Origin of the sequence: Phocaeicola coprocola DSM 17136 (assembly GCF_000154845.1) — a bacterium.
Lineage (GTDB): Bacteria > Bacteroidota > Bacteroidia > Bacteroidales > Bacteroidaceae > Phocaeicola > Phocaeicola coprocola.
This window is the reverse complement of sequence record NZ_DS981490.1, coordinates 1-115,343: the sequence shown is the minus strand read 5'-3', so window position 1 is coordinate 115,343 and position 115,343 is coordinate 1. Positions and strand designations below refer to the sequence as shown.

98 protein-coding genes, 5 tRNA genes and 1 pseudogene (1 of these 104 running past the window's edge) are annotated in these 115,343 nt (G+C 40.0%); 49 read left to right on the top strand and 55 right to left on the bottom strand.

The genetic code is table 11. From position 1 onward, the window contains the following. The 3 genes from BACCOP_RS12755 to BACCOP_RS12745 all read right to left on the bottom strand — a co-directional run. Positions 1-420 carry the beginning of a TonB-dependent receptor gene (locus BACCOP_RS12755; protein WP_007569713.1) on the bottom strand. The gene continues 1,701 nt to the left of window position 1, outside the view, so the window shows 420 of its 2,121 coding nt (coding positions 1-420); it begins with the start codon at positions 418-420; the stop codon falls past the left edge of the window. 98 nt (positions 421-518) lie between these two features. Next, positions 519-1,358: a winged helix-turn-helix domain-containing protein gene (locus BACCOP_RS12750; protein ID WP_007569711.1), complete on the bottom strand. Its 840-nt coding sequence runs from the start codon at positions 1,356-1,358 to the stop codon at positions 519-521. A 53-nt stretch (positions 1,359-1,411) separates the two neighbouring features. After that, positions 1,412-2,317, bottom strand: a complete 906-nt coding sequence (locus tag BACCOP_RS12745; protein WP_007569709.1) for a helix-turn-helix domain-containing protein — start codon at positions 2,315-2,317, stop codon at positions 1,412-1,414. Between the two features lie 225 nt (positions 2,318-2,542). Here BACCOP_RS12745 and BACCOP_RS12740 point away from each other — a divergent pair, with 225 nt between their 5' ends. The 3 genes from BACCOP_RS12740 to BACCOP_RS12730 all read left to right on the top strand — a co-directional run bounded on the left by BACCOP_RS12740 (position 2,543) and on the right by BACCOP_RS12730 (position 6,965). Continuing rightward, positions 2,543-3,364, top strand: coding sequence for an SDR family oxidoreductase (locus BACCOP_RS12740; RefSeq protein WP_007569708.1), 822 nt, complete (start codon positions 2,543-2,545; stop codon positions 3,362-3,364). Positions 3,365-3,577: 213 nt separating this feature from the next. Further along, entirely contained in the window at positions 3,578-6,013 is a 2,436-nt protein-coding gene (locus tag BACCOP_RS12735) for a glycoside hydrolase family 2 TIM barrel-domain containing protein (protein WP_050756969.1), read from the top strand. 28 nt (positions 6,014-6,041) lie between these two features. Then, positions 6,042-6,965 (top strand): PGN_0703 family putative restriction endonuclease, encoded by a 924-nt coding sequence (locus BACCOP_RS12730; RefSeq protein ID WP_007569704.1) that lies wholly within the window; start codon positions 6,042-6,044, stop codon positions 6,963-6,965. A gap of 285 nt (positions 6,966-7,250) precedes the next feature. On the opposite strand, the gene BACCOP_RS12725 is transcribed toward BACCOP_RS12730, so the two are convergent. Continuing rightward, positions 7,251-8,690 carry a tagaturonate reductase gene (locus BACCOP_RS12725; protein WP_007569703.1) on the bottom strand — a complete coding sequence of 480 codons (1,440 nt, stop codon included), beginning with the start codon at positions 8,688-8,690 and terminating at the stop codon, positions 7,251-7,253. Positions 8,691-9,009: 319 nt separating this feature from the next. On the opposite strand from BACCOP_RS12725, the gene uxaC reads away from it, so the two are divergent. After that, entirely contained in the window at positions 9,010-10,416 is a 1,407-nt protein-coding gene (gene uxaC / locus BACCOP_RS12720) for a glucuronate isomerase (RefSeq protein ID WP_007569701.1), read from the top strand. Positions 10,417-10,524: 108 nt separating this feature from the next. Continuing rightward, positions 10,525-11,334 carry an MBL fold metallo-hydrolase gene (locus BACCOP_RS12715; protein WP_007569699.1) on the top strand — a complete coding sequence of 270 codons (810 nt, stop codon included), beginning with the start codon at positions 10,525-10,527 and terminating at the stop codon, positions 11,332-11,334. Between the two features lie 88 nt (positions 11,335-11,422). Here BACCOP_RS12715 and yidC read toward each other — a convergent pair whose 3' ends face one another. Then, complete coding sequence (gene yidC / locus BACCOP_RS12710) at positions 11,423-13,276, bottom strand: membrane protein insertase YidC (RefSeq protein ID WP_007569697.1); 1,854 nt, start codon at positions 13,274-13,276, stop codon at positions 11,423-11,425. A 27-nt stretch (positions 13,277-13,303) separates the two neighbouring features. Continuing rightward, a complete protein-coding gene (locus tag BACCOP_RS12705; RefSeq protein WP_007569695.1) occupies positions 13,304-14,902 on the bottom strand; it encodes a CTP synthase in 1,599 nt (532 codons plus the stop codon). Between the two features lie 224 nt (positions 14,903-15,126). On the opposite strand from BACCOP_RS12705, the gene BACCOP_RS12700 reads away from it, so the two are divergent. Further along, positions 15,127-16,635, top strand: coding sequence for a DUF3078 domain-containing protein (locus BACCOP_RS12700; RefSeq protein ID WP_007569693.1), 1,509 nt, complete (start codon positions 15,127-15,129; stop codon positions 16,633-16,635). Between the two features lie 30 nt (positions 16,636-16,665). Beyond that, positions 16,666-17,292: a trimeric intracellular cation channel family protein gene (locus BACCOP_RS12695; protein ID WP_007569691.1), complete on the top strand. Its 627-nt coding sequence runs from the start codon at positions 16,666-16,668 to the stop codon at positions 17,290-17,292. Between the two features lie 84 nt (positions 17,293-17,376). On the opposite strand, the gene BACCOP_RS12690 is transcribed toward BACCOP_RS12695, so the two are convergent. The 6 genes from BACCOP_RS12690 to pyrB form a co-directional block, all read right to left on the bottom strand. Further along, positions 17,377-18,096, bottom strand: a complete 720-nt coding sequence (locus BACCOP_RS12690; protein ID WP_007569689.1) for an OmpA family protein — start codon at positions 18,094-18,096, stop codon at positions 17,377-17,379. Positions 18,097-18,211: 115 nt separating this feature from the next. Further along, positions 18,212-19,492, bottom strand: coding sequence for a serine hydroxymethyltransferase (gene glyA / locus BACCOP_RS12685; RefSeq protein ID WP_007569687.1), 1,281 nt, complete (start codon positions 19,490-19,492; stop codon positions 18,212-18,214). Between the two features lie 32 nt (positions 19,493-19,524). Further along, positions 19,525-20,256, bottom strand: coding sequence for a porin family protein (locus BACCOP_RS12680; protein WP_007569686.1), 732 nt, complete (start codon positions 20,254-20,256; stop codon positions 19,525-19,527). 8 nt (positions 20,257-20,264) lie between these two features. Beyond that, entirely contained in the window at positions 20,265-20,831 is a 567-nt protein-coding gene (locus tag BACCOP_RS12675; protein ID WP_007569684.1) for a flavin reductase family protein, read from the bottom strand. A gap of 9 nt (positions 20,832-20,840) precedes the next feature. Next, entirely contained in the window at positions 20,841-21,299 is a 459-nt protein-coding gene (gene pyrI / locus BACCOP_RS12670; protein WP_007569682.1) for an aspartate carbamoyltransferase regulatory subunit, read from the bottom strand. A 34-nt stretch (positions 21,300-21,333) separates the two neighbouring features. Continuing rightward, positions 21,334-22,275, bottom strand: a complete 942-nt coding sequence (gene pyrB / locus BACCOP_RS12665) for an aspartate carbamoyltransferase (protein ID WP_007569680.1) — start codon at positions 22,273-22,275, stop codon at positions 21,334-21,336. A gap of 337 nt (positions 22,276-22,612) precedes the next feature. Between pyrB and BACCOP_RS12660 the strand changes: the two genes are divergently transcribed. Further along, positions 22,613-24,940 (top strand): transglycosylase domain-containing protein, encoded by a 2,328-nt coding sequence (locus BACCOP_RS12660; protein ID WP_007569676.1) that lies wholly within the window; start codon positions 22,613-22,615, stop codon positions 24,938-24,940. A gap of 158 nt (positions 24,941-25,098) precedes the next feature. Further along, complete coding sequence (locus BACCOP_RS12655) at positions 25,099-25,920, top strand: exodeoxyribonuclease X C-terminal domain-containing protein (RefSeq protein WP_007569674.1); 822 nt, start codon at positions 25,099-25,101, stop codon at positions 25,918-25,920. On the opposite strand, the gene BACCOP_RS12650 is transcribed toward BACCOP_RS12655, so the two are convergent. Beyond that, positions 25,887-26,306, bottom strand: a complete 420-nt coding sequence (locus BACCOP_RS12650) for a 2-amino-4-hydroxy-6-hydroxymethyldihydropteridine diphosphokinase (protein WP_007569672.1) — start codon at positions 26,304-26,306, stop codon at positions 25,887-25,889. The two genes, BACCOP_RS12655 and BACCOP_RS12650, sit on opposite strands and share 34 nt — an antisense overlap. A 71-nt stretch (positions 26,307-26,377) precedes the next feature. Here BACCOP_RS12650 and kdsB point away from each other — a divergent pair, with 71 nt between their 5' ends. The 4 genes from kdsB to BACCOP_RS12630 all read left to right on the top strand — a co-directional run bounded on the left by kdsB (position 26,378) and on the right by BACCOP_RS12630 (position 30,404). After that, entirely contained in the window at positions 26,378-27,139 is a 762-nt protein-coding gene (kdsB, locus tag BACCOP_RS12645) for a 3-deoxy-manno-octulosonate cytidylyltransferase (RefSeq protein WP_007569670.1), read from the top strand. Further along, positions 27,139-28,428 (top strand): M16 family metallopeptidase, encoded by a 1,290-nt coding sequence (locus BACCOP_RS12640; protein WP_007569669.1) that lies wholly within the window; start codon positions 27,139-27,141, stop codon positions 28,426-28,428. The genes kdsB and BACCOP_RS12640 overlap by 1 nt, the downstream gene beginning before the upstream one ends. Before the next feature lie 66 nt (positions 28,429-28,494). Further along, positions 28,495-29,616, top strand: coding sequence for an MORN repeat-containing protein (locus BACCOP_RS12635; protein WP_022126493.1), 1,122 nt, complete (start codon positions 28,495-28,497; stop codon positions 29,614-29,616). Further along, positions 29,616-30,404: an inositol monophosphatase family protein gene (locus tag BACCOP_RS12630; protein ID WP_007569667.1), complete on the top strand. Its 789-nt coding sequence runs from the start codon at positions 29,616-29,618 to the stop codon at positions 30,402-30,404. The genes BACCOP_RS12635 and BACCOP_RS12630 overlap by 1 nt, the downstream gene beginning before the upstream one ends. A 165-nt stretch (positions 30,405-30,569) precedes the next feature. Here the strand turns inward: BACCOP_RS12630 and BACCOP_RS12625 are convergent, their stop codons facing one another. Beyond that, positions 30,570-31,856, bottom strand: coding sequence for an IS1380-like element IS615 family transposase (locus BACCOP_RS12625; protein ID WP_007567149.1), 1,287 nt, complete (start codon positions 31,854-31,856; stop codon positions 30,570-30,572). Positions 31,857-32,071: 215 nt separating this feature from the next. On the opposite strand from BACCOP_RS12625, the gene BACCOP_RS12620 reads away from it, so the two are divergent. The 6 genes from BACCOP_RS12620 (at position 32,072) to BACCOP_RS12595 (ending at position 38,936) form a co-directional block, all read left to right on the top strand. Further along, positions 32,072-32,737, top strand: coding sequence for a DUF2461 domain-containing protein (locus BACCOP_RS12620; RefSeq protein WP_007569665.1), 666 nt, complete (start codon positions 32,072-32,074; stop codon positions 32,735-32,737). A gap of 43 nt (positions 32,738-32,780) precedes the next feature. Next, entirely contained in the window at positions 32,781-33,224 is a 444-nt protein-coding gene (locus BACCOP_RS12615; RefSeq protein ID WP_007569663.1) for a YhcH/YjgK/YiaL family protein, read from the top strand. A 16-nt stretch (positions 33,225-33,240) separates the two neighbouring features. Beyond that, positions 33,241-35,250: an alpha amylase C-terminal domain-containing protein gene (locus BACCOP_RS12610; RefSeq protein ID WP_007569661.1), complete on the top strand. Its 2,010-nt coding sequence runs from the start codon at positions 33,241-33,243 to the stop codon at positions 35,248-35,250. A gap of 5 nt (positions 35,251-35,255) precedes the next feature. Then, positions 35,256-36,407 carry a DUF6057 family protein gene (locus tag BACCOP_RS12605; protein ID WP_007569659.1) on the top strand — a complete coding sequence of 384 codons (1,152 nt, stop codon included), beginning with the start codon at positions 35,256-35,258 and terminating at the stop codon, positions 36,405-36,407. A gap of 109 nt (positions 36,408-36,516) precedes the next feature. Beyond that, the gene (proS, locus tag BACCOP_RS12600) at positions 36,517-38,007 is read left to right on the top strand and encodes a proline--tRNA ligase (RefSeq protein ID WP_007569657.1); all 1,491 of its coding nucleotides are present in this window, start codon (positions 36,517-36,519) and stop codon (positions 38,005-38,007) included. A 110-nt stretch (positions 38,008-38,117) separates the two neighbouring features. Then, the gene (locus BACCOP_RS12595) at positions 38,118-38,936 is read left to right on the top strand and encodes an MBL fold metallo-hydrolase (protein ID WP_007569655.1); all 819 of its coding nucleotides are present in this window, start codon (positions 38,118-38,120) and stop codon (positions 38,934-38,936) included. A gap of 41 nt (positions 38,937-38,977) precedes the next feature. On the opposite strand, the gene BACCOP_RS19960 is transcribed toward BACCOP_RS12595, so the two are convergent. Beyond that, complete coding sequence (locus BACCOP_RS19960; RefSeq protein ID WP_007569653.1) at positions 38,978-39,142, bottom strand: helix-turn-helix domain-containing protein; 165 nt, start codon at positions 39,140-39,142, stop codon at positions 38,978-38,980. Positions 39,143-39,269: 127 nt separating this feature from the next. Then, positions 39,270-39,860 carry a cupin domain-containing protein gene (locus tag BACCOP_RS12590; protein WP_007569651.1) on the bottom strand — a complete coding sequence of 197 codons (591 nt, stop codon included), beginning with the start codon at positions 39,858-39,860 and terminating at the stop codon, positions 39,270-39,272. 142 nt (positions 39,861-40,002) lie between these two features. Here BACCOP_RS12590 and BACCOP_RS12585 point away from each other — a divergent pair, with 142 nt between their 5' ends. The 3 genes from BACCOP_RS12585 (at position 40,003) to BACCOP_RS12575 (ending at position 44,125) form a co-directional block, all read left to right on the top strand. Continuing rightward, a complete protein-coding gene (locus tag BACCOP_RS12585; RefSeq protein WP_185150250.1) occupies positions 40,003-41,898 on the top strand; it encodes a CocE/NonD family hydrolase in 1,896 nt (631 codons plus the stop codon). A 335-nt stretch (positions 41,899-42,233) separates the two neighbouring features. Beyond that, on the top strand, positions 42,234-43,328 hold the full coding sequence (locus BACCOP_RS12580) for a Nif3-like dinuclear metal center hexameric protein (protein ID WP_007569645.1): 1,095 nt from the start codon (positions 42,234-42,236) through the stop codon (positions 43,326-43,328). Between the two features lie 5 nt (positions 43,329-43,333). Beyond that, positions 43,334-44,125 (top strand): zinc ribbon domain-containing protein, encoded by a 792-nt coding sequence (locus BACCOP_RS12575; RefSeq protein WP_007569643.1) that lies wholly within the window; start codon positions 43,334-43,336, stop codon positions 44,123-44,125. 262 nt (positions 44,126-44,387) lie between these two features. Here the strand turns inward: BACCOP_RS12575 and BACCOP_RS12570 are convergent, their stop codons facing one another. Beyond that, positions 44,388-44,786, bottom strand: a complete 399-nt coding sequence (locus BACCOP_RS12570; RefSeq protein WP_007569642.1) for a hypothetical protein — start codon at positions 44,784-44,786, stop codon at positions 44,388-44,390. Beyond that, positions 44,773-45,222: a type I restriction enzyme HsdR N-terminal domain-containing protein gene (locus tag BACCOP_RS12565; RefSeq protein ID WP_007569641.1), complete on the bottom strand. Its 450-nt coding sequence runs from the start codon at positions 45,220-45,222 to the stop codon at positions 44,773-44,775. The genes BACCOP_RS12570 and BACCOP_RS12565 overlap by 14 nt, the downstream gene beginning before the upstream one ends. 57 nt (positions 45,223-45,279) lie before the next feature. On the opposite strand from BACCOP_RS12565, the gene BACCOP_RS12560 reads away from it, so the two are divergent. The 9 genes from BACCOP_RS12560 to BACCOP_RS12520 all read left to right on the top strand — a co-directional run bounded on the left by BACCOP_RS12560 (position 45,280) and on the right by BACCOP_RS12520 (position 55,744). Then, the gene (locus BACCOP_RS12560) at positions 45,280-46,056 is read left to right on the top strand and encodes an AMP nucleosidase (protein ID WP_007569640.1); all 777 of its coding nucleotides are present in this window, start codon (positions 45,280-45,282) and stop codon (positions 46,054-46,056) included. Positions 46,057-46,067: 11 nt separating this feature from the next. Next, entirely contained in the window at positions 46,068-47,084 is a 1,017-nt protein-coding gene (holA, locus tag BACCOP_RS12555; protein ID WP_007569639.1) for a DNA polymerase III subunit delta, read from the top strand. A 398-nt stretch (positions 47,085-47,482) separates the two neighbouring features. Next, complete coding sequence (locus BACCOP_RS12550; RefSeq protein WP_007569637.1) at positions 47,483-48,043, top strand: recombinase family protein; 561 nt, start codon at positions 47,483-47,485, stop codon at positions 48,041-48,043. A gap of 11 nt (positions 48,044-48,054) precedes the next feature. Then, positions 48,055-51,039 (top strand): Tn3 family transposase, encoded by a 2,985-nt coding sequence (locus BACCOP_RS12545; RefSeq protein WP_007569628.1) that lies wholly within the window; start codon positions 48,055-48,057, stop codon positions 51,037-51,039. Positions 51,040-51,897: 858 nt separating this feature from the next. Continuing rightward, entirely contained in the window at positions 51,898-52,350 is a 453-nt protein-coding gene (locus BACCOP_RS12540; protein WP_007569627.1) for a helix-turn-helix domain-containing protein, read from the top strand. A 144-nt stretch (positions 52,351-52,494) separates the two neighbouring features. Next, positions 52,495-53,271 (top strand): dihydroorotate dehydrogenase electron transfer subunit, encoded by a 777-nt coding sequence (locus BACCOP_RS12535; RefSeq protein ID WP_007569625.1) that lies wholly within the window; start codon positions 52,495-52,497, stop codon positions 53,269-53,271. Further along, positions 53,259-54,170: a dihydroorotate dehydrogenase gene (locus BACCOP_RS12530; protein WP_007569623.1), complete on the top strand. Its 912-nt coding sequence runs from the start codon at positions 53,259-53,261 to the stop codon at positions 54,168-54,170. The genes BACCOP_RS12535 and BACCOP_RS12530 overlap by 13 nt, the downstream gene beginning before the upstream one ends. A gap of 769 nt (positions 54,171-54,939) precedes the next feature. After that, positions 54,940-55,281 (top strand): hypothetical protein, encoded by a 342-nt coding sequence (locus BACCOP_RS12525; RefSeq protein WP_007569617.1) that lies wholly within the window; start codon positions 54,940-54,942, stop codon positions 55,279-55,281. Between the two features lie 25 nt (positions 55,282-55,306). Next, positions 55,307-55,744 carry a hypothetical protein gene (locus BACCOP_RS12520; protein ID WP_007569615.1) on the top strand — a complete coding sequence of 146 codons (438 nt, stop codon included), beginning with the start codon at positions 55,307-55,309 and terminating at the stop codon, positions 55,742-55,744. Between the two features lie 266 nt (positions 55,745-56,010). Here BACCOP_RS12520 and trmD read toward each other — a convergent pair whose 3' ends face one another. Beyond that, positions 56,011-56,691 carry a tRNA (guanosine(37)-N1)-methyltransferase TrmD gene (gene trmD / locus BACCOP_RS12515; RefSeq protein ID WP_007569613.1) on the bottom strand — a complete coding sequence of 227 codons (681 nt, stop codon included), beginning with the start codon at positions 56,689-56,691 and terminating at the stop codon, positions 56,011-56,013. Between the two features lie 107 nt (positions 56,692-56,798). On the opposite strand from trmD, the gene ligA reads away from it, so the two are divergent. Further along, complete coding sequence (gene ligA / locus BACCOP_RS12510) at positions 56,799-58,802, top strand: NAD-dependent DNA ligase LigA (protein ID WP_007569611.1); 2,004 nt, start codon at positions 56,799-56,801, stop codon at positions 58,800-58,802. 147 nt (positions 58,803-58,949) lie between these two features. Here ligA and BACCOP_RS12505 read toward each other — a convergent pair whose 3' ends face one another. Continuing rightward, positions 58,950-60,080, bottom strand: coding sequence for an ISAs1 family transposase (locus tag BACCOP_RS12505; RefSeq protein ID WP_007565353.1), 1,131 nt, complete (start codon positions 60,078-60,080; stop codon positions 58,950-58,952). A 370-nt stretch (positions 60,081-60,450) separates the two neighbouring features. On the opposite strand from BACCOP_RS12505, the gene dapA reads away from it, so the two are divergent. After that, positions 60,451-61,344 carry a 4-hydroxy-tetrahydrodipicolinate synthase gene (dapA, locus tag BACCOP_RS12500; protein WP_007569606.1) on the top strand — a complete coding sequence of 298 codons (894 nt, stop codon included), beginning with the start codon at positions 60,451-60,453 and terminating at the stop codon, positions 61,342-61,344. A gap of 229 nt (positions 61,345-61,573) precedes the next feature. Here dapA and BACCOP_RS12495 read toward each other — a convergent pair whose 3' ends face one another. Both BACCOP_RS12495 and gyrA read right to left on the bottom strand, forming a co-directional pair. After that, positions 61,574-62,791, bottom strand: a complete 1,218-nt coding sequence (locus BACCOP_RS12495) for a tetratricopeptide repeat protein (protein ID WP_007569604.1) — start codon at positions 62,789-62,791, stop codon at positions 61,574-61,576. A 41-nt stretch (positions 62,792-62,832) separates the two neighbouring features. Then, complete coding sequence (gene gyrA, locus BACCOP_RS12490) at positions 62,833-65,370, bottom strand: DNA gyrase subunit A (RefSeq protein ID WP_007569602.1); 2,538 nt, start codon at positions 65,368-65,370, stop codon at positions 62,833-62,835. A gap of 388 nt (positions 65,371-65,758) precedes the next feature. On the opposite strand from gyrA, the gene BACCOP_RS12485 reads away from it, so the two are divergent. The 8 genes from BACCOP_RS12485 to BACCOP_RS12450 all read left to right on the top strand — a co-directional run bounded on the left by BACCOP_RS12485 (position 65,759) and on the right by BACCOP_RS12450 (position 73,679). Then, on the top strand, positions 65,759-68,299 hold the full coding sequence (locus BACCOP_RS12485) for an ATP-dependent Clp protease ATP-binding subunit (RefSeq protein ID WP_007569600.1): 2,541 nt from the start codon (positions 65,759-65,761) through the stop codon (positions 68,297-68,299). Positions 68,300-68,429: 130 nt separating this feature from the next. Then, the gene (gene htpG, locus BACCOP_RS12480) at positions 68,430-70,475 is read left to right on the top strand and encodes a molecular chaperone HtpG (RefSeq protein WP_007569598.1); all 2,046 of its coding nucleotides are present in this window, start codon (positions 68,430-68,432) and stop codon (positions 70,473-70,475) included. 336 nt (positions 70,476-70,811) lie between these two features. Beyond that, a complete protein-coding gene (locus BACCOP_RS12475; protein ID WP_007569595.1) occupies positions 70,812-73,115 on the top strand; it encodes a patatin-like phospholipase family protein in 2,304 nt (767 codons plus the stop codon). Positions 73,116-73,194: 79 nt separating this feature from the next. Continuing rightward, positions 73,195-73,268: transfer RNA gene (locus BACCOP_RS12470), tRNA-Arg, on the top strand. Between the two features lie 26 nt (positions 73,269-73,294). Next, positions 73,295-73,368 (top strand) — tRNA-Arg (locus BACCOP_RS12465). A 28-nt stretch (positions 73,369-73,396) separates the two neighbouring features. Continuing rightward, positions 73,397-73,470: transfer RNA gene (locus tag BACCOP_RS12460), tRNA-Arg, on the top strand. Positions 73,471-73,500: 30 nt separating this feature from the next. Continuing rightward, a tRNA-Arg gene (locus tag BACCOP_RS12455) sits at positions 73,501-73,574 on the top strand. A 31-nt stretch (positions 73,575-73,605) separates the two neighbouring features. Continuing rightward, positions 73,606-73,679, top strand: a tRNA-Arg gene (locus BACCOP_RS12450). 243 nt (positions 73,680-73,922) lie between these two features. On the opposite strand, the gene BACCOP_RS21155 is transcribed toward BACCOP_RS12450, so the two are convergent. The 22 genes from BACCOP_RS21155 to map form a co-directional block, all read right to left on the bottom strand. Further along, entirely contained in the window at positions 73,923-74,429 is a 507-nt protein-coding gene (locus BACCOP_RS21155; protein WP_083779581.1) for a hypothetical protein, read from the bottom strand. After that, on the bottom strand, positions 74,404-75,537 hold the full coding sequence (locus tag BACCOP_RS12445) for a universal stress protein (RefSeq protein ID WP_007569593.1): 1,134 nt from the start codon (positions 75,535-75,537) through the stop codon (positions 74,404-74,406). Before BACCOP_RS12445 ends, BACCOP_RS21155 begins: the two co-directional genes overlap by 26 nt. 99 nt (positions 75,538-75,636) lie before the next feature. Beyond that, positions 75,637-75,891 carry a hypothetical protein gene (locus BACCOP_RS12440; RefSeq protein WP_007569591.1) on the bottom strand — a complete coding sequence of 85 codons (255 nt, stop codon included), beginning with the start codon at positions 75,889-75,891 and terminating at the stop codon, positions 75,637-75,639. A 121-nt stretch (positions 75,892-76,012) separates the two neighbouring features. Then, the gene (locus BACCOP_RS12435) at positions 76,013-76,720 is read right to left on the bottom strand and encodes a phosphatase PAP2 family protein (RefSeq protein WP_040312068.1); all 708 of its coding nucleotides are present in this window, start codon (positions 76,718-76,720) and stop codon (positions 76,013-76,015) included. A gap of 28 nt (positions 76,721-76,748) precedes the next feature. Next, positions 76,749-77,501 (bottom strand): tetratricopeptide repeat protein, encoded by a 753-nt coding sequence (locus BACCOP_RS12430; protein ID WP_007569585.1) that lies wholly within the window; start codon positions 77,499-77,501, stop codon positions 76,749-76,751. A gap of 26 nt (positions 77,502-77,527) precedes the next feature. Next, positions 77,528-79,357: a BatD family protein gene (locus BACCOP_RS12425; RefSeq protein WP_040312060.1), complete on the bottom strand. Its 1,830-nt coding sequence runs from the start codon at positions 79,355-79,357 to the stop codon at positions 77,528-77,530. Between the two features lie 38 nt (positions 79,358-79,395). Beyond that, positions 79,396-80,094 carry a tetratricopeptide repeat protein gene (locus BACCOP_RS12420; RefSeq protein ID WP_007569582.1) on the bottom strand — a complete coding sequence of 233 codons (699 nt, stop codon included), beginning with the start codon at positions 80,092-80,094 and terminating at the stop codon, positions 79,396-79,398. 4 nt (positions 80,095-80,098) lie between these two features. Continuing rightward, positions 80,099-81,124, bottom strand: a complete 1,026-nt coding sequence (locus BACCOP_RS12415; RefSeq protein ID WP_007569580.1) for a VWA domain-containing protein — start codon at positions 81,122-81,124, stop codon at positions 80,099-80,101. 14 nt (positions 81,125-81,138) lie between these two features. Continuing rightward, positions 81,139-82,137: a vWA domain-containing protein gene (locus BACCOP_RS12410; RefSeq protein ID WP_007569578.1), complete on the bottom strand. Its 999-nt coding sequence runs from the start codon at positions 82,135-82,137 to the stop codon at positions 81,139-81,141. A 21-nt stretch (positions 82,138-82,158) separates the two neighbouring features. Then, entirely contained in the window at positions 82,159-83,253 is a 1,095-nt protein-coding gene (locus tag BACCOP_RS12405) for a BatD family protein (protein WP_007569573.1), read from the bottom strand. Between the two features lie 7 nt (positions 83,254-83,260). Further along, the gene (locus BACCOP_RS12400) at positions 83,261-84,130 is read right to left on the bottom strand and encodes a DUF58 domain-containing protein (protein ID WP_007569565.1); all 870 of its coding nucleotides are present in this window, start codon (positions 84,128-84,130) and stop codon (positions 83,261-83,263) included. 148 nt (positions 84,131-84,278) lie between these two features. Beyond that, complete coding sequence (locus BACCOP_RS12395; RefSeq protein ID WP_007569562.1) at positions 84,279-85,274, bottom strand: AAA family ATPase; 996 nt, start codon at positions 85,272-85,274, stop codon at positions 84,279-84,281. Between the two features lie 186 nt (positions 85,275-85,460). Beyond that, positions 85,461-86,576 (bottom strand): HU family DNA-binding protein, encoded by a 1,116-nt coding sequence (locus BACCOP_RS12390; RefSeq protein ID WP_007569560.1) that lies wholly within the window; start codon positions 86,574-86,576, stop codon positions 85,461-85,463. After that, positions 86,569-86,859 (bottom strand): HU family DNA-binding protein, encoded by a 291-nt coding sequence (locus tag BACCOP_RS12385; RefSeq protein ID WP_007569556.1) that lies wholly within the window; start codon positions 86,857-86,859, stop codon positions 86,569-86,571. The genes BACCOP_RS12390 and BACCOP_RS12385 overlap by 8 nt, the downstream gene beginning before the upstream one ends. 24 nt (positions 86,860-86,883) lie before the next feature. Beyond that, positions 86,884-88,182: a 30S ribosomal protein S12 methylthiotransferase RimO gene (rimO, locus tag BACCOP_RS12380; RefSeq protein ID WP_007569555.1), complete on the bottom strand. Its 1,299-nt coding sequence runs from the start codon at positions 88,180-88,182 to the stop codon at positions 86,884-86,886. Then, positions 88,179-89,141 carry a signal recognition particle-docking protein FtsY gene (gene ftsY, locus BACCOP_RS12375; RefSeq protein ID WP_007569554.1) on the bottom strand — a complete coding sequence of 321 codons (963 nt, stop codon included), beginning with the start codon at positions 89,139-89,141 and terminating at the stop codon, positions 88,179-88,181. Before ftsY ends, rimO begins: the two co-directional genes overlap by 4 nt. 197 nt (positions 89,142-89,338) lie before the next feature. Beyond that, complete coding sequence (locus BACCOP_RS19950) at positions 89,339-89,494, bottom strand: DUF4295 domain-containing protein (protein WP_007558249.1); 156 nt, start codon at positions 89,492-89,494, stop codon at positions 89,339-89,341. Between the two features lie 9 nt (positions 89,495-89,503). After that, a complete protein-coding gene (gene rpmG, locus BACCOP_RS12370) occupies positions 89,504-89,692 on the bottom strand; it encodes a 50S ribosomal protein L33 (RefSeq protein ID WP_007569553.1) in 189 nt (62 codons plus the stop codon). Positions 89,693-89,711: 19 nt separating this feature from the next. Then, on the bottom strand, positions 89,712-89,972 hold the full coding sequence (rpmB, locus tag BACCOP_RS12365) for a 50S ribosomal protein L28 (protein ID WP_007569552.1): 261 nt from the start codon (positions 89,970-89,972) through the stop codon (positions 89,712-89,714). Positions 89,973-90,078: 106 nt separating this feature from the next. Next, positions 90,079-90,576 (bottom strand): CinA family protein, encoded by a 498-nt coding sequence (locus tag BACCOP_RS12360; protein ID WP_007569550.1) that lies wholly within the window; start codon positions 90,574-90,576, stop codon positions 90,079-90,081. Between the two features lie 20 nt (positions 90,577-90,596). After that, positions 90,597-91,619, bottom strand: a complete 1,023-nt coding sequence (gene tsaD / locus BACCOP_RS12355; RefSeq protein WP_007569548.1) for a tRNA (adenosine(37)-N6)-threonylcarbamoyltransferase complex transferase subunit TsaD — start codon at positions 91,617-91,619, stop codon at positions 90,597-90,599. 15 nt (positions 91,620-91,634) lie between these two features. Continuing rightward, positions 91,635-92,489, bottom strand: coding sequence for a type I methionyl aminopeptidase (gene map / locus BACCOP_RS12350; RefSeq protein ID WP_007569546.1), 855 nt, complete (start codon positions 92,487-92,489; stop codon positions 91,635-91,637). 240 nt (positions 92,490-92,729) lie between these two features. Between map and BACCOP_RS12345 the strand changes: the two genes are divergently transcribed. Further along, the gene (locus BACCOP_RS12345; protein WP_007569544.1) at positions 92,730-92,948 is read left to right on the top strand and encodes a winged helix-turn-helix domain-containing protein; all 219 of its coding nucleotides are present in this window, start codon (positions 92,730-92,732) and stop codon (positions 92,946-92,948) included. Positions 92,949-93,035: 87 nt separating this feature from the next. On the opposite strand, the gene BACCOP_RS12340 is transcribed toward BACCOP_RS12345, so the two are convergent. Then, positions 93,036-93,704 carry an MgtC/SapB family protein gene (locus BACCOP_RS12340; RefSeq protein ID WP_007569542.1) on the bottom strand — a complete coding sequence of 223 codons (669 nt, stop codon included), beginning with the start codon at positions 93,702-93,704 and terminating at the stop codon, positions 93,036-93,038. Positions 93,705-93,881: 177 nt separating this feature from the next. On the opposite strand from BACCOP_RS12340, the gene BACCOP_RS12335 reads away from it, so the two are divergent. Then, positions 93,882-94,691, top strand: a complete 810-nt coding sequence (locus BACCOP_RS12335) for a Cof-type HAD-IIB family hydrolase (RefSeq protein ID WP_007569540.1) — start codon at positions 93,882-93,884, stop codon at positions 94,689-94,691. A gap of 47 nt (positions 94,692-94,738) precedes the next feature. On the opposite strand, the gene BACCOP_RS12330 is transcribed toward BACCOP_RS12335, so the two are convergent. Next, positions 94,739-95,272 (bottom strand): ferredoxin domain-containing protein, encoded by a 534-nt coding sequence (locus BACCOP_RS12330; RefSeq protein ID WP_007569538.1) that lies wholly within the window; start codon positions 95,270-95,272, stop codon positions 94,739-94,741. A gap of 272 nt (positions 95,273-95,544) precedes the next feature. Next, positions 95,545-96,732 (bottom strand): serine palmitoyltransferase, encoded by a 1,188-nt coding sequence (spt, locus tag BACCOP_RS12325; RefSeq protein ID WP_007569536.1) that lies wholly within the window; start codon positions 96,730-96,732, stop codon positions 95,545-95,547. Positions 96,733-96,956: 224 nt separating this feature from the next. Here spt and BACCOP_RS12320 point away from each other — a divergent pair, with 224 nt between their 5' ends. Further along, entirely contained in the window at positions 96,957-97,991 is a 1,035-nt protein-coding gene (locus tag BACCOP_RS12320) for a diacylglycerol/lipid kinase family protein (RefSeq protein ID WP_007569532.1), read from the top strand. Between the two features lie 53 nt (positions 97,992-98,044). Here the strand turns inward: BACCOP_RS12320 and BACCOP_RS12315 are convergent, their stop codons facing one another. Further along, positions 98,045-98,755, bottom strand: a complete 711-nt coding sequence (locus BACCOP_RS12315; protein WP_007569529.1) for a tRNA1(Val) (adenine(37)-N6)-methyltransferase — start codon at positions 98,753-98,755, stop codon at positions 98,045-98,047. Positions 98,756-98,948: 193 nt separating this feature from the next. Here BACCOP_RS12315 and lon point away from each other — a divergent pair, with 193 nt between their 5' ends. The 3 genes from lon to BACCOP_RS12300 are packed head-to-tail and all read left to right on the top strand — an operon-like array spanning position 98,949 to position 103,720. Beyond that, positions 98,949-101,429, top strand: a complete 2,481-nt coding sequence (gene lon / locus BACCOP_RS12310) for an endopeptidase La (protein ID WP_007569527.1) — start codon at positions 98,949-98,951, stop codon at positions 101,427-101,429. A gap of 15 nt (positions 101,430-101,444) precedes the next feature. Continuing rightward, entirely contained in the window at positions 101,445-102,575 is a 1,131-nt protein-coding gene (gene tgt / locus BACCOP_RS12305) for a tRNA guanosine(34) transglycosylase Tgt (protein WP_007569526.1), read from the top strand. Positions 102,576-102,583: 8 nt separating this feature from the next. Beyond that, complete coding sequence (locus BACCOP_RS12300; protein ID WP_007569525.1) at positions 102,584-103,720, top strand: LptF/LptG family permease; 1,137 nt, start codon at positions 102,584-102,586, stop codon at positions 103,718-103,720. Positions 103,721-104,015: 295 nt separating this feature from the next. On the opposite strand, the gene BACCOP_RS12295 is transcribed toward BACCOP_RS12300, so the two are convergent. Then, entirely contained in the window at positions 104,016-104,510 is a 495-nt protein-coding gene (locus BACCOP_RS12295) for a thioredoxin family protein (RefSeq protein WP_007569523.1), read from the bottom strand. Positions 104,511-104,791: 281 nt separating this feature from the next. On the opposite strand from BACCOP_RS12295, the gene serB reads away from it, so the two are divergent. Continuing rightward, positions 104,792-106,027 (top strand): phosphoserine phosphatase SerB, encoded by a 1,236-nt coding sequence (gene serB, locus BACCOP_RS12290; protein ID WP_007569522.1) that lies wholly within the window; start codon positions 104,792-104,794, stop codon positions 106,025-106,027. A gap of 21 nt (positions 106,028-106,048) precedes the next feature. Further along, positions 106,049-107,294: pseudogene (locus BACCOP_RS12285) on the top strand (DEAD/DEAH box helicase). Positions 107,295-107,541: 247 nt separating this feature from the next. Here BACCOP_RS12285 and BACCOP_RS12280 read toward each other — a convergent pair. The 6 genes from BACCOP_RS12280 to BACCOP_RS12255 form a co-directional block, all read right to left on the bottom strand. After that, on the bottom strand, positions 107,542-109,083 hold the full coding sequence (locus tag BACCOP_RS12280) for a sulfatase family protein (protein ID WP_007569514.1): 1,542 nt from the start codon (positions 109,081-109,083) through the stop codon (positions 107,542-107,544). Positions 109,084-109,141: 58 nt separating this feature from the next. After that, complete coding sequence (locus BACCOP_RS12275; RefSeq protein WP_007569513.1) at positions 109,142-110,365, bottom strand: acyloxyacyl hydrolase; 1,224 nt, start codon at positions 110,363-110,365, stop codon at positions 109,142-109,144. Position 110,366: 1 nt separating this feature from the next. Next, entirely contained in the window at positions 110,367-111,332 is a 966-nt protein-coding gene (locus BACCOP_RS12270) for a hypothetical protein (protein ID WP_007569512.1), read from the bottom strand. Positions 111,333-111,380: 48 nt separating this feature from the next. Further along, positions 111,381-112,199, bottom strand: a complete 819-nt coding sequence (locus tag BACCOP_RS12265) for a hypothetical protein (RefSeq protein WP_040312059.1) — start codon at positions 112,197-112,199, stop codon at positions 111,381-111,383. Positions 112,200-112,354: 155 nt separating this feature from the next. Beyond that, the gene (locus BACCOP_RS12260; protein WP_007569510.1) at positions 112,355-112,861 is read right to left on the bottom strand and encodes a DUF4858 domain-containing protein; all 507 of its coding nucleotides are present in this window, start codon (positions 112,859-112,861) and stop codon (positions 112,355-112,357) included. Between the two features lie 31 nt (positions 112,862-112,892). Next, positions 112,893-115,214, bottom strand: coding sequence for an outer membrane beta-barrel family protein (locus BACCOP_RS12255; RefSeq protein WP_007569509.1), 2,322 nt, complete (start codon positions 115,212-115,214; stop codon positions 112,893-112,895). Between the last annotated feature and the right edge of the window lie 129 nt (positions 115,215-115,343).

Below are 115,343 nucleotides of genomic sequence, written 5' to 3'. Positions count from 1 at the left end.
TATCTTACGGATGCTTTTCGGATCGAGTGATAACATTTCGGCTTGATCTACAATAATGCCGTTGATACGTAGCTGTACGCTTCCTTTATTGTCGATAGTAGACACATTACGGGCATCTTCATCGATACGGATATTAGGTAGACTGAGTTTCTGCAAGACACTATATCCTGAACTGGACGCTTCTTTCTGAGCATCGGAAGGGTAGAGCAGCAGACCGTCTGTTTTATGAACAATCCGTGCAGCTTTTACTTCCACTTCTCCCAGTTCGATACTTTGCTCGGCTGTCTGTGCAGATGCTGCAAACGAAAAAAGAATAAATGTGATACCGGCGCAGGCTTTTCGGGCAGCCCGACTAATGCCATATACCAAGGAATCCTCTACAGAGGCATTACCTTGAAACTGATTTGTTAGCCATTCCATTTGTTTCTGTTTTGATGTTTCGGAAACAAATGTAGAGGGTAGAGATAAATGACAGCCAGAACAAACACTGACATTTGTCTGACATTTCAGTGTCAGTTTTATATCTTATTGATTTCCAGTGAATAGTTCCGACCTCTGTCTGCTACGATTTTCAGATTAGTATGTTCCTCTACAATCGGCTTCAGCCTGCGGATAAGCGTATAAAGTGTATCATTGGCATCCTCTTTCTTGGGCCAGAGTGCTGCGCAAATGTCCTCTTTAGTCAGTGAATGTGACGGAGCATTCCAGAATAACAACATGAGCTGCTGTTGCATTGGAGTAAAGCGGATAGGAGTGTGTGCCGCCGTATAAAACCGCTGGTCCACTTCCGAATAAACCAGTCCTCCAAAACCGGTGACAGCTTCCGAACCTTCTTGCTTCTTTCTCAAATAGAGCCACGACAGCATCGCCCAAAGGAAAGCCGAAATCATGCAGGCAGCCGGAATGCGCTGATCCGACATACTCAATATACTGGCAACCGACAAGCGGGCATATCCTTTTAAGGCAAGTGTTTCTCCTGCATGTTTATCCTTTACTATCAGCGTGTCACTACAGACAGCTTGTTCATCCAAAGAATTATCCTGAAAATCGCTATCAACCACATCGAATGTAATAAATGCCGCCTGCTGAAGACGTTTATCTTTCAGGTAACGGCAAAACCATTCATCGGAAACAGCAATCAGTACCTGTCCTCCTGAAGTCTTGCGAAGTTGCTTGTACACCCTGATTGTATCTTGGGTAATGATATAATCTTTTCTCTCTTTGAGGGTTTGTGCCAAAGCCTGATTCAAATCGGCTGTTATTTCATTCCTGGCCTTACAATAATTGTGACGGCCAGCCAGCAAAGAAGTCAGCATAAGTGTCAGAAATACGGCAACAGATAGTAGTTTGCTGTTCATAAAATCAGATTTTATTTCTGACAAATGTAACAAATTTTATGCTAAAACGAGAATCATCCACCTATTATATTCCGATATTCGTTCGGTGTCATTCCCGTAGCTTTTTTAAATACTCGGGTAAAATGCTGAGGATATTGAAAACCAAGTTGGTATGCAACCTGGCTGATTGAATGAGCTGGAATGAGCAATTGTACCTTTGCTATGCCGACAATTTTATCTTGTATATACTCTAATGCAGTTTTTCCTGTTTCTTTTTTAATAAGATCACCAAAATAATTCGTCGAAAGACAAAGCTCGCTTGCACAATATTTTACTGTAGGCAATCCTTTTTGCATGGCATTGTCACCTGCAAAATACTGGTCGAGGAGGTTTTCAAAACGTGTCAGAATATCGCGGTGAGCATCCTGTCGGGTGATAAACTGTCGTTCGTAAAAGCGCAGGCAATAGTTTAGCAATAATTCAATATGATTAGCAATCAGCCGTTTGCTCATCCGATCGATAGAATGTTGTAATTCCTCCTGAATCTTTATCAGACAATCTATAAATGTATGACGCTCTTGTTCCGAGAGATGCAAGGCTTCGTTCACTTCATAAGAAAAAAATGTATATTCACTCATGGCACGTCCAAGGTTGGTTCCGCGAATCAGATCAGGATGAAAACACAATGCATAACCTTGAGGCTGGAAGATTTCACCTGTATCTTCTATTCCAATGACTTGTCCCGGTGCAAGACAGACAACCGATCCTTTCTGATAATCATACCGTTGTCGGCCATAAATCAAATCACAGTTCTTCTCGTCTTTCAGAAAAACCACATAAAAACCGAAAGTATGTCGCATATGCCGCATCGGTTTCGCTTTTGAAAGATTTATCACACTTACTAGTGGATGCAAGGTTTCTACACCAAGCATATCATCATATTCAGTTATGGTATCGAAATTTAATAATTCTGTTTTCATCGGGAGATATTTATATTACAAATATAAGAAAGGATTCTTACTCCATCGTTATATAACAAAAGAAAAGCAGTGTTTCTATGCAGTAAATCTGTGTTTTATATCATTGACAATAATCTGCAATACTGACAAATTACACCATCTGTGAAATTATTCTGTGTTTTGTATAACTATCAGTAAAATAGTAAAGGATAATTTTGCAATAGGAATCAATATAATATATGCGATATGGAAAAAGAAGTAATGATACTTACAGGTGCCGGACAAATCGGTATGGCGATAGCCCGACGGATGGGATATGGAATGAAGATTGTAGTCGGTGACAAACGAATGGAGAATGCACAGTCCGTGGCCGATACGATGAACCGTGCCGGATTTGATGTGCTTCCGGTGGAGATGGACTTATCATCCCGCGAGTCTATTCTACATCTGATTGACACGGCACAGCAATATGGAGAAATAGCCATGCTGGTCAATGCTGCGGGAGTTTCTCCTTCACAAGCATCAATAGAAACTATTCTGAAAGTCGACCTGTATGGCACGGCTGTATTGTTGGAAGAGGTCGGAAAAGTCACCATGCGGGGAGGTACAGGCGTTACAATTTCCAGTCAATCCGGACATCGTCTGCCAGCACTTGGTGCGGAAACTGATGAGCTGCTGGCTTGTACGCCAACTGAAAGACTATTGGATCTCGAAGTTTTGCAACCACAACATATCAATGATACACTCCATGCATACCAGTTGGCTAAACGTTGTAATGTAAAACGTGTTATGTCGGAAGCCGTAAAATGGGGTAGAAGAGGAGCGCGCATTAATTCTATTTCTCCGGGCATCATTGTTACCCCATTGGCTCTTGATGAGTTCAACGGTGTACGTGGAGAATTTTATAAGAAGATGTTTGCCCAATGTCCGGCACATCGTCCGGGAACAGCAGACGAAGTGGCAAATGTTGCCGAATTGTTGATGAGTAATCGGGGAGCCTTTATTACCGGAGCTGATTTTTTGGTAGATGGAGGAGCCACAGCTGCTTATTTTTATGGCCAGAAATGAGTATTCTATTTCTATGAGGTAAAACTTTTGTGACAATATTCTATAAACGATACTTTGTCTTCTGTCAAGAAATTGTATCTTTGTTAAATCCTTATAATCTGATGGCGGAAAAGATAGGAAGATATAAGTATTCTGAAATACTTGACCTCCATTAGATAAATAAGGGTTTTGATACAAAAAAATATTAACATTACAATATTAATGGAAACACACATGAAGACATTTTATCTCATGACCATGGGATTTTGTCTGGTTCTAAATCTCCATGCACAGCGAAGCGAATATCTGCTGGAAAAAGGATGGAAATTTACCAAAGGAGAGGTTAGCAATGCTGAAATGCCAGCATTCAATGATGCTAAATGGGAAACTGTAGACATTCCACATGACTGGGCTATTTTCGGACCTTTCGATAAGAACAACGACTTACAAAATGTAGCTGTCACACAGAATTTTGAAACTCAGGCTAGCTTAAAAACCGGACGTACGGGTGGTTTGCCATACGTAGGCATAGGATGGTATCGTACAACATTTCATTCTACTCCAGGAAAACAGACAACCCTGATCTTTGACGGAGCAATGAGCGAGGCTCGTGTGTTTGTCAACGGAAAAGAAGCCTGTTTCTGGCCCTGTGGCTATAACTCTTTCTATTGTGACGTTACCTCTCTAGTAAATGAAGATGGTAAAAATAGCACACTTGCCGTACGATTGGAAAATCGTCCACAATCATCACGTTGGTATCCGGGAGCGGGACTTTATCGAAACGTACATGTAGTAACTACAGAAAAAATCCATGTTCCGGTATGGGGAACTCAGATTACTACTCCGTACGTGAAGGACGAATATGCTTCTGTTTGTCTTCGTACAACGATTTTAAATGCGGAAAAAACAGAGCTGACTGTGGTAACGGACATTATAGATGCTGACGGACAGGCGGTTTCAACCAAAACGAACAAAGGAGTCATCAATCACGGCCAACCTTTTACTCAGAATTTTATCGTAGAACGACCTAAGCTCTGGTCACCCGAAACTCCAGTCCTATATAAGGCCGTATCAAAAATCTATTCAGGTGATACGCTTCTCGATACTTATTCCACACGTTTCGGTATTCGTACAATTGAATATATAGCCGACAAAGGTTTTTACCTGAACGGAAAGCGACGTAAATTTCAGGGAGTATGCAATCATCATGACCTGGGACCTTTGGGAGCAGCAATTAACGTTGCAGCGCTCCGCCATCAGTTGACATTACTCAAAGAAATGGGATGTGATGCCATCCGTACATCGCATAATATGCCTGCTCCCGAACTAGTTGAACTTTGCGACGAAATGGGATTCATGATGATGCTTGAGCCGTTCGACGAATGGGATATCGCCAAGTGTGACAACGGATACCATCGCTTCTTTAATGAATGGGCGGAAAAGGATATGGTAAACATGCTTCGACAGTATCGGAACAATCCATGTGTGGTAATGTGGAGTATCGGCAACGAGGTTCCTACCCAATGGAGTCCGGAAGGATATAAAGTAGCAAAGTTCTTACAGGATATCTGTCATCGGGAAGACCCTACACGTCCGGTAACCTGTGGTATGGATCAAGTGAAAAGTGTACTGGCAAACGGATTTGCTGCAATGCTTGATATTCCGGGGCTGAATTATCGTGCTCACCTATATGATGAAGCTTACGAACGTTTGCCACAAAACATCATTTTAGGTTCGGAGACATCGTCTACTGTCAGCTCTCGTGGAGTATATAAGTTCCCGGTGGAACGTAAGGCCGGAGCTATGTATGATGATCATCAGTCTTCTTCATATGATCTGGAATATTGCAACTGGTCTAACATTCCTGATATTGATTTTGCGCGTGCCGAAGATCATGAATGGACAATCGGACAGTTTGTGTGGACTGGATTCGACTATCTGGGCGAGCCGAGCCCGTATGACACCAATGCATGGCCGAATCATAGTTCGATGTTCGGTATCATCGACCTGGCATCTATCCCCAAAGACCGTTATTATCTGTACCGAAGTGTATGGAATAAAGAAGCAGAAACACTGCATATCCTGCCGCACTGGAATTGGGAAGGACGTGAAGGTGAAAAGACTCCAGTTTTTGTTTATACGAACTATCCTTCGGCAGAATTGTTTATCAACGGAAAAAGCTATGGACGTCAGACTAAACACAAGAACGGAACAGTAGAAAACCGTTATCGTCTGATGTGGCATGACGCAGTTTATCAGCCGGGCGAGGTGAGAGTAGTGGCATACGACGAACAGGGGAATCCTGTTGCAGAAAAGACTGTTCGTACTGCAGGCAAGCCGCATCATATAGAACTTGTTACAGATCGCAGCTCTCTTCAGGCAGACGGAAAGGATCTGGCATATGTTACACTCCGCATTGTTGATAAGGACGGCAACTTGTGCCCGAATGACGGACGTCTGGTAAGTTTCAAAGTAAAAGGGGCAGGTAAGTACCGTGCTTCTGCAAACGGAGATCCTACTTGTCTGGATTTATTTCACAAGCCGGAAATGCATGCGTTCGGAGGTATGCTCACTGTTATAGTCCAGTCGGGAGAAAAAACTGGTGAGATAGAACTTCAGGCTACTGCCAAGGGAATAAAAACTGGAACTATCCGCATTCCGGTAAAATAAGCTTATTTGCATAAAATAATATCATCATATGGAAAGTATTTTAAATTTGGGAAATCAATGTAAAAGCGATAACGCTTTTACTAAAAAAGCTAGATTGCTTCAGTCGATGTACCGAGTGAAAATAGGAGAAGAGGAGGGTGTTGGACCGACAAAAACTTCCAAACGAAAATATGGTAATATGATTAGTGGTGGTGAAATTTCTGGAAAGAATTTTCTGATGAAAGAAACTTTTGAGTATGCTAAGAAAAGGGTTAAAAATCGAAAGGATAATGAAACGATAGATGAATTTCGATTATTCAACAATCTGCTTTCGAGTATGCCAATGGCATTCAACCTATTTCATCCTCTGATGTTACTTTTAGAAGAAAACCCTGAAAAGGTGACACTTACTATAAGATCTATCTTTAAAAATATCCCAGTATTTGTAGTAACAAAAATCGGATTGGAATTTATACCGACACCAATTGAGAAATACGCAAAAGATAAGTCGGCCATGGATGCCTATATCCAATTTCAAGATAACAATGGCGAGAAACATATAATCGCTATTGAAACGAAATATACAGATATACTCGGATTAAATGAAGCACATAATTGCGAAGAACAAAAACAAATGCTTATTGATACCGGACTGTTCTGTGCGGAATTTGAAGGGCTATTGATAGCAAATAAAATAAAATTAACACAGATCTACAGAAATCTTTTACTTACAGAGCGGTACAGAGAAGTCGAAAACTTGAAGGACTCATATTCTGTGGTACTTTCTCCGAAGGAGCATCCGTCAACAGAAAAGGAGATCAGATCAGTTACAGAGTATCTGAAGCCAGAGTATGCTTACAAGTTAAGTGCAGTAACTCTTGAGGACTTTGTGGATACGATGATACAATGTCTGCCAGAGTATTATGCTCAAGTTTATGAGAGGTTTAGAGAAAGGTATTTGGAGTTTGAATAGTACATTCAAATTCTTCAGTAAAAAACTTCAGCATCTTTTAGGAAATTATTCTCGATGTTTTTTAAAAATTCGTACGAAAAAAATTTTTTCTTCAGCATGTTTTTTTGAGCGACTGCAAGTATTGAATAGTTGCTCGACAAGTCTTATTATTCTGAAGAGAATATAAAGTGAATTATGGCAGAAGTAAGGGAAAGAGAAAGCTCTTTATAAAAAACAAGAAAGGAGGAGAATATCCGTTGCATGAGCGGATATTTTTCCTCCTCTTATGGAATTTCTAACAATTAATTACAGAATAGATTTTACTGTTTCCAGCATGCCTTTAGCCTGAATGCTGTCCAAGTCAGCTTTTACAGCAGCAGTCAGTCCCGGGATGTTGTTCAGGTTTTCGCCCCAGATAAATTCGGCAGCCAAAACTCCTTCAGCTACTTTCTGAGTATCACCTGTAGCCCAAAGCTGTTTCAACAAGTCCATAATATCCTGTGCATCGTTTGGAACAATTTCTGCGCCATCTTCACGTACACCGCCTTTGTAATAAGTAATGATAGCTGCAAGACCCAATACCAGTCCCTTCGGAAGTTCACCCTTACGTTCCAAGTACACTTTCAAACCTGGAAGGTCACGAGTCTGGAATTTAGGGAATGAATTCAGCATGATAGAAGTAACCTGATGGTCAACAAACGGATTGTTGAAGCGTTCCAAAACATCATGAGCAAATTTTTCAAGCTCTTCTTTCGGAAGGTTCAAAGTTTCCATCAATTCGTCAAACATTACTTTATTGATATATTTGCCGATAACCGGATGCTGGCAAGCATCGCGAACAATGTTTACACCTGACAGGTAAGCAACCGGTGAAAGTACAGTGTGAGGACCGTTCAACAGAGTTACTTTTCTTTCGTGGTAAGGAGCTTCAGAAGGTACAAACAATACATTCAGACCAGCCTTGTCTGCTGGGAATTCCTTAGCAACTTCCTGCGGAGCTTCGATAACCCACAAATGGAAGATTTCTCCCTGAACTACCAAGTTATCATCGTATTGCAGTTTTTCTTTGATTTCGGCAATTTCCTTACGTGGGAATCCCGGTACGATACGGTCTACCAATGTAGCATATACACCACAAGCCTTTTCAAACCAGTTCTTGAAATCGTCACCCAAGTTCCACAATTCAATGTACTGGTAAATAGTTTCTTTCAGCTTGTGTCCGTTCAGGAAGATCAACTCACAAGGGAAAATAATCAAACCTTTTGACATATCGCCATTGAATGTTTTATAACGGTGATACAGCAACTGAGTCAATTTTCCTGGATATGAAGAAGCAGGAGCATCTTCAAGCTTGCAAGAAGGATCGAAAGCGATACCAGCTTCGGTTGTATTTGAGATTACGAAACGCATTTCAGGCTGTTCTGCCAGTTTCATAAATTCAGCGTTCTGAGTGTAAGGGTTCAAGGCACGACTGATAACATCGATCATAGTCAGGCTGTTTACAGTTTCACCTTTGTCGAGTCCCTGCAAGTTTACGTGATACAAACAGTCTTGTGCATTCAGCATGTCTACCATACCTTTATCGATAGGCTGTACTACTACAACACTGCTGTTGAAATCTGTTTTCTGGTCCATATTATAGATTATCCAATCTACAAATGCACGTAAAAAATTACCTTCACCAAACTGAATGATTCTTTCTGGACGAACTGTCTTGTTTGCAGTTTCTTTGTTTAATGCTTTCATACTTGTATATTTTAAGTTCCGTATTTTTACAATTTTGCTTCTCTCTTTATAAGAAAGGTATAAAGGTGAAAAAACTAGTTGACAAAATAGTAATATATATTTACGAATAACGTTTTCTTCCTCTTTTTCAGAGATTAATTTTACTAAATATTCGCTGCAAATATACGAAATATTTTGTTATTCCAAATAAAATTTCTACTTTCGTGTTCGATAACGACAAATAAAACGAAATACATGTTAAGCAACATAAATTCCTTTTGCGGGATTTGCATTTTATGAAAATACATAACAAAAAACATAAACCTAAAAACGAAGCTTTATGAAAAAATTTATGGATGAAAACTTCCTGCTGAAAACAGAAACAGCGCAGGAATTGTACCACAACCATGCAGCTAAAATGCCTATTATCGACTACCACTGTCACCTGATTCCGAAAATGGTAGCAGACGATTACCAGTTCAAGTCAATTACAGAAATATGGTTGGGTGGCGACCACTATAAATGGCGTGCAATGCGTAGCAACGGTGTAGACGAACGCTATTGTACCGGTAAGGATACTACCGATTGGGAAAAATTCGAAAAATGGGCTGAAACAGTTCCTTATACATTCCGTAACCCATTATATCACTGGACTCATCTGGAGTTGAAAACTTGTTTCGGTATTGACAAGATTTTGAATCCGTCTACAGCTCGTGAAATTTTTGACGAATGTAATGCTAAGCTGGCAACTCCTGAATATACTGCCCGCAACCTGATGCGCCGTTATCACGTTGAAACAGTTTGTACTACTGATGATCCTGTTGACTCACTGGAATATCATATCGCTACTCGTGAAAGCGGATTCGAAATCAAGATGTTGCCTACATGGCGTCCTGACAAGGCTATGGCAGTAGAAGTACCTGCTGATTTCCGTGCTTACATGGAAAAACTGTCTGAAGTGAGTGGAGTAACAATTTCTTCATTCGACGATATGGTTGCTGCATTGCGTAAACGTCACGAGTTCTTTGCTGAACAAGGATGTAAGTTGTCTGACCACGGTATCGAAGAGTTCTATGCAGAAGATTATACAGATGCAGAAATCAGAGCTATCTTCAATAAAGTATATGGCGGTACTGACCTGACAAAAGAAGAAATCCTGAAGTTCAAGTCGGCTATGCTGATTGTATTTGCTGAAATGGATTGGGAAACCGGCTGGACTCAGCAATTCCATTACGGTGCTATCCGTAACAACAACACTAAGATGTTTAAACTTTTAGGCCCTGATACAGGTTTCGATTCTATCGGTGAATTTACTACTGCAAAAGCTATGGCTAAATTCTTGGATAAGCTGAATACCTCAGGCAAGCTGACTAAGACTATCCTTTACAACTTGAATCCATGCGCTAACGAAGTTATCGCTACTATGTTGGGTAACTTCCAGGATGGTTCTATACCAGGAAAGATTCAGTTCGGTTCAGGATGGTGGTTCCTCGATCAGAAAGATGGTATGGAAAAACAGATGAACGCATTGTCACTACTGGGCTTGTTGAGCCGTTTCGTAGGTATGCTTACCGACTCTCGTTCATTCCTGTCTTATCCGCGTCATGAATATTTCCGTCGTACATTGTGTAACTTGCTGGGTAATGATGTTGAAAATGGAGAAATTCCAGCATGCGAAATGGAACGTGTACAGCAAATGGTAGAAGATATCTGCTACAATAACGCAAAGAAATTCTTCGAATTCTAATTTGTATAAAGAGCATCATTTTGTGGAAAGGAGTTTGCCTGCTATATTGGCAAGCTCCTTTCTTTTTTGTACTTTTGTGTTCCTTTTTTAAAAATAAGAAACACATATATGGAAGTACGATTTCTGAGTTTGGGCAGTGGTAGCAGTGGCAACTGTTATTATCTGGCAACAAAGACTTGTGGGATACTAATAGATGCAGGTATCGGCATACGAAGCATAAAGAAGATTTTCAAAGATTATGCACTGAACCTGGATACAATACGTGCCGTCTTGATTACCCACGATCATGCCGATCATATTAAAGCTGTCGGACATTTGGCAAAAAAGCATAGCATACCCATTTATTCTACACCGGAAGTGCACGCAGGCATCAATCGGAGTTATTGCATGACCGAAAAACTGGATAATGCCCACCGGCGTTTTATCAACAAGGAAGAAACTATCCAGATAGAAGATTTCAGCATTACTTGTTTCGAAGTGCCTCATGATGCAACGGACAACGTAGGATATTGCATCAGCGTGGGGGATAAAACCTTTTCTTTCATAACCGATATCGGACATATTACGGACACTGCAGCTGCATATATTGAGCGCTCCAATTATCTGATTCTCGAAGCAAACTATGATGAAACCATGTTGCAGATGGGACCTTATCCTCAACATCTGAAAGCCCGTATAGCCAGTCCTAACGGACATATGAGTAACAGCGAGATGGCTAATTATCTTGCTGAACATTTTCCGGCTGGTTTAAAATATCTCTGGCTTTGTCATTTGAGCAAAGACAACAATCATCCGGAGCTGGCATATAAGACGGTTGAAACTGCTTTTAAACAGCATGGAATCGCTCTTGATGAGAATGGGGTACAAGTTATCCCATTGAAACGAACTACTCCTTCAGAGCTGTATTCTTTCGAATAAAGCGAAACAAAAAAGATCGCCGGTAAATTGAAGATAATTGAATTATCCCGATTTACCGGCGATCTTTTTATTATGTACAGGAATTGTATTATTTCTTATTCATACGTTCCTGACGTTCTTTCTGAAGACGTTCTTGCTCTTTTTGCAGCGCTTCAAGCTTAGCCATCAATCCGCTAGTCTTTCTTTCTGAAGGAGCTTTCTTATTGGCTTCAAGCTGTGCCAATAACTTTTTCTCATCGGTCATACGACGCATAATCCACATGGTAATAATACCGATCAAACCAGAAATGAAATAATAGTAGCTCAAACCTGATGCATATTCGTTGAAAATAAAGAAGAACATTACAGGCATGATATACATCATCCACTTCATGGCAGCCATCTGAGGATTATTACCCATGTCTTGCTGTTTCATCATAATAATCTGGTTCAGAACTGTTGTCACACTAAACAACAAACAGAACAGACTTAAATGATTTCCCAACAAAGGAATATGAGTACTCCAGCTTATAAGATCATCGTATGCAGAAAGGTCGCTTGCCCACAAGAAACTCTGCTGACGTAACTCAATTGCATTAGGCACAAAGAAGAATAAAGCCATAAACACCGGAGTCTGGATGAGCATAGGCAAACATCCTCCCATAGGGCTTACTCCATATTGGCTATACAAGGCCATAGTTTCTTGTTGTTTCTTCAATGCATCTTCCTGCTTCGGGTATTTAGCATTAATCTTATCTACATAAGGCTTTAATGCACGCATTTTTGCTGAAGAGATAAATGATTTCCAAGTAGTAGGCAATACCAGAATCTTGACAATGATAGTCATCAGCAAAATTACAATACCCATACTCAGTCCCCAGCTTGACAACCAGTCGAAAAGATTAATAGTAAACCAGCGGTTAATCAGACGAATGATAGGCCAACCTAAATATACCAAATCCTCAAGCTCCTGATCTTTATCCTTGAAAGATAAATCATTAGTTGCCAACAAAGTCTTGAAATGATTAGGACCAAAATAGAACTGGAAACGACTAGGTTGCGCACCTGTCGGGTCGAAAGCAGTTTTCATTTCGGCAGTATAGTTCTTCATGTAACCGCTTCCTTTCTGTTCTATCTTCGATTCAAGCGTTGCATTTTCAAAGTTTTTCTCTGCCATAAATACACATGAGAAATACTGATTCTTAAATGCAACCCAATCAAGCACTTCTGGAATAGTTTCTTTTTCGTCTTTTGTTTCGCTCAAATAATCAAAACTGTCGTCTACCGGTTTATAGGTAAGCGAAGTATAACGTTGTTCGAACGTATATCCTTTTTCCATCTGTCGTGCGCGCTGTTTCCAGTCAACACTCATCGTTTTGACAGAAGGAGAGAAGAAGTTTTGCAATCCGCTTGCCTGGACAGTAAAGTCTACAACGTATGAGTTTGGTAACAGTTTATAGATGAAGTCCAAATGTCCACCATTTGCAGCATTTAGTCGCATTGTTACCGTACTATCTGTTACATTGGTAGTCTGAAAATACATCTGATTGCTCAGAATATTTTCATTTTTACCTTCAAATCCTAAACTTAACGAAGCATCTTTACCATCGAACAGAACCAAAGGCTGCTGTTGCTGATCATTATATTCTTTCAGCATAGCCTTGCATACCCGTCCTCCTTTATTAGAAAAAGTAAGTTGCAGTACATCGTTCTCTAACGTAGTAAACTCTTCAGAACCTTGCGATGCTTGGAAAAATAAAGAAGTAGAATCCGGAACAACAGGCAATGAAGCAGCTATTTCTTGAGCTTTCTGCATCTGCTCTTGCTTTTGAGCCACTGCCTGTATCGAATCCTGATAATGCTGTGCACGTGCCATTTCCTTCTGACTGGGGCGATTATATATGCCAAATCCGACTATAACCGCACCAATCAGAGCAAATCCCACTAACGTGTTTTTATCCATTTCTTTTTATTTACAAATTAATATCTATTATTTATCAATAGCTGCTTTGATGAATGATAAGAAAAGAGGATGGGGTTTCAATACCGTACTGCTATATTCCGGATGGAACTGAGTTCCAATGAACCATTTCAGAGTAGGTATTTCTACTATTTCTACCAAATCCGATTCAGGATTGATACCCACGCATTTCATTCCAGCCTTTTCAAATTCAGCCTTATAGTCATTGTTGAACTCATAACGATGACGATGACGTTCCTGAATATGTTCGGTCTGATATGCCTGATATACTTTTGAATTTGGATCAAGAACACATTCGTAAGCACCCAAACGCATAGTACCTCCCATGTTTGTGATAGATTTCTGCTCTTCCATAATGTCGATTACATTATGTGGAGTTTTTTCATCCATCTCACGGCTATTAGCATCAGTATAGCCTAATACATTACGAGCGAACTCTATAGCCATACATTGCATACCCAGACAGATACCAAATGTAGGAACATTGTGTGTACGGCAATATTTCAATGCTACAAACTTGCCTTCGATACCACGCTGGCCAAATCCCGGACAGATAATAATACCATCCATTTCTTTCAGGCTTTCTTCTACATTCTCATCTGTCAACTTTTCGCTATTGATAAAGTGAATATCAGCTTTGCGGTCGTTATAAGTTGCAGCCTGTGACAATGCTTCCAATATAGATTTATAAGCATCCTGCAAATCATATTTACCGACCAATCCGATTTTAACCTTTTCTGTAGCGTTATGACGACGGTTCAAGAAGTCTTTCCATGGACCTAATTCCGGAGTTTCACCCACCGGCAATCCCATCTTTTCAAGAATTGTTACATCCAGTTTTTGTTCCTGCATGCGAAGAGGAACTTCATAGATTGTCGGCATATCCATTGACTGCACAACTGCACTTTCATCTACATTACAGAATAGCGCAACTTTCTTTTTCAGGTTTGTGCTAAGGTTATGTTCGGTACGCAATACCAGAATATCTGGTTGAATACCCACAGACTGTAATTCCTTTACTGAGTGCTGAGTAGGTTTAGTCTTCAATTCACCAGCAGCAGCCAGATAAGGCACATAAGTCAGATGCACGCATAGAGCATTTCTACCCAACTCCCATTTCAGCTGGCGGATACTTTCCAAATAAGGCAACGATTCGATATCACCTACAGTACCACCAATTTCTGTAATAACGAAATCGAATTTATACTTATTCCCTAACAGTTTTACATTACGTTTGATTTCATCAGTAATGTGAGGAATGATTTGGATTGTTTTTCCCAAATAGTCACCACGACGTTCCTTGTCGATTACACTCTTATAAATGCGACCGGTTGTAATGTTGTTCGCTTTTGTTGTCTGAATACCGAGAAAACGTTCATAATGTCCTAAGTCAAGATCGGCTTCATGACCGTCTACTGTTACGTAACACTCACCATGTTCATAAGGATTAAGTGTTCCCGGGTCGATGTTAATGTACGGGTCGAACTTCTGTATAGTTACGCTGTAGCCTCTAGCCTGCAGCAACTTACCGATAGATGATGAAATAATGCCCTTACCCAATGAAGAAGCTACACCACCTGTTACGAAAATGTACTTTGTTTCTGCCACAATATGATTATTTTAAAGTGATTTATTATCTAACACTACTATTCAAAGTTGCAAAATTATAAAAAAAAGCCAAATCACACACAAGGAAAGTGACAAAACATTGCAAAGAGTAAAATCTTCAATATTTGCTCTAAACAAAAACTAAGATGTAATTTGTTATAATATCATTATAATAAGACTAAATTAAATTGTAATTTTGCATAGAAAATAGGCAAATTAGAAAAATGAAAGCACTAGGTACGTTTATTACAATGTTCCTCCTGACAAATGAAGCCGTTCAGGCAATTGAACAGCAGGACTTAACTTTAACAAAAGACACTATCGCCGCCCAAGATACGATGCCGGCAGATACGTTGAAACAATTTTCTGCCGTCGATACCATACGACAGAAAAAAACAATAGAAACCATTAAAGTAAAGAACATACAACAAGCTTATACTCCGAAAATCAATCCGGCAGTGAAAAACTTCCAATCCTTTTTGTATAGTTTCCGACAAGATTATCAGAAAATGCTAGACAGATGGGAAGATATTTATCTGCCCGAAGCTCCATCATGGATACGTTCGAACCCGGATTTCTATAAGCTTATTGTTCCTGCTACATATTATTCGGAACCAATTGCACAAGCATTCTCTATTGATAATTGGGAACCAGTAATTCCTTTTGTGAAAGAAAATGCCATAAAGGATTCTGTTTTCCAAGTTCCGAACCTTGCACATTCGGTTGATGTAAATAAAGGTGTAAACAAGCAATTACTGGCTTTTTATTTGCAATATCCTAGTCTGGTTTCTAAAAATGAAAACGAGCTGAAAGGTATAGAACCTTTATCCGACAAGATGAAAATAAGAAAACCAAAGAAAGAAAAAGTTTTCTATTTAATAGGAGCTGCCTCTCAAACAGGCCAGGTTAGAGAAAAAGACTTATTGGTAATGAAACCTAATTTCTGGGCTATCAGCGGAAACGGATATGCGCAGTTCTCACAGAATTATATATCCGACAACTGGTATAAAGGAGGAGAGAGTACAGTATCTTTACTTTCAGGAGCTGTATTGCAGTTCAACTATGATGACAAGCAAAAAGTTCAATTTGAAAACAAAATAGAATGGAAGCTTGGTTTTATTTCTGCTCCTTCTGATACAGTCCACCAATATAAGACAAGTGAAGACTTGCTCCGTTTAAGTTCAAAATTTGGATACAAGGCTATCACAAACTGGTATTATACCATTTCGGCCGAGTTCAAGACCCAGTTCTTCTCTAATTATGAAACGAACTCCGATAAGATGGTATCTTCATGGCTTTCACCTTCAGAGTTGAATATCGGTATCGGTATGGACTATAAATATGTGAAAGATGCAATATGTAATTTGTCTGTATTGATCAATCCGTTCAACTACACCCGTTACAGTGTAGCCAGCGATAAAGTAGATCCAGCCAAATTCAACATTGATGCAGGAAAAAAATCGAAGGATCAGCTAGGTTCTCGTGTGGAAGCAACATTAAAATGGATTATCATTAATAATCTAACTTGGGAATCACGTTTTTCTTATACGACAAACTATGAAAAAGTCTTGTCAGAATGGGAAAACACCTTCACTTTTGCTTTCAACAAGTACTTCTCGACGAAGTTATTTGTTCATACCCGTTTTGATGATTCTGTTTCTAAAGAAGAACCGGATGACAGCTATTTCCAGCTTCAGGAACTCTTAAGTTTTGGAGTTAGCTACACTTGGTAAATTAATTGTTTCATTTAAATTGAAAAGAAAATGCCTTCATTTGTTCAGATACTTGACTTTATAGGAACATTTGCTTTTGCCATCAGTGGAATTCGTTTGGCATCAGCCAAACGTTTCGACTGGTTTGGTGCATATATTGTAGGACTGGCTACTGCCATTGGTGGAGGAACGTTACGCGATGTCATGCTGAATGTTACTCCTGTATGGATGACAGATTCTATTTACCTGATTTGTACAGCATTTGCTATGTTTTTTGTTATTATCTTCGGGAAATATCTTATTCATTTGAATAATACATTCTTCCTTTTCGACAGTATCGGACTGGCATTGTTTACTGTTGTAGGTTTTGGGAAAAGTATTTCTTTAGGATATCCTTTCTGGGTAGCTATCATTATGGGTAGTATAACCGGAGCGGCAGGAGGTGTTATTCGAGATGTTTTTATTAATGAAATTCCGTTGATCTTCCGAAAAGAAATTTATGCCATGGCATGCGTCATCGGCGGGCTGGTATATTGGATATGTCTTAAAACAGGCATGGAGTCGTATATGTCACAAATTCTAGGTGGAGTGACTGTTTTCATTGTCCGTATCCTCGCAGTAAAATATCAAATTACATTGCCGATACTTAAAGGTGATGAAGAGAATTCAAAAGAATAACGTACATAACACATAAAAAAATCCGCTAAATCCTCTTTCTACAAAGATTCGATTTAGCGGATTTTTTATATTAAATTTTATCCTTTATTTCAAAGTTCCTGCTTCAGCCTGCTGAATCATTTCCTGACTTGCATACATATATACTTCTACACGACGATTTTCCTTACGTCCTGCTTCTGTGCTATTGTCGGCAACCGGATTACTTTCTCCCATACCTTCTACAGTCTTAATTTGTGAAGCTGAAACTCCACATCCTAGCAAATAGCTTGATACGCTTTGAGCACGTGCCTGAGACAACTCCTGATTTTTCTGTACGCTCTGTTCTGCAGTACTGTTTTTCCATCCTGTATTGTCCGTATATCCATAGATTGCTACATCCATGTCACGGTTTTGATTTAATACATTGTTTGCAAATTTACTCAATGATGATTTTGCAGAAGTACTTAATGAAGAGCTGCTAGTACTAAACAAAATACCAGAATCGAAAGTCACTTTTACAGCTTGCAAACCATTGTTGTCTGTTACTTGCTCAACTTCAGCACCTTGTATCTGGGCAGCCTGTTCGGCAGCTTTATCCATTTTCTTTCCAATCAGGACACCAGCTCCTGTTCCCACAGCTGCGCCCACAGCAGCACCGATAGCAGCTCCCTTACCATGACCGGCAATACCACCGATTAAAGCTCCTAAAGCAGCACCACTACCGCCACCAATCATACCGCCTTTTGCTGTATTGTTCAAAGAACCACAACCGCTAAATACCAAGCATGCGCTTAATAAAATAGCCATAAAACTCGTTTTTTTCATATTTCTCAAATTTATATTGTTACTTTTTGAAGAAACAATCCATCGCAACTTTTGTTTAATAAACCTTTGGAATTATGTATTTCTACATGAATTCCAAAGGCTTATTGTTTATCCATTAATATGCAAAAATAGGATATTTCTTCATTGTTTCATTTACACGTGCACGTACAGAAGCAATAACCTCTTCATTGTCTACATTTGACAAAACAGTTTCTATCATTTCTGCAATTTCGTACATCAAATCTTCTTTTGCTCCACGTGTTGTAATAGCTGGAGTACCCAGTCGGATACCTGAGGTCTGGAATGCAGAACGGGTATCAAACGGAACCATATTCTTGTTTACTGTTATATCGGCAGAAACCAATGCCTTTTCAGCAACCTTACCTGTAAGTTCAGGATATTTGCTGCGCAAATCAACCAGCATAGAGTGATTATCTGTACCTCCTGAAACAATTGTAAAGCCACGGTCCATTAATGCCTGAGCAAGCACAGCTGCATTTTTCTTTACCTGCATTTGATATTCTTTATATTCAGGCTGCAAACATTCACCAAATGCAACAGCTTTAGCAGCAATAACATGTTCCAACGGACCACCTTGGATACCTGGGAAAACAGCTGAATCAAGTAACTGTGACATCATCTTGATTTCACCTTTCGGTGTCTTTTTACCCCAAGGGTTAGGGAAGTCTTTACCCATTAAAATAACACCACCACGAGGACCACGTAATGTCTTATGAGTAGTAGAAGTAACGATATGAGCATATTTCACAGGATTATCCAGCAGTCCTGCTGCAATTAAACCTGCAGGATGTGCCATATCGACCATAAAAATAGCACCTACTTTGTCTGCAATTTCACGCATACGCTTGTAATCCCATTCACGAGAATAAGCAGATCCACCACCAATAATCATCTTAGGATGTTCACGCAAGGCAATTTCTTCCATCTGATCATAATCTACGCGTCCTGTTTCCTTATTCAAATTATATTCGCATGGAGTATAGATGATACCAGATGTATTTACAGCCGAACCATGAGAAAGATGACCACCATGTGCCAAGTTCAATCCCATGAACTTATCTCCAGGATTCAGCACTGCCAGAAAAACAGCAGCATTTGCTTGTGCTCCCGAATGAGGTTGTACATTTGCCCATTCAGCACCAAAGATTTGCTTCAACCGGTCGATTGCAATTTGTTCACTCTGATCCACAACTTCGCAACCACCATAATAACGCTTACCAGGATAACCTTCTGCATACTTATTTGTAAGACATGAACCCATGGTCTGCATTACTTGATCGCTTACGAAATTTTCAGATGCAATCAGTTCTATACCTTTCAGCTGACGCTGATGTTCTTTCTCAATAATGTCAAAAATCAAATCATCTCTTTTCATATGTAGTTTTTTAAAAAGGTAATATTATGTGTTTAAAAAATCACTCCAACTGAGAAACTTAATACGTTTCTACGACGTTTGATATATATATACTGATCGCAATAAGGAGACTCCGTTATTCTTTTATCAAAAGAAACCGATTCTACCATATTATGAAGAACTCCTTCATAGCGAAAATCAAAAAATATATTTGAAACATTAACGGCCAATCCGACCACAGCGTTAAAACATAATGGACGGAGATTTTCTGTTATATTTTGCTGATAAAATCCAGAGTATTCATTCTGAGTATGCTTTTCCCACGTATAAGCTACTTTAGGTCCTAGAAAAAATGCCATTCCATACGGACGGGCATCAACAAATTTATACCCATACAATACAGGCAGATCGATGGAGTGTATGGATGTTTTAACCAATGCATTATCGAATAAGATATCTTTATTTTCTACTGTATTGGCTATTGAAATACTTCCTTTAGAAACATTGTAAGAAAGTTCTGTCTGAAGATAGTGATGTTTCTTCAAATTGAAACGGCAGAAAAAAGCTCCGAAATAACCAACCTTATAGTTATTCTGGATATCATTCAATTCTTTCCCGCCTATAGAAAAATGATCTATAAAAAACATAGAAGAATTAAAACCTGCTTTTATACCCACATTAACAGCCGGATCACGTGTTGCATCACGTTCTCTTTTGCGTGACTGACCTTGAAGGCCTGTCGCCAGCAACAGACTGGTTATGAATATTAAAGCAGTTTTCCTCATATTTCTTATTATTTTTTCTTTTCTACAGACCAACCGAATTTACCGATTTTTTCGCCCATTTCATAATATCCCCCATGTGCATAAACCAATAAGTTTGACTTAGCCAAATCGAACTTTCCTGTATCGGAATCCAAATATTTTTCATCAGCCTTTACATTCACCACATCTGCAATAAACATATCGTGAGAGCCCAGTGAAATTATTTCTTTTATCCGACATTCTATGCACAAGGGAGATTCTTCAATTATCGGAGCTTGTACAATGGAAGCCTTACCCGGAGTAAGATGCATTTCTTCGAATTTATTAAAATTCTTTCCGGATCGCACCCCACACCAGTCTGTAGCATATGCCATCTCCTTTGTTGTCAGATTGATAACAAACTCCATATTCTTCTTCAAAATAGGATAGGAGTGGCGTTCTGGTCTTACTGAGATATAGCACATGGGAGGGTTTGTACATATCGTCCCAACCCAAGCAACAGTTATAATATTATACTCTTCTTTGCAGCTACCACAGCTGACCAGCACTGCAGGCAACGGATAAATCATCGTTCCGGGCTTCCAGTCTTGCTTCATAATAATATATTAAATCAATTTTATGTTATCTTTCTGCTGTTCCTTTTCGCAATAGTGACACTTCAGAATACCCAGTTCCTTATCGACAACATGAAACCATGTCTGCATAGGCTCATTGTTGGTTATGCACTTTGGGTTATTACATTTCACAATACCTTTCAACTCATCAGGCATAACAATCTGTTTCTTCTCAACTACCTCATAATGACGGATAATATTGAGCTTTATATTAGGAGCTACAACAGACAAACGGCTAACTTCCTCATCTGTAAAAAATCTGTCGGCAACCTTGATAATACCTTTTTTACCTAATTTTTTACTTTCAAAGTTATTCCCTATTGTAATATTACCGTCTGTATTTTGCAAATCGAGCAAAGAAACAACAGTAAAAACTTTATCTGAAGGTATATGGTCAATAACCGTTCCATTCTCAAGAGCGGCCACCTGCAATTCTTTCTTTTCGTTCATAATCTTTCTTGATTAACTTGTTTAAAGAGTTTATTTATCGTTCGGTATCCGCCTTGACTTCATCCAGCGTAATGCCAAGTACATCACACAAAATAGCTTCACGTGCGTAAAGTCCGTTTTGAGCTTGTTGGAAATAATATGCCTTTTCGTTTTCATCCACATCATATGCAATCTCATTTACACGAGGCAGAGGATGAAGGATACGAAGATTTGGACGAGTATGCTCAAGCATTTTATTCCGAAGAATATAAACATCTTTAACTCGTTCGTATTCCATCAAATCGGTAAAACGTTCACGCTGTACACGAGTCATATACAAAATGTCTGCATCAGCTATAGTTTCCTCCGTAAAATCTGTATGTTCCACATATTTTATATTGTGCTCTTTACAATATAGTTTGTATTCTTCCGGCATTTTAAGTTCATCCGGAGCAACAAAGTGGAAAGTAGGATTGAAATGACGCATAGCCATCAACAAAGAATGAACTGTACGACCATATTTCAAATCTCCCACCAAATAAATATTCAGATTTTCCAGAGTTCCCTGCGTTTTATATATGGAATAGAGGTCAAGCATTGTCTGAGAAGGATGCTGATTGGCTCCGTCACCAGCATTAACGATAGGAACCGGAGCTATTTCGCTAGCATAACGTGCTGCTCCCTCCAGATAATGACGCATTACAATAATGTCGGCATAATTACTTACCATCATAATTGTATCTTTCAATGTTTCTCCCTTTGAGGAACTTGTAACCTTAGGATCGGTAAATCCTATAACTTTGGCTCCAAGCCTGTTGGCTGCTGTTTCAAAACTTAAACGAGTACGCGTGGAAGGTTCAAAGAAAAGAGTTGCAACAATTTTTTCATCCAGTAAGTGACGGTTAGGCTTCTTTTCAAACTCTCTTGCCATTTCCAGAAGATAAAGGATACGTTCTTTAGAATGGTTGGCAATAGTTACTAAACTTCTATTTTCCATATTTTCGGTTTTATGAATTGTTTTTATAATACCGGAGTTCAAAGGTAGACAAAAAAAATAAAAAGACCATCCTTTTTTTAGAAAAAGAAGCTGTTATTTTATTTCCTGATAACAGAAATGCGTAATACAGAAGCATTTTTAAAAACCAACAAAAAAATATATTTACCAATAGAAACGTAGCATCAAATAAGGCTTGTAAAAAGTTGTATTCCTGCTAAAAATAGCAGAAACAATCATTCTTGCAATTTTATTCGTTTATTCCGGTGTTTTTCTTTATTTTTGCGAACTTATTAAGTAAGAAAAAAGTTATTATCAGAGATAAGAATTTTTATTTATCATGAGGAAGAAATTTATATATGTATTATGGGCTTTGCTCATATTAGGAATTTTATCGGTGGCTGCTGTCTTTACAGCCATAGCAAAAGGATGGATAGGTTATGTACCTCCTGTAGAAGAGCTGGAAAATCCGAATTTGAAATTTGCAACTCAGATAATTTCAGATGACGGGCAACTTCTGGGAACCTGGTCGTATAGTAAAGAAAACCGCGTTTATGTAGGTTACAATGACTTGTCACCTAATCTGGTTCATGCACTCGTTGCAACAGAAGATGTTCGTTTCAGTGAACATTCTGGTATAGACGCACGCGCATTTATGCGTGCTGTTATTAAAAGAGGTATTTTCATGCAAAAACATGCCGGTGGAGGAAGTACCATTACTCAGCAGTTGGCAAAACAATTTTATTCGCCGGTAGCAGACAATGTAATGGAACGCTTGTTGCAAAAACCGATAGAATGGGTTATTGCTGTCAAGCTGGAACGTTATTATACAAAAGAAGAAATTCTGACTATGTACCTTAATAAGTTTGACTTTCTGAATAATGCCGTAGGTATTAAAACAGCAGCCAAAACTTATTTTTCAAAAGATCCTAAAGACTTGTCGATAGAAGAAGCTGCTACCCTTATCGGTATGTGTAAAAATCCATCATTATATAATCCCCGTCGTTTCAATGAACGTTCACGAGGACGCCGCAACACGGTGCTTGATCAAATGTATAAGGCCGGTTACCTCACAAAAGCTGAGCGTGATTCTCTGCAAGCCTTACCGTTGACTCTGAAATTTCAGCCGGTTGACCACAAGGATGGATTGGCAACTTACTTCCGTGAATATTTGCGTAAGATAATGACAGCCAAAGAACCAGTCCGTTCGAAGTACAGAGGATGGCAACAACAACAGTATTACGAAGATTCTTTGGCATGGAAGACAAATCCTTTATACGGATGGTGTGCAAAAAACAAAAAAAAAGACGGAACCAATTACAATATTTATACAGACGGATTAAAAATCTATACGACAATTGATTCACGTATGCAGAAATATGCTGAAGAAGCTGTATACGAACATGTAGCAAAATACTTGCAACCTCGCTTCTTTAAAGAAAAACGTGGACGTAAAACTGCGCCATACACAAACGAGCTCACTCCGGAAGAAGTAAATACGATATTAGAACGTTCCGTACGTCAGTCTGACCGTTATCGTGAAATGAAAGCAGCAGGATGTTCTGAAGAAGAAATCCGGAAGGCATTCAACACAAAACACGAAATGTCTGTCTTCTCATGGGAAGGAGAAAAGGATACTATCATGACACCGTTAGATTCAATCCGTTACTACAAGCACTTCCTGCGTGCCGGATTTATGTCTATGGATCCGATTACAGGCTATGTAAAAGCTTATGTAGGAGGTCCTAACTATAATTACTTCCAATATGATATGGCTATGGTTGGACGCCGACAAGTTGGTTCTACCATTAAGCCTTACTTATATACATTAGCTATGGAGAACGGATTCTCTCCGTGTGACGAAGTAAGAAATGTAGAACAGACGTTATTCGATGAAAACGGAAAAGCATGGTCTCCCCGAAACAGTTCTAAATCTCATTATGGAGAAATGGTAACACTGAAATGGGGATTGGCAAACTCCAACAACTGGATATCTGCTTATCTTATGAGCAAGCTCAACCCATATGCACTGGTTCGATTGATTCATTCTTTTGGTGTCTTGAACAAGGACATACAGCCAACCGTATCTTTGTGTCTGGGGCCATGTGAAATTTCTGTAGGAGAAATGGTTAGTGCCTATACAGCATTTGCCAATCGAGGTATACGTACAGCGCCACTTTTCGTTTCCCGCATAGAAGATAATGAAGGTAACGTCATCGCAACTTTCACGCCACAAGTAGAAGAAGTGATAAGTGAATCAAGTGCATACAAAATGCTCGTCATGTTACGTGCTGTAATCAACGAAGGTACTGGTGGACGAGTTCGCCGCTTATATGGTATACAGGCTGATATGGGTGGTAAAACCGGTACAACCAACCGTAACTCAGACGGATGGTTTATGGGCTTCACTCCTTCACTGGTATCTGGTTGTTGGGTAGGAGGTGAAGAACGCGATATTCACTTCGATACAATGCGCGACGGACAAGGTGCTTCAATGGCATTACCGGTATGGGGATTGTACATGCAAAAAGTTTATGCCGACAAGTCGTTGGGATATTCTCAAGATGAACACTTCGATATACCCGAGGATTTTGATCCATGCAAAGACAAACTGACTGAAATAGAAGAAGAAAATACCAGCCGATTGGATGACGTATTCTTCCAATAATTTTTTCAGGAAAAATAAAAAAAACATGCTGAAGTTTTACGATAAACTTCAGCATGTTTTTTTGTTAATATGGGCATGTTTTTTTATAGTCTTCCAACTTTGGATTTTCGGATTATTTTCTGTATCTTGCAGAAACTTGTAAAAGAAGGAGGATTGTCATGGATCGTAATCTCACATTATACCAACTATCTCCTGAACTGGCAGCTAAAGTTTTCGATCGGATCGAATCTTTCAATCGTGGAAGAATGCCTAAAGATGGTAAATATGTAATCAGTATGCCGACTCTTTATCGCCCTTATTATGGATTTTGGCGAATCTTTTCAGATGATAAAACCCCACTATTCGTACGTACACTTGCTGTAACATTCGACGCAGCAGCAGAACGAGCCTTCGCCTTACTCCAAAACTGTAATATACCTCTTGACGTACAAGACAACAGCGTTTTTGAAAGTTACTACGGACAATCAGACGACATTATTCCATTTGGCAAGTATCGTGGCAAACGTTTAGCTGAAATCTTCTATGTGGACCCATCTTACATCCTTTGGTTAGCAAATAAATTTACTGTAGAAACAAAACGGTATGAACCATTAGTATTATTGGCTAAAAAATTTGCCAAAGTACATTTTGAACTGACCGTACAGAAAAGACATATTTCTTCGGTAAGCCATTATATCGGTGAGATAGGAGAAAAGTTGAAAGATATGTTCCTCACAGTCTTGAATGTTCGTTTACAGGTTGATACATACAAAGCTGACTTTTACGTAGACCAAAACGTATTGGCTGCCGACCGTGACGGAAACCGTTTTACATTTTTCATAAAAGCTGGCGGACGTAGCCAGACACCTAAAGCATTAAGTTGTCACAGTCGCAAAATAACTCAGCACGAAGTACTGCATCTAGCATCAGCAAAGGTCATGTCACATTACGAAAGCAAGGGTGTGCATTACACACGACTGGGATATGTAAAACTGGTATAATCGGCCTGTTCCGACAGAGTGTTCAAGGCTTGTTTCACATAGTTTTTCTCCATGTCAGCAGGTTTTATAACCTCCATGTCAAACACAAGCAGATCGATATCCAGAGGAATGATTCCCTTCTGTTTGCCTTCTGGGGTTCTGCCACATTTCCTTTCTATGTCCTTAAATAATATTTTTATATCCTCGAAGCCCATATCTGTTTCAACGACAGCAGCCCGGTTCAAATAAGAAGTTGTCGTTTCTGTACCTTCCGGGGCAGTTTCTACTATTTCTCCCCACCGCATCTTAGGAAACAAATCTGACAGGATTTCCTCCGCCCAATTCATATGATGTTCACTCTCTGTATTCGACCCCAAACAAATGATGCAACGATGCTTAGTTTTCATATTTATGAAGTTTTGACTACAAAAATAGATTTTTTTTGTAAATTTGCGTACTAATAAAAAGTACAAATACCATGAAATTTATTGGAATAATTCCTGCTAGATATGCTTCTACACGTTTTCCAGCAAAGCCATTGGCTATGCTAGGAGGGAAAACTGTAATTCAAAGAGTCTATGAACAAGTATCTGGAATTCTGGATGAAGCATACGTAGCGATCGATGATGAGCGAATAGAAAGTGCCGTCAAAGCTTTTGGTGGCAAAGTTGTTATGACTTCTGTCAATCATAAAAGTGGTACAGACCGCTGTTATGAAGCCTATTGCAAAGTAGGCAGCGGTTACGATGTTATTGTAAACATTCAGGGTGACGAACCTTTCATACAGCGCTCGCAACTGGAAGCTGTCAAAGCATGTTTTAATGATGAATCTACACAGATTGCAACCTTGGTAAAACCCTTTACCGTTGATGACGGATTTGAAGCATTAGAAAATGTCAATTCTCCGAAGGTTGTAGTCGATAAAAATATGAATGCACTGTATTTCAGCCGTTCTATTATTCCATATCAACGTAACAAAGAAAAGGCAGAATGGCTGCAAGGACATACCTATTACAAACATATCGGTCTATATGCATACCGGGCTGCTGTTCTGAAAGAAATTACAGCTCTGCCACAGTCTTCTCTGGAACAAGCAGAGTCATTAGAACAATTACGTTGGCTGGAAAATGGTTATACCATCAAAGTCGGTATCAGTGAAGTGGAAACCATTGGAATAGATACTCCGCAGGATTTAGCTCGTGCGGAAAAATTCCTGCTTGAACATAAAGAAATAAAGTGATGACTCTTGACAGAACAATAGCTCCCCCAATACGCCAGATAGACCATTTTTCTATTTCTACTCCCGAACGTACAATCATGCCAAACGGAACGCCACTGAATATCATTCAAGTTGGCAGCGAGGATGTTGTGCGTCTGGATTTGCTCATAAAAGGCGGGCAATGGAATCAGACACAACCTTTACTGGCTATGTTTACCAACCGCATGCTGCGCGAAGGAACTCGGTCTTTGTCGTCATCACAAATTGCTGAAAAGCTGGACTATTATGGCGCATGGCTTGACTTATCATCATCGGTAAACTATGGTTTTGTGACACTATATTCATTAGGTAAGTATTTCCCAAAAACAATTGAAATATTAGCCTCGATGGTTAAAGAACCGGTCTTTCCGGAAAAAGAATTATCGGTTGTAGTAGACGTAAACAAACAACAGTTTCTTGTCAACGCCCAGCGTGTTGACGTAATGGCTCGCAAACGTCTGAATCGTGCACTTTTCGGACTGTCACACCCATTAGGACGATATGCTGAACTGGAAGATTACGATCGTATTAACAGCGAAGTATTAAAAGGTTTTTACCATCAGTATTACCATTCAGGCAACTGCTCTGTTTACGTCTCAGGTAAAGTTTCTCCAGAAGTTATACATTGCATAAAGCAACACTTCGGCGAAAGCGATTGGGGAGACACTACCCGAAAAATAAAAAACGAAACTTTTGTTCCTACAACAGAAGATTGCAAACGCATTTTTGTAGAAAAAGAGGATGCTTTGCAAAGTTCTATAAAGATAGGTACATTTTCTATAAACCAACAACATCCTGACTATTTGAAGCTGCGTGTACTGGTTACGCTGTTCGGAGGGTATTTTGGTAGCCGTCTGATGTCGAATATCCGTGAAGATAAAGGATATACCTATGGTATCGGCGCCGGTCTTGTCAATTATCCCAATACAGGTGTATTAGGCATCAGTACAGAAGCTGCAAACGAATATGTAGAACCTCTCATCGCTGAAGTCTATAAAGAAATGGATATTTTATGTTCAGAGAAAGTTTCAGACGAAGAGCTGGATATGGTACGCAATTACATGCTGGGTGATATGTGTCGTTCATACGAAAGTGCCTTTTCTTTATCAGATGCTTGGATATTCATCGAAACGTCTGGTTTGAAAAATGATTTTTTCGATCATACATTAAAAGCTATCCGTGAAGTAACATCGGATGAGCTTCAAGCACTGGCACAAAAGTATTTCTGTAAAGAAAACTTAATAGCGGTTGTCGCAGGTAAAATAGTGTAATGATTTTATATTCTCTTTACAGAAAACACTAATTTTGAACATTCAAATAAAACGAAAAAGATAATAATGACTAGACATACATATTTATTGTTTGCATTGATGACATTTGGAAGCTTGTCCGTTTCTGCTCAAATGTCATTGGGATATTACAAATTTAAAGATGGAGCAGAATATACTGGAGAGTTGAAAGGACGTCGTCCAAATGGAAAAGGCAAAACAGTTTTTAAGAATGGAGATACATACGAAGGTGAGTATGTAAAAGGAAAACGTGAAGGAGAGGGTACATATATATTCAGTGATGGAGAAAAATATGTAGGACATTGGTATCAGGACCAGCAACACGGTCAAGGAACCTACTACTTCATGAACAACAACCGTTATGAAGGAATGTGGTATCAAGACTTTCAGGAAGGTGAGGGTACAATGTACTATTATAACGGCGATTTATATGTAGGCATGTGGCACCAAGACAAGCGAAACGGCCATGGAACATATACATGGAAAGGAGGTGCCAAATACGAAGGTGAATGGACCAACGATCTGAAGAATGGCAAAGGTGTCATGACATGGGAAGACGGTTCAAAATACGAAGGAGAATGGAAAAATGGCGAACGCCACGGGAAAGGAACATTTTATTACACCAATGGCGATAAATATATCGGAGATTGGGTAAAAGATGTACAGCATGGAAAAGGTATTTACTATTTTCAAAACGGCGAACGCTATGAAGGTGACTACGCAGACGGAGAACGTACCGGAAAAGGAATCTATGTTTACCCCAACGGAGATAAATACGTCGGCCAGTTCAAAAACGGATGGCAGGAAGGAACCGGTACATTTACCTGGCAGAACGGAGCTGTATATGAAGGCGAATGGGTAAAGAACCAGCGATCGGGCAAAGGCCATTATAAATGGGGAAATGGCGATGAATATGAAGGCCAGTGGAAAGACAATATGGCAGAAGGAGAAGGCGTACTACGTATGCAAGATGGATCTGTCTACACCGGTCATTTTTCTCGTGGCAAAGAAGATGGCAAAGGAACTATCGTAAGCAAAGACGGAGTCCGCTTTGAAGGATTCTTCAAGCAAGGAAAAAAGGATGGTCCTTTTGTCGAAACAGACAGTAACGGAAAAATAATTCGTCAGGGAACATTCCGCAGTGGCAGACTTTTAGAGGAGAAAAAATAATGCTAAACCTATCGGAACTAACAGATAAAGTACGTGCTCTTGCGATTGAGGCAGGGGATTTTATTCGTGAAGAAAGAAAAAAATTCCATCGCGAGGCAATCGAAAAAAAACATGCACACGACTATGTGTCATACGTAGACAAAGAGTCGGAAAAAAAGATTGTAACCCGTCTAAAAGAATTACTTCCCGAGGCTGGTTTCATAGCAGAAGAAGGCAGTGGCACATTAAACGACGAGCAATATTGCTGGCTGGTCGATCCTTTGGACGGAACAACCAATTTCATTCATGACAATGCTCCGTATTGCGTGAGCATTGCCCTGAGAAGTAAAAAAGAATTATTACTAGGCGTCGTATATGAAATCTGCCGGAATGAATGTTTCTGGACATATAAAGGTGCTCCTTCTTATCTGAATGGCAATGAAATTCATGTATCTGCCATATCCAATTTAGATGACTCGTTTATAGCTCTTGGCTTCCCTTATGCAACAGAAGAATATAAGCCAATGGCCAACCATTTGGTAAATACACTCTACGGGAATGTAGCAGGACTGCGGCTTATGGGAGCTGCGGCTGTAGAATTGTGTTATATTGCAGCAGGAAGGTTCGAAGCACGTATCGAAGCTTTTATTGGTCCATGGGATATCGCTGCAGGAACAATTATTCTGCAAAATGCCGGAGGTATGATTACAGACTTCAAGGGAGGAGATTCTTATTCCTCTGGTTCGCAGGTTCTGGCTTCAAACGGAAGAATCCATCGAGATTTGTTGAATATAATTGATAATCCTTAAATCCGCAACTCCATTCCCGAAGTGCTACCTACATAAAGAGAAATGGACTTTTGATTCGTAAGATAACCATTAAGTCCTCGCGTCCGTTTCAATGCGCATACCATCCCCTTACCCCATAAAGCGACTTGAGGCAATACGCAATCAGTGGCCATCAAGTGATGTAAATCATCCGGAAGAAGTTTTGAAGGCTTCTGCATATGCATGGTTGTCGGTGTAGATATTCAGCACACATTGCCTTGCGGTCTTAATCCACTTGGCAGGTACTGAAATGAATTTGAAGACAAACGTCTTGATACGGCTGGTTTCCTTGAGCCCGAACTTCTTCACTTCAATCCTTTGCATGATGGCCTTGTAGAAATTGCGTATCAGTGCCGTCAGGAGCAGGAACACGGTATTTTCCGCCATGAAGGATTTAGGCAGTCTGTCCCATCCAAACCCATTGTTCATGTCATCAAAGACGCGTTCCTTGCCACCGCGCATGTTATAGAACTCCACGATGTCCCTCATGGATGATTCGTAATCGTTGGTCAGGATGCAGCGGTATGTATATTCCCCCTCCCACAGGTCCGGTCCACTGCCCATGCGTCTCTGTCTCTGGATTACCAGGCGATACGGTTTGCCCTTCCACTTCTCAACGAGAATGGAGTTCAACTCAAACACGATGCCGTTTATCTCTTCCTTCTTCCACCCTCTGAGCGCGAAGATGTCATCATAGAGCGAGCAGCAGCGGTTGGCGCGTATGTAGAATGTCCTGCAATGCTTCCTGACCTCATCCACAATGTCTTCAGAGCATGAGCCGCAGTCGGCCCTGAAGCGTTTGACTGTCAGCTTCTTCTCTTCAAGTCTCTCCAAAATCCTCTTTAGCGTGTCCTTCTGGTGAAAGCGTACATTGGTGTTGCCGTCGCTGTTCTCTATGCCGACAATCATGTCGCCGATAACGGCCACACCGGACCTGTAACCAAGAAATTTCTTGTACGTGGGCTTTGCATCGTACTTCTCCGCCTCAATGAACTGGTGGTCAAAGTCAACGTCATACTCCCCGCCCTCTTTCAACTGCCCTGTGGACAACAGGCAATTCAGGAGCAATGTGTTGAGTGTGTCTGCCGTATTGAAATCATAGGACTTTCCGGCATCAGACGTGTATGAGATGTTTTCCCGGGTCAGTTCGTTTATTGCCCTAAGGATGGTGTCGGCGCTACAGGTGCGGAGTGTGGGGTGAAGGGAAAGATGACTCATTAAGTGGGCGGTGACATCCTCAACGCAAGAACCGCCGCAGAAGTAAACGCATAGGAGGGAGCGGATGATTTCGCTGTATTGATAACCATAGAGTTTGCATCTCAACCCAAGTGTTGAGTCAATTGTAGAGGAGAGAAGGGAGGTAAATTGCTCCATGATTGGAAATATGCCTCCAAAAGGAGTGAGTCTTTCGGATTTTATTGCTACCTTTGCCATGCCTGTTGCGGTTTTCTTTGTCTTTGGATTCGCAACACTAAGGTAAGTGAAAACGCTGACATGGCAAAAACCTGGGCAACAAAATGTTGCTCAGGAACTTATAAAAATAATTATCAATTATGTTGCGGAATTAAGGATAATCTATAAAATACTCACGTTTTATTCGATTTATCAAAATATATTTTGTATGTTTGTGTTACAAAAAAGGGAAGGACATGAATATACCAGAAATATTAGATTTTCTGAAACGCTTGTCAGAGAATAATACCCGTGAATGGTTTCAGGAACATAAAAATGAATATCAAAACGCACAAAGCAGTTTTGAAAATTTATTAGCGGATATCATTGCGCGTATTTCATTATTCGATGAAAGTATATCTCATGTTCGTCCTCATGATTGTACATATCGTATTTATCGGGATGTCCGCTTTTCGGCAGACAAATCTCCTTATAAGAATCACATAGGAGGATATATTAACGCACGTGGGAAAAAATCGAACCACTGCGGATATTACGTACATCTGCAACCTGGCAACTGTATGCTGGCAGGAGGAAGCTGGTGTATGCCGTCCAATATGCTTAAAGCTGTCCGGCAGTCGGTTGTAGATAACATAGAGGAATACCGTGCTATTGTAGAGGATCCTGATTTTAAAAAATATTTTCCGGTAATAGGAGAGGAACACTTAAAAACCTTGCCTAAAGGATTCCCAAAAGATTTTCCTTATCCGGAATATATAAAATGTAAAGATTACACTGTTGCTTATTCCATTCCTGATTCTTTTTTTGATGATCCTTGTTTTATAGAAGAAATTATAAACGTATTCAGGCAACTGAAGCGTTTTGCCGATTTTACAAATTATACAATCGATGATTTTGAATAACAAACATTTTCATATAAATTAAAACCACAAAATTGTTACTACTATGGTAATAGATAAATTAGAAAATCTTGAGAAATATGTTTCTCTGAATCCACTATTTGCACAGGCTGTGGAATTTTTGAAAACTACAGACTTAAACGCACACGAAATAGGTAAGGTCGTCTTAAAAGAGGGTGAGCTTATCGTTAATTTTGCTCAAGCACGACCCAAAACTAAGGAAGAAGCAAAACTTGAAACTCATAATAACTTCATAGATATTCAGATTCCTTTGTCGGGAGTTGAAACAATGGGATATACTCCGCGCACAGACCTTCCGGAAGAAGAATACAATGCAGAAAAAGACATCACTTTCTACAAAGGATTTGCAAAAGATTATCTGACTATTACACCGGGTATGTTTGCCATATTCTTTCCACAAGACGGACACGCTCCTGGCGTAACTCCAGACGGCGTGAAAAAAGTCATAGTAAAAGTTCGGGCATATTAATATAAACTCTAATACTATGGATGAAGTATTGAATATCATTAAAAATGATCCTTGGCTTGAGCCTTACAAAGAGGCTATTACAGGCAGACATCAGCATGCAATTAATAAGGAAAAAGAATTAATCGGCAAGAAAACACTGTCCGGCTTTGCTACCGGACATCTTTATTTTGGCATGCATCGCACAGAAAAAGGTTGGACTTTCCGTGAATGGGCTCCTAATGCTACTGAAATTTATCTGATAGGTGATTTCAATGGATGGCAGGAACAAGCCAAGTATAAATTGAAAAGAGTCAAGAATACAGGTAACTGGGAAATCAATCTTCGGGAAAATGCGATAAAGCATGGAGATTTATATAAGCTGAAAGTTTATTGGGAAGGAGGTTGCGGAGAACGTATTCCTGCATGGGCAACACGTGTCGTTCAAGACGACCAGACTAAAATTTTCAGTGCACAGGTCTGGAATCCTGATAAACCTTACAAATTCAAGAAAAAAGTTTTTGTACCGAATGTGTCACCTTTAATGATTTATGAGTGTCATATTGGTATGGCGCAGGATGCCGAAAAAGTGGGGACTTACAACGAATTCCGTGAAAACATCCTTCCACGCATAGCCAAGGACGGCTATAACTGCATTCAGATTATGGCTATTCAAGAGCATCCCTATTATGGAAGTTTCGGTTATCATGTATCAAGCTTCTTTGCTCCATCATCCAGATTTGGTACGCCCGAAGAGCTGAAACAGCTTATTGATACAGCTCATCAGATGGGAATTGCCGTAATTATGGACATCGTTCATTCGCATGCGGTAAAGAACGAAATGGAAGGTTTAGGTAACCTGGCTGGTGATCCTTGCCAATATTTCTATCAGGGAGATCGCCGTGAACATCCGGCATGGGATTCATTGTGTTTCGATTACGGTAAGAACGAAGTTATTCATTTCTTACTCTCTAACTGTAAATACTGGTTGGAAGAATTCCACTTCGATGGTTTCCGTTTCGATGGTGTAACATCTATGCTTTATTACAGCCACGGACTGGGAGAAGCATTCTGTAACTATGGCGATTACTTTAATGGTCATCAAGATGACAATGCCATTTGCTATCTGACACTTGCCAACAAGCTGATACATCAGGTTAATCCTCGTGCCATTACAATTGCCGAAGAAGTTTCAGGTATGCCGGGACTTGCCGCACTTTTCAACGACGGAGGTTACGGCTTCGACTATCGTATGGCGATGAACATTCCTGATTATTGGATAAAAATTATCAAGGAACGTCGTGATGAAGACTGGAAGCCTTCTAGCCTGTTCTGGGAAGTAACCAATCGCCGTAAAGACGAAAAAACAATCTCTTACTGCGAAAGTCACGACCAGGCTTTGGTAGGCGACAAGACTATCATTTTCCGTCTGATTGATGCAGATATGTACTGGCACTTCAAGAAAGGTGATGAAAATGGAGTCGTACAGCGCGGTATAGCATTGCACAAAATGATTCGTCTGCTCACAGCTTCTACTATCAACGGCGGTTATCTGAACTTTATGGGAAATGAATTCGGTCATCCGGAATGGATCGACTTCCCGCGTGAAGGTAACGGATGGTCATATAAATACGCTCGCCGCCAATGGAATCTGGTAGACAATAAAGAATTGTGTTATCACTACCTGGGTGACTTTGACGAAGCAATGGTTCATCTTATTGAAGGAGTCAAGAATATACAGAAGAGCGATGTCGTAGAAATATGGCACAATGACGGAGATCAGATTCTGGCATATCGCCGTAAAGACTTAGTATTTGTATTCAACTTTAATCCGACCCGTTCGTTCACAGACTACGGTTTCCTTGTTCCACGAGGTGAGTACCATGTAGTATTGAACACAGACAGTAAAGAGTTCGGCGGATTTGGGTTTGCAGACGATTCAGTAGCCCATTTTACGTGTGCCGATCCATTATATGCTAAAGAAAAGAAAGAATGGCTTAAGCTGTATATACCTGCCCGTTCGGCAGTAGTGTTGAAACGCCAGAAGTAACGTTTATGAATGAATATATCCATAAGAACTATAAGAAAGCCGCACGCATACAAACCGCCGTGTGCGGCTTTCTTTTTTCTATTTTCAGTTTTATCTATCTTTATGTATTTCAGTGTGATGTATTAGAAGCCTTACACTTCTCACTGGCACACGGCAAAACTCATTTTGCCCCTTTACCTAGTGCCATAATCATTACCCTGATTTTGCTATTATTACGCTGGGGAGTCAATAGCCTGTTAGGCTTGAAAGGAGAGGTCCGTGCTTTGTCGTATTTCCCTTCTTGCCTTATATTGGGAGTTCTTACTGATGTAGGAAGAACTGTTTACATGTCCGACTACCACACTTCATGGGGATGGCTGCTGCCTCTGATATTACTGATATATTTTTTAGTTACTTTCTGGTTACGAAGGGTTTTCCGTGTACAATTGAATGTAGAAAGTAGTCCGATGACGCTGATGAACAGCAATCTGATTATACTGTTGGTGTTTATTATCATGACTATACTAATAGGCAACAGCAACCGCACTTTTCATCGTGAACTGGAAGCCGAACATTATCTTCGTAATCATCAATACAATGAAGTGCTGAAAATAGGCCAACATTCTACAGAAGCAAGCCGGACACTTACCGTATTGCGTAGCATTGCAATGTCGCATGCCGGAACTTTGGGAGAAAAGCTCTTTGAGTATCCGCAATATTATAAAACCGACGGATTGTTCTTTGCAAACGATTCGTCTTCTGTTCTCCGCTATACAAACGACTCTATTTACTATTTGCTGGGAGTGCGTCCGTATAACGGTGAAGACCGCATGGAGTTCCTGCATAACATTTGCTACAAAGGCACAGGGAAATCGACTTCACTCGATTATTTTCTATCGGCTTTACTTCTTGAAAAACGACTTGACACTTTTGCAACTGCCATTACCGATTTCTGTGAATCTGATGAAGAATTTGCCCGATACTATAAAGAAGCTATACTTATATATAAGGACAGTCACCCCGATTATCAGATTCAGATTACAGACAGTGCAATGATCCAGCATTACACTGACTACAAAATCCGCCGTAAGGAATCTGGTCCACTCGTCCAGGGAAGCAACCTGATGCGTAGAGAATTTGGTGATACATACTGGTGGTATTTCGATTATCAGAACTAAAAACGCCCTGATTATTTAAATGAATAATAGTTTTTGTAGGCTATCAATGTCTTTTTTACTAATTTTGCATCTCTGAAAAGCGATATAAAAGATAATAACAACATAAATTATGGCAAAAGAATTAAAAGACCTCACCAAAAGAAGTGAGAACTATTCACAATGGTACAATGATTTGGTAGTAAAAGCCGATTTGGCAGAGCAGTCACCAGTACGTGGATGTATGGTCATCAAACCTTACGGATACGCCATCTGGGAAAAAATGCAACGCATATTGGACGATATGTTCAAAGCAACCGGACACGTAAATGCATACTTCCCGTTGCTTATCCCGAAATCATACCTGAGCCGTGAAGCAGAACATGTCGAAGGTTTTGCCAAAGAGTGTGCCGTAGTAACTCACTACCGTTTGAAAAACGCAGAAGATGGTTCTGGAGTTATTGTCGACCCTGCAGCTAAACTGGAAGAAGAACTGATTATCCGTCCGACTTCAGAAACAATCATCTGGAGTACATATAAAAACTGGATTAACTCATACCGTGACCTGCCTATCTTGTGCAACCAGTGGGCAAACGTAATGCGCTGGGAAATGCGTACACGTCTGTTCCTGCGTACTGCCGAATTCTTGTGGCAGGAAGGTCACACAGCACATGCTACTCGTGAAGAAGCTGAAGCTGAAGCACAGAAAATGTTGCATGTATATGGTGATTTCGCAGAAAAATACATGGCAGTACCTGTTATCAAAGGTGTTAAATCGGCTAATGAACGTTTTGCCGGAGCACTTGATACTTACACTATCGAAGGTTTGATGCAAGACGGAAAAGCACTTCAGTGTGGTACTTCTCACTTCCTCGGACAGAACTTTGCTAAAGCATTCAATGTACAGTTTGTCGACAAAAACAACAAGCTGGATTATGTATGGGCTACTTCATGGGGAGTTTCTACTCGTCTGATGGGTGCATTGATTATGACTCACTCTGACGATAACGGTCTGGTTCTTCCTCCACATTTGGCTCCGATACAGGTAGTCATCGTTCCTATCTACAAGAACGACGAACAACTGAAACAAATCGATGCGAAAGTAGAAGGTATCGTAACCAAGTTGCGTGAAATGGGAATCTCTGTTAAGTACGATAATGCTGACAACAAACGTCCGGGATTCAAGTTTGCTGATTACGAACTGAAAGGTGTTCCTGTACGTCTTGTCATGGGAGGACGTGATCTGGAAAACAATACAATGGAAATCATGCGCCGCGATACACTGGAAAAAGAAACTCGTTCTTGCGATGGTATCGAAGAATATGTAAAGAACCTGCTTGAAGAAATACAGGAAAATATTTACCAGAAAGCATTGAAGTACCGCAACGAACACATCGTAAAAGTAAACACTTACGATGAGTTTAAGGAACAAATTGAAAAGGGTGGATTCATTCTGGCTCACTGGGATGGTACAACTGAAACAGAAGAACGTATCAAGGAAGAAACCAAAGCTACTATCCGCTGTCTTCCGTTCGAAGCAGACGAAGAAAGTCTTACTCCGGGCGTAGATATGGTAACAGGCAAACCGTCGGCTCGCCGCGTATTGTTTGCACGTGCATATTAATTTCAGGTAATTCAACCTTATTATAATTCGGAGCAACAAGTATCTGGGCTGACAGAAGAAAGCCGATATTTGTTGCTCTTTTTTTATCATAATCAACTGTCAAGAAGCTTATGGAAACAAATGAAACAACGGAACTTGTCATGCTGGGAACGGGAAATGCTGCGGTTACCCAGTGCTATAATACCTGCTTTGCCTTGCGTCATCCGAACAAAACCCTGCTGGTCGATGCCGGAGGAGGAAACGGAATACTTATCCAACTAGAGAAAGCAGGCATACCACTGACCGATATTCATGCCATGTTCATTACCCATGCACATACCGATCATATATTAGGAGCCGTATGGGTGGTACGTGTCGTCGCTCAGCTTATGCAGGCTGGAAAATATGAAGGTACGTTCCACGTATATGGACACGACAAAGCCATACAAGCACTCGACTGGATTTGCCGCATGACACTTCCTGCCAAAATTGTAGCTCGGCTGGGAAATGGCATCGAACTACATATCGTCGACAACGGAATGTGTTTCGAAGCCGGAGGCTTCACCCTGCAGTGCTTCGACATAGCCTCAACCAAAGAAAAACAATATGGTTTCAGTACAATACTTCCCGATGGGAAAAAACTGGTATGTCTTGGTGATGAACCTTATAATGAATTGAATCACGACTACGTAATGGGAGCCGACTGGTTGTTATGTGAGGCTTTCTGTCTGTACGACGACCGTGAACGCTTCAAGCCTTACGAAAAGCATCATAGTACAGCTCTCGATGCCGGACGACTCGCTTCGAAACTGGATGTAAAGAATCTGCTGCTCTATCACACGGAGGACAAGACACTCGCTACCCGAAAAGAGCGATATACCGCTGAAGCACAACAGGAGTTTACTGGCTGCGTCTATGTTCCCGATGATTTGGAAAAGATTATTCTGTGAAATAAGAGCATTTTCCTAGTAAGCTTACCTGTGAACAGCTCTTATCTGTTTACTCCTTTCAGACGAAATATATGAGGAGAAACACCAGCCTTCGACTTAAAAAATTTGCCGAAGGCTGACTGATCAGAAAAATTCAGTTCCTCTGCAATCTGTTGGGCTGTATAGTCAGTACGGGTAAGCAAGCGGCAAGCTTCTGCATAAAGCATACCCCCCCCAGAAAATAAGCAGCAGTTTTCCCTGTCTGCCGCCGAATTATGCGAGACAGATAAGTGGTTGTAACAGACAGCCTGCTGGCATAAAAATTTATATAGTGCTCCCGCTTATAATGAGCAACTACCAACGCCATAAAGTTTCGGTACGTCCCAGTGACACCGGAAGGGAAGACACACGTTCTTCTATTACCTCAAGTACCAGTAACATACAAGTATACACCAGGCTCTGAATAATTTCTTTTTGATAAGTATTGCGGCTAATGATAGCCATACGGATCTGTTCCATACATTTCAAGATAGCAGTCTGCATTTCTTGTTTCAGTTGAACCACAGGTGTATCGGTGCGGCAAAAGTAATAAGAATATGTCTGAAAGGCAGGATTGGACGACAGCATATGCTCGAATAAACTCCTTTCGCACATCAAGTTCATGCATCTGAAATCGTCCGTACAACCTGTGAGTGAAACCAGCATGCTAGGCGAAAACAACAACATATCACCTTTCTGTACATTATATTCTTTATAATTGAGTATATAGTGTGCCATACCTTCCTCCACAACTATAAACGAAAACATGTCTGCAAGTACAGGGGGTATCTTACTGATATTTTTCATATCACTTTTGGTGCAGAAACAAGCTATACTTTCCTCCCATACTTCATTAATCTGATGATACGTTATCAGCTCCGGCAGACGAATGATTCTTTCTTCCATAACCAGTAAATAATGTTTTTTCCTATTACAAATTTATATTCTGTTTCGTAATTAACCAGTTATGTTTCCAGATTTAACATACAATTACGGCAAAAAGTGCAGAACTTTGCCAAAAAGAAAATTAAACAAAACAGATATGATAATGAGTAGAAAAAACATGATCGGGGCAGTATTGCTTGCTATACTTGCCCCACAACTATTACCTGCACAGCAACAGCAAATGACTTTGCACAATGTTTCAGGCGAAACCTTCGACGTTCCATTGCGTAAGGCACTTCCCGTCGATGCACCTCGTGTCCGATATCCTGGATTTAAACAAGAAACTCTTATCCTGAAAGCAGGAACCGTACGTCGTGAGGGAGCTATGCCTTTGCCCTGTGACATACTGCTGGAACGGGATATTCCTATTAAATTACGCGATGGAGTAACTATCTACACCGATGTTTTCCGTCCGGTAAACGAAGAGAATTGTCCGGCTATTCTTGCCTGGAGTCCATATGGGAAAGAAATCGGAGGACAAATGCTCGATGATGTCCCGATGCGTTCGGGTGTGGCAATCAGTGCCACCTCAGGGCTCGAAAAATTTGAAGGTCCTGACCCTGCTTATTGGGTAGCACACGGATATGCTGTGGTTAATCCCGACAAACGTGGTGCATATATGTCTGAAGGCAACCTGCTTTACTGGGGACATGAAGATGCGCTTGACGGCTGCGATGTGATAGAATGGATTGCATCCCAGAAATGGTGCAATGGCAAAGTTGGCATGTCCGGCAATTCTTGGCTGACAGTATCACAATGGTTCATTGCCGCCGAACAACCGAAGCACTTGGCTGCCATCGCTCCTTGGGAAGGTTTTTGTGATCATTTTCGCGAGTCAAGTCACAGGGGAGGAATACCCATGCCGGAATTTCCGGAAATGATAGCCGAAACATTCTCTTCTGCCCACGGAATGCTCGAGGATCAGCCACGCATGATTGTAGAACAGCCATTCATGTGCAGCTATTGGGAAGACAAGGCAGCTCGTCTGGAAAACATCACTGTCCCGGCCTATGTAGTAGCAAGTTATACTAACTCTGTACATACACATGGAACCTTTGCGGGATATCGCCGTATCTCATCGGAAAAGAAATGGCTACGAGTGCACGATACCAATGAGTGGTACGATTATTATTCGCCGGAAAACGTGGAAGACTTGCGTCGTTTCTTTGATCATTACTTAAAAAACATTGACAACGGATGGGAGCAAACGCCTAAAGTACGCTTGTCTGTACTTAATCCTGGAGGTAAAAATATTGTAAACCGTGTGGAAAATGAATTCCCGTTGGCGCGTACCAAGTATACCAAGCTATATCTTTCGGCAGCAGACTCTTCACTCTCAACCAGTCTGCCGCAAAAAGAGACAATCAGTTCCTACCAGTCGGAAAGCAGACAGCCGAAAGTTACTTATCGGTTCCGTATGACAAAATCCACCGAAATAACCGGTTATATGAAACTGCACTTATGGGTATCTGCCCCCGACCATGACGATATGGATCTTGCCATCAAAGTAGAGAAACTTTCAAAAGACAGAAAGCCTTTCTTTGATCCGACAGGAGCAACTATCGCCGCTACAGGATATATGCGGGCATCCATGCGCCAGCTCGACACACTGCGTACCACAGAAGCGGAACCATATTACACATACACTACGGAACAAAAACTGAAACCCGGCGAAATCGTTCCGCTGGAAATTGAAATATGGCCGATGGGGCTGATGTTCGACAAGGATGAAATACTCCAGCTTACCGTAGAAGCCTATCGCCCTGCTGCGGCGGCCATTCCTTTCGGATCTGCAAGAATCAGCATTCCCAAGGAGGGGTATACTTACCAACCGGGAAACAATGTCGATCTGGTTACACTGGGAGGCAATGAAAATCAGTGTGCCGATCCGAACGAAGTGGTAACTTCCCCCGCTACTCATAACGCAGGAAAGCACTGTATATATACAGGAGGACGCTACGACAGCTACCTGTATCTGCCTGTTATTCCAGAGAAATAATACGCACAAATACTTACCTGTTATATTCTTGCCGGAAAGATTACGATTTTTCCGGCAATTTTATGAAAAAACATCAGCTTATTTTTTTATTTTTTGTACAAACTGTTTGCTTTATTTGTACGAACTATCCTGATTTTTTGTACAAAACAGAATAAAGTTTGTACAAAAAATCAGAACTTGTCTTGATCTTTCCCAACGAAGATTTCCTTCTTTTCGTCATATCCTTACCAGACGGTCAACAAGCCTTGCTGCAACCTAAAAACAATAAAAAGTATGTCTCAAACATAAATATATCGCAGAAAATTTGTATCTTTGCATGAAAATTTTCGCGAAACATGAAAATTAAGGAAGTAGTAGATGCCCTTGAGATGTTCGCGCCTCTGCCTTTGCAAGACGGATTCGACAATGCCGGATTGCAAATCGGATTGACAGACGCGGAAGCTGCAGGGGCTTTGTTGTGTCTGGACGTAACCGAAGCAGTGGTAGACGAAGCCATTTCGCTGGGTTACAACCTGATTGTATCACACCATCCTCTTATTTTTAAGGGGTATAAGTCGATAACCGGGAAAGATTATGTAGAACGTTGCATCATGAAGGCAATCAAACATGATATTGTAATCTTCTCGATGCATACCAATCTGGATAATGCTCCCCAGGGAGTCAATTACAAAATTGCCGAAAAGATAGGTTTACAGAACGTACAGATACTGGAACCCAAGAAAAATGCACTGCTGAAGCTGGTAACATTTGTTCCTGTCAAACAGGCAGAACAAGTCCGTCAGGCACTATTCAATGCCGGATGCGGATGTATAGGTAACTATGATTCATGCAGCTATAATCTGGAAGGAAAGGGGACTTTCCGTGCCGGAGAGGGTACACATCCGTTCTGCGGCAAACAAGGAGAACTGCACGAAGAGCCCGAGGTACGTATTGAAACCATTTTACCAGCCTTCAAAAAACCGGCAGTCGTACGAGCACTGATTGCTGCTCATCCATACGAAGAACCGGCATACGATTTATATCCTCTGCAGAACAACTGGAGCCAGGCTGGTGCAGGAGTAGTGGGTGAACTTCTGACTCCGGAAGCTGAAGACGATTTTCTGCATCGCATCAAACATACGTTCGAAGTAGGCTGCGTAAAACATTCGCGCACCAACGGACGGATGATTCGGAAAGTTGCTCTTTGTGGAGGTGCAGGTGCATTTTTATTGCCCCGTGCAGTGGCAAGCGGCGCCGATGTATTCATTACCGGAGAAGTGAAATACCACGATTATTTCAGTTATGAAAACAGTATTCTGGTAGCTGAAATAGGGCATTATGAAAGTGAACAATATACAAAAGAAATATTTTATTCAATCATACGGGAAATGTTTCCGTCACTCAGCGTCAGCATGACGAGTGTCAATACAAATCCCATCAAATATTTGTAATAACTATGGCTAAAGAAGCAAAAAAAGATCCCAGCGAACTGAGCGTTGAAGAAAAACTGAAAGCACTGTATCAGTTGCAAACAATGTTGTCTGAAATCGACAAAATCAAGACATTGAGAGGAGAGTTGCCTCTTGAAGTACAAGACCTGGAAGACGAAGTTACAGGTTTGAGCACACGTATCGAGAAAATCAAGACTGAAATAGACGAACTGAAGTCGAATATTGCCAGCAAGAAAATCGAAATTGAAACAGCAAAGGCTTCAGTAGAAAAATATAAAGCTCAGCAGGACAATGTACGCAACAACCGCGAATATGACGTGCTGACTAAGGAAATCGAATTCCAGAGCCTGGAAATCGAACTGTGCGAAAAGCGTATCAAAGAATATACTGCTTCAATCAAGGCAAAAGAAGAAGAAATAGAAAAGAGCAATACAGCTTTGGAAGAAAGAAAGAAAGACCTGGAAGTTAAGAAAAACGAACTGGAGGAAATTATTTCTGAAACCAAGCAGGAAGAAGAAAAGCTGAGAGAAAAAGCTAAGAATCTGGAAACAACTATCGAGCCTCGTTTGCTTCAGGCTTTCAAACGTATCCGTAAGAACTCTCGTAACGGATTGGGTATTACTTACGTTCAGCGTGATGCATGTGGTGGTTGCTTCAACAAAATCCCGCCTCAGAAACAGTTGGATATCCGTATGCGTAAGAAAATCATCGTGTGCGAATATTGCGGACGTATCATGATAGACCCAGAACTGGCTGGTATTGTTGCTGAAAAGCACTTAGAAACAAAGATTAAATAATATTCCGGTTCTACGACATAAAGATAGACTGCTCCGGTATATTCTGGCTTACATCGCCGGATATACCGGAGCTTTTTATTTACTAAGCGAAGAAATAATATAATAATTTTCCTGTACTTATGATAAATAATCTGTATAATTCAAATCAAACAACTACATAGTTAATACATTATATATCAATATATAGATATGTGTATTAAACTGAATATAAAGATAATAATATTATACAGATAAAATTAAGACAAAGCCTTAATCACAAGGCTCATTTATTTCTCGACTTCAAAGCGAGAAATGGAGCTGCTCCAGTTGCTACAACCACCAGCAACCATAAATTTCCACTTGAGGGATTGTAAGCCTTCAACAGTTCACAGACAGAGCTTCCCGTAGCAAGTCCCATACCGAATTCAAACAAGACTGTCAGCAATATCCATACAAAAGATATAACCAGACAATCCGTACGGGAGAGCTTCTTGACGCGAGATAATAATATTTTAGCAACGAGTAATATCGATATGCTTAATATAATTCCACTAACAGCCAAAGCACACTTATCGAGTAGAAATTTTACCAGCACATAATCGCGAAAACCTCCGTTCAGTATAGCAACCGGAATGAAGCTGATCCATATCGGAAGAGAAACAAATAAACTACAAAGATGCATAGTCCGGAATCTCTGGAAGGAACACATATGAGTTAGTTGCATAATCGATACGACAGCAATAATGATTGATACCATTGGTCACAATCAGATATTCTACCCGAAGCACCATGTTGTAACGCGTTATCTGATCGAACACAGCTTGGGTAATCACTACATCCGGAGCCTTATATTCTACTATCATTTTAGCCGTCAGATTACGGTTGTACAATACCGTATCACAGCGCTTCTTCGTACCGTTTAAGTTAATCTGTATCTCATTTGCCAGCAATCCTGAAGGATATCCCTTATGCATTAACAAGTAATTGGTAAAGTGCTGTCGCACCCATTCCTCAGGAGTCAGGGCAACGTATTTCTTGCGCAATACGTCGAAAATGTATTTTTTTCCCTCTTTATTAGAGATTTTAAACGAGTAAGGTGGTAAATTTAATGCCAACATTTCGTAAATTTGCAATAATAGACAAAATCGTTTTTCATACAAAAATACGAAAATATCATGAAAACTAAGGCAGAAATCGTGGCAAACTGGTTACCACGATACACAAAAAGAAAACTAGAAGACTTCGGAGAATACATCTTGTTGACCAACTTCAACAAGTATGTAGAGATATTTGCAGATCGCTTTAACGTCCCTATTTTAGGTCATGATGCTAATATGATTTCTGCACACGCAGAAGGAATTACTATTATCAACTTCGGAATGGGAAGCCCGAATGCAGCCATCATCATGGACCTGCTGAGTGCTATCCATCCCAAAGCTTGCCTTTTCCTGGGTAAATGTGGAGGTATAGATAAGAAAAACCAGATAGGCGATTTGATCCTGCCTATTGCTGCCATACGAGGCGAAGGTACTTCGAACGATTATTACCCGCCAGAAGTCCCCGCCTTGCCTGCGTTTATGCTACAGCGTGCTGTTTCATCTGCTATCCGCGACCATTCACGCGACTATTGGACCGGCACAGTCTACACAACTAACCGCCGCATATGGGAACACGATGACGACTTTAAAAAGTATCTTTTGAAGACACGTGCCATGGCAGTAGATATGGAAACCGCAACCCTTTTCACAACAGGATTTGCAAATCATATCCCGACAGGCGCACTACTGTTAGTATCCGACCAGCCAATGATACCGGAAGGAGTAAAAACAGAAAAGAGTGACTCGCTCGTCACACAGCAGTTTGTCAACGAACATGTAGAGATCGGAATCGATGCGCTACGTATGATTATCGATGAAAAGAAGACAGTGAAGCATCTGAAATTTGACTGGTAATTTTACTATCCATGGCAAAAGAAACAACATACGAAGAGATAGTCAGGAACATAAAAAACAAGGTCTATTCTCCCATTTATTTTCTTATGGGAGAAGAAGACTATTATATCGATCGCATAGCTGATTACATCATGGACAGTGTGCTGAATGAAACCGAAAAGGAGTTCAACCAGACTGTTCTGTATGGTGCAGATACAGATATTGCCACCATTATCAACGGTGCTAAACGCTATCCGATGATGTCGAAATATCAGGTTCTGGTTGTAAAAGAAGCCCAAAATTTAAAGAATCTGGATGAGCTGGTTTACTACCTGCAAAAGCCTATGCCATCTACAATTTTGGTCATCTGCTACAAACACGGATCATTAGACCGAAGAAAAAAACTTACAGCAGAAATCGAAAAGACCGGAGTTCTGTTCGAATCAAAAAAGCTGAAAGATGCACAGCTTCCGGGATTCATCGCTTCATATTTAAAACGTAAACAAGTAGAAATAGAACCTAAAGCGGCCGAGATGATGGCCGAATTTGTTGGTACCGATTTAAACCGAATGGCAGGCGAATTGGAAAAATTAATTATCACCCTGCCCAGCGGTCAGAAGCGTATCACTCCGGAACAAATAGAGCGAAATATCGGAATAAGCAAAGACTATAATAACTTCGAATTACGCAATGCACTTATCGCCAAAGATATTTTAAAAGCAAATCAGATAGTAAATTATTTTGAAGAAAATCCTAAAAACAATCCACTTCAGGTGACTCTGGCAGTCCTCTTTAATTTCTATGCAAATCTGATGCTGGCATACTATGCTCCCGAAAAAACAGAACAGGGAATCGCCGCACAATTAGGGCTGCGTTCTCCCTGGCAAGCCAAAGACTATATGCTTGCTATGAGAAGATACACGGGAGTAAAAGTAATGCAGATCATCGGAGCAATCCGTATGTGTGATGCTAAGTCGAAAGGAATAGGTAACGCGTCAATATCGGATGGTGAATTGTTAAAGGAACTTATCTTCATGATTCTTCATTGACATCTAATTTCTGACCACTAAAAAAACGAAAAGGAAGACTCTGTTCTGTACGTTTTATCATTAAATGTTACAGGACAGAGTCTTTTTTTTATACCCACACGAGATTTTAAAATTCAGGAACGAACGAATCATTGGCCGCAATTTTTTAAATCTGAGAGCATAAGGATTTTGGATAAAACGGGAAGAAACCTAATCAATATGTATAACACATAAAAGGGGTTACTTGCACATTTCACTCAAATATATCGCCTTGTGTTAATCTGAAAAACGATGGTTTTTCAGATTTTACTGGAACTTTATTGTCTTTCATCAAAAAATAGTTTATATTTGTCCAATAAACGGTATATTTATCAAAATACGATAAATGTCATTATTTCATATTTTTGTACTTTGCAATTATGATATTTGGGTATGCACGTGTTTCAAAAAATGATCAGAACCTTGACAGGCAATTAGACCAGCTCAAACAAGCGGGCTGTAACCGCATTTATCAAGAGAAAATGACGGGGACAAAGAAAGAACGCCCGGAACTGACTCGCATGATGGACTCACTTCGTGAGGGCGATACAATAATTGTATGTGAACTTACCAGATTAAGCAGGTCGGTAAAGGATTTGTTTGAACTTGTTGAGCGTATAAATGAAATAGGAGCAGATATTAAATCATTAAAGGAGCCTTGGTTGGATACAACGACCCCTCATGGAAGGTTATTATTTTCCGTATTTTCGGGGGTAAGCCAGTTTGAAAGAGACATCATCCGTGAACGAACTCTTGAAGGAATATCTGCCGCAAGAGCAAGAGGAAGAAAAGGGGGAAGACCGAAGATCGATCCAAAAACGGTTAAACTTGCCCTTGATTTATATGATTCAAGGGCTTGCTCTGTTGATAACATCTTGCGAACAACAGGAATAAGTAGAGCCACACTTTATTCTTATATCAAAAATAGAAAAACACTATAAGAAGCTATTGCATGGCCCAAATAATATTGACCTCTGAACAGCGCAGGGAAATTACAACAATTCCGTATAATATTTCCGATGACGATCTTTTGACTTACTGTGCCTTTGATGAAGACGACATTAGGAACATCACAAACGGGCACAAGGATTTATGCAATAGAATTGGATATGCAGTTCAATTATTTCACCTCAGATATCTTAGATGGAACTATACGCTCAAGTCCGGAATACCTTCAAAGGTTTTGAATTTTATTGCAAAACAGATAAATGCCTCTCTTCCTCGCTCATGGAATTTCAAAGAGAGATATAAACGTCCTAATACCATCATAAAACACTTTCATGATATTTGTCTTGCCTATGGATATAGGCAGATGGATGAAAAAGATGAAGAGATGGCAATGAAAATCATTTCGACAAATGCTGATGTTGTTGAAAACAGAGAGTTCATTATCAGGGAAATTATTTCCGCATTAAAAGTAGAAAGAATTGTATTGCCCAAAATAAGTACCATTGAAAAATGGGTTCAAGATATATGCAATCGGAAAGAAGCCGATTTGAACCGTCTTATATATTCCATGCTGACATCAGAACAGTGTTCAAATATCAAAAAAGCTATTTTATGTAAAGGCACTGCACCTAAATCATATAATTTGCATCAACTGAGAAATGTGCCGGGAAAAATAACTCCCGAATCCTTCTGTGAAATTGCGGACAGAATAGAATATATTGATTCCTTGAATCTGGATATGGATTTGTCTTCAATATCCCACAATAAAAGAAAATCCATAGCAAGACGCATTGTTCACAGGCGTTTATATTCCATAGAGCGTAGTTCGCAAGAAAAAATCTACCCGGGTATAGTAATATATATTCATGAAACCAGAAAAATGCTTCTGGATTTTGTTGTCGAATCCAATGATGCCATATTGCATAATCTGTTGAGAAAGAGTGAAAAGAGGAATGAAAAGACAATCCTCCAAAATAGTAAAGAAATATTTAAGAATCAATCGGATTTATTGTCTATTGCCGAAGCCGTTTCTTTTTCCTTACGTCACAAGAAAAATTTAAGAACAGAACTGAAAAAGAGAAACTTTTCTTCTCTCGAAGCGTTAGATCTCATCATAAAAAGGGGATATGAGCTTAACTGTTCTGATAGTGACAGCCTTGAATTACTAAACAGCCATTACAGCCAAATCAGGAAATATTCTCCACGTTTGCTTAAAATCTTAAAAGTGACATCTGAATCGGAGGAAATGACTCCTCTTGTAAAAGCTGTTGATTGTTTAAGGAAGATGAATCTTTCAGACAACCTTAAATTACCTGACGATGCTCCGTTAAACCATATTGAAAATAAATGGATTAAACTGGTACAAAAGGATGGATGTATTGATAAAAGGTATTATGAAATGGCCACTCTTTCAAGTTTGAGACATGCCATAAGGAACAATCTTGTAACTGTGGAAGGAAGTGAAAAATATCTGGCATTTGAACAAGATCTGATTGATAAGGAAACTTATAAGTATTCGACTGATGTTTTTGATGTCTTAAACGGGTTTGAGACTTTTGATGAGTATCTGTCCGACAGAAAAAAGAGAATGACCGAGCTTTTAGATTATCTGTCAGACAATATTGATTTGCTTGATGATCTATGGATAGATAAAGGAAGCCTGCATCTTTCTCCTCTTGGAACGGCAACACCGGAAAATGCAATGGAATTGAGCAAAAGAATTTTTAAGGGCATGATTCCCGAAGCAAGACTGGAAGAAATCTTGCTTGAAGTGGATAAATGGGTTGGATTCACCAAATATTTCATACACCGGAATCTGAAGAACCAAACTTTGAAAGAGGCAGAAAAGGAAAAAGTGCTTGCAGCATTAATGGCACTGGGAACGAATGTCGGACTGGTTAAGATGTCACAGGCAATGGGCAAATATTCGTATGACCAACTGTATTCAATTTCACAAAATTGTTTGGATGATGATAACCTGGTCAAGGCGCAAGGGGAAGTTGTCAGGCTTCTGAGAAGTTTGTGGGTCTCGGAATATTGGGGAGAAGGAAACACATCATCGAGTGATGGAAGAGGGATACGCAGCATGGTATCTTCATTCAATGCAGAACCAAATCCGAGACATGGAATTGACAAGGGCTGTACCATATACAGATTTGTGTGTGACAAGTATTATGTATTCTTTACAAAAGTAATCCGTACTAATAGTGAGTTTCAGCATGTCATTGATGGTGTATTGGCGCACGAACTAATGGTCGGGGAACCTGTTATTGAACATTATACTGATACTGGAGGGTATAGTGATCCTTTATTTGGACTTGCTCATCTTTTGGGTTTTGCTTACGCACCCCGTATGAAAAATGTATCGAGCAGGAATCTTTTTATTTTTAAAGATAACATCCTGAGGAAAAATATTGAAGGTGTCGCTTTCAAAAAAATTCAGACTGACTGGATAAAAGATTATTATGATGAAATTCTTAGAATCGCCTATTCGATAAAGAAAGGGCATGTTTCCGGAGAACTGGTGATGAGAAAACTATGCAATAAATCAAGTCATCTCCGACGTGCCATAGTTGAAATGGGACGGATAGAAAAAACTTTATTTCTTTTACGATACTTTACATCAAAAGAACTGAGACGAAAGATACAAATAGGGTTGAACAAAGGTGAAGCAAATAATAGTCTTGCCAAGGCCGTTCAATTTGGTCAAGAGGGAAAATTTACCACAAAAAATCGTGACAGACAACAGGTAAGGGCTTCCGCTCTTTCACTAATCATGGATGTAATTTGTTTATGGAATGCCGTCTATTTACAAAGGAGTGTTGAGTATATTGAAGCAAATGACAAGGAAATCGATAAAAGTCTGCTTAAACATATATCACCACAAAATTATGAACACATAACATTCCTGGGACACTATGATTTTGATTCCAGCCTGTCACTTGGAGTAAATGAATATAGAAAATTAAAAGTTGAAGAGAATATATGAATCATTAGGTTATCTACCGAGGTGATATATTTGGGTGAAATGTGCAGAATTTCTATGGATTTGTCGCTGTTTTTGTTTGAAATGAATATAATACAAGGACTAAAAATACAAAATTCAGTTATAAACAGCTGTAGATTTCTTCTTAAAATATTATATATCAATAAATTATAAAGGTGATATATTTGGGTGAAATGTGCAAGTAACCCCTAAAAGGGTAATACAGCAATAACACGGAATCAAGAAATAAACTTCTCCCAATATACAAATCAATCTCTAAATTTTTCCTTTACGAATGTATAGGTGTAAACTTGGTCATTAAAGGAAGCTAGTATATAATAAATAATCTCTATTTACAATTGTTTGAGTATTTTTGTAAACAAATGTAATAAACACATTTGTAAACCGCCACACAAAAGTACATAAGTATAGATGTATTAGAGATAAATGCCTGAATAGGAGAGGGGAGAGCCATTTGTTTTGTATACAATTCTATATGTAAACGAGTGATTATTCATTAAATAATTATACTATGGAATATAGTAAAAACCAGTATTTTACTATTCATTTTCCAAGAAAAGCTTTAACAAATTTACATTTGTTTTAATAAAAGAGCAGTATCTTGGTAAAACAAATGTATTTTACTATAATAATTATTTATTAATCAGAAGAATATGCCATTATATTAAAGTAATTACTTTACATTATATCAAGCAATTTACATTCGTAAATACTAAAAAGCACATCCAGTATTTACATTTATAAATCACTTTTGTTTCTAACTTTTATATATGTAAATTTGCAAAAGAAAACATAAAACATTACCTTTGTAAACAGATAAATAATCTATTCCATTTGTTAATGAAGGACCGTATTATACAAATCATGCAGAAAGAAGGCTTGAGTAATGCCGAGTTTGCCGAAAAGATTGGGATTTCCACATCTTCACTATCGCATATATTCAATGGCAGAAATAAACCAAGCCTTGATGTTGTTATGCGTATCCATAAAGCTTGTCCATATGTTAACATTGAATGGTTACTATACGGAGAAGGTGAAATGGAAGGTGAAAATACGCCAGACACTGCAACACCTCAGTACACACAAGGCTTTGAGAATCCCGAAAAATCGACCGAGAGCCCAATTCTTTTTGATTTTCGCAAGGAAAATGTATCAGAAACGCCTGCTTATACACCTAAAGAATCTGTACGTGAGGAAATTAGATACATAGAAAAGCCTCACCCAAAAATCACTGAAATAAGAATTTTCTTCGATAATGGTACGTATCAGGTATTCAAACCTGAAAAAAACTAATAAAATCTTTATATCCGGATAAAAGTACAGCTTATTATCGGATAATTTATTTAGATAGAATCAGGGACTTTCCCATAACCAAAAGAAAGATACTAGGGTAAATTCGTTATCTTTGCAAAACAAAACGAATTTACCCTAGTTTTTATGAAAAAATACATATTAGATTTGACAGTAACAGAGAACATACGTTTACATGCAAACTATGTTCTGATTAAGCTGACTCAGTCCGCTCCGCTACCGGATATGCTTCCGGGGCAGTTCGCCGAAATTCGTATTGACGGTTCAAATACAACCTTCCTTCGGCGTCCCATTTCTATTAATTATGTAGACAGAAAGACCAACGAGGTGTGGTTTCTTGTACAACTCGTTGGTGATGGCACACGTAAACTGGCTACTGTAAAAGAAGGTGATATAGTAAATGTAGTATTGCCATTAGGAAACGGGTTCTCTATGCCGGAAAATCCTGACAGAAAAGTTCTTTTAGTAGGTGGTGGCGTGGGTACTGCTCCGATGCTTTATCTGGGTGAAGCATTGCTGAAGATGGGCTGCAAGCCGACTTTCCTATTGGGTGCACGTTCTAAGAACGATCTGCTGCAACTGGAACAGTTCGAGCAGTTCGGCGATGTATATACCACTACTGAAGACGGAAGTATGGGAGAAAAAGGTTATGTGACAATGCACAGTGTTCTGAAAGACAATAAGTTTGATATGATTTACACTTGTGGTCCCAAACCAATGATGGTAGCTGTAGCCAAATATGCCAAAGCTAACAATATTGAATGTGAAGTATCTTTGGAAAATACCATGGCATGCGGCGTCGGAGCCTGTCTGTGCTGCGTAGAAAAGACCGATGAAGGTCATGTATGTGTTTGTAAAGAAGGTCCTGTATTTAATATAAAGAAACTATTATGGCAGATTTAAGTGTAAACATCGGTAAATTAGAAATGTCGAATCCGGTGATGACAGCATCGGGTACATTTGGATATGGACTAGAATTTCAGGACTTTGTAGACCTGGAAAAGATTGGCGGTATCATTGTAAAAGGTACAACACTACATCATCGCGAAGGTAATCCGTATCCGCGTATGGCAGAAACTCCTATGGGTATGCTGAACGCCGTAGGATTGCAAAACAAAGGTGTACATTACTTTGTAGACCACATCTATCCGCAGATTAAGGATATACGCACAAATATGATTGTAAACGTTTCAGGTTCACAAGTGGAAGACTACGCTGAAACAGCAAGCATAATTAATGAACTGGACAATATCCCGGCCATCGAGCTGAATATTTCCTGCCCGAACGTAAAACAAGGTGGTATGGCATTCGGCGTTACAGCGCATGGCGCAGCCGAAGTAGTCAGTGCAGTACGTAAGGTATATCACAAAACACTGATCGTAAAACTCTCTCCAAACGTAACCGACATTACAGAAATAGCACGAGCTGCAGAAGGAGCCGGAGCCGACAGTGTATCACTCATCAATACTTTACTGGGAATGGCTATCGATGCTGAAAAGCGTAAACCTATCTTATCAACAGTAACAGGTGGTATGAGCGGTGCTGCCGTAAAACCAATTGCCTTGAGAATGGTTTGGCAGGTAGCTAAAGCTGTAAAGACTCCAGTAGTAGGACTAGGTGGTATCATGAACTGGAAAGATGCTGTTGAGTTCTTGCTGGCAGGTGCTACTGCTATTCAGATAGGAACTGCAAACTTTATCGACCCTGCTATTACAGTTAAAGTGGTCGATGGCATCAACGACTATCTGGAACGTCATGGATACTCATCTGTACGCGAAATTATCGGAGCTTTAGAAGTTTAAAATATTTTTACATCAGATACTCTATAAAGCTATTTAACTAACAAGAAGAACTATGTACATTGAAAAGAGAATGTATATAGTTCTTCTTCGTATATATGGGAAAATGAATTATTCTTCTTTTCTTCCTTTCGATATAAAATGTAAAATTATTTCTCTTTCAGCAAATCCGGAAACAGACGTCGTGTACAAGTAGTACTCCTTGAATAAAGCGAACAAGCGTATTCTCGTAAGCTGCCTGATAGATACATACCCTTATTTCATATGTTCTTTTAAGAAATACAACAGAGCCCATACTTTTCTCATATCCACTTATAATAAAAAATATTTAATTAAGTTTATTCCCCGCTCAATGTACAACGCTTCGGAATTCCTTTGGGCACTCTCTATATTTGCCATTCAACATAGAAAATTCAACAACAAGCTGAAAGGTGAATTGGGAATTCTTATGGCTTTTCACTCTGCCTGCCGGTTTCTGTTCTACATCGAACCAACAATACACAGAACTTTTTTCTAATGTCAGATTTGTATTCAACCGAACACTACCAATCGGGCACCATTTCTCAATACAGTAGAATATTCCGATACAAGTAAAAGCAAAGAATCCTGCCCTTATATCGGGATGGAGTTTAAGTCACTTGTCAGATATTGAAAAGTAAAGATATTTATACGTCATACATAACCATTCAATTCATTTGGCTAATCCGACAAAAAACTTTATATTTGTGAGTATAGAGAAGATAAAAGTAATAACCCTTAAATTACATTACCAATGAAAAAAGCAATATCTTTTCTTTCGCTTCTTCTGATGGCAATTATTGCATTTGCTGAGCCTCATTTCGTCAGCCTTTCAAATAAAGGAGGAAAAACCACAGTTATCTTTACACTTACTTCAGACGATAAAGATAGTAATAACGGGCTCGGCATAGAAAATATCATGCTCGAATGTGACAATGGTAAAACTTATAAAGCCAAACACGTGGATGCCCAATTTGGAGATACAACAACAGTTATCGTAAAATTCAAAAAGCTATCCAAGTTGGAAAATTCTCGTCTGAAATTCTGCATCAACGGCGAAGATAAATATATCGACATCCCAACGGATATGAATTAATATTATATTTATAAATTGACACAGTATGGAAAACTTCAAGGTTAAAAACAGATTGGTTTATGGAGGTTACATAGCCTTACTGTGGCTTCTTGGAGGATTGGCATTCTATTATATACTGAATATAATTACCCAATCTCCTGAAGAAGACTCCAGCCTTCTATGCCATTATTCATCCTACATTGTAATAGGAATAGTTATAAGTTGGATGCACAGCCGTACCTATTATTCTTTAATGAATGGTATCTTACAGATACGGACTCCACATGTCATAGTGAAAACCCTGATTTTACAAAATATCATAAAAGCAGATTGTCATGCATCTGCGAAGTTTCATCTTCTTCGTGGGTGGTATAATGTATCTCTGACTGATCAGAAAGGAAAGAAAGTCTACTTATATACTGAGAATGCAAAAAGACTGATTGAATTATTAAAGGAAAAGAATATTGAAATGTCTGTACTATGATTTCCCTAATGCAGGAGTGAAAACTGTGGTATTTGCGCAGATTATAGAGCTATTATTTTAAGAAGGAAACTGGATCTTAATACAAAGAACAAATTAGTAGATGAGGAATTAGGATTTCTGAATATAATAAAGGAAGAGTCTGGATTATTCAACACCCAAAAACTCTTCCTTTATTATTATCTTTTTTATTTACTATAAAACAACATCCGAATATTATGCAATATCACGACATACAACTATTCATGTTATCCTATATAAGAGGATTCTTATTTATCTTCCAGCAAATCTGGTCTCAGACGCTGTGTACGCTCCAGTGACTGCTGAAATTCCCATTCACGAATCTTAGCCTCATGCCCAGACAAAAGGACATCAGGAACTTTCCAACCATTATATTCAGCCGGACGGGTGTACACTGGAGGAGCCAGTAAATTATCTTGAAACGAATCTGATAAGGCTGACTGTTCGTCGGAAATGACGCCAGGAATAATTCGCACGATAGCATCCGATATTACGGCTGCTGCCAGTTCACCTCCAGTCAGCACGTAATCTCCGATACTGATTTCCTTCGTAATGAAATGTTCGCGAATACGATAGTCTATGCCTTTAAAGTGTCCGCAAAGAATAATCAGATTCTCGCTCATGGAAAGTGTGTTCGCCATTTTCTGGTTAAACTGCTCGCCATCGGGAGTTGTAAAAATAACTTCATCGTAATGACGCTCAGCTTTTAAAGCCGAGATACAACGGTCTATAGGTTCAATTTTCATAACCATTCCCGCACATCCTCCAAAAGGATAATCATCCACCTTACGGTAGCGGTCGTAAGCATAATCACGCAGGTTATGTATGTGTATCTCTGCAATACCTTTCTTTTGTGCACGGCTCATGATAGAACAATTAAAAAAACCTTCTATCATTTCTGGCAAAACAGTTATAATATCTATTCTCATAAGTCTTTGTTATTTTTTTTGCAAAAGTACAAAGTTTCCGCCGTACCCACATAGCCCACTATGACATTTTTACTATTTTTGCAAGAAACATCATTTTATCATATAACATGACTGACATTGAAAGAATAGACCAGCTACGTGAAGAACTGCATGTTCATAACTATAACTATTATGTACTGAATGCACCCGTTATTTCCGACCTGGAATTCGATAAGCTGATGCGTGAACTGCAAGATCTGGAAGCACTACACCCAGAATACTACGATCCTAATTCACCTAGTGTTCGTGTAGGAAGCGATTTGAATAAGAACTTCACGCAAGTAGAACATAAGTATCCAATGCTCTCGTTGGGCAATACATATTCTCAGGCAGAAGTAACCGAATTTTACGAACGTGTAAGTAAATCATTGAACGAAGAATTCGAGCTCTGCTGCGAAATGAAATATGATGGTACGTCCATCTCACTGACGTATGAAGACGGAAAGTTAGTACGTGCCGTAACTCGAGGTGACGGAGTAAGAGGAGATGACGTAACCGATAATGTAAAAACAATCCGTTCTATACCTTTAGTTCTGCATGGAGAAGGATATCCAAAGAATTTTGAAATACGAGGTGAAATTTTGATGCCGTGGAATGTATTCGAAGAGCTGAATCGCGAACGTGAACTTCGCGAAGAGCCTTTGTTTGCAAATCCTCGTAATGCAGCTTCGGGAACACTGAAATCGCAGAACTCTGCTGTAGTGGCAAACCGTAAGCTTGATGCTTATCTGTATTACTTGTTGGGAGATAATCTTCCTCACGACGGACATTATGAAAACCTTCAGGAAGCAGCCAAGTGGGGATTCAAGATTTCGCATATATCGCGTAAAGCACGTACTTTGCAGGAGGTGTTCGATTTTATCAACTATTGGGATGTAGAACGCAAAAATCTTCCTGTTGCAACCGACGGTATCGTTCTGAAAGTAAATTCTCTTCGTCAGCAACGTAATTTGGGATATACAGCAAAATCTCCCCGTTGGGCAATAGCTTATAAATTTCAGGCTGAGCGTGCGCTTACAAAACTCGAAAAAGTTACTTACCAGGTAGGAAGAACAGGAGCCGTAACACCCGTTGCCAACCTAGATCCGGTACAGCTTTCGGGAACTGTTGTACGTCGTGCTTCATTACATAACGCTGATATCATTGCTTCTCTCGACCTTCATATCGGCGATATGGTGTATGTAGAAAAAGGAGGAGAGATTATACCTAAAATAACAGGAGTGGAAGTTTCTGCCCGTCCAGCTGGAAGTGAAAAAGTAACTTTTATCACACATTGTCCCGAATGCGGAAGTGAATTGGTTCGTTACGAAGATGAAGCCGCCTATTACTGTACGAACGAAACGGCATGTCCGCCACAGATTAAAGGTAAGATTGAACATTTTATCAGTCGTCGTGCCATGAATATAGAAGGTCTAGGTCCTGAAACTGTTGATCTGTTTTATCAAGAAGGATTAATTCACGATATAGCCGACCTTTACACCTTACAGACAGCTGATATCTGCCGTCTGGAACGCATGGGAGAGAAATCTGCCGAAAATATTATTCAAGGAATCGAGCGTTCTAAAGAGGTCCCATATGAACGTGTACTATTTGCTTTAGGTATACGATTCGTAGGTGAAACTGTTGCTAAAAAGGTAGCAAAAGCCTTTCGTTCGATAGAGGCACTTGCTTCGGCCAATCTCGATGATTTAATCCATGTAGATGAAATCGGTGAAAAAATAGCTGGAAGTATCATTCAGTATTTTGCTAATGAGAAAAATCGCATATTGGTGGAAAGACTTCGTCAGTCGGGGCTTAAACTGGAAGCTGACGAAGAAGACTTATCGGGATATTCTGACAAACTGAAAGGAATGTCTATCGTAATAAGCGGAGTCTTTGCCCGTCATTCACGCGATGAGTATAAAGCCCTAATCGAAAAACATGGAGGGAAAAATGTAGGCAGTATATCGAAAAAGACATCTTTCATTTTGGCTGGAGACAATATGGGACCAAGTAAACTGGAAAAGGCACAACAGCTTAATATCCCAATTAAGGATGAAAATGAGTTTTTGGCTATGATTGAAGAAGAATAAATTGACATATCCTCATTTAATACACGGCTCTTTCATTTAAGCTTAGATAAAGGCACATAATTCCCCCACCCACTTCTTATGGGAAGTAGGGATTTTGTTATGATTGATACCCAAAACGTTACGAATCCTCTGAAATTACAAATTATCTCATTTTTGATCCAGCATATGTATCATTGCGGTAAAGTCCAAAGAAAGTTCTCTAATAAGTTCGGCCGTTCCCTTAGCCTTGTCGGAGAGCTTTTTCCTTTTACCTTTCCATATAGAAAGTATTGCCAGTACTATCCTCTGTATCGTGTCAAGGTTTCTGGCGGACCTTGCACTATTCCGCCTGATGAAGTCCTGCCTCAGGTTGCGGTCAAGGTCCCAGTGCATGCTTTCTATTGCCCAATGCATTCTGGCTATTGTACTCAGCCGCCTGGCACTTCCGTGAAAACTGGAGACATAGAACCTCCTCTCGGAAGATTTCTGACCATCAGATTTTCTCTCCGTTGCAGTCCGTATTTCGACAACCGTCAGATTTCCATTCCACTTTTTCCTGTCCGTAATCAGGTCATTTCCACGAAAGATACGGCATACTCTGGTCTCTATTCTGCCATGTTCAAGAAAAGGGCCTTCCGAATATACATCCACAGGCTCTGCAAGTTCGACATTGTCCTCAACCCCATATCGCAGAGTTCTCTGGTTTGCCTTCAGCTCGATAAGGAAATCACCGCCTTTTTCCCGGATTTTATCTATGATGGCTTTCTGGAAGGACATGGCGTCTGCCGTAACTATGCATCCTGACACATCCACCTTGTCCAACAGTTTGGGTACGGAAGTTATCTCGTTGCTTTTTTCTTCACACATGTCCGTGGCAAGGGTGAAACCTCCTTCAAGGGAATAGGCGGATACGATGTCGGGGGTGCGTCCGTTTTCAAGTACCGTCCCTCTCATTGCCTTGCCGTCAATACAGAGGATGTCTCCGGCACAACCGACAAGCTCATCATGGAAGGTGGAGGTAAATTCAGACATCCGCTCAGACATGGCTTCATCATCAATATGTTTGAATATACGGCAGAGCGTAGGTTCAGAAGGCACACCGTCCAACAAAATTCCTAAAGAGCGGAAGCGTTTCAGATTACGCTCGCCGAATCTGATTATATCCGGTCTTGTCATACACTTGCCCAGCCGTCCGAGTATTACAAGGAGAAGAATATCTTCCAGCTTGTATTTGTAGTTTCCCTTGTCTGTCCTGCGGTAATCCGGCACTGATTTCACAAATTCTTTCAGATGTTTCATTATGCTGCCACGACGGCAGAATGCATGTTTCTTTTTTATATATTAGACATGCAAAATGTTGCATATCAGCAAAATAAATCTTATTTTCGCATAGCGAAAATTAAGGCGGAAATCAAAAAACGACCTCTGTCGCATTTGATTTCCGCCTACAAAAATAATTTTATATGAACGATAAAAAGAAACACCGGAAGCGGTGCTTCCTGCATCGCTGTGCGCAAAAATAATGGTTTTTCGGAGAATAACAAGGATTATAGAGGTTGTTTTAAATGAAAGAGCCGTGCATTTAATAAGCAAAAAAGTGATAAAATCGAAGTATAAATAGAAAATATTCGTACTTTTGTATATTTAAAATAGCATTTATATTTTATTTATGATACAAAGAAGGTTGAAAGGAATGGGAGTCGCATTAATTACTCCCTTCAATGAAGACGGAAGTGTGGACTATGATTCCCTGATAAAATTAGTTGAATTTCAGGTACAGAACGGTACTGATTTTTTGTGTGTATTAGGTACTACCGCAGAAACTCCGACTCTGACAAATGAAGAAAAGCAGAAGATAAAACGACTCGTCATAGAACGTGTTAATGGACGTATTCCTATATTATTAGGAATAAGCAGTAATTGCACTCAAACCGTGGTCGACACTTTAAAGAACGATGACTTCACAGGGGTAGATGCCGTCCTGGTGGCTGTACCATATTATAATAAGCCCTCGCAAGAAGGCATTTATCAGCACTATAAAGCTATTGCTGAAGCTACTCAACTGCCTATAGTATTATATAATGTTCCCGGGCGTACAGGTGTTAATATGACGGCCGAAACAACACTTCGTTTAGCTCGTGATTTCGACAATATTGTAGCAATAAAGGAAGCCTCCGGTAACATTACCCAAATGGATGATATCATTAAAAATAAACCTGCTAATTTTGATGTTATATCAGGTGATGACGGAATAACATTCCCGCTAATAACATTAGGAGCAGTAGGAGTTATTTCTGTAATAGGAAATGCATTTCCTCGTGAGTTTAGCCGTATGACACGTTTGGCACTAGCCGGCGATTATAATAGTGCTTTATCTATTCATCATCAATTTACAGAATTATTCAAATTATTATTTGTTGATGGAAATCCTGCTGGAGTTAAAGCCATGTTAAGCATGATGGGAATGATAAAGAATCGTTTACGCTTACCATTAGTTCCAACACGCATCACGACTTTTGAAGAGATGAGACGTATTTTAAATGAATTGAAAATAAAATGCTAATCTGATTTTATATAAAAAAATAAGCCTGATATCTATATCAGGCTTATTTTTTATCTATCTTTACTAACATTTAAGCATAGCTTTTTTATTTTATAATCGGTATTATGTTTAATTATATATTTAGAAATCTTCTATTCCATCCTACAACTTCATTATAGATTATTGAATAAAAAAAGGCCACCCCAATTTCTTGAGGCAGCCCCTATCGTAAAAAGAATAAAACTTCAAATTACATAGTCAATTCCTTTTCCAAAGCATCATATTCAGCCTTATTCAATTTCCAATATATGTTCAACAAATATTGTCCCCATAATTGTCTATTGTCTGGCTTAAGTTCTTTAGCTTTTTCGTAGTTAGGTCTTGCTTTTTCGTAATATTCCTTGATCTTAGCTTCATTTGCAGCGTACTTCGGATCGTCCATAGAAATCTTACTGTTTTCTTCTACAATAACTTGTGCTGGGAAGAAATAGCAATCACCAATCTTAGAATATGCTTCAGCTACGAAATCAGAGTTCTTTGCAATGATAGAGTTAAATGTAGCAATAGCTGCATCATAATCTTTCTTTTCGTACTGCAAAACACCCTTTACATACAAGAAGTACGGAGTTTCATTCTTTGCCAAAACCTGATCGATTTCAGTTAATCCATCATCAATTCTACCTTTCTGGATATAATAGTCCATCAAGTTACCAATGAAATATTCCTGAGATGGGAATCTTTCTGTACCTTCCTTGATAGTAGCTAACCATTGAGTTGAATCAGGATTTTCACCTTTACCATAAGCTTCAGCCAAGCACATCAAAGCTCTATAGCCTTCTTCTTTGTGAGATTTACCTACAGTTGCATATTTAACAACTGCATCCTTATCATTCAAAGAGTTTGCAGCCAACGCAGCATAACATGCGATTAGCGGAGTCAATGTATCATTCTTTACTGCATCTTCTTCTTCAAACATCGGATTTTCTGCTGCATCAACATACAAGCCAAAGAATTTCAAAGCATTAGCATAATTTCCTGAATTGTAAGCATCAGAACCACCATTAGTCAAGTTGGGACGAACTGTAGCCAATGTCTTTGATAATTTCTTTCTTAATTTAGGCTTCTTCAATTCTCCACTCTTTACTTTTGCCTGTTCTACTTCATCACATTTTGTATAATATTCGAACATTTTAACCAAACTGTTATACAATTTTGATGTATCAGCCTGACCACCCGGCAAATAAAGCTTCATGTTTTCTTCATCGTAGATTGCCTTCTGGAAATCACCAGCCAATTTCCATGTTTCAGGATCATTGGCAGTTGAAGGATCAACCAAAGCTGGTTCAATTATCTGCGCTGCCTTTACAGGATCACTTTTTGCAGATTTAGCTTCCTTTACAACACTTTCCTGTGCTGACACAGCACATGCTGTAAGGAATAAAGCTGTAGTAAACAATACTTTTTTCATAACTGTTTTTGATTTAGTAATACAAATATATTCAATTTATTTTATTCTTGTTTTTCGTCGGCAGAACCTTCTTCATTAAAAGGTATACCATCTACAGAAACAGAGTCTTCATTATCTACATTCTCCTCTTCCGATTCAGATGTTACCTTACAAACAGAACCAATCTGATCATTACGCTTTTCAAGGTCTATCAGACGAACTCCCTGAGTTGCACGTCCCATAATGCGAACACTTGCTACATGCAAACGGATAGTTATTCCCGATTTATTGATAATCATCAAATCGTTTTCATCTGTTACAGACTTGATTGCAACCAGTTTTCCTGTCTTTTCAGTAATGCTTAAAGTCTTAACACCTTTACCACCGCGATTAGTTTTACGATAGTCTTCAATATCAGAACGTTTTCCGTATCCATTCTCAGAAATAACCATAATAGTTTCTTCCTGCGGATTTTTAATACAGATCATGCCAATTACTTCATCTGTACCGTCTTCATCGAGTGTAATACCACGAACTCCGGTTGCTGTACGTCCCATCTCGCGAACTGCACTTTCATGGAAACGAATAGCACGTCCGTTACGATTAGCAATGACAATCTCATTGTTTCCATTGGTCATACGTACTTCAATTACACGGTCATCCTCGCGAATTGTTATAGCATTTACACCATTCTGACGCGGACGAGAATATTGTTCAAGCAATGTTTTCTTGATTACTCCATTCTTTGTGCAGAACAATACATAATGACTATTGATAAATTCTGTATCATTCAGATTCTTAACACGCAGATATGCAGTAACAACATCATCAGAATCAATATTCAGCAGATTTTGTATAGCACGACCCTTCGATGTCTTGTTTCCTTCAGGTATTTCATATACTTTCAGCCAGTAGCACTTACCTTTCTGAGTAAAGAACATCATGGTATTATGCATTGTAGCCGGATAAATATGTTCGATAAAGTCTTCGTCACGAGTTTCACTACCCTTCGACCCTACTCCACCACGATGCTGTGCACGGAATTCAGACAACGGAGTACGTTTGATATATCCCAAATGAGAAATAGTTATCACCATTTCATCATCAGCATAGAAATCTTCCGGATTGAATTCTTCCGAAGCATATACAATTTCAGAACGTCGCTGATCACCATATTTTTCCTTCACTTCGATAAGTTCATCCTTGATAACCTTCTTACAAAGTTCTTCATTAGTCAGAATTTCTTCAAAGTAGGCAATCTGTTTCATCAGTTCTTCATATTCAGCATGCAACTGATCTTGCAGAAGTCCTGTAAGCTGACGAAGGCGCATTTCTACAATAGCACGCGACTGAACTTCTGTCAACTGGAAACGATCCATCAAATTTGTGATAGCTTCATTCGGAGTCTTGGCAGCACGTATGATGCGAATTACTTCATCGATATTATCAGAAGCAATTATCAGTCCTTCCAATATATGAGCACGTTCCTTAGCCTTGCGCAAATCGAACTGAGTACGACGGATCACTACTTCATGACGATGCTCAACAAACAATCGAATCAAGTCTTTCAGATTCAGCAACTTCGGACGACCATGTACCAAGGCAATGTTATTTACGCCGAAAGATGTTTGCAAAGCTGTCATTTTGAACAGCTTGTTCAATACAACGCTGGCATTCGCATCACGTTTTACATCAATTACAATGCGCATACCTTCACGGTCGGACTCATCGTTCACATACGAGATACCTTCTATTTTCTTGTCATTTACCAGAGCTGCTATATTCTCTATCAGCTCCTTCTTATTTACATTATAAGGAATCTCGTTAACGATAATCTTATCGTGTGTAGGATGTGATTCGATTTCCGTCTTGGCACGCATTACCACACGTCCACGTCCGGTTTCATAAGCATCACGCACACCGCTTATACCATAAATATATCCACCAGTCGGGAAATCAGGAGCTTTGATATAATGCATGAGTCCATCTACATCAATATCGTTATTGTCAATGTAAGCAACACATGCATCGATTACTTCCGACAAGTTATGAGTCGGCATATTGGTAGCCATACCTACTGCAATACCCGATGCTCCGTTTACGAGAAGATTAGGTATACGTGTAGGCATTACGGTCGGTTCCTGTAATGTATCGTCAAAGTTATTCGTGAAGTCAACAGTCTCTTTATACAAGTCCTGCATCATGTCTTCACCTATTTTCTTCAAACGAGCCTCTGTATAACGCATTGCAGCCGGACTATCCCCGTCTACAGATCCGAAGTTTCCTTGTCCGTCGACCAATGGATAACGCATAGCCCAATCCTGCGCCATACGCACCAATGCACCATACACAGATGAATCTCCGTGCGGATGATATTTACCTAAAACTTCACCTACGATTCTTGCTGCTTTCTTATATGGCTTGTCTGAAGTATTTCCCAGCTCCATCATACCGTATAAGATACGACGATGTACGGGTTTAAAGCCATCTCTTACATCTGGAAGGGCGCGAGCAACGATTACCGACATAGAGTAGTCGATGTACGACTTCTTCATTTCCTCCTCGATGTTGATTTTTATTATTCTGTCTTGTTCTTGCATTGAAACAAAATTAGTTATTATTTAGATCTCTCTGGCTTATTAAAAACCACGCTAAAGTACGACATTTTATTGAAACAGCAAAAAAAAATATAAAGTTTTAGCCATTCCCTACCTCGACCTCGGTTAAAACTATAAACAAACTTAAAGGCTTAACACCAAAGAATTTTATCAGGATAAAAAATCATTGGGAAATATTACCTGCAACGAGTTTGCTTTTTACCAGATCGATATTTCATTGACATAAAAGACAATCTTTCCACATTATACGAAGCAAAAGCGCAACATATCTGGCATGATTTTTGTTAAATAGAAAAAAGAGCTTATTATAGTATTATATTTATAATGTATCTTTGCAAAAAGAAATGTTTTGAGGGAGAAAACCAAATTTATGAATAATCCATTTTCACAAAGAATATCCGACGTAATACAGTTTAGTAAAGAAGAAGCAAATCGCCTGCGCAATAATTATATAGGTCCAGAGCATCTGTTGTTGGGACTTATTCGCGAAGGTGAAGGAAAAGCTGTCCAAATATTGAAAGACTTATACGTAGACCTGGAAATGGTCAAAAAAACGTTGGAAAACGATTTAAGATCATCGGCTGTAACTCCTGAAAATTATTCAGAAGATATTACATTCGATGAGAAAGCATCGAAAATATTAAAAATGAGCATATTGGAGTCGCGCATACTGAAAAGTCCGGCTACCGATACAGAACACATGTTATTAGCAATTATGAGAGAAAATCAAAATAAAGCCTCACAGATATTGGAAGAGAATGAGGTTACTTATCAGAAAGTAATGGACAAACTTGTCCCCAAGGCTGAACCGCAAAGCGGACTGGATTTCGGAGAGGATGAAGAAGAGGAAGAGGAAGGCATACGCCGACAGCCAACAGGCAACGGAGAAAGCTCATTCTTCTCACAAGAAGCAAAGCAAACCACTCGTACACAGCAGCAAAAGCCTAACAATGACACTCCTGTACTCGATTCATTCGGTACAGACATGACAAAAGCTGCCTCAGAGGGCAAGCTCGACCCGATTGTCGGCCGTGAAAAAGAGATAGAACGTCTGGCTCAGATATTAAGCCGCCGCAAAAAGAATAATCCGATTTTAATTGGAGAACCAGGAGTCGGAAAATCTGCAATCGTTGAAGGTCTGGCACTACGCATCATCGAGAAAAAAGTATCACGTATCTTGTTTGATAAGCGCGTAATTGCACTCGATATGACGGCTGTAGTGGCTGGAACCAAATACCGCGGACAATTTGAAGAGCGCATCCGTGCAATTCTCAACGAATTGAAGAAGAATCCGAATATCATTCTGTTTATCGATGAAATTCATAACATAGTGGGTGCCGGTTCGGCAGCGGGCTCTATGGATGCCGCCAATATGTTGAAACCAGCATTGGCACGTGGTGAAATTCAATGTATCGGTGCAACCACTCTCGACGAATACCGTCAGAATATTGAAAAAGACGGTGCTTTGGAGAGACGTTTCCAGAAAGTTATTGTAGAACCGACTACACCGGAGGAAACACTTCAGATTTTGCAAAATATCAAAGAGAAATACGAAGAGCATCATAATGTGACTTATACAGACGAAGCTCTCGAAGCATGTGTCAAATTGACAGACAGATACATTACCGACCGTAATTTCCCTGACAAGGCCATTGACGCTATGGACGAAGCCGGTTCACGTGTACACCTGAAAAACATCACAGTTCCTAAAGAAATAGAACAACAGGAACAGATGATAGATGAAGCACGCACACATAAAAACGAAGCCGTACGTCTGCAAGACTTTGAACTGGCTGCCAGTTTCCGCGATCGGGAGAAGTCATTGATGAGCGAACTCGAAGATATGAAACAGCGTTGGGAGGAAAGTTTGAAGGAAAATCGGGAAACAGTTGACAAAGAGCAGATAGCAGATGTTGTTTCCATGATTTCCGGAATACCTGTACAGCGTATGGCCCAAGCTGAAGGTATCCGACTGAAGGGCATGAAAGAACAATTGCTTGCTAAAGTTATTGCTCAAGACAAAGCCGTAGACACCTTGGTAAAAGCTATCCAGCGCAGTCGTGTAGGTTTGAAAGACCCCAACAAACCTATCGGAACATTCCTTTTCCTGGGGCCTACCGGAGTTGGAAAGACTCATTTGGCAAAAGAACTGGCCAAGCAGATGTTTGGTTCGGCAGACGCTCTTATCCGTATTGATATGAGTGAATATATGGAAAAATTCACCGTTTCACGACTCGTAGGTGCTCCTCCGGGATACGTAGGTTACGAAGAAGGCGGACAGTTGACAGAAAAAGTACGTCGCAAGCCCTACTCTATCGTTTTGCTGGATGAAATAGAAAAAGCACACTCCGACGTATTCAATTTGCTGCTTCAGGTAATGGATGAAGGACGTTTGACTGACAGTTATGGCAGAACTGTTGACTTCAAAAACACAGTGATTATCATGACGTCAAATATCGGAACACGCCAGCTGAAAGAATTCGGCAAGGGAATCGGTTTTGCCGCACAAACCCGTACAGACGATAAGGAGTATTCACGAAGCGTCATAACGAAAGCGTTGAACAAATCGTTTGCTCCGGAATTTATAAACCGACTCGATGAGATTATTACATTCGACCAGCTTGATATCAATGCACTGGAGAAAATCATTGATATTGAACTGAAAGGACTTTACGAACGTATGGAATCTTTAGGTTATAAGCTGGTTATCGATGATGCAGTCAAGCGTTTTGTTGCGTCCAAAGGATATGATGTACAATTCGGCGCACGTCCTTTGAAGCGCTCCATCCAGAATAATCTGGAAGACGGACTGGCAGAACTTATCCTGAATGAAGATCCTCAAGCAGGAGATACTATTCATGTTGGTTTAAACGCAGAAGGAAATGAAATAAAGATGGAAATCGTAAAATAAAGCAATACGATAAACATTAAAGAAACAGACAAAATGTCAGGCGAAATTCGTCTGGCATTTTTTTTGTCAGTATGCCATCGTAATTTGTTACAAACGAATCAAAATAGTAAAAAATTAAAATATAAGAACTATGCAAAAAGGTAATATTGGGGTAACAACAGAGAACATCTTCCCCATCATTAAGAAATTTTTATATAGCGATCATGAAATATTTCTTCGTGAATTAGTTTCAAATGCAGTCGATGCTACACAAAAACTGAAAACTCTGGCATCTACAGGAGATTTCAAAGGCGAATTAGGCGACCTTACTATCCATGTAAAAATAGATAAGGATACAATTACCATCTCCGATAGAGGTTTAGGACTTACTGCCGAAGAAATAGATAAATATATCAACCAGATTGCCTTCTCTGGAGCTAATGACTTCCTGGAAAAATATAAGAACGATGCAAATGCAATCATCGGACATTTCGGATTAGGTTTCTATTCTGCCTTCATGGTAGCAAAAAAAGTAGAAATAGTAACCCGTTCTTATAAAGAAGATGCCAAAGCTATCAAATGGAGTTGCGACGGAAGTCCTGAGTTTACTCTGGAAGATGCAGAAAGAGATGACAGAGGAACAGATATCATTCTGTACATCGACGACGACTGCAAAGAATTTTTGGAAGAGTCACGTATACAGGGATTGCTTAACAAATACTGTCGTTTCCTGCCGGTTCCGGTTGCTTTCGGAAAGAAGAAAGAATGGAAGGATGGCAAACAGGTAGATACAGAAGAAGACAATATCATCAACAGCTCTTGCCCTATCTGGACTAAAAAGCCAAGCGAACTGAAAGATGAAGATTACAAGAAGTTCTACCGCGACTTGTATCCGATGTCGGACGAACCTTTATTCTGGATTCATCTGAATGTAGACTATCCGTTCAACCTGACAGGTGTACTTTACTTCCCTAAGATAAAGAGTAATATCGATTTGCAGAAAAACAAAATACAGTTATACTGCAATCAGGTATATGTTACAGATTCTGTAGAAGGTATCGTACCCGACTTCCTGACATTGCTTCATGGTGTAATCGACTCACCTGATATACCACTGAACGTTTCACGTTCTTACTTGCAGAGTGATTCGAATGTAAAAAAGATTTCTACATACATCACCAAGAAAGTGGCAGACCGTCTGCAATCTATCTTCAAGAACGACCGTAAAGAGTTTGAAAACAAATGGGATGACCTGAAGATTTTCATCAATTACGGTATGCTTACTCAGGAAGACTTCTACGAGAAAGCAAATAAGTTCGCCTTGTTCAAAGATACAGACAGCAAATATTATACTTTCGAAGAATATCAGACTCTGATTAAAGACAATCAGACAGATAAGAACGGAAGTCTGATTTATCTGTATGCCAACAACCTCGACGAACAATATACATACATTGATGCTGCAAAGAACAAAGGCTACAATGTATTGCTGATGGACGGACAATTGGATGTTCCGATGATAAACATGCTGGAACAAAAGTTCGAAAAGAGCCATTTCACACGTGTCGACAGTGATGTAATCGACCGTCTGATTGTCAAAGAAGAACAGAAAGGTGAAGAATTGGCAGATACCAAACGTGAAATTTTGGCAACTGTATTCAACGGCCAGTTACCTAAGGTACAGAAGACAGAGTTCCATGTAGAAACACAAGCTATGGGAGAAACATCCGCTCCTATCATTATAACTCAGGCTGAATATATGCGTCGTATGAAAGAAATGGCCAACATACAGCCGGGAATGAGTTTCTATGGAGAAATGCCTGATATGTTTAATCTGGTTCTTAACAGTGACCACCGACTGATCAAACAGGTATTGGATGATGCAGAAGCTTCCTGCTCAGAAAAGCTGGTTCCTGTAGAATCTGAAATCGCTATGCTGAAGCTTCGCGAAAGCGAATTCCACAAAGCTCACGAAGGCAAGAAGGATGAAGAAATTCCTACAACAGAAAAAGATGAACTGCATGACATCGAGAAGAAGCTTGATGAACAGAAAAAACAAAAAGACAGTATCATTAATGAGTATGCTGCAAGCAATAAGGTCGTACATCAGTTGATCGACTTGGCCTTATTACAGAACAACATGCTGAAAGGGGAAGCTCTGACAAACTTCGTAAAACGTAGTATTGACCTGATCTAAAAGCATTCTCTCTCAAAATATCTAACGCCGGATAAGGGCTTCAGCCTTTTATCCGGCGTTTTTTTGTCTATACATACAATTTTCAATATCAATCTTCTATAAATTCTTCATCTTCTTTTGTCAAAAATATCATGAATTTTTTAAAAAATTTGTACGAAAATAAGGAAGCTTTGTACAAATTTTCAAAAAACATCAGGTTCTTTTCCGGCAATGTTCTGATTCATCAAAATTATCTATAGCCAAATCTTCCTTAAAAGGACGCAATTTTTCCCTTTTTCTTGAATAGATAAGGAGTTTTTTTCTATCTTTGGTTTTATATCAAAAATAATTCTATTGATGAAAAAAGCATTATATATGTTCTTCCTGCTTTTTGTTCTGACATTCCAGATACAGGCACAAAAAGTTGGTCTTGTATTAAGTGGAGGCGGAGCAAAAGGCCTGACCCACATAGGTATCATCAGGGCATTAGAGGAAAATCACATTCCTATCGACTATATAGCCGGAACATCTATGGGAGCTATTGTGGGTTCGCTATATGCCATGGGGTATTCGCCCGATGATATGGAAAGATTACTGAAATCGGACAGTTTCAAACGATGGTATACGGGAAATATAGAGGAAAAATATATTTACTACTTCAAGAAAAACCCTCCTACTCCTGAATTCTTGAATATCAGGGTTTCTTTAAAAAATCCCCTGCACAAGGTAAAGACGCAGTTTCTTCCTTCCAGTGTGGTAGATCCGTTGCAAATGAACCTGGCCTTTCTCGAGCTCTTCGGTCAGGCCACTGCTGCATGCAACAATGACTTCAACCAGCTTTTTGTGCCTTTCAGATGTGTTGCTTCGGACGTATACAACAAAAGGCCGATGATATTTGAAAAAGGAGATCTGGGAGATGCTGTCCGGGCTTCCATGAGTTTCCCTGCCATGTTCAAACCCATAGAAATAGATTCGACACTGGTTTACGATGGAGGAATCTACAATAATTTCCCCGTAAATGTAATGGTAAACGATTTTCATCCGGATGTCATTATCGGAAGTGTAGTAAGTTCCAACCCGGGAAAGCCTCAGGAGGGAGATATCATGGGACAGCTGGAAAACATGATTATGCAAAAGACTGATTACTCTCTACCCGACTCATTGGGCATTTTGATGACTTTCAAGTACGACAATGTGAATCTGATGGATTTCGACCGCTTTGACGAACTCCACGACATCGGTTACAACCGTACCATACAGCTCATGGATTCTATTAAGGCACGTATCTCACGACGAATCAATTATCGTCAACTGGAGCTGAAACGTATTGCTTACAAGAAAAATATGCCAGAGCTGCGCTTTCGCGAAATCTCGATTACAGGCGGAAACGAGCAGCAAAAGAAATATATTCGCAAAGAGTTCCATTCATCGGATCACGAAATATTCTCTTTGGAAGACTTACGGAAAGGTTACTTCCGTCTGATGTCGGACAATATGATATCAGAAATCATTCCGCATGCAGTATACAATAAAGTTGATACAACGTTTACCCTACACTTAAAAGTAAAGATTGAAGATGACTTATCGCTCCGTGTAGGAGGAAACGTAGGCTCAAACGGTGCTAACCAAATTTATGTAGGAGCTACCTACCACAACTTGAACAACTTCTCAAAAGAAGTTTCGCTAGACGGACAGTTAGGACAAATTTATAACAATTTGCAAATAGCAGGACGCATTGATTTCCCTACCCATATTCCAACATCCTTCCGCCTGGTAGGATCAATCTCTTCATTCGATTATTTTAAGCAAGAAAAACTTTTCTCAAAAGGTAATTCTCCTGTTTTCAATAAAAAGAAAGAGAATTTTGTCAAGCTGCTGGTTTCAATGCCTTTCCTTACACGCCAGAAAGCAGAATTCGGCATCGGAATCGGAAAAATACAAGACCTGTATTTCCAGAACAATGTCATTGACTTCAACAATGACAAAAATGATATCAGCAACTACACTATTTTCGGAGGGTCTGTGGCAATGAATGGAAATACACTAAACAGCAGACAATATGCCACAGCAGGACGCAGAGAGAGACTTGTGGCACATATATACACCGGAACGGAATCATATGAAGCAGGATCAACTCCAGACCCGTATAACGGTACATATAATTATGTCCAGTCCTGGCTGCAATTATCCTATGAAATGGAACGATATTATTCGCTTTCCTCCAAATTCGTATTGGGGAACTATATTCGCGCCTACTATTCTTCACGTAATTTCAGCCATAATTATACCGCAACCATGATGCAGGCAGGTGAATTCTCACCTACACCACATAGCAAGATTACGTATAATGAAGCTTTCCGTGCCAATCAGTTCATCGGAGCCGGCATTATGCCTATCTTCCAGATAACACCAGTCTTCCATGCCAGAGCAGAATTTTATGGCTTTGCTCCTATTTTTCCGATAATGCGTGACGAAGAATCGAAAGCATATTACGGTGAATTATTCAGCAAAATAGAATATATGGGAGAAATTTCACTTGTTGCCAAACTTCCATTCGGAGCGATAAGCGTTTACCTAAATCACTATAGCTCACCGTCAAACAACTGGAATCTTGGCATTACATTGGGCTGGCAGATATTTAATTCACGATTTATCGAATAAAAAACTTAAAAAAAGAGCGAAAATATTTGGAAGTTTAGCAGAAACTCTATACTTTTGCACCCGTTAAGAAAAAAGACATGGCCGCGTAGCTCAACTGAATAGAGTAGCTGACTACGGATCAGCCGGTTACAGGTTTGAATCCTGTCGCGGTCACTCTTCTTTCGAAGCAATGAAGATATGGTCGCGTAGCTCAACTGAATAGAGTAGCTGACTACGGATCAGCCGGTTACAGGTTTGAATCCTGTCGCGATCACTCTTCTGATTGAAATATTGAAAGAATTGGCCGCGTAGCTCAACTGAATAGAGTAGCTGACTACGGATCAGCCGGTTACAGGTTTGAATCCTGTCGCGGTCACTCTTCTTTATTGAAATGTTGAAAAAGTATGGCCGCGTAGCTCAACTGAATAGAGTAGCTGACTACGGATCAGCCGGTTACAGGTTTGAATCCTGTCGCGGTCACTCTTCTTTATTGAAATGTTGAAAAAAGTATGGCCGCGTAGCTCAACTGAATAGAGTAGCTGACTACGGATCAGCCGGTTACAGGTTTGAATCCTGTCGCGGTCACACAAAAGCCCTTACCTATTTGGTGAGGGCTTTATTATTTGTATGCTCGGCATGAGTATTAGCTAACGGGTGCAAGTCCCCAATGAGCCCTAATAGCGGGAATCATACAGCCAAAAGCAAGGGTGTCCATCGCGAGTTGGAATCTGAAAGAAGCTGGCGGCAAACATCTGGTCTGACGAACAGAAACTTCATATAAGGCATATGACCGTGGGTAAGGTTGCGAAACAAACTAAAGCCCTATAGCTATTCGGGACGGTTAGTGTAAATGGAGCAGACATAAGATTGAAAGTTAATACCCTTATCCGAGGAGGTCTCACGGACATATGGTGAGGATGAATGATTCGAAGTACCATGATGGAGTAAAGCTTGCCGTGAGAAGTCAGCAGAGGTCGTAGTACCCAAGGCATGTATGCCTATAGGGAAGGACCAAACTTTATTTAAACGGCATAACTGAAAACTACCGTTTGTTGGAACGAATGCATAAAACCAAAACAGAAGTATTGGGCTACCTTTAAAGAGATAGGACGGAATCCGAAGGGTATAAAGGAGCGCAGACCTACAAATGGATGGTTGAAGAAGATGTCGTGGAAGTGTCTTTCGAAGAATACGAAAGGCATCCATAGTAAAGAACCGCCGTATGCCGAACGGCACGTACGGTGGTGTGGGAGGTCGGAAAACGAAAGTAGGAAGAAAACTACTTCGTTTTCCTCCTACTCGTTTATTCTTATTTAATAATAAGAATAGGTGTATTAGAATGGAAAAGCATCTTTCGTGCAATGCTAGGATTAAACAAGCGGGCAAAGATATTACGTTTATAATTCGAAGTACATATCACATCTATACCATTTTCCTGCACAAACTGATCCAGATTGCCCAGCAAATGATCTTCATCAATATTCAAGTAAGTAAACTCAAGCTGTGGATATTGTTTCTTAAAATACTCTTTGATACCCGCCAGTTTAATTTCATTCCATGTACGCTTTTCTTCGTGAGAATTCACATGGATAAAGGAAATCTCAAACTTATTGTCTTTAAAAGTAGTTATCAATGAATCGAAAGCGATCAAGTCACGCTGGTCGAAACTGGTAAACAAAGCAATCTTATGAATATTCTCAAGAGATTTCTCCGGTGCATTCTCTGGAATTGCATACACAAATGAACGGCTCCGTTCAATAACTTCAGCGGTCACACTTCCTATCAGATCCAGATCTTTCTGATGCTCACCACGAGCACCCATGACGACAATCAGAGGTTTCTCCTGACGAATATAGTATAATATTTCTTCTTCCGGTATTCCTTCACGCAACACACATGTATATTTTACATTCGGATATTCTCCGTTCTGTATCTTTTCATTTATATTCTCCGATAATTTATTCAACTGTTTATGTATGTTTTCTATCATTCCTTTAACCGTTGTCACATCATTTCCTGACGGAACCTGATAGTTTTCTATGTCATACTGCAAACTAGGAATATAAATCGGTGTGAAATGAACATGCAATAAAACAACTTCTGCATGCATACGCGAAGCTACATTGAAGCCAAAATCACATGCTTTAAGAGAATAAGCTGAAAAATCAACAGGAATCAGCACTTTAGGAACTTTTTCAGAGTCGGAGTCAGCAGATTTCTCTTCCAGAATCTCAGAAGACAGCCACGAAGAACTTTCTATAATTTTCAAGGCACGAGGCAAATCACTTTCCTTAATACGTACTCTTACTCCCGATGAAATTACCGGCTGGATGAGATTCACATTATGAATGTACGATTCTATACCTTCACTTTCGAGTACAGATTTCAGGATTTGTGCTTTCGAATAGGTAAGAATGGATAATGTAATGAGTTTATCTTCCATAGACTAAAGTTTTAAAAGGTTTCACACAGAATCATACTTAACAAAAAATCCTAATCAGTAAAATACATACCGATTAGGATTTTGCACTTATTGTCAGCTTTAGGCTGTTTGCTCTTTCAGAATTGCTATTGCTTTATCAAGCACGGTCGTATCGTCCAACATCACCAACCCACCGTCTGGACCGGGTTCCAGATGGATACCTACGCTTTTGCCATCCTTAAAATTATGTCCACCGAAGAAGTTACGTACGGTTTCTACACTCAAGTTTAATTCATCGGCAATGCGATGCATGCTTCCGCTGGGTAATGAATCCTTAATTTTACGAAGTTCATTGAATGTTATCGTTCTGTTCATAGTAATCAAAATTTAAAGTGTTAGACAAAATCTTTTGTTAATTCACGATATAAATGTAATGAAAGAAAATGAATAAGCAAACAAAAATTTAACTTTTTTGTTATACCTGCAATTATTTTGCTCAGAAATAAAAGGATTTGCAAACAACTAATGCAGCCACTACTGCATAGAAATAAGTCAATAACAGAACGGTATGAAACACTTTGATATCAGTTATCTCAAAACCCGTGATAGTATATTGTCCAGAAACATATTGGGCCTGATCGAAATATTTTTTCTCGATAAATGCATACAGCCAGTAAACCAATGAAGCTATTACACATCCTGCAACAGCACCACAAATAATATCTCCCGGATAATGTACTCCTAAATATATACGTGAAAAAGATGGTATCAGTGCCCATATATACATAATGACAGTCATCCAGCAATTACGTATGAGCAAAGCTACAAAGGTAGCTACAGCAAATGTATTGGCAGCATGGCTTGATATAAATCCATATGCTCCTCCCCTGTAGCCATTCACGACATTCACCATATACATTATTTCCGGATCCTGAGCCGGACGGAAACGCATAAACAAGGGTTTGCAAAGACCTGAAGAGAACTGATCGGCAAGCGTTACAGTCAAAACCAGCATCACGAGTATAAGCAACCCTTGAGTAAATTTAGTATTCTTGAATATGATATACAGCAACATAGCACCAACCGGAATCCATATCTTTGTTCCGGAAACAGTCCACATAAATCCGTCCCAGAACAAGGAAGAACTTCCGTTCAGAGTTAATAACAATTCTTTATCTGCTTCAATCAGTTGCTGTATATCAATCATAAATATCTGTTATTACAGAAAATAATCAGATAACTTCTATTGCCGAAACAGGAAGCCATCCTTTTTTTCCATCTTCCAGACGGATTTCTTTCCATCCTTTCATGGAATTGTCTTCTATATATACCTTAGTACCTTCATGCAGTACAAACAGGTCTGTTCCACTCTCGTTAGGAGTACTTTTAACTGTAATACTTGGCGACATAACGATAGCTCCTGTACGGTTCAGCAATTCATCTTTCTGTTCGCTTGCGAAGAAGTTTGCACATACAGCTACGACTAAAAATATGATAGCTGCAATGAAGCCTATCTTCTTGAATACAATTCTATTACCAAATATATACAGTGCCAGTCCAGCCAAAAGGAGAAGAAACGCTATGATAGCAGTTACCCCCCATCCGCTTTCACTCATGCAGTTAGTCAGCGATTTTACCCATGTCACAATAAAAACTTCACTTGTAGGAGTAACCTGATCAACTGTTTTACTTCTTGCCATTTCCAGATTGAAACGAATATCTGCATCTCCTGGATTCATCAGTAGCGCACGTTCATAGTTTAATACGGCCTTAGCGATATTTTTATTCTTATAATAACTGTTTCCCAAATTATAATAAATATCAGCCGACTCACCTTCTGAAGCCAAAATAGCTTCATATTTTTCTATCGCATCCGCAAACTTATTTTCCTGATAATCTTTGTCTGCTTCAGCCTTTGTAACAGAGGCAGAAGCAAACTGAAAGAGTCCGATCAGGAATGCTATTATTATAGATAGTCTTTTCATATCAATTTTTGTTGTTCGGTCTGTTGTTAATGTTTGATACTATTCTCCATTTTACTGATAGCTTCTACCGATGTAGTATAAACTTTATCCATTGCTTCGTTTTCATCTCCCGGAGCATAACGAGCAAATTCACATTCATTCAAGGCATTGATAAAGTCTTTTATTACATCATCAGCAACTCCGTATTTCGCCAGCTCGGCTTCTATATTATCTTTCGAAAGTTGTGAAACCGGAATACTCAGCTTGTCACTGATATATCCCCACAAAGCTTTCAACACTTCATCATAGAACTCATTTTTACGATTTTCTGCCAATAGTTTTCCGGCAAGCTTCATTCTCTTGGTTGCCACTTTATTTGCTTTCTTGGTCTTTACTTTAGCCACATTTGCATTTTCGGCCGCCTGCTTACGGAAAAATACCACCAGTCCCACGAACAAAACAAATGGTATGATATACCATAAATAGTAACTGATTGTTCCGAAGAAGACATCACCCTTTGGCATAAGCTTCGTATCGCCCAACTTTATAAATCGGATATCTTGGCCCAATACCTTTACATTTTCCTTGTTCGTAAAGTCTGCAATTACCTGATCGGCATTTCCTTTACCTTTTGCTACATTAATATTGTAAGCCTCAGTTTTCAGCGTTTTATACGAATTTGTCTTTAAATCGAAATATGTAAACTCAACAGGCGGAATCGTAAAGTTTCCAGCATGACGTGGAATGGCCAGATATTCTATTGTCTGACTGCCGGTAAGCCCGCTTCGTGATACATCGAAATTATTTGTTACCTTAGGATCGTAAACTTCAAAGTCTTCAGGGAATTTCACTTCCGGAGTACTTATCAGTTTCATATTTCCTGATCCGTTGATAGTCAGTTTAATAGTAACAGCATCATTCGTCTTTACATCTTTTGCATTGATAGAAGACGAAAGAGTAAATTCACCTACACCTCCTGAGAAGTTTTCAGGCTTTGCCGGAAGAGGCTGCACGTTTATAGTCAGTTTAGGAGTTACAATTTTCTTCTTCACTTCCCGATAACCACCTCCGTTGAAGAAAGCATCAAACGGATCATCTGAAATTGTCTGTACAGCTACAACTCCTTCGAAAGTTATTGAAGGTATCTCCAACTTACCTGTCTGCTGTGGGAACAATATATACTGACTCCAGACTGTCGTGTTATAGTTACGTCCTTTATAGTGTTCCAATGAGAAAGTCTTTTGCTGAGGCAATTCTATTTCTTGCGTATGGAACCCTTTCAAGTCCGGCATTTTACCAAACAGCTGACGAAGATTTACAAGCGTATATACTTTATAAGTCAGCAAGATAACTTCCTGTTCGTGTACAGTGGTCTTGCTGGCAGTTGCTGTAATAAACAAATCATTGTTAGTTATACGTCCGCTCGCAACTTGACTTGCACTCTGAGAAGAACTTCCCTGGCTGCTTTTAGCATTTCCAGCCGACTGATCGGGAGGAAGGACCTTTATAGTTATGGCATTAGAAAATATCTTCTCACCTTCGGCTTCGATACTGGCTGCCGGTATCGTGTAAGTTCCCGCATCACCTGCCATCAATATATAAGTATACGTAATAGAACTGCTTGAAGATACCTTGCCATTAATAATTTGCGTACTACTCTGCTGAGAACGGCTCGGCCCCATCAGCACATCAAACCCTTTTGTTATAGAAGGAGCGCGAAAATCCTTCACTTTTTGTGTGTTGACCGTAAATGTCAAGCGAAATTGATCCCCGCTTACTACCACATCGGGAGCTTCAGCCGTCAAAGTCGCTTTTTTATCTGCCCATGCATATACTGTAGTAAGAATCAACAGTAGAAAGAAAGTAAATTTCCTCATCATTTCCTTATTTCGTTTATATAATTATTCACCTAAAATTACCAGTCTTTTTCCAATTTACGTCCTTGAACCTGAACAGCTTTCTTCACCTTGTCCTGTACGTTCTTTTCGTCCTGCATGGCAGCTTTCAACAGTTGTTCCGCATTTTCTTTCGACATTTGGTTTTCATTCTGCTGCTGTTGCTGGTTGTTCTGCTGTTGGTCTTTCTTATCTTGTTCCTGCTGGTCTTTATTCTGTTGTTGTTCGTCTTTTTTCTGATCTTGCTTCTGATCCTTTTCCTGATTCTGATCTTGCTGCTGTTGCTGGTCTTTCAGCTGCTTTTGAGCAAGTGCCAGATTATATCGGGTTTCATCATCTTTCGGATTATTCCTCAGAGCCTGTTTATATGCTTCGATACATTGAGGCAACTGCTTCGAAGATTGCAGAATCACTCCCATATTATGATAAATCTGAGCCAGTTTAGCCTTGTCTTTCTCTACACGCGATGCTGCTTCAAACTGTTCCATAGCTTCCTTTGCCTTCTGCTGCATCAAGAGAGCATTTCCCAGATTGTACATCGCATCCGTAGACTTCGGTTCAAGCTCCAGTGCTTTACGATAATCGACTTCCGCTTTTACAAAAGTGCTGTCTTTATATAGCTTATTTCCACTGCGCAAATAGTCACGTTCTGTTTTCTGTCCGTAAACTGCAACAGAAACAAACATGAGTCCCAGCATCATATATTTTTTCCGCAACATAAAATCAATTCTGTTTAAAGAGTTTTATATTCTTGAATAGTGGATTCTTACGCTCCAGCAACATTAAATCTGCTGCAAGCAAAATCAAGGCGAGCCATGCCAATACCTGGAACTGCTCATCAAACTCTGTAAAGACCTGAGTCTCCACATCAGCCTTAGCCAATTTGCTTATTTCTGCGTTCAATGCCCGTTCTGCATTATTTGTATTATCTACCCGAACATAGATGCCATTACCTGCTTTTGCTATCTCCTGACACATCTGTTCATTCAAGCGGGTTACGATAACATTGCCATCCTTATCTCTACGGAACTCATTCGTTCCTTCTGCCGGAATGGGCGCTCCATCAGGAGAACCAACTCCCAACACAAATACGCGAACACCTTTCTTGGCAGCTTCCTGCGCTGCTTCGACAGCTCCACCTTCATGGTTTTCTCCATCAGTTATAAGTACAATGGCACGACCGACTCCCTCATTTGGAGTAAAACTTTTCATAGCCAGATTAATGGCTCCGGCGATATCAGTTCCTTGTGTTGAGATAAGTGAAGGATTAATGGTTTCCAAAAACATTTTGGCAGAAATATAATCGCTTGTGATAGGCAACTGGGTAAAAGCCTCTCCCGCAAACACAATCATGGCAACTTTATCATTATTGAAAGTTTCCACCAAACGGGAAATTAATTTCTTCGATTTTTCCAGACGGCTGGGAGTAACATCCTGAGCCAGCATAGAATTGGATATATCAAGTGCTACAACAGTTTCAACTCCCTGACGTTTTACAGTTTCCATTTTTGATCCGAACTGAGGACGGGCCAGCATAAAAATAACCATAGCCAGTGCAGCAAAAACGAGCCAGAACTTTACATCCGGACGGTATTTCGATACATCAGGCATAAGATGCGCCAACAACTCCGGATCACCATATTGGGCAATCTTTTTACGTCGGCGATAATTGGAATAGAGATATAGCCCTACCAATATCGGCAATATGATAAGTAGATATAAATAAACAGGTTCTCCAAATCGAAACATAATTATTCTTGAATTTAAGGTATTTTCTTTAATACTGTATTACGCAGCAAAATTTCCAATAAAATACAGAAGAAAGCAATCAAAGCAAAAGTAGCATAAGCTTCTTCCCGCTTACTGAATTCTTTGACGTTCAGTTTTGTTTTTTCCAGCTTATCTATTTCTCTGTAGACTTCCTCCAGTTTTGAATTGCTGGTAGCACGGAAATAATTTCCGTTTGTTGTTCCGGCAATTTGGGTCAGTGTTTGTTCGTCAATCTCTACTGGAACATTGACATACTGAACTCCTGCATAGGTCTGCATTGGATAAGGAGCTGTTCCGTTCGTACCCACTCCGATAGTATAAACACGGATACCAAACTGTTTAGCTATTTCAGCCGCAGTCAGTGGAGAAATATCTCCGCGGTTATTACTACCATCTGTCAGCAAAATGATGACTTTCGATTTAGCCTTACTGTCTTTCAGTCGGCTAATAGCATTGGCAAGTCCCATACCGATAGCAGTACCATCTTCTATCATTCCACGCTGAGCGATATCACCTTTGATACTATTAAATAAATTCAATAATACCCCATGATCTACCGTAAGCGGACATTGGGTAAATGCTTCTCCAGCAAAGACAGTCAGACCGATGTTATCATTTGGACGTCCATTTATAAATTCAGCAGCTACTTGTTTAGCAGCCTCCAAACGGTTGGGTTTCAAATCTTCAGCAAGCATACTGGTTGATACGTCCACTGCCAGCATGATATCGATACCTTCTATTTCTGTATTTTGCCAGTTATCAGTTGTCTGAGGACGCGCCAACACTAATACAATCATGACAAAGGCTACAATTCTCAAAACAAAAGGGGCATGAAGAAGATAAATCTTCCAGCTCTTCGGCGCATTCATATACATGCGGGTAGAAGATACCTGCATAGTAGGTTCTGTTTTCTTTCTACGCATGAAGTACCATACGATATATGGTATCAGCAGAAGCAACAAAAACAGATATTCCAGATTTGCAAAAATCATAGTTCTTACACAAGTTAAATGTTAAAAAAAGAGGTCGATTATGTGGCAAATAACCAAATACAGGCAAACTACAGCACCAATACTTACCACTGAAATACTGCATAGAAGCGCAATTCTACCTTGTTTTGAACGCTTCTCTTCTACCCTGATTTCTGTTGGTTCTTTCTTCACATTCGGATCTTCTTCCACTTTGGTTTGATTAATAAAATCAACGGCATTCACCAGATTCATGTCATTTTCATTCATCATAGGTGCATGCTTAGCAAATTTTACAAGATCGGCCGTCATAAACAGAGTCTTCAAGTCACTGATTGACTGTTGATCTTTTACTTCCAACAAATGTTCAATGATTTCCGAAGATGTCATTTCCAGCGCATTGAATCCAAAGCGATCTTTTATATATGTACGAAGTACCTCGGTCAACTCCGTATAATACAGTTTCGGATCTTCACGTCGCACTTGTTTGTCAGCCTTAATCTCCTCAATCTTCTTCATGGCAGCTTGATGAGGAGGTAATTTAGGTTCAATTTTAATAATCTTGATAATAGGCTTGTTATCGCGGTAACGAATGATAAAGAACACAGCTGCCGCACCCAATATCAGCATAGCAAGTGCTGAATAAACCAACGGAGCAAGATCATTCCAAGTTATAGGCACTTCCCGAATATCTTTTGGTCCAAAGAACTGATCCGGATGTAAAGTATCTACCGGAATCGAATAAACTTTCAACGCCAAAGCTTTCGAGCGGTATGCCTGATCGTTTACCAGAACCTCAAAAGGAGGAAGATAATACAATGCAGAGTCAAATGAAGTAATCGTATACTCTTGTGAGATCAGCCAGCGCTTATCATTATTCAGCAGCTGAGTATCAGGCTTTGCAACATCCAGAATTTCAACACCTGTAACCAATGTATCACGAAGTAACGGCAAACGCAACTTCTGATTAGCATCCATGCTTACCTGAAGTTTTATTTTTGCTTGCTCGCCGATAAGAAGCTGTAAAGAGTCGATGGTAGCTTCTACCGTAACTTGTGCTTTTACAGCTGGAGCTGCAATAAACAAAAGCAACGCACACCATAATGCCTTCACATATCTCTTGCTACTATTGTATTTCATAATTATTTTAGTTTCGTTTCGCAAATAAATTAAGCAATGCTTTCACATAATCCTGATCAGTACGTACCGATACAGCATCCACATTGCTATGAGTGAATATCTCATGAAGCTTTTGCTGACGAGATTTCCACCATTCGTGATGAGTTTTCCGTAAAGATTTTGATGAGGTATCAATCCATTGCTCGTGGCCAGTTTCAGCATCTCTTACTTTCATAAGACCTACATCCGGTAGCTCTTCCAAACGACGGTCGTATACCTGCAGAGCTACTACGTCATGTTTTCTGTTGGCAATCGTCAATGCATTCTGAAAATCACGGTCATCTATAAAGTCGCTCAACATGAATGCCGTACAACGTTTCTTCAAAACGTTTGTCAGATACTCAATGGCACACTGAATATTTGTACGTGTACTCTCCGGCTTAAAGTCCAGCAATTCACGAATGATATACAAAATGTGTTTACGTCCTTTTTTCGGAGGAATAAATTTCTCGATACGGTCTGAAAAGAAAATTACACCAATCTTATCATTATTCTGGATAGCCGAGAAAGCCAGGGTAGCCGCAATTTCCGCAACCATATTTTTCTTCAGCTGCTTCACTGTACCAAAATCCAAACTGTTCGAAACATCGACCAGCAACATGACAGTCAGTTCACGTTCTTCCTCGAAAACCTTTACGAATGGCTTGTCAAAGCGAGCGGTTACATTCCAGTCTATATCGCGCACATCATCGCCATACTGATATTCACGCACCTCGGAAAAGGCCATTCCCCTGCCCTTAAAAGCCGAGTGATACTGGCCGGCAAAAATATTGCTGGAAAGCCCTCGTGTCTTGATTTCTATCTGACGAACGCGTTTTAATAGTTCACTTGTTTCCATTCTATTTTCGGATTACGCTTTGTATTTCCAAAGCAAAATACACCAAATATTACATATCATTTACTTAATGATATGCTTTCTTCTCCAACCTGAGCAATCTGAATCCAAATTGCTCAGGCAAAGTATTCTTTATCGTTCCGATAAATGATTAGGGCACTTCTACTTTATTCAAGATCTTGCTTACAATCTCATCAGAAGTAACATTGGTAGCTTCGGCTTCATAAGTCAAGCCAATACGATGACGAAGCACGTCATGAGCAACAGCACGAACATCTTCCGGAATTACATATCCACGACGTTTGATAAAAGCATAGCTTCGTGCGGCCAGTGCCAGATTAATAGATGCACGAGGAGATCCTCCGAAACCTATCAGGCCTTTCAGATCCTTCAAATCATATTTCTCCGGATAACGAGTAGCAAATACAATGTCTGCAATATACTGCTCAATCTTTTCATCCAGATAAACCTGATGAACAACCTTACGAGCTTCCATGATATCTTCTGCCTTCAAAATTGGAGAAATCTTAATTTTATCACCTGATATATTCTGGCGAATAATCTTCTTTTCTTCTTCCAGCTTCGGATAGTCAATGATTACCTTCAACATGAAACGGTCCACCTGTGCTTCAGGCAATGGATAAGTACCTTCTTGTTCGATCGGGTTTTGAGTTGCCATTACCAAAAATGGTTCAGGCAAGCGGAAAGTTTCTTTACTTAATGTAACCTGACGTTCCTGCATAGCTTCCAGCAAAGCACTCTGTACTTTCGCAGGAGCACGGTTAATTTCATCAGCAAGAACAAAATTTGCAAAAATAGGACCTTTGTTTGTAACGAACTGCTCATCTCGCTGGCTATATATCATTGTACCCAACACATCGGCAGGAAGCAAGTCTGGGGTAAACTGAATACGACTGTATTTAGAGTCGATTAACGATGCCAGTGTTTTGATTGCCAATGTTTTTGCCAATCCAGGAACACCTTCCAGCAAAATATGTCCGTCGGCCAATAAACCGATTAATAATGATTCAACCAAATGTTTTTGACCAACAATCACCTGATCCATACCAGCCATCAGGTTGGTCACGAATGCACTCTGGCGTTCAATGCGCTCGTTTAATTCACGAATGTCAATAGCTTCAGCCATAATTTCTTTATTTTTATGTTTTCAAATATACATTTTAACTACCGGTCAACTGACCTTTTTTATCGAAGCCAAAAGTACGGCATTATATTAACAGAAGCAACTAATTTTTATTAAAAAAACTAGTTGCTTCTATCGTTTAAGTCTTATTGGATTAAAGATATTTAAATAATATCGAAACGTATGCCGTTATTTCTTATCAGCCTTAGGTGACAATTCCGGTATTTTAATCGTAGTTCCAACAGGAACCACATCTGCATTTTTAATTATATCTTTATTATGTTGTACCAAATAGGGCCATAATTTTTTATTTCCATAAAATTTGAATGCGACACGCACCAGACTTTCTCCCGGTCTGATGGTATAAGTGGTTTTTGTACCTGTAATAGCATACTCAACCGTATCTGCCAAGGTTTCCCGTTTCACAACTGGAGTGATTGTTTTTTCTGGTGTCGGACTCATTGCTACAGATTCACGCACAGTGTCTTCCTTTGCATGTAGAATCTGTTGAGTTTGAATTACCGAATTCTTCTGGATTGGTTTACGAACAATAGTATCTTGTTTCAAGTCAGAGGCCTGCTTCTCCATAAGAATCCCAACTACAGATTCAGGAATATACCTTCTTCCTGAAAACATACTCCATACGACAATACCTCCTAAAATAACTCCAGCCAACAAAACTGTAGCCAACATGCACCATGGTAAACGAAATATATTCTTTCGAACAGGTTCCTCCTTAATCTCCGGAAGTTCATTTTGAGGCATTTGCATAACATTTTCCGAAACATCTTCCTGCTTATCAGATTTTTCTTCTACAGCAACAGCTTCCACTGCTACTTCGGGAGATGTTTGTGTGCTACCCTCTAAACAAGAATGAGATGCTTCTTCAGCTTCTACAAAAGCTGTTTCAACAGTTTCTTCCTCTTGCCCTTCAGTATCATCTTCCAACTCAGAAGTTTCCTCTAAATCATCAAAATGAGTATTTTCATTAAGCAAAACTGTTTCAAAATGACTAAAAGGCTTGTTTACGGTCTCCCTCATCGTTGAATCTGGAGTAAACGAAATACGTGAGTGTTCTCGTATTTCAATCCTCTCCCCCGTATTTATGTCGATACTTTCACGGGCATCAACCTCTATCAGCTTAAAAGTCCCCAGTCCCTTAATCTTTACATATTTATCAGATATTACAGATTCTTCGACAAGAGCAAAAAGAGTCCTTACAAATGCTTCTGCATCTGCCGGATTCATTTCATGGCGTTGCGCTAGCAAATCAGCCAAGTCCTGCTGTGTGAATTTATCACTCATTATCGAAGATTTTCTTTAATCGTTCTTTCCAGAGATTACTAGGTCTGAAATTCAAAATCAATTTAGGAGGAACAAGGAAGCGTTGTTTAGTAACAGGATTTACAGTAATTCGCTCCATTTTCTTCTTGACTTCAAATGTTCCAAAGTCCTGAATAGCGATTACTTTCCCTTCTTGTAACTCTTCACCCATTATTCCGGTAACTGATGTCAGCAACCGTGCCGCATCCTTGTTGGTATATCCCAAGCGGCGTGACAATTCGCCTATCAACTCTTTATTGTTCATGTCTTCCGCTTAATTATTTAAAAGCTATACTAACGTTGCATATAAATCAAAATCGTCTGCATCATAAACCTTCACCTGATGGAATGATCCTGTACGAAGCATTCTGCCTTCATCTTTGATCAAGACTTCCGGATCCACTTCAGGCGAATCAAACTCTGTACGGCCAATGTAATAATCACCTTCCTTGCGATCAATGATTACTTTAAATTCCTTTCCAATTTTATTATGGCTCAATTCATTTGATATTTCCTGCTGTATTTCCATCAGTTCATCCAGACGCTTCTGTTTCACGTCTTGTGGAATATCATCTTTATAATGTTTCGCAGAGTAAGTTCCTTCTTCTTCCGAATAGGCAAATGCTCCCATACGATCAAAACGTGCCTTACGGACAAACTCTTTAAGCTCCTCAAAATCCTGATCTGTTTCTCCCGGATGGCCTACCATCAACGTTGTGCGCAGATGAATTCCCGGAACCTCTTTACGAAACTCCTCTATCAACTGATATGTTTCCTCTTTTGTTACGTGACGACGCATCTTCGACAGCATATTATCACTGATATGCTGTAAGGCAATATCCATGTATTTGCACACATTATCATGTTCACGCATCACACGGAACAGTTCTTTTGGGAAATGTGCAGGATAAGCATAATGCAAACGTATCCATTTCACACCTGGAATTTCAGCCATACGTTCTATGAGTTCCGGAAGCATTTGCTTTTTATACAGATCAACGCCATAGTAGGTTAATTCCTGAGCGATAACCTGAAACTCTTTTACGCCCTCTGAAACGAGCAAACGTACCTCGTCCAATATTTCCTCCATAGGACGGGATACATGCTTTCCTGTTATAATAGGAATCGCACAATATGAACATTTACGGTCACAGCCTTCTGATATTTTCAAATAGGCATAATGCTTAGGTGTTGTCAGATGACGCTCTATAGCAAAATCTGAATGATATGTCTTACCTAAATCTGCCAATAGTTCATTCCAGTTAAACTTACCATAGAATTTATCTACTTGAGGAATTTCTACCTGCAGTTCTTTCAAGTACCGCTCCGAAAGACATCCCATCACATAAAGCTTCTTCAAACGTCCTTCTTCCTTAGCCTGGCAGAACTCAAGAATCATATTTATTGACTCCTCCTTAGCATCACCTATGAATCCGCACGTATTTATGACTGCAATTTCCCCTTGAGGATTTTCACTGTCATGAGTAACTTTATATCCATTGGCTTCAAGCTGTTTCATCAGCTTCTCCGAATCAACAAGATTCTTGGAGCACCCTAGCGTAATAATGTCTATTGTATTTTTTCTCATTTGTTAGCTGTACCAAACAATGAATCAACAAATTCTCGGCGACGGAAGATCTGTAAATCTTCTATACCTTCGCCCAAACCAATATATTTAACAGGTATCTTAAACTGATCAGAGATACCAATTACAACTCCTCCCTTCGCTGTACCGTCAAGCTTTGTTATCGCCATTGCATTCACCTCTGTTGCCAGTGTAAACTGCTTGGCTTGTTCAAAAGCATTCTGTCCTGTAGAACCATCCAGCACCAACAATATTTCATGCGGAGCATCTGGAACAACTTTCTGCATTACATTTTTAATCTTAGTCAGCTCGTTCATCAGGCCTATTTTATTATGCAAACGTCCGGCTGTATCAATAATAACCACATCGGCATTATTGGCAACAGCAGAGCTTAAAGTATCAAAAGCAACAGAAGCAGGATCAGATCCCATTTTTTGTTTTATAACAGGAACTCCTACACGCTCTCCCCAAATCACCAACTGTTCTACGGCAGCGGCACGGAAAGTATCGGCAGCACCCAGATAAACAGACTTCCCTGCTTTTTTAAACTGATAAGCCAGTTTACCGATGGTGGTAGTCTTTCCTACTCCATTCACTCCGACTACCATTATCACGTAAGGCTTTTTCCCTTCGGGAACAGTAAATTCTTCTGAATCGACCGTATTGTTTTCAGTAAGCAGAGCAGCAATTTCTTCACGCAAAATATTATTAAGCTCTTGCGTATTTACATATTTATCTTGAGCAACTCTTTTTTCGATGCGTTTAATAATCTTCAGTGTTGTTTCCACTCCAACATCAGAAGTTATCAGAACCTCTTCCAGATTATCCAACACTTCATCGTCCACTTTAGACTTTCCGGCGACAGCACGAGCTATCTTACCAAAAACACTTTCTTTTGTTTTGGATAAACCTTTGTCCAAAGTTTCCTTCTTTTCCTTCGAAAAAAAACTAAAAAATCCCATACGGCTTATGTTTATTATCTATTTATGATACAAAGATATAACTATTCTTGTTCACTCACAAATAAATATTACATCATTATTTACGACACCAGATCCTGTAAAGCATATTATCCACCCTCACAAGAGAATAGAAACAATAAAAAAAGTCCCCTTTGTCTTCCGACAAAAGGAACTTTTTTATCTATCAGAAAATAATATTATTTCTTAAAGAAGTCCTGAACTTTTTCGTTAGGAACCATTTGTTCATCAAAAACATAAGCACCAGTCTTAGGTGACTTAACCATTTTGATAACCTTAGTATAAGAACGTCCTTCTTTACCTGTCTGAAGGGTTGCGACTGTTTTCTTTGCCATGGTTTCTTATTATTTAATTTCTTTATGTACTGTTACTCTTTTCAAAATAGGATTGTACTTTTTCAATTCCAATCTTTCAGCGGTATTTTTTCTGTTTTTTGTAGTAATATAACGAGAAGTTCCCGGCATACCGCTATCCTTCATTTCTGTGCATTCAAGGATTACCTGTACTCTATTACCCTTAGCTTTCTTAGCCATAGTCTTTCTCTCCTTTTAATTAACCAATAATTTTGATAGTTTTCCAATCACAGTAACCTTTAGCAACAGCTTCATTCAGCGCAGCGTCCAGGCCTTTTTTGTTAATAACTCGCAAGCCGTTAGCACAGATATTCAGGCTAATCCAGCAATCCTGTTCTACATAGTAGAATTTCTTAGTAAACAAGTTCACATCGAAAGTTCTTTTAGTTCTTCTCTTTGAGTGTGAAACATTGTTGCCAATCATGGCTTTTTTTCCGGTAATTTGACAAATTTTCGACATTTCTATCTAGTTTTTATAGTTTTATTCCTATTTCTCTCAAACGGAGTGCAAAATAAGTGATTTTATTTTATATACACAAGCTTTTCTGTAACTAATTATCGTTTCATCACTCATTTTCTTGATTTTGGCAGAGTTCAAGCAATAATTGCAGGGCTTTTTTAGTTGCAGCCTGTATATTTTTCTCTCTTCCCTCATCCTCTGTCAACTTTGCAGTAATTACTTTTTCGCTATTACCTGCAGCAATCCAGATTGTACCGACCGGTTTTTCTGGGGTTCCTCCTGCCGGACCAGCTATACCTGATGTAGCCATTGCGTAATCAACTTCAAGTGTCTGCATTGCGCCTTTTACCATTTCTATAACAGTTTCTTCACTTACAGCTCCACATTGTTCCAAAGTTTCAGCTTTTACATGAAGTAAATCCTGCTTTACTTTATTGTCATAAGCAACAATTCCCCCTTTATAAAAACGAGAACTTCCAGGAATAGCTGTTATTATTGCAGCTACATTTCCTGCGGTACAACTTTCTGCTGTAGCCAATGTAAAACCTTCCCGCCAAAATATTTCACTAATTTCCTTGCTTAGTGTTTTAGTTTCTACTGACATAATAATTTCTTTGATTAATGTTACTTAATTGTAACCCGTGAATATGCGGGTTTGTCTATTGTGCAAAAATCCTTGTCCAAAAACTTATAATATCCAGTAATGGCAATCATAGCAGCATTGTCTGTCGTATAACCAAACTTAGGAATATATATCTTCCATCCATATTTTGCCGCATGCTCGCGGTAAGCATTACGCAAACCGTTGTTTGCTGATACTCCTCCCGCCACAGCCACTTCATTTACACCTGTATCTTTTACCACTTTACGCAGTTTATCCATAAGGATATCTACAATCGTTTTTTCCAGCGAAGCAGCCAAATCTGTTTTATGATGCTCTATAAAATCAGGATCCTCTTTTAACCAATCGCGTAATGAATAAAGGAATGATGTTTTCAATCCGCTAAAGCTGTAATCATACCCTGGAATATGAGGTTTGCTAAAAGTATATGCAAGAGGATTTCCCTGTCGCGCCAGCTTATCAATAATAGGACCACCCGGATACCCCAATCCCATTACTTTAGAGCATTTATCAATTGCTTCACCCGCAGCATCATCAATAGTCTGCCCCAAAACCTGCATATCGTTGTACGCATTCACACGGATAATCTGCGAATTTCCACCGGAAACCAATAAGCAAATAAAAGGGAATTTGGGTTGATCAGCATCTTCTTCTGATTCTTTAATGAAATGAGCTAACACATGTCCTTGCAGATGATTAACATCAATCATCGGAATATTTAAAGAGCGCGCCAAACCTTTTGCGAACGACACACCTACCAGCAAAGACCCCATCAATCCTGGACCACGAGTAAAAGCAATAGCACTAAGCTGCTCCTTTGTTACACCAGCACGCTTTAAAGCTTCATGCACTACCGGCACAATATTTTGCTGATGGGCACGGGAAGCAAGTTCAGGAACTACTCCTCCATAAGATTCATGTACAGCCTGACTCGCTATAACACTCGACAACAAAACGCCATTTTTTATGACAGCAGCCGAAGTATCATCACAAGAAGACTCTATACCTAATATAATAGTATCCATAATATATATTCATTATTAATATGTCAATATTTCCAGACCATTGTCGGTCATAACAAACGTATGTTCCCACTGCGCAGAAGGCAATTCATCTTCAGTCACTACCGTCCATCCGTCTTCTTCATCTATAAAAACTTCCCATGTACCCATATTAATCATAGGTTCGATAGTGAAAACCATACCTGGAACCAGCAACATACCTGTTTCTTTTCTTCCATAATGCAATACATCCGGCTCTTCATGAAACTCAACACCAGTTCCATGTCCACACAAATCGCGAACTACAGAAAATCCGTTCTTTTTAGCATGTTTTTCTATTGCATTTCCAATATCTCCGACAAAAGAAAAAGGTTGCGCAGCATTTATGCCTATTTCCAAACACTCTTTAGCAACACGAACTAGTTTTTCTTTCTCCGGAGTAGTCTTACCTATAATAAACATGCGAGATGCATCTGCGTAATATCCGTTTAAAATAGTAGTAACATCTACATTGACAATATCCCCTTCTTCCAAAATCTCTTCTTCCGAAGGTATACCGTGACATACGACTTCATTTACAGAGGTACACACACTTTTCGGGAATCCTTCATAGTTCAGAGGAGCAGGTATTCCTCCATGGCTTACAGTATAATCATATACTATCTTATCTATTTCGGCGGTACTCATTCCTTCACGAATCACCTCTGCCACTTTATCCAATACTGCCGTATTCAGCATACCGCTCCTGCGAATACCTTCTATCTGTTCAGGAGTTTTAATCAATTTGCGGGTAGGAACCTCATGGCCTTTATTCTGATAATAAAGCACTTTTTTGTCCAACTCGGTCAATTCCACCCCTTTAGGGACCACCCAATTTACCTTATTCCTCCTCATAATTTTTATCTTTCTTTTTTACGTTTTGCAAAGTTAACAGAAAAAAAATAGAAAATCCGATTAATCAAACAAAAAAATACCACTCTACAGAAGCAAAAAACATTCAGAGTATAATTAAAGTTAAAAACCGAACATTTTGAAAACAATTCATCAAAAAGACATACAATATCCTCGGAATTAGCTTATTTTTGCTACAGACCATTTTAAAAACCTAATATAAACCATTTAAATCACAACCACATGAACAAAACGCAAATTGGCGAAAACGCAGGCATTGTTTGGAACATATTAAAGGACAATAAGCACTGGGAATATGAACAATTAAAAGAAATTTCCGGCTTGTCGGATAGAGAGTTGAATGCAGCCATAGGCTGGTTGGCAAGAGAAGATAAAATTGATTTTGACATGAATCAAGAAGGCGATTGCATATTTCTGACCGTTAATGTATTCATCGGTTAAAATTCAATTTGGATTCATAAAAACAACAGGTTGCATCTTTTTTATATATAGATGCAACCTGTTGTTCTTTTATGAACGGCCTACCAATCAGATAATCCGAGTAACTGTTATATCCGGAAAATCCTGTAAAAACATCAGCAACAACCCTTCCTCATTTATCCTTTTAGCTTTCACTACCATACTTACGTGATAAACATTCTTTCCGTTTGTATATGCTTCTGTCATCTCATAAGATACTACCACATAATTTCGTGTATTAAACTTTTTAGATACTCTTTTGATAGCTTCTTTGTCATCTGTAGAGAAATCAATCATCATATTACGTAAGCCTATGCTTTTAAAAAAATAACTTAGCGTTTCCAAGCCCAACAAGACCAACAGTGTAGCCGATATCCCGACCGCATACATTCCAGCCCCTACCGCAAGCCCAATTCCCGAGGTCGCCCAGATACCTGCCGCTGTAGTCAGCCCCCTAACAATCTGCTTCTGCAAAATAATTGTCCCAGCACCGATAAAACCAATTCCACTCACTACCTGTGCAGCAATCCGACTCGGATCCAGACGAATCAAATCCGTTTTCAGCACTTCCATAAATCCATATTGAGAAACAATCATCATCAATGCACTTCCCAAAGCTACTAGAAAATGAGTACGATAACCAGCTTCCTTTGCACGATACTCACGTTCCAAGCCTATTAAAACTCCCATTGCACCAGCAACAAAAAGCCGTAAAGCAAAATCCCAAAAGATATCCATAACACCTATCTCCTTATATTATTATACTGCAATACTTCTAAACAAGAAAATCTCTTCCAAAAACCTAACTAAAAAGCTGAAGCTTTTTACAGATTCTAATATTTGTTATCTCGAAATATAAGAATAAAATTCGATTTATGCTATCTTTGCACAGACAAAAAACACCTTTTACAAATTATGAAATATAAACTTTTAGTACTCGATCTTGACGGAACACTGACCAATTCTAAAAAGGTCATTACCGAACATACACGTACCACTTTGATTGAAGCACAAAAACGCGGACTCAAAATAGTCCTTGCATCAGGAAGACCAACCTACGGAGTTGTCCCATTGGCAAACCAGTTGGAACTGGACAAGTATGAGGGATATATTCTTTCTTATAATGGAGGAGAAATCATCGACTGGAAAACCGGTGAAATGATGTATAAAAACCTACTGGACCCCGAAGTGCTTCCCTATTTATACCAGTGCGCCAAAGACAATAATTTCGCCATCGTCAGCTACGAGAACGAATACGTACTGACAGAGCATCCAGACGACGAATACGTTCTCAAAGAAGCATTGCTTAATGTTATGAAAATTAAGAAAGTAGACAATTTTCTTAAAGCAATAAATCATCCTATCACCAAGTGTCTGATAGTTGGAGATCCTACCCGACTGGCTGTATTGGAAAAAGAAATGTACGACCACTTGAAAGATCGGATGGGCGTATTCCGTTCCGAACCTTATTTTTTGGAACTGGTTCCCAAAGGTATCGATAAAGCACGCTCCCTTTCTGTCCTGCTGAAAGAAATAAATATGAAAAAAGAAGAGATGATTGCTGTAGGTGATGGCTTCAACGATCTCTCTATGATACAATACGCAGGTTTAGGAGTCGCAATGGCAAATGCTCAACCTGTTGTACGTGAAAATGCTGACTATATTACTCTATCGAACGATGAAGATGGTGTAGCAGCTGTAGTAGAAAAATTTATTTTAGCTTAAAGAAATCACCGCAGGAAGTAAGCATGCTCTTCCTGCGGCAAAACTTATTACGGATTTTTAGGCTTCCGGTCAAAAAAAGGATTTTTAGAGGACGCACTTACAGGAATAGCATACACTTGCGTACATCCATCCAGCCAGTCAAGTTGCTGTGCGGCAAGTCCCGCAGAAAACATAACACGAGTATCTACTCTGTTATCGGCTGCAACAGAACAAGCCGAACCTATTGCAATACCTACATCTACACTATTGATAGCACACGGAACACCATCTTCTCTTTCTCCACAAGTTGCGAAACCACAATGCCCGCAGTTCATCCCATGCGGATGGTCGTGCGTACCAATCAGTACCACACACTCAGCTTCCAGAATATTATCAGCATCACGCAAGAAAAACTTAAACCCGTTCTCCTCATACATCTGCTTCATCGTATCCGAAAGAATACGAATATTACTTTCCGTCACCATTGCCACCTCAATGATATCTACTCCTTTCGCTTTCGGAGCAGTACGTGCAGCAATCATCATCTGTTGAGCAATCTGTAACACCTGCTCATGGCGACTGTCTCTTTCATTCAGTATCATATCACATTAAAGTTAAAACATAATAATAACAAAAGGGTTATATCCGAGCTCCTCTGCAAAGCATCGGACGCTCTAAATATAACCCTTTTTCTAAAACAAACCGTCAAAACGATTTATTTCTTTTTTCCTTTTTTCAGGTCATTTTCATGAATGGCCTCTTCTACTTGATAAGCCGGAGCATGTTTTTTATGCATGCCTTTCGGTTTTTTATTACCAGCAGCTCCCATAGTAAAACCTCCTTTCAAAAGTCCTTAAAAAAGTCGAATATAATGTTATTTCAATATATCCAGTTGTTTGAAACATTTAGTTAACTTTTCTATTGCAAAGTCCACTTGTTCCTTTGTATGAGTAGCCATCAATGCAAAACGCACTAATGTATCCTGAGGTGCACATGCAGGCGGAATAACAGGATTTATAAACACACCTTCATCAAAAGCAAGCTTAGTTACCTCAAAAGTTTTATCTGTATCACGCACATACAACGGAATAATAGGGCTTTCTGTTTCTCCGATTTCAAAGCCAGTTTCACGGAAACGCTTCAATGCATAATTTGTAATTTTCCACAAGTTTTCCTGACGTTCCGGCTCTGTCTTGAAAATATGCAGAGCTTCCATTGCCGCAGCAGTAGCAGCAGGAGTATTACTAGCCTGGAATATGTAAGAACGTGCATTGTGGCGCAACCAGTTGATTACATCCTTATCACCAGCAACAAAACCTCCGATAGAAGCCAATGACTTAGAGAATGTACCCATAATCAAGTCAATATCTTCAGTTACTCCAAAATGATCGCATACACCGCGTCCGTTTCTTCCGAATACACCAAGACCGTGAGCTTCGTCTACATATACAGTAGCATTGTATTTCTTCTTCAGGCGAACGATTTCAGGCAGATTTGCCAAATCACCTTCCATAGAGAATACGCTATCTACAACAATCAGTTTGATAGCATCAGGTTCACATTTTTGAAGCTCTTTTTCCAGCGCTTCCATGTCATTGTGTTTGTACTTCAGCTGAGTAGCAAAAGAAAGGCGACGTCCGTCGACAATAGAAGCATGGTCGCGGTCATCACAAATAATATAGTCACCGCGTCCGGCAAGCTGTGGGATAACACCTTCATTTACAGTGAAACCGGTAGAAAAGCACAACGCTTCATCTTTTCCCACAAATTCTGCCAACTCCTTTTCCAGTTCCACATGGATATCAAGAGTTCCGTTCAACAAACGCGAACCGGCACATCCGGTTCCATACTTGCGGGTAGCAGCAATAGCTGCATCGATAATGCGCTGGTCGTGAGTCAGTCCCATGTAAGAATTAGATCCGAACATCAAAACCTTTTTTCCATCCATAATTACCTCTGTGTCTTGAGCACTGTCAATTTCGCGGAAGTAAGGATACACACCTCTCTCCATGTACATCTGAGGTGTTCTGAATTTACTTAGTTTGTCTTGTAATAATCCCATATTCTAATAGCTGGTAAGCCCTGAACGACTTACATTATTTATATTAACCGGACGCTTCATGCCGGCAATTTCAAAAAAGAGTGTGCAAAGATAATAATTTTCATTATTTCATGTGCTCGTTAAAGCAAAAAAAACTTCTCTGACATCATTTATACATAAAAAATACCATCTGATAAACAAAATAGTCGTACTTTTGTTTACTTAAAAACCAACCCACCCGCAAAATGGATTCAAAAAAAGAAATAGTATTTATAGTCAATCCTATATCAGGCACTCACAGCAAAGAGTTTATCTTGCACCAGATAGAGAAAAGACTAGACCACTCATTATATAATTATACGATACGTAAAACCGAATATGCCGGACATGCTATCGAAATAGCCCGCCAGGCTGCCGAAGAGAAAAAAGACATCGTGGTAGCTATAGGAGGAGACGGAACTATCAATGAAATAGGACGCTCACTTATACATACTGACACGGCCATGGGAATTATTCCTTGCGGATCGGGCAACGGATTGGCAAGACATTTGCACATTCCTCTGGAAGCACGCGGAGCTATTGATGTCTTAAATCAAGGCTATATTAAAACCATCGATTACGGAACGATAGACAGTCGCCCTTTCTTCTGCACCTGCGGAGTTGGTTTCGATGCTTTCGTAAGCCTTAAATTCGCCGATTCAGGAAAGAGAGGACTACTCACCTATCTTGAAAATACCTTGCACGAAAGTCTTACCTATCGGCCAGAAACATACGAGATAGAAAATTCTTCGGGCACTGTACGTTATAAGGCCTTTTTAATAGCATGTGCCAATGCTTCACAATACGGTAACAACGCCTATATAGCTCCCCAGGCGTCACTTACGGATGGCATGATGGATATCACTATACTTGAGCCTTTTACTGTTCTGGATGTCCCGGCACTTTCTTTCCAGCTGTTCAACAAGACAATTGACCAAAACAGCCGCATTAAGACACTGAAAGAAAAAAAGATTACCATACATCGCACGAAGGAAGGAGTATTCCATTTCGACGGAGATCCCGCTATGGGAGGAAAAGACCTTGAGGTGGAAGTTATTTCAAAAGGACTTAAAGTAATAGCTCCACAGAAAACAAAGTCGGGTGTAGAGGCATTTAATGTGCTTCAACATTTTACCGATTTTATAGGTAGCCGCCCGATTACATCAGCCATTACGCGTAAGCACAAAGAACTTTTGCAGATAAACCACAACTTATTACGCAGGCTATCCAAAAGAAATTAAAGATTTTAACCAGATCACGCCCTATTCCGTTCAGGTATAGGGCGTAAAAGTATCTACATATTCAAATAAAAATCTTTCGTCAGTTCAATATAGTCTTTGCTGTACACATGACGATCCAGCTCTACAACCAGATGCTCTGTATCATAGGCACATATCTTCCGACCAAAAGCCAGTAACACACGTTTAGGCTCAGCCCCAGGTTTAGTATGAACCAACGTCTTCCGTTGTATATAAAGATGTTTCTCCGCAGCAAGGGAAACGAAGAAATCGCCAGCATCTGCCGGAATAATCACAGAAAAAACTCCATCTTCCGTCAAAAGCTTTTCTACCGCAGTCAACAAATTTCCAAATGTAAGGTTTCCCGTATGCCGTGCCGTATCCCGTCGTTCATCCGGGCAACGTACTTCTTCCACAAAATAGGGAGGATTAGACACTATTACATCGAAACTTCCATATTCCTCTCCATTCATCTGCATAACATCTTTCCGGCAGATACAGATCCGATTTTTCCACGGTGATGCATTTACATTTTCCATTGCCTGTTCTACAGCCTCCCCGTCAATATCAGTTCCTACGACACAAGCAGCAGAACGCTGGGCCACCATCAGGGCAATCAAACCTGTTCCCGTCCCTATATCAAGCACCCTTTTTGCCGTGTCGACTTGCACCCATGCTCCGAGAAGCACACCGTCTGTACCAACTTTCATGGCGCAACGATCGTGAAAAACCGTGAACTGCTTGAACTTAAAATATGGATTAGGCATATTACTTATATTTCTTATTTTCCGTCAAAAATAAATAAAATACATGGCTTTTCAGTGTAAAAGTGTCATTTATTTTGTTTGACACATTGCATTTACGACAAATCCGCTTCCGTATTCGAAGTGGAATGATTAACTTTGTACTCGTTTTTGAGCTTTCAAACATGCTCTTATTAAAAATACACAAAACGCGAATATGGTAAGAAGAAAGAAAATAGAAACGGACAGTTCGATAAAAACTGGAAATGATGAACTTTCAATGGTAACAGAAATAGAAACTGCTCCCGAAAATCTGTCAGCAGATGAACTGGAGAAGGAATTCCCCATCATGACTTTACGCAACATGGTAATGTTTCCCAGCGTAGTCATGCCTGTCACTGCTGGCCGACGTACTACACTGAAACTTGTGCATGACGCGATGAAAGATAAAAAACATATTATCATTGCCACACAAAAAGTTGCAGAAGTAGAAGATCCCGGAATATCAGACTTGCATCCTGTTGCTGTTATCGGACGCGTATTACGCGTATTCGAAATGCCTGGTGGAAACACAACTGTCATCCTTCAGGCAAGCAACATCAAGGTACATCTTGATGAAGCAACAGGTACACGCCCCTACCTGAGAGGAAAAGTAAGCCTGATAGAAGAGCAGATGGAACCGACAGATTCTGACGAATTCAAGGCTTTGATGGACACCTGCATCGAGTTAAGCAATAATTATATCGAAGCATCAGAACAGATAAGCCCGGATATCACTTTCGCTTTAAAGAATTTACCAAAGAACCACATTCTTGTAGATTATATCTGTACAAACTTCCCTCTTTCGATAGAAGACAAGTTTCATTTGCTCAACCAGAATACACTGAAAGACCGCTTGTACAATCTGATACAAGTGCTCAACCGCGAAACCAAGTTGGCAAATCTGAAGCAAGATATTCAGATGCGTACACGGGAAGAACTTGACAAACAGCAGCGTGAATATTTCTTGCAACAACAGATAAAGAATATTCAGGATGAGTTGGGACACGGACAGGATGATGAAATAGAAGAACTCCGCAAGAAAGGAAAGGAGAAAAAGTGGAAAAAAGAAGTAGCCGAAGTTTTCGAACGCGAAGTTTCGAAACTGGAGCGCATCAATCCACAGTCGCCCGACTACAACGTACAGCTCAACTACCTGCAAACGTTATTGGCATTGCCATGGGAGGTCTATACTACAGACGTCCTGAACATACCCAACGCGGAAAAAGTTCTGAATAAAGATCATTACGGACTGGAAAAGGTAAAAGAGCGTATATTGGAACATCTTGCTGTCTTAAAACTGAAAGGCGACCTGAAATCACCGATCATTTGTCTGTACGGCCCTCCGGGAGTTGGTAAGACATCGTTGGGACGCTCTATCGCTGCCGCCCTCAAGCGCAAATACATACGTATGTCGCTAGGAGGCGTACATGATGAAGCAGAAATACGCGGACATCGCAAAACATACATCGGAGCAATGCCAGGACGTATCATTAAAAGTCTTATCAAGGCAGAAGCCTCAAATCCGGTTATCATCCTCGATGAGATAGATAAATTAAGCAGTGACCGTCAGGGAGATCCAGCTTCAGCTATGCTTGAAGTTCTCGACCCGGAACAAAATAACTCGTTCCACGACAATTACATTGATCTCGACTACGATTTGTCGAAAGTCATGTTCATTGCTACGGCAAACAATCTGGGTACGATTCCGACTCCGTTGCTCGACCGTATGGAGCTGATTGAAGTAAGTGGATATATCACCGAAGAGAAAATAGAAATTGCCCGCCGCCATCTTATCCCGAAAGAAATGGAGGCTACAGGTTTAAAGCGTGAACATGTAAAGTTTACCAAACCTGCCATTGAGTATATCATAGAAAACTATACACGCGAAAGCGGAGTACGTGAACTGGAAAAGAAAATCAGCAAGGTAATGCGCAAAATAGCTCTCGAGATTGCCAGCGACAAGTTCGAAGGGCTGCATGAACTGAAACCTGCCGATATCAGACAATATCTGGGAGTTCCGGAATATTCACGCGACAAGTATCAGGGAAATGAATATGCAGGTGTAGTAACAGGCCTTGCATGGACTGCCGTAGGAGGAGAAATCCTGTTCGTAGAGACCAGCTTGAGCAAAGGAAAAGGTGGACGACTTACCCTGACTGGTAACTTAGGAGATGTCATGAAAGAATCAGCTATGCTGGCTCTGGAGTATCTGAAAGCACATACCCATCTGCTCGATCTGCCTGAAGGCATTTTCGACAACTGGAATATTCATATACACGTACCAGAAGGAGCAATTCCTAAAGACGGTCCTTCTGCCGGCATCACGATGGTTACCTCGCTGGCTTCGGCACTTACCCAGCGGAAAGTAAAAGCGAACCTGGCTATGACAGGTGAGATTACACTTCGTGGAAAAGTATTGCCGGTAGGTGGAATCAGAGAAAAAATCCTGGCAGCCAAACGTGCCGGAATCACTGATATTATTCTCTGCGAAGAAAACCGCAAGGACATAGAAGAGATTCAGCCATTGTACCTGAAAGGATTGAACTTCCACTATGTAAAGGATATAAAAGAAGTCCTTACACTGGCACTGACAGACGAAAAAGTAGCTGATGCCATAGATTTTACCGTGACTGACGAGAAAAAAGAAGAAAAGTAAAAGCTCGCTTATAACATGAAATTTGAATTACAATATACAGACCCGCGTTCCAACGCCCGCGCCGGACTGATTACAACCGACCACGGGCAGATAGAAACGCCTATCTTCATGCCTGTGGGAACACTGGGCAGTGTGAAAGCCGTTCATCTGCACGAACTGAAAGAAGACATTAAGGCACAAATTATTTTGGGAAATACCTATCATTTGTACCTTCGTCCCGGACTTGACACACTGGAAAAAGCCGGTGGACTACATAAATTCAACGGCTTCGACCGTCCGATGCTGACAGACAGCGGAGGTTTTCAGGTATTTTCTCTTGCCGGCATCCGTAAAATGAGAGAAGAAGGAGTGGAGTTTCGTTCACACATCGATGGCTCTAAACATCTGTTTACTCCCGAACGTGTAATGGATATCGAACGTACCATCGGAGCTGACATCATGATGGCTTTCGATGAATGTACTCCAGGTACAGCTGACTACAATTATGCCAAGAAGTCAATGGAACTAACTCACCGCTGGCTGGACCGTTGCATTACCCGTTTTAATGAAACCGAACCTAAATATGGTTACCAGCAGTCACTCTTCCCGATTGTACAGGGATGTGTGTATCCCGATCTGCGCCGGCGTTCGGCTGAATACATCGCTTCAAAAAATGCGGATGGAAACGCTATCGGCGGATTGGCAGTAGGAGAACCTACTGAAAAGATGTACGAAATGATTGAGGTAGTCAACGAAATACTGCCTACCGACAAGCCACGTTATCTGATGGGTGTAGGAACCCCGGTAAACATACTGGAAGGTATCGAACGGGGAGTCGACATGTTCGACTGTGTAATGCCTACCCGCAACGGACGAAACGGTATGCTTTTCACCAAAGACGGCATCATGAACATGCGTAATAAGAAATGGGAAAACGACTTCTCTCCTATCGAAGCCGACGGAGCTTCGTATGTAGATACGATGTATAGCCGAGCTTATCTGCGTCATTTGTTCCATGCTCAAGAGTTGCTTGCCTTGCAGATTGCTTCCATACATAATCTGGCTTTCTACCTGTGGCTGGTAGGCGAAGCGCGCAAACACATCATCGCCGGCGACTTCTCTACCTGGAAGCCTGCTATGGTGAAACGCATTTCTACACGATTATAAAAAGAATCATGGTAATGAAACAGATAAGCAAATTCCAACTGAAAGAACTGTTTAAGAAGAAATGGCTGAAACGACTTGACCGTTATATTATTGTCAAGTTTTTGGGAACGTACTTTTTCGCCATTGCTTTGATTATTTCTATTGCCGTAGTTTTCGATGTAAACGAAAATATCGACCACTTCATCAATAACAAGGCACCGCTGAAGGCTATTGTATTCGACTACTACCTGAACTTCATACCTTATTATACAAACTTGTTCAGTCCGTTGTTCGTCTTCATTGCGGTTATCTTCTTCACATCCAAACTGGCGGAAAACTCTGAAATCATTGCCATGTTTTCTACCGGAATGAGTTTTAAGCGCCTTATGGTCCCTTATATGATTTCGGCAGGAATCATTTCTGCCGTAACATTCGTATTAGGTACGGAAGTCATTCCTACCGGAAGCGTCACCCGTTTGAAATTCGAAGAACGCTACAAGAAAAAGAAATCGGCCGACTATGCACGAAACATTCAACTTGAAGTAGACAGCGGAGTAGTTGCCTACATGGAGCGATACGATGCTTACAGTAAAAGCGGCTACCACTTCTCTCTTGACAAGTTTGAAGACCATAAGCTGGTATCACACCTTACTGCACGCCGTGCTACATACGACACCACTATGTATCACCGCTGGATTATCAGAGATTACATGATACGTGAAATGAGAGGCATGCGTGAATATATTACGCGAGGCGACCGCCTGGATTCTATCATAAAGATGGAACCTCAGGATTTTCTTATCACACGCGGACAGCAGGAAACAATGACTAGCCCTCAGCTTAAAGAATACATCAGTAAACAGAAACAGCGAGGTTTTGCCAATATCAAGGAGTTTGAGGTAGAATACCACCGCCGTATAGCCATGTCGTTTGCTGCATTTATTCTGACTTCCATCGGCTTGTCACTGTCTTCACGAAAAGTAAAAGGAGGAATGGGCTTGCACTTAGGTATCGGACTGGGACTCAGTTTCTCGTATATTCTGTTCCAGACCATTTCATCGACCTTTGCCATAAACGGAAACATGATGCCTGCCATTGCCGTATGGATTCCAAACATACTGTATCTGTTTATTGCCATTTATTTGTACCGCAAAGCTCCAAAATAAAGAAAAGTTGTACCTTTTAGCCCTTTACGTCATCCACGCTGCCTTTACATTCCATCGAAAAGATGTTTGCTAAAGCAGATAAAAACGATCCATACGTAAAGGGCAAAAAGGCTATAAAAAAAACAACACGTAATAAGGGGAAAAACATCAGCATCTTTTATACAATAATTCTCGATGTTTTCTGAAAATATGTACAAAAAAATAAGTTGCCCGCTTCAGAAAAATCTGAAATCAGGACAACTTTTTGCTTTTTGTTGTATTCAAAATTCATCTACTCCACCTTCCCACCTTATCATTAATTCAGGTAAGAAGCCAATTCGGTTGCGGTTACATTTTTTGCCACAATAATTCCGCGGCTATCTATCAGATAATTCTTAAAACCGCGCTCCAGGTCGTATGCTCGGAATATTTCCGAATCGGAACCATCTGTTTCCACATAGCAGTCGTTCTTCAAAAGTCCGTCTTGCTTTACCGTTGCGTTGAAAACCGAAACATAACGGTCGAAAGAAACAGAAATCATCTTTATCTGGCTATGTTTATCTGCCAGATGCGCCAATGCGGCATTTTTTTCTCTGGACGCCGCATCGTAACTTGCCCAGAAGCTCAACAACGTATAACCCTCACGGGCATCGTGCAGGTCGAGCAGCTGCACTGAATCGCAAAGCATCAACTGAGGGGCTGCATCACCCAACTTCAGTTTCTCTGCAGGGATACTCTCTTTACTAAAGCTAAGAGAGATTAGGGAACCAATAACTAATACAACAAAAAACCATTTTACACTTTTAATCATGTAATTTGATTTTAGTTAATACTATCCGGGACTGCCCTTTCACAGTGATTTCTACCCGGAACATTGCTTGATGAAATGCATCTTACTAACGAAGATTCATATCATATTTTTGAGAAATCTGCCGCAAAGATAAGCACTTTTTATTTTATGACCTAATAAAAATGCTATATTTTATGTTTTGCAACATATTTTCATATTTCAGGTTGTCCAGAATCTTCACAAATATCTATGCAAGTTTATGAGAAAACAGTATATTTGCAACTAATATCAGCATTATATACATGGATAAGACAAATACCGAACTCGTATTAATACGTATCAGCGGTCTGGACCGTCCGGGGCTTACTGCCTCCATAACAGATATCCTTTCAGGATATGATGTAGACATAATGGATATCGGTCAGGCAGACATTCACAGCACTCTTTCGCTGGGTATTCTTTTTAAATGCAGCGAACAAGATTCGGGTAACATCATGAAAAACCTGTTGTTCAAGGCTTCCGAATTGGGAATAAACATCCGGTTCTACCCTATTTCACGCGAAGAATACGAAGAATGGGTAAGTATGCAGGGTAAAAACAGATATATTCTCACCTTGTTGGGAAGAAAACTGACTGCCCAACAAATAGCAGGCGCAACCAAAATTCTGGCGAACCAGGGATTGAACATCGATGCCATCCGTCGTCTGACAGGTCGTGTTCCTTTGGACGAACAAAAAGCCAGTGTACGTGCATGTATTGAATTCTCCGTACGTGGAACTCCTCGTGACATTGACGAGCTTCAGGGAGAACTGATGCGTTTAAGCAGTACGCTCGAAATGGACTTTTCTTTCCAGAAAGATACTATGTACCGCCGTATGCGAAGACTGATTTGCTTTGATATGGATTCCACGCTTATCGAAACAGAAGTAATAGACGAACTGGCGAAACGTGCTGGTGTGGGTGAACAGGTACAGGAAATCACCGAACGTGCTATGCGTGGAGAAATAGACTTCCGCGAAAGCTTCAAAGAGCGCGTAGCTTTGCTGAAAGGACTGGACGAAAGTGTAATGAAAGACATTGCCGAGAATCTGCCTATCACTGAAGGAGTAGAGCGACTGATGTATGTACTGAAACGTTACGGCTACAAGATAGCTATCCTGTCGGGAGGATTCACTTATTTCGGCAACTACCTGAAAGAACGTTTCGGCATCGACTATGTATATGCCAACAATCTGGAAATAGTAGACGGCAAACTCACCGGACGTTATGTTGGTGATATCGTAGACGGAAAGCGCAAGGCCGAATTACTGCAACTCATCGCACAAGTAGAAAATGTAGATATCGCACAGACTATTGCCGTGGGAGATGGAGCAAACGATCTTCCTATGCTCTCTGTAGCCGGACTTGGCATTGCCTTTCATGCCAAACCCAAGGTAAAAGCCAATGCAAAACAGTCGATAAATACCATCGGACTGGACGGAGTATTATACTTTTTAGGATTTAAGGATTCATACCTCGACGAACGAGGTAACAGTTGATTTTTTGAAGAAACAATATATATGAAGTTTTCAGAACTGAACTTAGAAGACAGTGTACTACAAGCACTCGATGCCATGAATTTCCGGGAGTGCACTCCCGTTCAGGAACACACCATTCCGGTTATCCTGGAAGGAAAAGACCTTATAGGTGTAGCACAAACCGGAACAGGAAAAACGGCAGCCTACCTGTTGCCGGTTATAAACGAACTGAGTAAAGGAGGATATCCTGCCGATGCAATCAACTGCATAATCATGTCACCCACCCGTGAGCTGGCGCAGCAAATAGACCAGCAGATGGAAGGCTTCTCCTACTTCATGCCTGTATCGAGTGTTGCTATCTATGGTGGAAACGATGGAATCCGCTTCGAGCAGGAGAAAAAAGGGCTCACACTTGGAGCAGACGTAGTGATCGCTACACCAGGCCGCCTGATCAGTCACCTGAGCTTAGGCTATGTAGACCTGTCGAAAGTTTCGTTCTTCATACTCGACGAAGCCGACCGTATGCTCGATATGGGATTTGCCGATGATATTATGCAGATAGTAAAATATCTGCCCAAGAAACGGCAGACCATCATGTTTTCGGCTACCATGCCGGCTAAAATACAGCAACTGGCCAAAACCATCCTGCAAAATCCAGTAGAAGTCAAGCTGGCCGTATCAAAACCAGCAGAAAAAATTATTCAAGCAGCCTATATTTGCTATGAAGCCCAAAAGCTGGGTATAATAGAAAGCCTTTTCAGCCAGCAAAAGCCAGAACGCGTAATTATATTTGCTTCCTCCAAGCTGAAAGTTAAGGAAGTTGCCAAGTCACTGAAGCGCATGAATCTGAACGTAGGAGAAATGCATTCCGATCTGGAACAGAATCAGCGAGACGCCATTATGCATGAATTCCGCAACGGACGTATCAGTATGCTGGTAGCAACCGACATTGTAGCGCGCGGTATCGATATAGATGATATCCGACTGGTTATTAATTACGATGTTCCTAATTGATAGCGAAGATTATGTACACCGTATCGGACGTACAGCACGCGCCAATAACGACGGATGCGCCATTACTTTTGTCAGTGAAACAGAACAGTCCAAATTCAAGCAGATAGAGAACTTCCTGGAAAAAGATATCTATAAGATTCCTGTTCCTTACGAACTGGGAGAAGCTCCGGAATATGCACCACGGGAAGCACGCAAGAAAAATCCTTCCGGAAAAGATAAAGGGAAAAGGCGCACTTACAAAAAACGTCCGAGAAATAAGTCTGAAAAAGTATGAATCCAATTATAAGAACCATATTCTTATACAAAATATTCACTTTATACAACATTGATAACAGACGTTTTCTAAGTTTTTACTTTGCCTGACACAACGACCGACAAATCTATTTTCAAGAAACAAAGTATATTTCCTCCATAATCATAAACTCCCGAAAAGTTACTCCAAACCAGTAACCTTTCGGGAGTCTTCTTAATACATCCCCATTCCTCTCCTCACCTGAAATGTAGGAAACAAGAGAACTTACTTATTTAGAAATGAAATACCCCGGCTGAATATGCAACCCGCTTTCTACAATGCGTATAAGCTCATCACGCATTTTCTGAACAAGCTCCTTATTTTCTTCTGCTACATTAGAATGCTCTCCCGGATCGGATAACAAATTATATAGCTGATCAGCCTTTGGATTATTCCCCAATTCTGTATTGGTCTGCTTATTGACAGCAGGACCGTTTGCCGCAGGAATATACTTCCACACACCATCCGTTATCGATAAATTGTTATGCAAGTTCTGTTCCACAGCCCAAGAGCGGCCTTTCACATCAGCCTTAAGCCATGAATCCAGATGATTTTCACTATCGGGCGCACTACCTTCCGGTAAATTTACTCCACACATCGAAGCAAACGATGCAAGCCAGTCGATCTGACTTACCAGATTGTCTGATACTCCAGCAGGAATCTTTCCCTTCCAGCGAATAACGCAAGGTACTCTTGTACCTCCCTCATAACTGCTATACTTACCACCTCTGTATACCCCGGTAGCCTTATGATTTCCCAGCAGCTCTACTGCCTGATCTTTATATCCGTCATCAATAACAGCACCGTTGTCACTGGACAGAATTATAATAGTATTATCATCCAGATTCAGTTTTTTCAATGTTTCCATCACCTGTCCTACAGTCCAGTCGAAAGACAACAAAGCATCTCCACGAGGTCCTAATCCACTCTTTCCGGCAAAACGTTCATGAGGTACACGAGGTACATGAATATCATTGGTTGCCAGATAGAGGAAGAAAGGCTCTCCCGACTTCTGGCTGTTTTCTATAAACCGGATAGCATGAGTTGTTATGCTATCAGCTATGTCTTCATCTCGCCATAAAGCACTCTTTCCACCTTTCATGTATCCGATACGAGAAATACCATTCACGATAGACTGATCGTGTCCGTGTGACGGATGCATACGTAAAAGCTCCGGATTATCTTTTCCTGTAGGTTCACCGGGGAAATTCTCGGTATAGCTTACATATACAGGATCATCAGGATCGAGCCCTACCCCTCTACCATTTTCCATAAAGATACAAGGAGTACGGTCTGCCGTAGCAGCCATAATATAAGAATAATCGAAACCGATATCAGCTGGATTAGGTTTTACCACTCCATTCCAATCTTGCTTTCCTGTTTCATTTCCCAGCCCGAGATGCCATTTTCCTACCACTCCAGTCTGGTAGCCGGCTTCCTTAAACATGTCGGCCATGGTATAACGGTCGGGAGTAATGATCATGGCAGCATTGCCGGCTGCAATTCCGGTTCCCTTTCTACGCCAGGCATATTCTCCCGTAAGCATGGCATAGCGCGAAGGAGTACTTGTAGCCGCAGCACAATGGGCATTTGTAAAACGGATTCCCTCAGAGGCCAGTTTTTCAACATTGGGTGTACGCACTGCTGAAGTACCGTTACAGCTCAAGTCACCATAACCTATATCGTCAGCATAAATAAGCAGTACATTCGGACGACCGGACTGCTGCTGTGCAACAGCCGATGAATACAAAGCCAAAGCACCTATCGGCAAAACAGTTTTTTCATAGTATAACAGAGATTTAAATCAGTAGCAATTATATCTAAGTCGATTATCTTTTCGCATTAAATCTGAACCCCAGTCCCAGCATCAGGTTATTAGGATCTTTAAATTTATAGAGTTGGTATCCTACGTGCAGAAACAGATTTCTGGTAATATCCGTTTTCAAGGCTACTACCTGATAAAACGAATCCGTATCTGCTCCTTTGCAGACGACGTTCCGCCCTACACCTAAATTAATGGAAAAGACAGGCATTACAATCTCAGCACGGAGGGAAACGCCCACTGCAAACTGTTCTTTGAAAGGAGGACGATGAAAGCGAATATTCTCTGCATCAGGACCACTTATCGTATTGGCAATGTGGTCGGCTATGTTAGCACTCTCATCGTACTGCGCATCCAGCGACAGACCGGCACGAAAGTAATGACTGAAATTATACATCGGATTAAAATTCAATCCGCCAACAGCAAAAGAACCGGGAACAAGCACCGCAGAACTTTCTGTAGGGAATACTCCCTTTTTCTTTAGCGCACCGTACACAATAAGGTCATAACTTATATACGGATCAAACGTTTTCCTGTTCCGGCAGGAAGTATAAGCCTTGTCATGCAACTCAAGTTTCTCCTTACTGCCGAAATAACGTATCAATCCGATACTTCCGCCTATCGTATTGACTCCGGAATTGGGATATCCCGTATTGCCGTTTGAGTAATGTGTCACACCTACTCCTGCCCGCAGATTCGTACGGGCATCAATCTGCCAGTTAAGCAGCAGACCAAAGTTGATATACGCATTTATTTTCGAACCAACTACATTGTTCATAGGATTCGTTTCCTCATCATATTTCTTCCATCCGAAAGACGCTCCAAAATTCCACTCATAGTCGAAAGACAAACGAGGGGTTATACTCATTATCCGGGAAGTCTGGAATGCATAAACAGCCAGAGGATTTCCTATTTCTTTAGAATTGAAGAAAGTATTATACCCCACTCCGATTCCCTGTATGGCATGCGGGTATATTTTCCCCCAATAAGTGTCGGGCGAAAACTTGAATCCATACTTCACATGTCCGGAAAAGGTCTTTCTGACCGGAGTCTGAGCTGCATTCACGCCTTTAAAGAATCCGTTTGTAGGAAATGTATAGGCAGGACGAAAATCAACTCCTACCATATGAATCATCTTTCTGTCTGTACTGTCTTTTTCGCCTGCCACCGCACAAACAGACAGGCACAGAAACAGACACAGAAGTATAAGTCTGCTAGTTTTTCCACTCATCTCATTCTATTTTTTCAGGAATTATACAAAAGTCGTACAGCCCCTTACTATAAAGTTTCCCTTCAAAAGTCCGCTTTCTTCCTGTAGAAGGAATGGAAATGTACAGTTTATAATCTATCCAATATTGCTCAATCATATAATAGACTGAAATTTTCCATTTTTCACCGGGAGGAATGACATATTCCTTACCTGCCAGATCGGATTCGATGGAAGTTTTAATTTCCTGAGAATTGACTCCGACCTCTGCCTTTGTACTTCCCAGAACCGGTTGTTTATCTACGAAATCGGGTATGACTACCAATGGCAAAGGAGTACCCAAAAAGCGTTTATACAGTTCCTCTTCATTTACTCCATCTTTATTTCTAAAAGAAACTTCACGCGAAAAAGATGTTTCCAACGGAGTGAAGTGCCAGCTTGTCGGCTGATCGGATTTGCTGTTATTCACTACCAGCGAATAGTCAGGTTCCAGCGTATTGTCAGAATATAACAAGCTTTTCCAATCATATACAATACTGTCTACTTCGTATTTTGAGGTTTGGGTCAACGACACTGGAATAGATTTCATCTCATATTCATTGCCGACAATTATTTCAACGTCAAGAGCCGACCTGTTCATGTTTTCTCCCGCATAAATACAAAGTTCTCTGCCATTCCTCTTCTCTACCCTGAAGTTGCAATATTCATAACCCAACTTTATAACGGCATTGGCTCCATTCCCCAAAGGCAGGTTTCTTCCATCAGGTTTTCCCTCAAGGTCACAAACTACTCCCCACACATTTTCAGAGGCTCCATATATATTCAGGATATCCCAGTTATCCGACTTAAAATTTATTCTGGCAACAGAATCTGTTTCCGACAACTGCACCACCGGAACTTCAGGCAAATAATCGTCTATAAAGACTCCGCTATTGCATCCGACGGCAGATACCAATAAGCCCAACCACAATATTTTCTGTATATTTTTCATTTTTTATCTCTACATGAATATTTCCAACCTTACATACAGCCTGCAAACTTATCTCCCGGGAGGCATGATAACCGGTGATCCGCCCCGCTTGTCAATCATGACACTTCTTAATACTTCATAGAGAATTCCACCAACATCGATGCCTAAATCGAATTTATTGAATTTATAGTAAGGTGTAACAATCGGAACAGTCTGCCATCCCCGTTGGGGATCGTAATATCTCTGTGCTCCTACCTCCATACCAAACCGGTCGGTAAAATCATAGCCCATAGTAGCTCCGAATGCGCTCCTGTTAAAACCATAACGGTTATCCGGAGAATATGAGCCGAAAACATTTATATGGAGTCTGTCAGCAGGACGGTATGTTACGATACCGGAAACTCCCAAAGACTGTCCTACACTCTTCGGGAAATTATACTTTACCGCATCCACTCCCGCCTGAATAGAAAAATAATCATTCAGGTCATAACGATAAAAGAACGAGGCCTGATTTACTCTTCCCAGACCAGGCAATGTTTCCTGCATACCACTGCCATAAAAATTAGGAAGGATTTGTCCACCCGTCGCATAATCTCCATAAAATCTGGGAGAAGGATTTGTATAATAAGGAGGTATATAGAAAGGCTTGCGCAATTTAATCTCTATTTTCTGTCCGTCCGGTATCTCATTTACCGGATTACTCAGTGTGTTTTCCTTGAAATCGGCAGCATATCCACCCGGTTGTGGAAAAACGACGGCACCCTCAGACAATATTTTCAGACTGTCTTTTTCTTGCTTAATACTATTTACTTTCATGTTTTCCTGAGCATAAAGTCCTGCACAAGACAAACAAAGAAGTGATAATAGCATGATGTTTCTCCACTTCATATTCTTCATAGTTTGAGTTATGGATTCAAATATAGATGAAATAATTCATATAACAGCCAGATCTTAATCTATTTTAACACCCGAAAAGCAATATATCAAATAGACTGACATTTATCTCAAAACTCATTAGAATACATATCCCATTATTTGAGGCTCTACTTTTTATCCTTTTTGAAAATAGGTTTAATATATTTCTTGAAAATTTTTCCCACTTCAATGGTAGTTGAATTATTCAGCATATCATACGTTCTACCCGCTGATGGTTTAAGAGTGCGTCCGTAGTCTGTCTGAAGCCTTTTACTGAAATCTGGTCCTTCTTTCATGATGAGTTCAGGAGGACGACCTTCCATTGTCACATCATAAACAGGATCTTCTCCTCGTTTAGTCCAAATAGAATAAGGACACATACGGATATATTTCTTCGGCTTCTTTACCATAAAAGTATCCGTCAGACTTCGAGGTATTCCTTCGTCAAAAGGATTCTTAAACTCCATCCATTTCTTTTCAAGCGGAGCTTCCTGAGGTTTATTATAATCCATGCCGCCCGGAAGGAAATCAAACTGAATGAGTTTTACAGCTTCTTCATTCAGCTTAATTTCCTTATCTTCCTTCTGCTGCCCCATAACAGGAATTACTATCAGCAAAAGGAATTTTAATACCATATATCGCCGGATGCAGTTCATTCTGCGTTTTTTATTCACTCATGTTCAATCGTGACATTTCATTTTCAGCCGCACTGCGGTTATTCATTGTACGTTCTTTCCGGAAGCGGTATGTAACAGTAAAGCCAACCTTCCGCGTGTCTTCCTTTCCGATACTGTTCATGATAATATCATTCAAACGGGCTGCACTGCGTATTTTGTTCTTATTGAAAAGGTCATACCCATCGAGCGAAAGCTGAAGCCTGTCATCCAGAAATGATTTTTTCAGACTCAGATTCAGAGACGTGTAACTCTTCGATTCGTACAGCTGATAATAACCTCTGGAACCATAATTAAAATCGGCAGATAACAAGAATCCGGAAGGAAGAGTGAAGCTATTGTTGAAATTCAGTATCATCAAAGGACGACCTGATTTCAGCATACTTCCATCCGGTCCAGGATAATTGAAGAATGTTTTCATACAGGTAAGCGTGAGTGAAGGTATCCACCACTTCACCGGATATTGCAGGTTTATCATACCCGTCAGATTATGCAGTTTATCAAAATTATCCATGTAGCTGACCGTAACCGCCGAATTTCCCGGCATACTGTAAAATGCTGTTACCAGCGGATTGTGCGTACAGGTATAATTCAGGTTAAAGAACAGGAACTTATAAAACAGCATATAGTTCAAGTCATGAGTCAGAGCCTGTTTCAGGTAAAGATTTCCTTTCTGATAGGTAAACCGGTCTGTATACACGGCATTATCATTCATTACACCAAAAGGAGGACGCTCCGTATGAATGGAGTAAGTAAGAGACTGTTGCAGACTCTCCGTATTATAACTTAACGAAACAGAAGGCAGAAAATTGTGATATGTCTGGTTCTGACTTTTGCTATCATTGGTTTCTCTCAGATCACTTCGTATGTGTTCGTAACGCAAGCCTGCTCCCAGCGACAGATTATTCCATGCATAATCGTATGACAGGTAGAGAGAATTCTTCAGCTCTGTATTACGAGTACGGCCATTATTCAACGCACGGATATATTCTATATAGTCTGTTCCGCTTGTATGACTAAAATCATATCCCAAGCTGAAAGTTCCCGCTTTCTCGGTTTCATACGACAAGCTGAATTTGGCAGCAAACAAATCCCAGTCTGCTTTACGGTGATAGTCCATAGACGTTTCTGCATCGTCGCTTTCCCATTCACGAATATTCCCCCGGCTACGATCAGTCTTGTGAAGATAATCACCGAATACGTTCATTTTCCAGCCATTCTTCCAGTCGTTTATATAATACAGATTAAAATGGTTGCTGACGGACTTGTCGGACACATCACTGAGATTCTTAATAAAAGTAGAAACACCCTTATCCGGTATCATGGAAAGAGTTTCATTTGAGAATGTATTACCTTCGCTGTATTTGCCTTCATATTTCAATCCAACCTCCGATTCTGGTGAAAAATGATAAGAAACACCACCCGTATAAGCATGGCTTTCGTTAAAAATCTGCTTTTGACTCAAATTAGTAAGATTCCAGATAGTATCACTTTGAGTCTGCTGATAAATATCAAGATCCGAATCCTTCTTTCCACGATCATAATTGTAAGAAAAAAAGAAATCCCAGTCTTTATAGTTGTAGCTTCCATTCATCCGGTAATTCTGGCTGAAATGATTGCCCTGCAACAGATTACCGCTGACATTAAAGGCAAGTCCTTCTCCCAGACGTTTGGTCTTGATTTCAATTACCGCACGCTGCTCCGAATGATAACGTGTGTCAGGATTCGTCATCAGTCTGACAGACTGAATCTGGTCAATAGCCAGATTATTCAGTTCCGTTTGATCTGTAACCTCCCTGCCATTGATATAATACGTAGGTGTACCTTTTCCTATCACTTCAATGGCTTCACCCCGCTGCTGTATACCTGGTATCTTACAAAGCAGATCATTCAGAGTGGTTTGTTTGGCAAGGATAGTGTTCGGCACATCAGCAGTAATTCCATCCCGGTTCAGTTTGAAAGGTTTCCTGTACGCTGTAATCTCCACTCCTTCGAGTTCAGTTTGTGAGAACTCCATCCGAGCTATCGGCAGGGTAATGTCCGCATTAACAAGTATATTCTTATACAGCGTCTCATAGCCCAGATAGGAATAGCGGATAATATAGCAGCCACCATCGAGTGATGTGCTATATATACCGCAAGAGTCTGATACCGCACCTGTTACAAGCGTACTGTCTGACTGATTCAGAAATGCCACATTTACCATCGGCATTACTGCATTTTCTGAATCTATGATTTTTCCTTTAACAAAATGCTGACCATAGACAGGCATTATGATGAAACTGCCTATTATACCTAAAACCGTTGTTCTCATTGGCTAAATTTACACAATAATCTTATTCAAAAATTGTAGCTAGAAGCGTATTATCTTTCCAGCATTCATGTTAATTATTTTTCCTATTGTCTGACTTCAATCCGAGCTTAAACTACACAAATAGATAAT

What these genes read in the sequence shown, in the direction of transcription:
- tgt (WP_007569526.1), top strand. Translation starts at nt 101,445, where the DNA reads ATGAAATTTGAATTACAATATACAGACCCGCGTTCCAACGCCCGCGCC.
- BACCOP_RS12270 (WP_007569512.1), bottom strand. Translation starts at nt 111,332, where the DNA reads ATGAAAAATATACAGAAAATATTGTGGTTGGGCTTATTGGTATCTGCC.
- BACCOP_RS12485 (WP_007569600.1), top strand. Translation starts at nt 65,759, where the DNA reads ATGAATAATCCATTTTCACAAAGAATATCCGACGTAATACAGTTTAGT.
- BACCOP_RS12410 (WP_007569578.1), bottom strand. Translation starts at nt 82,137, where the DNA reads ATGATTTTTGCAAATCTGGAATATCTGTTTTTGTTGCTTCTGCTGATA.
- BACCOP_RS12640 (WP_007569669.1), top strand. Translation starts at nt 27,139, where the DNA reads ATGACTCTTGACAGAACAATAGCTCCCCCAATACGCCAGATAGACCAT.
- BACCOP_RS12255 (WP_007569509.1), bottom strand. Translation starts at nt 115,214, where the DNA reads ATGAGAACAACGGTTTTAGGTATAATAGGCAGTTTCATCATAATGCCT.
- BACCOP_RS12735 (WP_050756969.1), top strand. Translation starts at nt 3,578, where the DNA reads ATGAAGACATTTTATCTCATGACCATGGGATTTTGTCTGGTTCTAAAT.
- proS (WP_007569657.1), top strand. Translation starts at nt 36,517, where the DNA reads ATGGCAAAAGAATTAAAAGACCTCACCAAAAGAAGTGAGAACTATTCA.
- BACCOP_RS12620 (WP_007569665.1), top strand. Translation starts at nt 32,072, where the DNA reads ATGAATATACCAGAAATATTAGATTTTCTGAAACGCTTGTCAGAGAAT.
- BACCOP_RS12440 (WP_007569591.1), bottom strand. Translation starts at nt 75,891, where the DNA reads ATGAACAGAACGATAACATTCAATGAACTTCGTAAAATTAAGGATTCA.
- BACCOP_RS12335 (WP_007569540.1), top strand. Translation starts at nt 93,882, where the DNA reads ATGAAATATAAACTTTTAGTACTCGATCTTGACGGAACACTGACCAAT.
- trmD (WP_007569613.1), bottom strand. Translation starts at nt 56,691, where the DNA reads ATGAGAATAGATATTATAACTGTTTTGCCAGAAATGATAGAAGGTTTT.
- BACCOP_RS12750 (WP_007569711.1), bottom strand. Translation starts at nt 1,358, where the DNA reads ATGAACAGCAAACTACTATCTGTTGCCGTATTTCTGACACTTATGCTG.
- BACCOP_RS12625 (WP_007567149.1), bottom strand. Translation starts at nt 31,856, where the DNA reads ATGGCAAAGGTAGCAATAAAATCCGAAAGACTCACTCCTTTTGGAGGC.
- BACCOP_RS12425 (WP_040312060.1), bottom strand. Translation starts at nt 79,357, where the DNA reads ATGAGGAAATTTACTTTCTTTCTACTGTTGATTCTTACTACAGTATAT.
- BACCOP_RS12340 (WP_007569542.1), bottom strand. Translation starts at nt 93,704, where the DNA reads ATGGATATCTTTTGGGATTTTGCTTTACGGCTTTTTGTTGCTGGTGCA.
- rpmG (WP_007569553.1), bottom strand. Translation starts at nt 89,692, where the DNA reads ATGGCTAAGAAAGCTAAGGGTAATAGAGTACAGGTAATCCTTGAATGC.
- BACCOP_RS12275 (WP_007569513.1), bottom strand. Translation starts at nt 110,365, where the DNA reads ATGAGTGGAAAAACTAGCAGACTTATACTTCTGTGTCTGTTTCTGTGC.
- BACCOP_RS12360 (WP_007569550.1), bottom strand. Translation starts at nt 90,576, where the DNA reads ATGTCAGTAGAAACTAAAACACTAAGCAAGGAAATTAGTGAAATATTT.
- BACCOP_RS12315 (WP_007569529.1), bottom strand. Translation starts at nt 98,755, where the DNA reads ATGCCTAATCCATATTTTAAGTTCAAGCAGTTCACGGTTTTTCACGAT.
- BACCOP_RS12580 (WP_007569645.1), top strand. Translation starts at nt 42,234, where the DNA reads ATGAAAATTAAGGAAGTAGTAGATGCCCTTGAGATGTTCGCGCCTCTG.
- BACCOP_RS12545 (WP_007569628.1), top strand. Translation starts at nt 48,055, where the DNA reads ATGGCCCAAATAATATTGACCTCTGAACAGCGCAGGGAAATTACAACA.
- BACCOP_RS12405 (WP_007569573.1), bottom strand. Translation starts at nt 83,253, where the DNA reads ATGAAATACAATAGTAGCAAGAGATATGTGAAGGCATTATGGTGTGCG.
- uxaC (WP_007569701.1), top strand. Translation starts at nt 9,010, where the DNA reads ATGAAAAAATTTATGGATGAAAACTTCCTGCTGAAAACAGAAACAGCG.
- BACCOP_RS12565 (WP_007569641.1), bottom strand. Translation starts at nt 45,222, where the DNA reads ATGTTGGCATTAAATTTACCACCTTACTCGTTTAAAATCTCTAATAAA.
- BACCOP_RS12265 (WP_040312059.1), bottom strand. Translation starts at nt 112,199, where the DNA reads ATGAAGTGGAGAAACATCATGCTATTATCACTTCTTTGTTTGTCTTGT.
- serB (WP_007569522.1), top strand. Translation starts at nt 104,792, where the DNA reads ATGGATAAGACAAATACCGAACTCGTATTAATACGTATCAGCGGTCTG.
- BACCOP_RS12390 (WP_007569560.1), bottom strand. Translation starts at nt 86,576, where the DNA reads ATGAGTGATAAATTCACACAGCAGGACTTGGCTGATTTGCTAGCGCAA.
- rimO (WP_007569555.1), bottom strand. Translation starts at nt 88,182, where the DNA reads ATGAGAAAAAATACAATAGACATTATTACGCTAGGGTGCTCCAAGAAT.
- BACCOP_RS12560 (WP_007569640.1), top strand. Translation starts at nt 45,280, where the DNA reads ATGAAAACTAAGGCAGAAATCGTGGCAAACTGGTTACCACGATACACA.
- BACCOP_RS19960 (WP_007569653.1), bottom strand. Translation starts at nt 39,142, where the DNA reads ATGCTTTATGCAGAAGCTTGCCGCTTGCTTACCCGTACTGACTATACA.
- BACCOP_RS12260 (WP_007569510.1), bottom strand. Translation starts at nt 112,861, where the DNA reads ATGGTATTAAAATTCCTTTTGCTGATAGTAATTCCTGTTATGGGGCAG.
- BACCOP_RS12535 (WP_007569625.1), top strand. Translation starts at nt 52,495, where the DNA reads ATGAAAAAATACATATTAGATTTGACAGTAACAGAGAACATACGTTTA.
- BACCOP_RS12475 (WP_007569595.1), top strand. Translation starts at nt 70,812, where the DNA reads ATGAAAAAAGCATTATATATGTTCTTCCTGCTTTTTGTTCTGACATTC.
- BACCOP_RS12585 (WP_185150250.1), top strand. Translation starts at nt 40,003, where the DNA reads ATGAGTAGAAAAAACATGATCGGGGCAGTATTGCTTGCTATACTTGCC.
- yidC (WP_007569697.1), bottom strand. Translation starts at nt 13,276, where the DNA reads ATGGATAAAAACACGTTAGTGGGATTTGCTCTGATTGGTGCGGTTATA.
- kdsB (WP_007569670.1), top strand. Translation starts at nt 26,378, where the DNA reads ATGAAATTTATTGGAATAATTCCTGCTAGATATGCTTCTACACGTTTT.
- dapA (WP_007569606.1), top strand. Translation starts at nt 60,451, where the DNA reads ATGATACAAAGAAGGTTGAAAGGAATGGGAGTCGCATTAATTACTCCC.
- tsaD (WP_007569548.1), bottom strand. Translation starts at nt 91,619, where the DNA reads ATGGATACTATTATATTAGGTATAGAGTCTTCTTGTGATGATACTTCG.
- BACCOP_RS12675 (WP_007569684.1), bottom strand. Translation starts at nt 20,831, where the DNA reads ATGAAGCAAGACTGGAAGCCCGGAACGATGATTTATCCGTTGCCTGCA.
- BACCOP_RS12660 (WP_007569676.1), top strand. Translation starts at nt 22,613, where the DNA reads ATGAGGAAGAAATTTATATATGTATTATGGGCTTTGCTCATATTAGGA.
- lon (WP_007569527.1), top strand. Translation starts at nt 98,949, where the DNA reads ATGGTAAGAAGAAAGAAAATAGAAACGGACAGTTCGATAAAAACTGGA.
- BACCOP_RS12740 (WP_007569708.1), top strand. Translation starts at nt 2,543, where the DNA reads ATGGAAAAAGAAGTAATGATACTTACAGGTGCCGGACAAATCGGTATG.
- BACCOP_RS12595 (WP_007569655.1), top strand. Translation starts at nt 38,118, where the DNA reads ATGGAAACAAATGAAACAACGGAACTTGTCATGCTGGGAACGGGAAAT.
- holA (WP_007569639.1), top strand. Translation starts at nt 46,068, where the DNA reads ATGGCAAAAGAAACAACATACGAAGAGATAGTCAGGAACATAAAAAAC.
- BACCOP_RS12385 (WP_007569556.1), bottom strand. Translation starts at nt 86,859, where the DNA reads ATGAACAATAAAGAGTTGATAGGCGAATTGTCACGCCGCTTGGGATAT.
- spt (WP_007569536.1), bottom strand. Translation starts at nt 96,732, where the DNA reads ATGGGATTATTACAAGACAAACTAAGTAAATTCAGAACACCTCAGATG.
- BACCOP_RS12610 (WP_007569661.1), top strand. Translation starts at nt 33,241, where the DNA reads ATGGATGAAGTATTGAATATCATTAAAAATGATCCTTGGCTTGAGCCT.
- glyA (WP_007569687.1), bottom strand. Translation starts at nt 19,492, where the DNA reads ATGAAAAGAGATGATTTGATTTTTGACATTATTGAGAAAGAACATCAG.
- BACCOP_RS12320 (WP_007569532.1), top strand. Translation starts at nt 96,957, where the DNA reads ATGGATTCAAAAAAAGAAATAGTATTTATAGTCAATCCTATATCAGGC.
- BACCOP_RS12605 (WP_007569659.1), top strand. Translation starts at nt 35,256, where the DNA reads ATGAATGAATATATCCATAAGAACTATAAGAAAGCCGCACGCATACAA.
- BACCOP_RS12530 (WP_007569623.1), top strand. Translation starts at nt 53,259, where the DNA reads ATGGCAGATTTAAGTGTAAACATCGGTAAATTAGAAATGTCGAATCCG.
- BACCOP_RS12695 (WP_007569691.1), top strand. Translation starts at nt 16,666, where the DNA reads ATGCCTTCATTTGTTCAGATACTTGACTTTATAGGAACATTTGCTTTT.
- BACCOP_RS12680 (WP_007569686.1), bottom strand. Translation starts at nt 20,256, where the DNA reads ATGAGGAAAACTGCTTTAATATTCATAACCAGTCTGTTGCTGGCGACA.
- BACCOP_RS12590 (WP_007569651.1), bottom strand. Translation starts at nt 39,860, where the DNA reads ATGGAAGAAAGAATCATTCGTCTGCCGGAGCTGATAACGTATCATCAG.
- BACCOP_RS12655 (WP_007569674.1), top strand. Translation starts at nt 25,099, where the DNA reads ATGGATCGTAATCTCACATTATACCAACTATCTCCTGAACTGGCAGCT.
- BACCOP_RS12300 (WP_007569525.1), top strand. Translation starts at nt 102,584, where the DNA reads ATGGTAATGAAACAGATAAGCAAATTCCAACTGAAAGAACTGTTTAAG.
- BACCOP_RS12495 (WP_007569604.1), bottom strand. Translation starts at nt 62,791, where the DNA reads ATGAAAAAAGTATTGTTTACTACAGCTTTATTCCTTACAGCATGTGCT.
- BACCOP_RS12430 (WP_007569585.1), bottom strand. Translation starts at nt 77,501, where the DNA reads ATGAAAAGACTATCTATAATAATAGCATTCCTGATCGGACTCTTTCAG.
- BACCOP_RS12415 (WP_007569580.1), bottom strand. Translation starts at nt 81,124, where the DNA reads ATGTTTCGATTTGGAGAACCTGTTTATTTATATCTACTTATCATATTG.
- pyrI (WP_007569682.1), bottom strand. Translation starts at nt 21,299, where the DNA reads ATGAACGAAAAGAAAGAATTGCAGGTGGCCGCTCTTGAGAATGGAACG.
- BACCOP_RS12420 (WP_007569582.1), bottom strand. Translation starts at nt 80,094, where the DNA reads ATGTTGCGGAAAAAATATATGATGCTGGGACTCATGTTTGTTTCTGTT.
- BACCOP_RS12505 (WP_007565353.1), bottom strand. Translation starts at nt 60,080, where the DNA reads ATGAAACATCTGAAAGAATTTGTGAAATCAGTGCCGGATTACCGCAGG.
- BACCOP_RS12650 (WP_007569672.1), bottom strand. Translation starts at nt 26,306, where the DNA reads ATGAAAACTAAGCATCGTTGCATCATTTGTTTGGGGTCGAATACAGAG.
- BACCOP_RS12520 (WP_007569615.1), top strand. Translation starts at nt 55,307, where the DNA reads ATGGAAAACTTCAAGGTTAAAAACAGATTGGTTTATGGAGGTTACATA.
- BACCOP_RS12690 (WP_007569689.1), bottom strand. Translation starts at nt 18,096, where the DNA reads ATGAAAAAAACGAGTTTTATGGCTATTTTATTAAGCGCATGCTTGGTA.
- rpmB (WP_007569552.1), bottom strand. Translation starts at nt 89,972, where the DNA reads ATGTCGAAAATTTGTCAAATTACCGGAAAAAAAGCCATGATTGGCAAC.
- BACCOP_RS12330 (WP_007569538.1), bottom strand. Translation starts at nt 95,272, where the DNA reads ATGATACTGAATGAAAGAGACAGTCGCCATGAGCAGGTGTTACAGATT.
- ftsY (WP_007569554.1), bottom strand. Translation starts at nt 89,141, where the DNA reads ATGGGATTTTTTAGTTTTTTTTCGAAGGAAAAGAAGGAAACTTTGGAC.
- BACCOP_RS12630 (WP_007569667.1), top strand. Translation starts at nt 29,616, where the DNA reads ATGCTAAACCTATCGGAACTAACAGATAAAGTACGTGCTCTTGCGATT.
- BACCOP_RS12745 (WP_007569709.1), bottom strand. Translation starts at nt 2,317, where the DNA reads ATGAAAACAGAATTATTAAATTTCGATACCATAACTGAATATGATGAT.
- BACCOP_RS12345 (WP_007569544.1), top strand. Translation starts at nt 92,730, where the DNA reads ATGAACAAAACGCAAATTGGCGAAAACGCAGGCATTGTTTGGAACATA.
- BACCOP_RS12525 (WP_007569617.1), top strand. Translation starts at nt 54,940, where the DNA reads ATGAAAAAAGCAATATCTTTTCTTTCGCTTCTTCTGATGGCAATTATT.
- BACCOP_RS12725 (WP_007569703.1), bottom strand. Translation starts at nt 8,690, where the DNA reads ATGAAAGCATTAAACAAAGAAACTGCAAACAAGACAGTTCGTCCAGAA.
- gyrA (WP_007569602.1), bottom strand. Translation starts at nt 65,370, where the DNA reads ATGCAAGAACAAGACAGAATAATAAAAATCAACATCGAGGAGGAAATG.
- BACCOP_RS12540 (WP_007569627.1), top strand. Translation starts at nt 51,898, where the DNA reads ATGAAGGACCGTATTATACAAATCATGCAGAAAGAAGGCTTGAGTAAT.
- BACCOP_RS12575 (WP_007569643.1), top strand. Translation starts at nt 43,334, where the DNA reads ATGGCTAAAGAAGCAAAAAAAGATCCCAGCGAACTGAGCGTTGAAGAA.
- ligA (WP_007569611.1), top strand. Translation starts at nt 56,799, where the DNA reads ATGACTGACATTGAAAGAATAGACCAGCTACGTGAAGAACTGCATGTT.
- pyrB (WP_007569680.1), bottom strand. Translation starts at nt 22,275, where the DNA reads ATGGAAAATAGAAGTTTAGTAACTATTGCCAACCATTCTAAAGAACGT.
- BACCOP_RS12550 (WP_007569637.1), top strand. Translation starts at nt 47,483, where the DNA reads ATGATATTTGGGTATGCACGTGTTTCAAAAAATGATCAGAACCTTGAC.
- BACCOP_RS12715 (WP_007569699.1), top strand. Translation starts at nt 10,525, where the DNA reads ATGGAAGTACGATTTCTGAGTTTGGGCAGTGGTAGCAGTGGCAACTGT.
- htpG (WP_007569598.1), top strand. Translation starts at nt 68,430, where the DNA reads ATGCAAAAAGGTAATATTGGGGTAACAACAGAGAACATCTTCCCCATC.
- map (WP_007569546.1), bottom strand. Translation starts at nt 92,489, where the DNA reads ATGAGGAGGAATAAGGTAAATTGGGTGGTCCCTAAAGGGGTGGAATTG.
- BACCOP_RS12295 (WP_007569523.1), bottom strand. Translation starts at nt 104,510, where the DNA reads ATGATTAAAAGTGTAAAATGGTTTTTTGTTGTATTAGTTATTGGTTCC.
- BACCOP_RS19950 (WP_007558249.1), bottom strand. Translation starts at nt 89,494, where the DNA reads ATGGCAAAGAAAACAGTCGCAACCCTTCAGACAGGTAAAGAAGGACGT.
- BACCOP_RS12730 (WP_007569704.1), top strand. Translation starts at nt 6,042, where the DNA reads ATGGAAAGTATTTTAAATTTGGGAAATCAATGTAAAAGCGATAACGCT.
- BACCOP_RS12700 (WP_007569693.1), top strand. Translation starts at nt 15,127, where the DNA reads ATGAAAGCACTAGGTACGTTTATTACAATGTTCCTCCTGACAAATGAA.
- BACCOP_RS12570 (WP_007569642.1), bottom strand. Translation starts at nt 44,786, where the DNA reads ATGCATCTTTGTAGTTTATTTGTTTCTCTTCCGATATGGATCAGCTTC.
- BACCOP_RS12635 (WP_022126493.1), top strand. Translation starts at nt 28,495, where the DNA reads ATGACTAGACATACATATTTATTGTTTGCATTGATGACATTTGGAAGC.
- BACCOP_RS12400 (WP_007569565.1), bottom strand. Translation starts at nt 84,130, where the DNA reads ATGGAAACAAGTGAACTATTAAAACGCGTTCGTCAGATAGAAATCAAG.
- BACCOP_RS12395 (WP_007569562.1), bottom strand. Translation starts at nt 85,274, where the DNA reads ATGGCTGAAGCTATTGACATTCGTGAATTAAACGAGCGCATTGAACGC.
- BACCOP_RS12445 (WP_007569593.1), bottom strand. Translation starts at nt 75,537, where the DNA reads ATGGAAGATAAACTCATTACATTATCCATTCTTACCTATTCGAAAGCA.
- BACCOP_RS12615 (WP_007569663.1), top strand. Translation starts at nt 32,781, where the DNA reads ATGGTAATAGATAAATTAGAAAATCTTGAGAAATATGTTTCTCTGAAT.